The sequence below is a fragment of the Bradyrhizobium sp. CCBAU 53340 genome, assembly GCF_015291645.1.
Taxonomy (GTDB): Bacteria; Pseudomonadota; Alphaproteobacteria; order Rhizobiales; family Xanthobacteraceae; genus Bradyrhizobium.
Window position 1 is genome coordinate 904,714 of the sequence record NZ_CP030055.1, and the last position, 114,569, is coordinate 1,019,282.

101 protein-coding genes, 2 tRNA genes and 1 pseudogene (2 of these 104 only partly in view) are annotated in these 114,569 nt (G+C 64.7%); 58 read left to right on the forward strand and 46 right to left on the reverse strand.

The genetic code is table 11. From position 1 onward, the window contains the following. Positions 1-1,043, reverse strand: the 5' portion of a protein-coding gene (locus tag XH89_RS04240; RefSeq protein ID WP_194465872.1) for a YgiQ family radical SAM protein. 979 nt of this gene lie to the left of the window's left edge; 1,043 of the gene's 2,022 nt are visible here — the first part of the coding sequence; its start codon is at positions 1,041-1,043; its stop codon lies beyond the left edge, outside the window. Positions 1,044-1,261: 218 nt separating this feature from the next. Between XH89_RS04240 and XH89_RS04245 the strand changes: the two genes are divergently transcribed. After that, positions 1,262-1,450, forward strand: coding sequence for a hypothetical protein (locus tag XH89_RS04245; protein WP_194465873.1), 189 nt, complete (start codon positions 1,262-1,264; stop codon positions 1,448-1,450). Positions 1,451-1,609: 159 nt separating this feature from the next. After that, entirely contained in the window at positions 1,610-1,753 is a 144-nt protein-coding gene (locus XH89_RS04250; protein ID WP_194468748.1) for a hypothetical protein, read from the forward strand. A gap of 6 nt (positions 1,754-1,759) precedes the next feature. Here the strand turns inward: XH89_RS04250 and XH89_RS04255 are convergent, their stop codons facing one another. Together XH89_RS04255 and XH89_RS04260 are read right to left on the reverse strand one after the other, a co-directional pair. Further along, positions 1,760-2,440 carry a GntR family transcriptional regulator gene (locus tag XH89_RS04255; RefSeq protein ID WP_194465874.1) on the reverse strand — a complete coding sequence of 227 codons (681 nt, stop codon included), beginning with the start codon at positions 2,438-2,440 and terminating at the stop codon, positions 1,760-1,762. Between the two features lie 9 nt (positions 2,441-2,449). Next, positions 2,450-3,862 carry an FAD-binding oxidoreductase gene (locus XH89_RS04260; protein ID WP_194465875.1) on the reverse strand — a complete coding sequence of 471 codons (1,413 nt, stop codon included), beginning with the start codon at positions 3,860-3,862 and terminating at the stop codon, positions 2,450-2,452. A 181-nt stretch (positions 3,863-4,043) separates the two neighbouring features. On the opposite strand from XH89_RS04260, the gene XH89_RS04265 reads away from it, so the two are divergent. The 3 genes from XH89_RS04265 to XH89_RS04275 all read left to right on the forward strand — a co-directional run bounded on the left by XH89_RS04265 (position 4,044) and on the right by XH89_RS04275 (position 8,744). Continuing rightward, a complete protein-coding gene (locus XH89_RS04265) occupies positions 4,044-4,928 on the forward strand; it encodes a dihydrodipicolinate synthase family protein (protein WP_194465876.1) in 885 nt (294 codons plus the stop codon). Positions 4,929-5,115: 187 nt separating this feature from the next. Beyond that, positions 5,116-7,449, forward strand: coding sequence for a TonB-dependent siderophore receptor (locus tag XH89_RS04270; RefSeq protein WP_194465877.1), 2,334 nt, complete (start codon positions 5,116-5,118; stop codon positions 7,447-7,449). 38 nt (positions 7,450-7,487) lie between these two features. After that, positions 7,488-8,744, forward strand: a complete 1,257-nt coding sequence (locus XH89_RS04275; RefSeq protein WP_194468368.1) for a PepSY domain-containing protein — start codon at positions 7,488-7,490, stop codon at positions 8,742-8,744. Here XH89_RS04275 and XH89_RS04280 read toward each other — a convergent pair. Further along, positions 8,625-8,936, reverse strand: a complete 312-nt coding sequence (locus XH89_RS04280; protein ID WP_194465878.1) for a hypothetical protein — start codon at positions 8,934-8,936, stop codon at positions 8,625-8,627. The two genes, XH89_RS04275 and XH89_RS04280, sit on opposite strands and share 120 nt — an antisense overlap. Positions 8,937-9,001: 65 nt before the next feature. Here XH89_RS04280 and XH89_RS04285 point away from each other — a divergent pair, with 65 nt between their 5' ends. The 4 genes from XH89_RS04285 to XH89_RS04300 all read left to right on the forward strand — a co-directional run bounded on the left by XH89_RS04285 (position 9,002) and on the right by XH89_RS04300 (position 13,946). After that, positions 9,002-9,529 carry a hypothetical protein gene (locus XH89_RS04285; protein ID WP_246767739.1) on the forward strand — a complete coding sequence of 176 codons (528 nt, stop codon included), beginning with the start codon at positions 9,002-9,004 and terminating at the stop codon, positions 9,527-9,529. Between the two features lie 95 nt (positions 9,530-9,624). Further along, positions 9,625-10,857, forward strand: a complete 1,233-nt coding sequence (locus XH89_RS04290; RefSeq protein ID WP_194465879.1) for a rhodanese-like domain-containing protein — start codon at positions 9,625-9,627, stop codon at positions 10,855-10,857. 99 nt (positions 10,858-10,956) lie between these two features. Then, a complete protein-coding gene (serA, locus tag XH89_RS04295; RefSeq protein WP_194465880.1) occupies positions 10,957-12,201 on the forward strand; it encodes a phosphoglycerate dehydrogenase in 1,245 nt (414 codons plus the stop codon). An 86-nt stretch (positions 12,202-12,287) separates the two neighbouring features. Further along, on the forward strand, positions 12,288-13,946 hold the full coding sequence (locus XH89_RS04300; protein WP_194465881.1) for a tannase/feruloyl esterase family alpha/beta hydrolase: 1,659 nt from the start codon (positions 12,288-12,290) through the stop codon (positions 13,944-13,946). A gap of 42 nt (positions 13,947-13,988) precedes the next feature. On the opposite strand, the gene XH89_RS04305 is transcribed toward XH89_RS04300, so the two are convergent. Beyond that, entirely contained in the window at positions 13,989-15,587 is a 1,599-nt protein-coding gene (locus XH89_RS04305) for a DHA2 family efflux MFS transporter permease subunit (RefSeq protein ID WP_194468370.1), read from the reverse strand. After that, positions 15,553-16,800 (reverse strand): HlyD family secretion protein, encoded by a 1,248-nt coding sequence (locus tag XH89_RS04310; RefSeq protein ID WP_194465882.1) that lies wholly within the window; start codon positions 16,798-16,800, stop codon positions 15,553-15,555. Before XH89_RS04310 ends, XH89_RS04305 begins: the two co-directional genes overlap by 35 nt. Positions 16,801-16,891: 91 nt before the next feature. On the opposite strand from XH89_RS04310, the gene XH89_RS04315 reads away from it, so the two are divergent. The 5 genes from XH89_RS04315 (at position 16,892) to XH89_RS04335 (ending at position 22,115) form a co-directional block, all read left to right on the forward strand. Next, positions 16,892-17,551 carry a TetR/AcrR family transcriptional regulator gene (locus XH89_RS04315; RefSeq protein WP_194465883.1) on the forward strand — a complete coding sequence of 220 codons (660 nt, stop codon included), beginning with the start codon at positions 16,892-16,894 and terminating at the stop codon, positions 17,549-17,551. Positions 17,552-17,597: 46 nt separating this feature from the next. After that, a complete protein-coding gene (locus XH89_RS04320) occupies positions 17,598-18,059 on the forward strand; it encodes a MarR family winged helix-turn-helix transcriptional regulator (protein ID WP_194465884.1) in 462 nt (153 codons plus the stop codon). A gap of 12 nt (positions 18,060-18,071) precedes the next feature. Then, positions 18,072-18,842 (forward strand): enoyl-CoA hydratase, encoded by a 771-nt coding sequence (locus XH89_RS04325; RefSeq protein ID WP_194465885.1) that lies wholly within the window; start codon positions 18,072-18,074, stop codon positions 18,840-18,842. A gap of 125 nt (positions 18,843-18,967) precedes the next feature. Continuing rightward, the gene (locus XH89_RS04330; RefSeq protein WP_194465886.1) at positions 18,968-21,049 is read left to right on the forward strand and encodes a methyl-accepting chemotaxis protein; all 2,082 of its coding nucleotides are present in this window, start codon (positions 18,968-18,970) and stop codon (positions 21,047-21,049) included. Between the two features lie 127 nt (positions 21,050-21,176). Beyond that, positions 21,177-22,115 carry a dihydrodipicolinate synthase family protein gene (locus XH89_RS04335; RefSeq protein ID WP_194465887.1) on the forward strand — a complete coding sequence of 313 codons (939 nt, stop codon included), beginning with the start codon at positions 21,177-21,179 and terminating at the stop codon, positions 22,113-22,115. A 24-nt stretch (positions 22,116-22,139) separates the two neighbouring features. Here the strand turns inward: XH89_RS04335 and XH89_RS04340 are convergent, their stop codons facing one another. Genes XH89_RS04340 through phnG form a run of 9 tightly spaced genes read right to left on the reverse strand, consistent with a single transcriptional unit; the run spans position 22,140 to position 29,118 of the window. Beyond that, positions 22,140-22,751 (reverse strand): pyridoxamine 5'-phosphate oxidase family protein, encoded by a 612-nt coding sequence (locus XH89_RS04340; RefSeq protein ID WP_194465888.1) that lies wholly within the window; start codon positions 22,749-22,751, stop codon positions 22,140-22,142. Between the two features lie 22 nt (positions 22,752-22,773). Beyond that, positions 22,774-23,370, reverse strand: coding sequence for a phosphonate metabolism protein/1,5-bisphosphokinase (PRPP-forming) PhnN (gene phnN / locus XH89_RS04345; protein ID WP_194465889.1), 597 nt, complete (start codon positions 23,368-23,370; stop codon positions 22,774-22,776). Next, positions 23,367-24,518, reverse strand: coding sequence for an alpha-D-ribose 1-methylphosphonate 5-triphosphate diphosphatase (locus XH89_RS04350; protein ID WP_194465890.1), 1,152 nt, complete (start codon positions 24,516-24,518; stop codon positions 23,367-23,369). The genes phnN and XH89_RS04350 overlap by 4 nt, the downstream gene beginning before the upstream one ends. 12 nt (positions 24,519-24,530) lie before the next feature. Continuing rightward, complete coding sequence (gene phnL, locus XH89_RS04355; RefSeq protein WP_194465891.1) at positions 24,531-25,229, reverse strand: phosphonate C-P lyase system protein PhnL; 699 nt, start codon at positions 25,227-25,229, stop codon at positions 24,531-24,533. An 8-nt stretch (positions 25,230-25,237) separates the two neighbouring features. After that, positions 25,238-26,035: a phosphonate C-P lyase system protein PhnK gene (gene phnK, locus XH89_RS04360; RefSeq protein WP_194465892.1), complete on the reverse strand. Its 798-nt coding sequence runs from the start codon at positions 26,033-26,035 to the stop codon at positions 25,238-25,240. Then, positions 26,028-26,924, reverse strand: a complete 897-nt coding sequence (locus XH89_RS04365; protein ID WP_194465893.1) for an alpha-D-ribose 1-methylphosphonate 5-phosphate C-P-lyase PhnJ — start codon at positions 26,922-26,924, stop codon at positions 26,028-26,030. The genes phnK and XH89_RS04365 overlap by 8 nt, the downstream gene beginning before the upstream one ends. Next, positions 26,921-28,036 carry a carbon-phosphorus lyase complex subunit PhnI gene (locus XH89_RS04370; protein ID WP_194465894.1) on the reverse strand — a complete coding sequence of 372 codons (1,116 nt, stop codon included), beginning with the start codon at positions 28,034-28,036 and terminating at the stop codon, positions 26,921-26,923. The genes XH89_RS04365 and XH89_RS04370 overlap by 4 nt, the downstream gene beginning before the upstream one ends. 4 nt (positions 28,037-28,040) lie before the next feature. Further along, the gene (gene phnH, locus XH89_RS04375) at positions 28,041-28,649 is read right to left on the reverse strand and encodes a phosphonate C-P lyase system protein PhnH (protein WP_194465895.1); all 609 of its coding nucleotides are present in this window, start codon (positions 28,647-28,649) and stop codon (positions 28,041-28,043) included. Positions 28,650-28,653: 4 nt separating this feature from the next. After that, a complete protein-coding gene (phnG, locus tag XH89_RS04380; protein WP_194465896.1) occupies positions 28,654-29,118 on the reverse strand; it encodes a phosphonate C-P lyase system protein PhnG in 465 nt (154 codons plus the stop codon). 120 nt (positions 29,119-29,238) lie between these two features. Between phnG and phnF the strand changes: the two genes are divergently transcribed. Beyond that, positions 29,239-29,967 (forward strand): phosphonate metabolism transcriptional regulator PhnF, encoded by a 729-nt coding sequence (gene phnF / locus XH89_RS04385; protein WP_194465897.1) that lies wholly within the window; start codon positions 29,239-29,241, stop codon positions 29,965-29,967. Between the two features lie 125 nt (positions 29,968-30,092). Here phnF and phnE (XH89_RS04390) read toward each other — a convergent pair whose 3' ends face one another. The 4 genes from phnE (XH89_RS04390) to phnC all read right to left on the reverse strand — a co-directional run bounded on the left by phnE (XH89_RS04390) (position 30,093) and on the right by phnC (position 33,692). Then, on the reverse strand, positions 30,093-30,977 hold the full coding sequence (gene phnE / locus XH89_RS04390) for a phosphonate ABC transporter, permease protein PhnE (protein ID WP_371825219.1): 885 nt from the start codon (positions 30,975-30,977) through the stop codon (positions 30,093-30,095). Next, complete coding sequence (phnE, locus tag XH89_RS04395) at positions 30,935-31,819, reverse strand: phosphonate ABC transporter, permease protein PhnE (RefSeq protein WP_194465899.1); 885 nt, start codon at positions 31,817-31,819, stop codon at positions 30,935-30,937. The genes phnE (XH89_RS04390) and phnE (XH89_RS04395) overlap by 43 nt, the downstream gene beginning before the upstream one ends. A gap of 76 nt (positions 31,820-31,895) precedes the next feature. After that, positions 31,896-32,825 carry a phosphonate ABC transporter substrate-binding protein gene (gene phnD, locus XH89_RS04400; RefSeq protein WP_194465900.1) on the reverse strand — a complete coding sequence of 310 codons (930 nt, stop codon included), beginning with the start codon at positions 32,823-32,825 and terminating at the stop codon, positions 31,896-31,898. 57 nt (positions 32,826-32,882) lie between these two features. After that, positions 32,883-33,692 (reverse strand): phosphonate ABC transporter ATP-binding protein, encoded by an 810-nt coding sequence (phnC, locus tag XH89_RS04405; RefSeq protein WP_194465901.1) that lies wholly within the window; start codon positions 33,690-33,692, stop codon positions 32,883-32,885. A 174-nt stretch (positions 33,693-33,866) separates the two neighbouring features. On the opposite strand from phnC, the gene XH89_RS04410 reads away from it, so the two are divergent. From XH89_RS04410 to XH89_RS04420, 3 genes are read left to right on the forward strand one after another with little or no spacing between them, the layout of a single operon-like run. Further along, complete coding sequence (locus XH89_RS04410) at positions 33,867-34,523, forward strand: chloramphenicol acetyltransferase (protein ID WP_194465902.1); 657 nt, start codon at positions 33,867-33,869, stop codon at positions 34,521-34,523. Continuing rightward, positions 34,520-35,713 carry an alpha-D-ribose 1-methylphosphonate 5-triphosphate diphosphatase gene (locus tag XH89_RS04415; RefSeq protein WP_194465903.1) on the forward strand — a complete coding sequence of 398 codons (1,194 nt, stop codon included), beginning with the start codon at positions 34,520-34,522 and terminating at the stop codon, positions 35,711-35,713. Before XH89_RS04410 ends, XH89_RS04415 begins: the two co-directional genes overlap by 4 nt. Before the next feature lie 18 nt (positions 35,714-35,731). Next, the gene (locus XH89_RS04420) at positions 35,732-36,436 is read left to right on the forward strand and encodes a DUF1045 domain-containing protein (RefSeq protein ID WP_194465904.1); all 705 of its coding nucleotides are present in this window, start codon (positions 35,732-35,734) and stop codon (positions 36,434-36,436) included. Positions 36,437-36,486: 50 nt separating this feature from the next. Here the strand turns inward: XH89_RS04420 and XH89_RS04425 are convergent, their stop codons facing one another. The 5 genes from XH89_RS04425 to XH89_RS04445 form a co-directional block, all read right to left on the reverse strand. Then, positions 36,487-37,218: an SDR family NAD(P)-dependent oxidoreductase gene (locus XH89_RS04425; RefSeq protein WP_194465905.1), complete on the reverse strand. Its 732-nt coding sequence runs from the start codon at positions 37,216-37,218 to the stop codon at positions 36,487-36,489. 192 nt (positions 37,219-37,410) lie between these two features. Further along, complete coding sequence (locus tag XH89_RS04430) at positions 37,411-37,914, reverse strand: DUF6496 domain-containing protein (protein ID WP_194465906.1); 504 nt, start codon at positions 37,912-37,914, stop codon at positions 37,411-37,413. Between the two features lie 66 nt (positions 37,915-37,980). Beyond that, complete coding sequence (locus XH89_RS04435; RefSeq protein ID WP_194465907.1) at positions 37,981-38,763, reverse strand: alpha/beta fold hydrolase; 783 nt, start codon at positions 38,761-38,763, stop codon at positions 37,981-37,983. 4 nt (positions 38,764-38,767) lie between these two features. Further along, positions 38,768-40,063 (reverse strand): O-acetylhomoserine aminocarboxypropyltransferase, encoded by a 1,296-nt coding sequence (locus XH89_RS04440; protein WP_194465908.1) that lies wholly within the window; start codon positions 40,061-40,063, stop codon positions 38,768-38,770. A gap of 235 nt (positions 40,064-40,298) precedes the next feature. Continuing rightward, the gene (locus XH89_RS04445) at positions 40,299-41,099 is read right to left on the reverse strand and encodes an IclR family transcriptional regulator (RefSeq protein ID WP_194465909.1); all 801 of its coding nucleotides are present in this window, start codon (positions 41,097-41,099) and stop codon (positions 40,299-40,301) included. 141 nt (positions 41,100-41,240) lie between these two features. Here XH89_RS04445 and XH89_RS04450 point away from each other — a divergent pair, with 141 nt between their 5' ends. From XH89_RS04450 to XH89_RS04475, 6 genes are read left to right on the forward strand one after another with little or no spacing between them, the layout of a single operon-like run. Then, complete coding sequence (locus tag XH89_RS04450; protein ID WP_194465910.1) at positions 41,241-42,206, forward strand: tripartite tricarboxylate transporter substrate binding protein; 966 nt, start codon at positions 41,241-41,243, stop codon at positions 42,204-42,206. Positions 42,207-42,209: 3 nt separating this feature from the next. Next, positions 42,210-42,827, forward strand: coding sequence for a flavin reductase family protein (locus XH89_RS04455; RefSeq protein ID WP_194465911.1), 618 nt, complete (start codon positions 42,210-42,212; stop codon positions 42,825-42,827). Between the two features lie 42 nt (positions 42,828-42,869). Next, on the forward strand, positions 42,870-43,730 hold the full coding sequence (locus XH89_RS04460) for a fumarylacetoacetate hydrolase family protein (protein ID WP_194465912.1): 861 nt from the start codon (positions 42,870-42,872) through the stop codon (positions 43,728-43,730). Positions 43,731-43,733: 3 nt separating this feature from the next. After that, complete coding sequence (gene hpaH / locus XH89_RS04465; protein WP_194465913.1) at positions 43,734-44,537, forward strand: 2-oxo-hept-4-ene-1,7-dioate hydratase; 804 nt, start codon at positions 43,734-43,736, stop codon at positions 44,535-44,537. Positions 44,538-44,563: 26 nt separating this feature from the next. After that, positions 44,564-44,947, forward strand: a complete 384-nt coding sequence (locus XH89_RS04470; protein WP_194465914.1) for a RidA family protein — start codon at positions 44,564-44,566, stop codon at positions 44,945-44,947. Between the two features lie 13 nt (positions 44,948-44,960). After that, the gene (locus XH89_RS04475) at positions 44,961-45,836 is read left to right on the forward strand and encodes an amidohydrolase (protein ID WP_194465915.1); all 876 of its coding nucleotides are present in this window, start codon (positions 44,961-44,963) and stop codon (positions 45,834-45,836) included. Positions 45,837-45,985: 149 nt separating this feature from the next. On the opposite strand, the gene XH89_RS04480 is transcribed toward XH89_RS04475, so the two are convergent. Continuing rightward, on the reverse strand, positions 45,986-46,981 hold the full coding sequence (locus XH89_RS04480) for an LLM class flavin-dependent oxidoreductase (protein WP_194465916.1): 996 nt from the start codon (positions 46,979-46,981) through the stop codon (positions 45,986-45,988). A 159-nt stretch (positions 46,982-47,140) separates the two neighbouring features. Here XH89_RS04480 and XH89_RS04485 point away from each other — a divergent pair, with 159 nt between their 5' ends. The 6 genes from XH89_RS04485 (at position 47,141) to XH89_RS04510 (ending at position 51,498) form a co-directional block, all read left to right on the forward strand. Then, positions 47,141-48,121, forward strand: coding sequence for an ABC transporter substrate-binding protein (locus XH89_RS04485; protein ID WP_194465917.1), 981 nt, complete (start codon positions 47,141-47,143; stop codon positions 48,119-48,121). Positions 48,122-48,397: 276 nt separating this feature from the next. After that, the gene (locus tag XH89_RS04490) at positions 48,398-48,901 is read left to right on the forward strand and encodes a Twin-arginine translocation pathway signal (RefSeq protein WP_194465918.1); all 504 of its coding nucleotides are present in this window, start codon (positions 48,398-48,400) and stop codon (positions 48,899-48,901) included. 74 nt (positions 48,902-48,975) lie between these two features. Continuing rightward, positions 48,976-49,533 (forward strand): ferric reductase-like transmembrane domain-containing protein, encoded by a 558-nt coding sequence (locus XH89_RS04495; protein ID WP_371825197.1) that lies wholly within the window; start codon positions 48,976-48,978, stop codon positions 49,531-49,533. A gap of 63 nt (positions 49,534-49,596) precedes the next feature. Next, a complete protein-coding gene (locus XH89_RS04500) occupies positions 49,597-50,085 on the forward strand; it encodes a Crp/Fnr family transcriptional regulator (RefSeq protein ID WP_194465919.1) in 489 nt (162 codons plus the stop codon). Next, the gene (locus tag XH89_RS04505; RefSeq protein WP_194465920.1) at positions 50,082-50,753 is read left to right on the forward strand and encodes an HAD-IA family hydrolase; all 672 of its coding nucleotides are present in this window, start codon (positions 50,082-50,084) and stop codon (positions 50,751-50,753) included. Before XH89_RS04500 ends, XH89_RS04505 begins: the two co-directional genes overlap by 4 nt. 340 nt (positions 50,754-51,093) lie before the next feature. Continuing rightward, a complete protein-coding gene (locus XH89_RS04510; protein ID WP_194465921.1) occupies positions 51,094-51,498 on the forward strand; it encodes a hypothetical protein in 405 nt (134 codons plus the stop codon). 765 nt (positions 51,499-52,263) lie between these two features. Here the strand turns inward: XH89_RS04510 and XH89_RS04515 are convergent. Then, positions 52,264-52,338 (reverse strand) — tRNA-Thr (locus tag XH89_RS04515). Positions 52,339-52,650: 312 nt separating this feature from the next. On the opposite strand from XH89_RS04515, the pseudogene XH89_RS04520 reads away from it, so the two are divergent. From XH89_RS04520 to XH89_RS04585, 14 genes and pseudogenes are all read left to right on the forward strand, one after another. After that, positions 52,651-52,831: pseudogene (locus tag XH89_RS04520) on the forward strand (hypothetical protein). An 88-nt stretch (positions 52,832-52,919) separates the two neighbouring features. Further along, positions 52,920-54,584: an FAD-dependent oxidoreductase gene (locus XH89_RS04525; RefSeq protein WP_194465923.1), complete on the forward strand. Its 1,665-nt coding sequence runs from the start codon at positions 52,920-52,922 to the stop codon at positions 54,582-54,584. Positions 54,585-54,811: 227 nt separating this feature from the next. Next, positions 54,812-55,120: an EthD family reductase gene (locus XH89_RS04530; protein WP_100175035.1), complete on the forward strand. Its 309-nt coding sequence runs from the start codon at positions 54,812-54,814 to the stop codon at positions 55,118-55,120. Positions 55,121-55,390: 270 nt separating this feature from the next. Further along, positions 55,391-55,900, forward strand: a complete 510-nt coding sequence (locus tag XH89_RS04535; RefSeq protein WP_194465924.1) for a hypothetical protein — start codon at positions 55,391-55,393, stop codon at positions 55,898-55,900. Between the two features lie 25 nt (positions 55,901-55,925). Further along, positions 55,926-56,750 carry an alpha/beta fold hydrolase gene (locus tag XH89_RS04540; RefSeq protein WP_194465925.1) on the forward strand — a complete coding sequence of 275 codons (825 nt, stop codon included), beginning with the start codon at positions 55,926-55,928 and terminating at the stop codon, positions 56,748-56,750. 159 nt (positions 56,751-56,909) lie between these two features. Continuing rightward, positions 56,910-57,359, forward strand: coding sequence for a DUF2948 family protein (locus tag XH89_RS04545; protein ID WP_194468372.1), 450 nt, complete (start codon positions 56,910-56,912; stop codon positions 57,357-57,359). A 161-nt stretch (positions 57,360-57,520) separates the two neighbouring features. Next, positions 57,521-58,816 carry a histidinol dehydrogenase gene (gene hisD, locus XH89_RS04550; protein ID WP_194465926.1) on the forward strand — a complete coding sequence of 432 codons (1,296 nt, stop codon included), beginning with the start codon at positions 57,521-57,523 and terminating at the stop codon, positions 58,814-58,816. Continuing rightward, positions 58,813-59,310 (forward strand): UPF0262 family protein, encoded by a 498-nt coding sequence (locus tag XH89_RS04555; protein ID WP_188098817.1) that lies wholly within the window; start codon positions 58,813-58,815, stop codon positions 59,308-59,310. The genes hisD and XH89_RS04555 overlap by 4 nt, the downstream gene beginning before the upstream one ends. A gap of 6 nt (positions 59,311-59,316) precedes the next feature. After that, positions 59,317-59,784, forward strand: a complete 468-nt coding sequence (locus tag XH89_RS04560) for a low molecular weight phosphatase family protein (RefSeq protein WP_194465927.1) — start codon at positions 59,317-59,319, stop codon at positions 59,782-59,784. Between the two features lie 160 nt (positions 59,785-59,944). Further along, positions 59,945-60,574, forward strand: coding sequence for a Maf-like protein (locus XH89_RS04565; protein WP_188098821.1), 630 nt, complete (start codon positions 59,945-59,947; stop codon positions 60,572-60,574). A gap of 125 nt (positions 60,575-60,699) precedes the next feature. Further along, a complete protein-coding gene (gene yacG / locus XH89_RS04570; RefSeq protein WP_194468373.1) occupies positions 60,700-60,882 on the forward strand; it encodes a DNA gyrase inhibitor YacG in 183 nt (60 codons plus the stop codon). Between the two features lie 186 nt (positions 60,883-61,068). Next, positions 61,069-61,144: transfer RNA gene (locus tag XH89_RS04575), tRNA-Phe, on the forward strand. Between the two features lie 173 nt (positions 61,145-61,317). Then, entirely contained in the window at positions 61,318-62,073 is a 756-nt protein-coding gene (locus tag XH89_RS04580; protein ID WP_194465928.1) for an outer membrane protein, read from the forward strand. 64 nt (positions 62,074-62,137) lie between these two features. Beyond that, on the forward strand, positions 62,138-62,440 hold the full coding sequence (locus tag XH89_RS04585; protein ID WP_194465929.1) for a hypothetical protein: 303 nt from the start codon (positions 62,138-62,140) through the stop codon (positions 62,438-62,440). Here XH89_RS04585 and XH89_RS04590 read toward each other — a convergent pair. The 6 genes from XH89_RS04590 to XH89_RS04615 all read right to left on the reverse strand — a co-directional run bounded on the left by XH89_RS04590 (position 62,422) and on the right by XH89_RS04615 (position 74,558). Continuing rightward, positions 62,422-62,952, reverse strand: a complete 531-nt coding sequence (locus tag XH89_RS04590; RefSeq protein WP_194465930.1) for a GNAT family N-acetyltransferase — start codon at positions 62,950-62,952, stop codon at positions 62,422-62,424. The two genes, XH89_RS04585 and XH89_RS04590, sit on opposite strands and share 19 nt — an antisense overlap. Before the next feature lie 9 nt (positions 62,953-62,961). Next, positions 62,962-63,489 carry a phage tail protein gene (locus XH89_RS04595; protein ID WP_194465931.1) on the reverse strand — a complete coding sequence of 176 codons (528 nt, stop codon included), beginning with the start codon at positions 63,487-63,489 and terminating at the stop codon, positions 62,962-62,964. A 10-nt stretch (positions 63,490-63,499) separates the two neighbouring features. Further along, positions 63,500-64,021 (reverse strand): phage tail protein, encoded by a 522-nt coding sequence (locus XH89_RS04600; protein ID WP_194465932.1) that lies wholly within the window; start codon positions 64,019-64,021, stop codon positions 63,500-63,502. 9 nt (positions 64,022-64,030) lie between these two features. Continuing rightward, positions 64,031-64,531: a phage tail protein gene (locus XH89_RS04605; protein WP_194465933.1), complete on the reverse strand. Its 501-nt coding sequence runs from the start codon at positions 64,529-64,531 to the stop codon at positions 64,031-64,033. Between the two features lie 158 nt (positions 64,532-64,689). Next, positions 64,690-71,691: a cadherin domain-containing protein gene (locus XH89_RS04610; protein WP_194465934.1), complete on the reverse strand. Its 7,002-nt coding sequence runs from the start codon at positions 71,689-71,691 to the stop codon at positions 64,690-64,692. 641 nt (positions 71,692-72,332) lie between these two features. Further along, positions 72,333-74,558: an AraC family transcriptional regulator gene (locus XH89_RS04615; protein WP_194465935.1), complete on the reverse strand. Its 2,226-nt coding sequence runs from the start codon at positions 74,556-74,558 to the stop codon at positions 72,333-72,335. Between the two features lie 787 nt (positions 74,559-75,345). On the opposite strand from XH89_RS04615, the gene XH89_RS04620 reads away from it, so the two are divergent. The 3 genes from XH89_RS04620 (at position 75,346) to XH89_RS04625 (ending at position 87,646) form a co-directional block, all read left to right on the forward strand. Next, positions 75,346-75,981 (forward strand): hypothetical protein, encoded by a 636-nt coding sequence (locus XH89_RS04620; protein ID WP_194465936.1) that lies wholly within the window; start codon positions 75,346-75,348, stop codon positions 75,979-75,981. A 44-nt stretch (positions 75,982-76,025) separates the two neighbouring features. Then, complete coding sequence (locus XH89_RS41815) at positions 76,026-76,148, forward strand: hypothetical protein (protein ID WP_256440052.1); 123 nt, start codon at positions 76,026-76,028, stop codon at positions 76,146-76,148. A 428-nt stretch (positions 76,149-76,576) separates the two neighbouring features. After that, positions 76,577-87,646 carry a Calx-beta domain-containing protein gene (locus tag XH89_RS04625; protein ID WP_194465937.1) on the forward strand — a complete coding sequence of 3,690 codons (11,070 nt, stop codon included), beginning with the start codon at positions 76,577-76,579 and terminating at the stop codon, positions 87,644-87,646. A gap of 48 nt (positions 87,647-87,694) precedes the next feature. Here the strand turns inward: XH89_RS04625 and XH89_RS04630 are convergent, their stop codons facing one another. Next, positions 87,695-88,591, reverse strand: a complete 897-nt coding sequence (locus XH89_RS04630; RefSeq protein WP_194465938.1) for a LysR substrate-binding domain-containing protein — start codon at positions 88,589-88,591, stop codon at positions 87,695-87,697. A 209-nt stretch (positions 88,592-88,800) separates the two neighbouring features. On the opposite strand from XH89_RS04630, the gene dctA reads away from it, so the two are divergent. Genes dctA through XH89_RS04645 form a run of 3 tightly spaced genes read left to right on the forward strand, consistent with a single transcriptional unit; the run spans position 88,801 to position 91,509 of the window. After that, positions 88,801-90,135 (forward strand): C4-dicarboxylate transporter DctA, encoded by a 1,335-nt coding sequence (gene dctA / locus XH89_RS04635; protein ID WP_194465939.1) that lies wholly within the window; start codon positions 88,801-88,803, stop codon positions 90,133-90,135. A 25-nt stretch (positions 90,136-90,160) separates the two neighbouring features. Next, the gene (locus tag XH89_RS04640) at positions 90,161-90,667 is read left to right on the forward strand and encodes an ureidoglycolate lyase (RefSeq protein WP_194465940.1); all 507 of its coding nucleotides are present in this window, start codon (positions 90,161-90,163) and stop codon (positions 90,665-90,667) included. A gap of 2 nt (positions 90,668-90,669) precedes the next feature. Further along, positions 90,670-91,509 (forward strand): bifunctional allantoicase/(S)-ureidoglycine aminohydrolase, encoded by an 840-nt coding sequence (locus tag XH89_RS04645; protein WP_194465941.1) that lies wholly within the window; start codon positions 90,670-90,672, stop codon positions 91,507-91,509. On the opposite strand, the gene XH89_RS04650 is transcribed toward XH89_RS04645, so the two are convergent. From XH89_RS04650 to mdcA, 7 genes are read right to left on the reverse strand one after another with little or no spacing between them, the layout of a single operon-like run. After that, entirely contained in the window at positions 91,506-92,429 is a 924-nt protein-coding gene (locus XH89_RS04650) for an acyltransferase domain-containing protein (RefSeq protein WP_194465942.1), read from the reverse strand. The genes XH89_RS04645 and XH89_RS04650 overlap by 4 nt on opposite strands. Further along, positions 92,429-93,277 (reverse strand): triphosphoribosyl-dephospho-CoA synthase MdcB, encoded by an 849-nt coding sequence (gene mdcB / locus XH89_RS04655; RefSeq protein ID WP_194465943.1) that lies wholly within the window; start codon positions 93,275-93,277, stop codon positions 92,429-92,431. Before mdcB ends, XH89_RS04650 begins: the two co-directional genes overlap by 1 nt. Beyond that, positions 93,274-93,921 carry a malonate decarboxylase holo-[acyl-carrier-protein] synthase gene (mdcG, locus tag XH89_RS04660; protein ID WP_194465944.1) on the reverse strand — a complete coding sequence of 216 codons (648 nt, stop codon included), beginning with the start codon at positions 93,919-93,921 and terminating at the stop codon, positions 93,274-93,276. Before mdcG ends, mdcB begins: the two co-directional genes overlap by 4 nt. Continuing rightward, positions 93,914-94,648, reverse strand: coding sequence for a biotin-independent malonate decarboxylase subunit gamma (mdcE, locus tag XH89_RS04665; protein ID WP_194465945.1), 735 nt, complete (start codon positions 94,646-94,648; stop codon positions 93,914-93,916). Before mdcE ends, mdcG begins: the two co-directional genes overlap by 8 nt. Further along, the gene (locus XH89_RS04670) at positions 94,635-95,549 is read right to left on the reverse strand and encodes a biotin-independent malonate decarboxylase subunit beta (RefSeq protein ID WP_194465946.1); all 915 of its coding nucleotides are present in this window, start codon (positions 95,547-95,549) and stop codon (positions 94,635-94,637) included. The genes mdcE and XH89_RS04670 overlap by 14 nt, the downstream gene beginning before the upstream one ends. Further along, positions 95,546-95,863, reverse strand: coding sequence for a malonate decarboxylase acyl carrier protein (gene mdcC / locus XH89_RS04675; RefSeq protein WP_194465947.1), 318 nt, complete (start codon positions 95,861-95,863; stop codon positions 95,546-95,548). The genes XH89_RS04670 and mdcC overlap by 4 nt, the downstream gene beginning before the upstream one ends. 10 nt (positions 95,864-95,873) lie before the next feature. After that, entirely contained in the window at positions 95,874-97,520 is a 1,647-nt protein-coding gene (gene mdcA / locus XH89_RS04680; RefSeq protein ID WP_194465948.1) for a malonate decarboxylase subunit alpha, read from the reverse strand. Between the two features lie 194 nt (positions 97,521-97,714). On the opposite strand from mdcA, the gene madL reads away from it, so the two are divergent. The 3 genes from madL to XH89_RS04695 are packed head-to-tail and all read left to right on the forward strand — an operon-like array spanning position 97,715 to position 99,618. Continuing rightward, the gene (madL, locus tag XH89_RS04685; protein WP_194465949.1) at positions 97,715-98,149 is read left to right on the forward strand and encodes a malonate transporter subunit MadL; all 435 of its coding nucleotides are present in this window, start codon (positions 97,715-97,717) and stop codon (positions 98,147-98,149) included. Continuing rightward, positions 98,146-98,910, forward strand: a complete 765-nt coding sequence (madM, locus tag XH89_RS04690; protein WP_194465950.1) for a malonate transporter subunit MadM — start codon at positions 98,146-98,148, stop codon at positions 98,908-98,910. The genes madL and madM overlap by 4 nt, the downstream gene beginning before the upstream one ends. Next, positions 98,911-99,618 (forward strand): GntR family transcriptional regulator, encoded by a 708-nt coding sequence (locus XH89_RS04695; protein WP_194465951.1) that lies wholly within the window; start codon positions 98,911-98,913, stop codon positions 99,616-99,618. It begins immediately after the preceding gene. A gap of 23 nt (positions 99,619-99,641) precedes the next feature. Here the strand turns inward: XH89_RS04695 and XH89_RS04700 are convergent, their stop codons facing one another. The 3 genes from XH89_RS04700 to XH89_RS04710 all read right to left on the reverse strand — a co-directional run bounded on the left by XH89_RS04700 (position 99,642) and on the right by XH89_RS04710 (position 104,606). Then, on the reverse strand, positions 99,642-100,784 hold the full coding sequence (locus XH89_RS04700) for a LuxR family transcriptional regulator (protein WP_194465952.1): 1,143 nt from the start codon (positions 100,782-100,784) through the stop codon (positions 99,642-99,644). 290 nt (positions 100,785-101,074) lie between these two features. Continuing rightward, positions 101,075-102,310: a pepsin-like aspartic protease gene (locus tag XH89_RS04705; RefSeq protein WP_194465953.1), complete on the reverse strand. Its 1,236-nt coding sequence runs from the start codon at positions 102,308-102,310 to the stop codon at positions 101,075-101,077. Positions 102,311-102,584: 274 nt separating this feature from the next. After that, positions 102,585-104,606 (reverse strand): ATP-binding protein, encoded by a 2,022-nt coding sequence (locus tag XH89_RS04710; protein WP_194465954.1) that lies wholly within the window; start codon positions 104,604-104,606, stop codon positions 102,585-102,587. Between the two features lie 305 nt (positions 104,607-104,911). Between XH89_RS04710 and XH89_RS04715 the strand changes: the two genes are divergently transcribed. Beyond that, entirely contained in the window at positions 104,912-105,616 is a 705-nt protein-coding gene (locus XH89_RS04715; protein WP_194465955.1) for a dihydrofolate reductase family protein, read from the forward strand. A gap of 8 nt (positions 105,617-105,624) precedes the next feature. After that, positions 105,625-106,896: an NAD(P)/FAD-dependent oxidoreductase gene (locus XH89_RS04720; protein ID WP_194465956.1), complete on the forward strand. Its 1,272-nt coding sequence runs from the start codon at positions 105,625-105,627 to the stop codon at positions 106,894-106,896. Positions 106,897-106,930: 34 nt separating this feature from the next. On the opposite strand, the gene XH89_RS04725 is transcribed toward XH89_RS04720, so the two are convergent. The 3 genes from XH89_RS04725 to XH89_RS04735 all read right to left on the reverse strand — a co-directional run bounded on the left by XH89_RS04725 (position 106,931) and on the right by XH89_RS04735 (position 108,360). Beyond that, positions 106,931-107,245: a hypothetical protein gene (locus XH89_RS04725; protein ID WP_194465957.1), complete on the reverse strand. Its 315-nt coding sequence runs from the start codon at positions 107,243-107,245 to the stop codon at positions 106,931-106,933. 109 nt (positions 107,246-107,354) lie between these two features. Then, positions 107,355-107,930: a cysteine hydrolase family protein gene (locus XH89_RS04730; RefSeq protein ID WP_194465958.1), complete on the reverse strand. Its 576-nt coding sequence runs from the start codon at positions 107,928-107,930 to the stop codon at positions 107,355-107,357. A gap of 82 nt (positions 107,931-108,012) precedes the next feature. Beyond that, positions 108,013-108,360, reverse strand: coding sequence for a DUF3088 domain-containing protein (locus XH89_RS04735; protein WP_194465959.1), 348 nt, complete (start codon positions 108,358-108,360; stop codon positions 108,013-108,015). Positions 108,361-108,932: 572 nt separating this feature from the next. Here XH89_RS04735 and XH89_RS04740 point away from each other — a divergent pair. The 3 genes from XH89_RS04740 to XH89_RS04750 all read left to right on the forward strand — a co-directional run. Next, a complete protein-coding gene (locus XH89_RS04740) occupies positions 108,933-111,335 on the forward strand; it encodes an EAL domain-containing protein (RefSeq protein WP_371825220.1) in 2,403 nt (800 codons plus the stop codon). Between the two features lie 107 nt (positions 111,336-111,442). Then, positions 111,443-113,290 carry a long-chain fatty acid--CoA ligase gene (locus XH89_RS04745; protein WP_194465961.1) on the forward strand — a complete coding sequence of 616 codons (1,848 nt, stop codon included), beginning with the start codon at positions 111,443-111,445 and terminating at the stop codon, positions 113,288-113,290. 131 nt (positions 113,291-113,421) lie between these two features. After that, on the forward strand, positions 113,422-114,569 hold the 5' portion of the coding sequence (locus XH89_RS04750; RefSeq protein ID WP_194465962.1) for an oleate hydratase. Its footprint extends 412 nt past the window's final position; only the first 1,148 of its 1,560 coding nucleotides appear in the window; the start codon lies at positions 113,422-113,424; its stop codon lies beyond the right edge, outside the window.

The window sequence follows — 114,569 nt, forward strand, 5'->3', positions numbered from 1 at the left end:
CCGAAGCAGCCGCGCATGATCGTCACCGAGAACTTGATCATGTCCCAGGCGGGAATCTTGGCATCGCCATAGGACGGATGCGGCGCGCGGGCGTAGGGCAGGTCGTAGACCGCGTCCATCTCCTCTGATGTCAGCGGGATCGGCGGCGGGTTGAGCCAGAGATCGCGGTCGCCGTGGCGCTGCACCAGCGGCCGCGCATTGCCGGGATTGCTCTCCCGGTGCAGCACGCGCGAGGCGCGGGCATAGGCTTCCTTGTCCTGCTCGACCTGCTCCAGCGCCGGCAGGCGGATCACGGTCGCACCCTTCTGGCGCGTTGCGCCCTCGTCGGCGGAATCGAGATCGTCGGCGTGCAGCTCGGCATAGTCTTCAGGCACGCGGCGGAACAGTGCGACGCCCCTGATGTCATCGAGCTCGCGCGGTGCTTCGCCGGCGGCGAGCCGCTGCGCCACTTCGACGACGGCGCGCTCGGCATTGCCGTAGAGCAGCAGGTCGGCCTTGGCGTCGGCCAGCACCGAGCGGCGCACCTTGTCGGACCAGTAATCGTAATGCGCGATCCGGCGCAGCGAGGCCTCGATGCCTCCGAGCACGATCGGCACGTCCTTGAACGCCTCGCGGCAGCGCTGGGCGTAGACGATGGTGCAGCGGTCCGGCCGCTTGCCGCCTTCGCCGCCGGCCGTGTAAGCGTCGTCGCTGCGGATGCGGCGGTCCGCGGTGTAGCGGTTCACCATGGAATCCATGTTGCCGCCGGTGACGCCGAAGAACACCCTTGGCTTGCCTAACGCCCTAAACGGCTCGGCCGAATGCCAGTCCGGCTGCGCGATGATGCCGACCCGGAAACCCTGCGCCTCGAGCAGCCGGCCGATGATGGCCATGCCGAAGCTCGGATGGTCGACATAGGCGTCCCCGGTCACCAGCACGATGTCGCATTCGTCCCAGCCGAGCGCGTCCATCTCGGCGCGGCTCATGGGAAGGAAGGGCGCGGGCTGGCGCGGGCGCGCGCTCGCCATCAGGGGCTTTGCGGCGGTGATGATCTGGGTGTCCATGGGGGCAAGGGATAAGACTCTGGCCCCCCGAATTCAACCGGCGGGAGCGTGAAAGATGCCGGTTCCGTGGCCGTTTGGGCGCATTAACCCTTCGCCAGCGCCCGCCGGAGCTCGCCGCCGTGGCCGGCTCGCCGCAGTGCCCTCAGTTATGTGATGCCATCCACAGACCGGCCGGCCGCGCTTTGCCCATCCTCCCGTCAGTTTCAAGGGAGAGACCCATGTTCTTTCTGATCGACGCATTGCTGGCTCTGACGATCCTGTTTTTCCTCTTTCTGCCGATCTGCGATCGCAGGACGGTGCGGATGCGGCTCCGCATGCTCTGCGCATTGCTGGCGCTGTTCTCGGTCTCCGCCACGCATACGCATGTTGCCCCGGTGCAGCTCGCGGGTCTTGTCGCCACGCATTGAGTGGTCCCGCCAGCGGTTCATTCATAGGAACCATCTGCCTTCCCTCACATTCTGACCTAAGGGATCGTGGCGGGCCCGGCGTGCGCGCGCCCGTGCCCAGGATCTGCCTCGATATTCGCCTCGGGCGATGGGGGAACTGTGAGTACAGTCATAGAGAACTTGCTGTCGCGTAAGCAGAAGCTTGTCGAACAGCTCGACAAGGCGCAGTCGGTCGAGGACCGCGACAAAATTGAGCACCAGCTCGAACAGATCAACACCGCGCTGGATTTTCTGGACAGGCCGGGATCGAAGGGCGGGGAATAGAACCGCTCAATTCGCCGCCGGCGTCTCGACCTTCAAGGCCTTGGCGTAGACCACGCCCGAATTGGTGATGTGCGTCGTCATCGCCGCTTCAAACGCCGCGAAATCCCCGCGTGCGAACAGATCGCGCAGCTTGCGGTGCTCGTCGAATGACGAGCGGGTGCGCACGTCGATCGGCGAGGTGAGGTTGGTGCGCAGCGCGGCGACGCGCCCCGAGACGAGCTGATAGGATTCGACGAGATAGCGATTGCCGCAATGCGCGAACAGGCCCTCGTGAAAGGCGGCGTCGGCGCGGCCATAGGCGATGTTGTCCTTGGCCTCGACCGCCGGCTCCATCGCCGCGATCGCCTCGTTCAGCGTCGCGACGGCACCCATGCGGTCGTGGCGAAAGGCGAGCTCCGCGGCCTTTGGTTCGAGCGCGATGCGGAAGGTGCAGAGCGCCTCGATGTCCTCGGCGCTCGGCGTGAATACAAAACTGCCGACTTGTGGCCGGATCACCACCAGCCCCTGTGCCTGCAGCTGGCCCATCGCCTCGCGTACCGGCGTGCGGCTGACGCCGAAGGAATTGGCCACCATCTCCTCCGCGATGGCGGCGCCGAGCGCGAACTCGCCGTCGATGATCGCCTGCCGCAACCGCAGCATCACCCGCTGTGACAGCGATTTCGGCGCATCGAGCTTGAGCGATCGCATTGGGCGCTCTCAGATGACCTTGCCGGGGTTGAGCAGATGATCAGGATCGAGCGCGGCCTTCAGCGTCCGCATCAAGGCGATCTCCGCCTCGCTGCGGGCGTGTCCAAGCCATCTCTTCTTCAACGTGCCGATGCCGTGCTCGGCGGAGACGCTGCCGCCCATGTCGCGCACGAGGCCGTAGATGATCTCGTCCATCTCTTCCTTCGGCTGTTGCTCGACCGGAAGCCCTGTGACCCAGGACACGAGATGCAGATTGCCATCGCCGATATGGCCGTAATAGACGCTCTCGCAGCCCTTGATGCCGTCAGCGAGCGCCGCCTTGCAGCGCGTGGCGAACTCGTCCATCCGCGCCACCGCTAATCCAATGTCGTAGGAGATGTGCGGTCCCAGCACCTGGCCGAACTCCGCGCAGATGTCGCGCACGCGCCAGAACGCTTGCGTCTGCGCCAGCGATTGTGCCACCGCGGCGTCGACCAGCAGCCCGCGCTCCATCAGTTCTTCGAGCCAGGCCTGGAAGCGCGGCGCATCGACGCTCTCGTCGGTGCCCTGCGCTTCGACCAGCACGTAGAGGCCCCGGCCGGCGGCGACCGGCGGCTTGACGCCGGCGCGATTCGTGATCACGTCCCAATAGTCCGGCCACATCACCTCGAACGCCGACAGCAGAGGGCCGAGCCCGCTGCGCGCGGCGCCGAGCAATTCGATCACCGCGGCATAGTTCTTCAGCGCGCAGAGCGCGGCCATGGTCGAACGCGGCTTCGGGAATAGTTTCAGCGCCACGCGGGTGATGATGCCGAGCGTGCCTTCCGAGCCGATGAAGAGGTGCTTGAGATCATAGCCGGCATTGTTCTTCATCAGCTTGTTGAGGCTCGTGATGATGGTGCCGTCGGGCAGCACCACTTCGAGACCGAGCACCAGCTCGCGGGTCATGCCGTAGCGGATCACGCGATTGCCGCCGGCATTGGTCGAGAGATTGCCGCCGATGGCGCAGGACCCGCGCGAGCCGAGGTCGAGCGGAAAGAAGAAGCCGGCCTCATCGGCTGCTTTCTGAATCGTCTCCAGCGGCGTGCCTGCTTTCACCGTCATCGTCATCGAGGCGGGATCGATCTCTTCGATGCCGCTCATGCGCTCCAGCGAGATCGCGACCCAGCCGGCTTCGGGCGCGGCGCCGCGACACAGTCCGGTCAATCCGCCCTGCGGCACGAAGGGCAGGCGTGCCTGGCGGCAGGTCGCAATCGCATCGGCGACGCCCTGCGCGTTCCGCGGGCGGATCACTGCCAGTGGCGTCTGCGGAAGGCTCGCGCTCCAGTCGTTGCAATTGCGTGCGGGCACGTCGCCGTCGGTCAGAACGGCCGCGTCACCGAGCTTGTCGCGCAGCGCTGCGAGCAATGCGTCGGGCGGTGCGACGGGCGTCACCATGTCCATGAGAGACCTCTTGCAGATCTGGCCGGGGCGGGCGCCCGAGGCGGGCCCCTTCCGGTGGGGAATTGCATCCTTCTTGTATGTAAGGTACAAGATAAAAAGTAAAGCAAAAACAAGGCTCCGATCGCCCTCGAAGATCGTTATGGATCAGGGACTTATTCGGGCCGCAACAATGGATAGTGCTATGACGGAGGCAATTCGCGGGTTCTGGGTGGCGTCGGCGACGCCGTTGGCGATGGATGGCAGCGTGGACGCCGCCAAGCTTGCCGCTCATGCCAAGAGTCTCTTCGGCAAGGGCGTGGACGGCGTCGTGCTGTTCGGCACCACCGGCGAGGGCACCTCCTTCAACGTCACCGAACGCATCGCCACCATCGAAGCCGTGCTCAAGGCCGGCGTACCGGCGGAGCGCATCGGCATCGGCGGCGGCTTTCCCGCCATCAGCGACAGCATCGCGCTGACGCGCGCCGTGCTCGGCCTCGGTCTGCGGCACGTGCTGGTTCTGCCGCCCTATTTCGATCGCAGCGTCACGCCCGCCGGTATCGAAGACGCGTTCGCCGCGATTATCGACGCTGTCGCCGACGATCGTCTACGTGCCTATCTCTATCACATCCCGCAGATCTCGGGCGTCGCGATCCCGACAAGCGTTGCCGCGAACCTGCGCAAGCTTTACGGCAAGGTGGTTGCGGGTCTCAAGGACTCCAGCGGCGACTTCAAGCAGTTCCAGGCATTCCGTGCCGCCGCGCCCGAGCTCGCCATTACCGTCGGCAACGAAACCGACATCGCGCGCGCGATCGCTGGCGGCGGCGCCGGCACCATTTGCGGCATGGCCAACATCGCGCCGGAGCTGGTCAAGGCGATGATCGACGGCAAGGATGTCGAAGCGCGCATGCAGGCTGCGGTCGACATCGTGGTGAAATCGCCATCCTTTCTCCCGACGCTGAAGGCCATTCTCGCCGCGCAGACCGGCGATGCCGGCTGGCTGCGCGTGCGGCCGCCACTGCGTGCATTGTCAGACGGTGCTGCCCTCAAGGCAAAGCTCGACGAGCTGACCAGCCCCGCGATCGCCTGAGATCCCAGCAATGCTGCGACACGTCGCCGCGAATTCGCGCGCGGCGTGTCGCGATGGCCATTCGACGCTGGTCTCAGTCTAGAACGATTCAACACTAGAGCTATTCAAGTCCACCCACGGTTCTCTTCATTCGCAGCCGCTGCTAGATGCGCTCGCGTCAATGCTGTGATTTGGAAGTGAATCGAAAGTGCGTGCCTCTGTGGATGGCCTTCGCGTCAGCGGTCATCGAATTCGCGCCGGCAAGTGCCGCGCAAGCCTTCTCATCGGAGCGGCCGTGCTGCTCGCCGAATACCCGTCCAGCACGACCGTCGCGGAAGCGCAAACGGCGCTGCCGCCGGTGAACGTAGATGCCCCGACGCAGCGGCCGAAGCCGTCGCGCGCGTCGCTGCCGTCGCAGCGACGGACACAGGCGGTTGTACGCCGTAGCCCAACGGCTGCTCCACCTGCGTCCCCGACATTGTCCGAACGTGCTGCGGCAGACGCTGCCGCACAACAGGCCGCCAAGCTCGGCTATCGCGCGATGCCAAGCGCGAGCACGCTGCGTTCGGGCGCATCGCCGCTCGATACGTCGCAATCCGTCAACGTCGTGCCAGCACAAGTCCTGAAGGATCAGTTGCCGCGCAACATCGACGATGCGCTGGTCAACATCAGCGGCGTCACCCAGACCAACACGCTCGCCGGCACCCAGGACGCGGTGATCCGCCGTGGCTTCGGTGACAATCGCGACGGCTCGATCATGCGCAACGGCATGCCGTTGGTGCAGGGGCGCAGCCTCAACGCGGCCGTCGACAGTGTCGAGGTGCTGAAGGGGCCGGCCTCGCTGCTCTACGGCATCATGGATCCCGGCGGAATCGTCAACACGATCAGCAAGCGTCCGGAGCTCTACCGGCACGGCTCGGTCACGCTGCTTGGATCGACCTACGCCAACAACCGCAACGGTGCCGACGGCACGCTCGACGTCACCGGTCCGATCGGCAACAGTGGTCTTGCCTATCGCTTCATCGGTTACGGCGTCAGCGAGGATTACTGGCGCAATTTCGGCCGCCATCGTGAAATGCTGATGAACCCATCGCTCGCCTGGTATGGCGAGACCACGACGGTCCAGCTCACCTATGAGCATCGCGAGTTCATCACTCCGTTCGATCGCGGCACCGCTTTCGTCAAAGGCGCGCCGCTGGCGATCCCTGCGACGCGCCGGCTCGACGAGCCCTTCAACAACATGTGGGGCACGTCCGACCTGGTGCAGGGCTCGATCGAGCAGAAGCTCGACGACACCTGGAAGGTCACGGCGGCCTACAGCTACAACACCGAAACCTACAGCGCCAACCAGCTCCGCATCACCGGCGTCAATGCCGCGACCGGCGTCGAGACCCGCAGCAATGACGGCACCCAGAACTCGCTGAGCAACGCCAGCTACGGCACCTCCTATGTGCAGGGCGACGTGTGGGCTGGCGGCTTCCGCAACGAGATCCTGTTCGGCGGCGAGGCGCTGTATCGCACCATCGATCGCCGCGATCTGATCCGCCAAGCGACGCCGAGCTTCAATTTCTACAATCCCGTCTACGGGCTGGTCACACCGGGTACGACCGTTTCGGCTGTCGATAGCGAGCAGACCGACAAGCTCGGCACGCGTGGCTTCTTCGCCCAGGACACGTTGCATCTGACCAACTGGCTATCCGTGGTGGCCGGCCTGCGCTGGATGCAATACGAGCAACTCGCCGGAAAGGGCCGGCCTGTCTTCATCACCAACACCAACCTGGCCGGTGACAAGGTGCTGCCGCTTGGTGGCGTCATCATCAAGTTGAACGAAGAGCTCTCCTATTACGTGAGTTATACGCAATCGCTGAAGCCGACTTCGACCATTGCGGCGTTCACCGGTGCTCCGGCCGGCTTCGTCGTCGACTCCACCATCGCGCCCGAAGAGGGAACGCAGTGGGAGACCGGCCTGAAATTCGACGTCAACAAGCGTCTGTCGGGCACTGTGGCGGTCTACGACATCCAGAAGAAAAACGTGCTGGTGGTCGATGACCTCGGCGGCGGCAACAAGGCAGCGCGTACCTCGGGCGCTGCGCGGTCGCGCGGTGTCGAGCTGGACGTCACCGGCAGGCTGACGGATGAATGGAGCATGATCGTCAGCTACGGCTATACCGACGCGCGCCTGATCAACGATCCCCTCGTCGGCGACGCAAAACTGCTGAACGTCGCAATGAATACGGCATCGCTCTATCTCGTCTACGATTTCGGCGACCGGCTGCCAGGGCGCCTGCGGCTTGGCGGCGGCGCGCATTATGTCGGTGATCGGCCGGGCGACTCCGCCAACACCTTCTTCCTGCCGGCCTACACCGTTGCCGACATCTTCGCGACCTACGACACCAGGATCGACAAGGTGCCTGTCACCTATCAGTTCAACGTCAAGAATCTGTTCGACAAGGTCTACTACACCTCCACCACGGGGAGCGCGCTGAACGTCGCGATGGGCGATGGCCGTCGCATCTCGCTGTCGGCGACGGTGAAGTTCTAGCCATGGCGATACGACGACAGGGCGAGAAGGGCGCGCCGATGCACAGGCTCGGGCCCGTAATCAAGGCTGCACTGCTCCAGCTCCATTCCATCGCTGGCCTCGCGCTGGTCCTGCCGCTCTGCCTGATCGCACTGACTGGCTCGATCATGAGCTTTGAGGACGAGATCGTCGACCATCTGAATGCCGGCATCATGCAGATCGCGCCACGAGCGATGCCGGCGCTGCTGCCTGACGAACTGATCTCGCGCCTGAAGACCGTGCCGGATGCCGGCAAGGTCGCGGCCATCACGCTGTCGAGTGACCCGTCCGCCGCCGTGCACATCCGCTTTGCGCGTGACGATCAGGGTGTGCGGCCGTCATCGTTCTATGTCGATCCCTATGACGGCAGCGTTCTGGGCGTTCCGCGCGGCGAGGACTTCTTTGCGACGGTACGCCGGCTGCATCGCTGGCTATTGATCCCGGGCGATGCCAAGGGTTGGGGACGCCAGATTACCGGCGGTGTCGCGCTGGGCCTGATCGTGATGGTAGTCTCGGGCCTCGTGCTGCGCTGGCCGCGTCGGGCAAGCAGCGTGAAGATGTGGCTGAAACCAAATTTGGGCCTCCGTGGCCGTGGCTTGCACCGTTCGCTGCACGCCGTCATCGGCACTTGGGTGCTGCCGATCTATCTGGTGATGACACTGACCGGGCTCTGGTATTCGTTCGAATGGTACAAGGACGGCGTCGTTTGGCTGCTGCCGCGCCCGCATGTGGCGGCCGCGAGGATGCAGTCCAGGCAGCGTCCAGCCGAGCGTCCCGAATTTGCGCAGAAAGTCGGCTTCGACCGCGCCTGGTCGACCCTCCAGCGTGAGGAGAGCGACGGATTCGCCAAGGTTCAGCTGACGCTACCGGTGGGCGCCGGCACGGTGATGCGGATCCGGTCGTGGCCGAAGGACTCCACGCTCGAAAGCATGCGCGACGAATTCCGCATCGATGCCGCTACCGGCCAGCTGATCTCCGCGGAACGCTATGCCGACAAGACCTTGGGCGAGAAAGCCATCGTAGGCGTGCTCGACATCCATCGCGGCGCGATCCTGGGCTGGCCCGGCAAGCTTGCATTCATGATCGCCGCGGCGCTGATGCCGCTGTTTGCGATCACCGGCGTGCTCCTGTACCTGTCGCGCCGCAGGCTGCGGCCATCACACCAGCGCGCAGCGCTCGGCGATGATGCCGCCGATCGCGCGGGCGAACGGCAACTCGCAGCCTTGGGCGATGCCGAGGGTGAGCTCGACGGCGTTGAGCTGCGGCAGGTCCACTAGATCGCTCGCGTGCTGCAGCGATTTGCGCATCCCGAGCTTGACCGGCAGTGCCGCATAACCGAGCCCGGCTTTGACGGCGCCGACCAACGCAGAGAGGCTGCGCGCCTCGCAGGCGATGCTCCATTCGCGCCCCATCAAGCGCAGGCTGCGCAGCGCTTCGACGCGATAGGCGCAGCCTTCCGCAAAGGCCACTAACGGAAGCCGTGGTCGGCCATACCCTGCTGGAGCGCGCCCGTGGCCGCGTGCTTGGACCGACCGTGAAGGACGCCGAGCTGGTCGCCCATGCGCGGGACATGATCGTCCTGAACGAGCGCGCGGTTGCGGCGATGCGGCAGTGCTGGCGGTCGGACCGCTTCGAACCTCGTCCCGGCGATCTGGTACAAACTCCTGGATGGTTCCGGGAGATGATGATGTCGCTAAACCGACGCCCGCTGAAAGGCACGATCTGCGTTGCCGTGCTTCTCGGCCTGTTCGAGACGCCGATCCGTGCAGAGCCTGTCTGCAAGGAGCCGGACATGGGGTCGAAGGAGGCCCCGATGCTCTCGCCGCCCACGTTGAATGTGGTGACGGGAGCAGGGCGGCTGCAATTCTACTCGGCGCCGAACGCCGACTGCTCGATGAAGGGAATCTTCGTCATCCCCAAAGATGAGCTGATCGCCTACGCCCGAACCGACGATGGCTGGTCATCGGTGATGTATATGAATCCGAGAACGACAGACAGCGTATCCGGCTGGGTGAGGTCGGAACGATTGAAGCAAACCGGAACCGTTGGGCCGAAGCAATGACGGTCTGAGCGCAGAGTGGCTAGCCAACGCCGCCGCAATGGTCCAAAAGCGTCCGGATCCATCGGCGCAACAGGGCCTTCAAGGCACGCTTTCCTATGACCATTCCCGGCGTAACTCCGGCCGACATTCGCCGCGCGCTGCTCTTGCGCGACGAGATCGCGCTGCTCGATCTCAGGTTTGAGGCGGCCTTCGCCACCGGCCATCCATTGTTCGCGGCCAATATGGCCGTGGACCGGGTCGCGATCGAGGCTGCGGTGCGGCTGCCGCGCAAGGACGTGCCAATCGTGCTCTATGACGATGGCGAGGGACTGGTCGCTGATGGTGCCGAGCGCCTTGCCTCGCTCGGCTACACCAACGTCTGCGCGCTCGACGGTGGACTGAAGGCCTGGCGCGCGGCGGGCTATGAGGTGTTCGAGGACGTCAACTCGTATTCCAAGGCCTTCGGTGAGCTGGTCGAGGCGCGCCGTCACACGCCGTCGTTCAGCGCCGACGAAGTGGCAAAGCTGATCGCGGACAGGGCCAATATCGCTATCCTCGACGTTCGCCGTTTCGACGAATATGCGACCATGAACATTCCGGGCTCGGTCAGCGTGCCCGGTGCCGAACTGGTGCTGCGGGCCGGGCAGGCGGCGCCCGATCCTGAAACCACCATCATCGTCAATTGTGCCGGCCGCACCCGTTCGATCATCGGCACTCAGTCGCTGATCAATGCCGGCGTGCCCAACAAGGTGCGAGCGCTGCGCAACGGCACGATCGGCTGGACGCTGGCGCGCCACACGCTCGATCACGGCGCCGACAGGCGTGGCGCGATCGGGTCGTTCGAGGCCGGCCCGGCCAATGCCCGCGATGTCGCCTATCGCGCCGGCGTTCGCCACATCGGCGCGAGCGAGATGTCGGCCCTGGTCGCGGAGACCGGTCGTACGCTCTATCGCTTCGACGTGCGCGATGCCGAGGAATATGCCGCCGGTCATCTCCCCGGCTTCCGCCACTATCCCGGCGGCCAGCTCGTGCAGGAGACCGACATGGCAGCTCCAGTGCGCGGCGCGCGCATTCTCTTGACCGACGACAGGGGCGTGCGCGCCGATATGACGGCGTCCTGGCTCGCGCAAATGGGCTGGGAGGTCTATGTGCTCGAAGGCGGCTATGGCGGCACACTCGAGGTCGGCCCGCCGCTGGTGCTGCCGAAGCCCGACCCGGCGCATCGCTACCGCCGGCCCTATGAGGGCACTGATGTTGCGGAGAAGGCGATGCAGGCCTATCTCGACTGGGAATACGGCCTGGTCGAGCAGCTCCGCCGCGACGGCACGCACGGGTTCTACGTGATCTGACTACCGTCAAGTCAGGATATCCCCGTATCCAAACCCTATTGTGCTGCACGGCGTCCGCGGTCTAAGAGCTGCGACAAAGCCGCCATTCATGGAGATTGTATGCCAGCCCCAGGCCAAAGCCCTGAGCGGAGCGCGAAGGCGCTGCTGCTTGAAGGTGTCAACGACAGCGCCGTGGATCTGTTCAGGAGCGCGGGCTTCACCAATGTCGAGCGCCTGACCAAGGCGCTGGACGGCGAGGCGCTGCGTCAGGCGCTCAAGGGCGTCTCGCTGCTCGGCATCCGCTCCCGCACCCAGATCACCGACGAAGTGCTGCAAGCTGCCGACGGGCTGCTCGCGATCGGCTGCTTCAGCGTCGGCACCAACCAGGTCGACCTCCTGGCAGCGCGCAAGCGCGGCATTCCGGTGTTCAACGCGCCGTTCTCCAACACGCGTAGCGTCGCCGAGCTCGTGATCGGCGAGATCGTGATGCTGCTGCGGCAGATCTTTCCGCGCTCGGTCTCGGCCCATGAGGGCGGCTGGGACAAATCCGCAGCCGGCAGCCGCGAGGTACGCGGCCGCACTCTCGGCATCGTCGGTTACGGCAATATCGGCTCGCAGCTCTCGACCCTTGCAGAGGCCATGGGCATGCGGGTGATCTATTACGATCGCACCGACAAGCTCCGCCACGGCAACACCGAGCCGGTCGAGAAGCTGGAAGAGCTGCTGGCGCAGAGCGACGTCGTCAGCCTGCATGTGCCGGAGACGCCGGAGACCGCGGGCATGATCGGCGAGAAGGAGCTGCGCACGATGAAGCCGGGCTCGTTCTTCATCAACAACAGCCGCGGCACCGTTGTCGATCTCGGCGCGCTCGCGGGCGCGTTGCGCGACGGTCACATCGCGGGTGCGGCGATCGACGTGTTCCCGGTCGAGCCGTCGTCGAATTCGGAACGCTTCAAGAGCCCGGTGCAGGGCCTCGCCAATGTCATCCTCACCCCGCATATCGGTGGCTCCACGGAAGAGGCGCAGGAGCGCATCGGCGGCGAGGTGGCGCGCAAGCTCGTCGACTATTTCATTACGGGATCGACGATGGGCGCGGTGAATTTCCCGGAGGTGCAGCTGCACTTGCGTCCCTCCGGCGCGCGCTTCAGCCATGTTCATCGCAATGTGCCGGGCATGCTGCGCCGGCTCAACGAGGTCTTCCTCGAGCGCGACATCAACATCGCCGCGCAATATCTGGAGACGTCAGGCGACCTCGGCTACGTCGTGCTTGATGCCGATCTCGGCGGCCAGGATTCCGGCGCGCTGCTGGCGCAGATCCGCGGCCTCGAAGGCACCGTCGGCGCGCGGCTGGTGTTCGAGCACTAGCGCTTTGTTGACGGCAGGCGGAAGGTCGCATTGAATACGGCCTCCTGTCGGATTGAACCAGAACAGAAAATCTCGGGGTGGAAACGATGGCGCGATCGAATGCGATGTTGTGCGCGTGGCTCGTGGTGACGGCGGCGCTGGGAGGGACCGGCGCGTCCGCGGCGACATTGGCGGAGGATGCGGACACTGCCTGCAAGGGTCTCGTCGGCGGCGCCGATGCCGTCAAGATCGATTCCGCTGTGTTGCAATCGCCGTCGCAACTGGTCGTCGCCGAACGCGGCCCGACGCCGTCGGGGCGCATCACGCCGGCCAATCCCGCCTTCTGCAAGGTGCTCGGTCACATCGATCCCGTCGATCCCAAGGCGCCGCCGGTCAAATTTGAAGTCAATCTGCCCGTCGAGTGGAACGGGCGCTCGGTGCAATATGGCGGCGGCGGTTTCAACGGCGTGCTGATCACTGGCCTCGGCCTGCCGCCGGCCTATCCCTTCGGCAAGCCGTCGCCGCTTGCGCGCGGCTTCGTCACTTACGGCACCGATTCCGGCCACGAGTCCAAACCGGGCGAGCCGCCGCAGCTGTTCGCCTTGAATGACGAAGCGTTCGAGAATTTCGCCCACCGTGCCTATAAGAAGGTGCGCGACGCCGCGGTCGTGCTGATGCAGCGCGCCTACGGCAAGCAGCCCGAGAAGATGTACTTCATGGGTTCGTCCGAAGGCGGCCGCGAAGCCCTGACCATGGCACAGCGCTATCCCGACGATTTCGACGGGATCTTTGCGCGCGTGCCCGTTATCAACTGGGTCGGCCTGCAGCATGCAGGGACCCGCTCCGGTCTTGTCACCATGGGCGAAGGCTGGATCAATCCGGCGCAGGTCAAGCTGGTCGGCGATGCGGTGCGGGCGGCCTGCGACAAGGCCGACGGGGCCGACGATGCGCTGGTGCAGGATCCCGTCGGCTGCAAGGCGTCGTTCAAGGTCGAGACGTTGCGCTGCGCCGACGGCAAGAGCGGCGACCAATGCCTCACCGACGCGCAGATCAAGGCCGTGAACACGCTGCACGCAACCTATAAGTTCCCGTTCACGCTCGCCAACGGTCTCGACGACTATCCGGGCTGGGGCGTGTCGGGCGAGGACACGCCGGCGGCCGGCCCGACCGGCGGCTGGATGGCGTGGTGGCTCGGCACCGCGCCACCGGCGCAGCCGCCTGCCCGCAACAATGGCATTGCCTGGATCTATGGCGCCGGCGGCATTCAATACGTGTTCGCGCGCGATCCCAAGCTCGACGTCACCACCTACAAGGTGGAGGACCACAAGGCGCGGCTGCTCGAGGTCTCGGCGCTCATGGATTCGACCGATCCCGATCTCAGCCGTTTCCGCGCCCGTGGTGGCCGGCTGATCATGCTCGAGCACATGGCCGACTACGCGCAGAGTCCGTATGCCGGTATCCGCTATTTCGAGAGCGTGGAGCGCAAGCTCGGCAAGGCCGAGACCGCCGAGTTCGCGCGGCTCTACACCGCACCCGGCGCCGACCATACCGGCTCCGGCGCACCCGGCAATGTCGACATGCTGAGCGTGCTGGTCGACTGGGTCGAGAAGGGCAAGGCGCCCGGAGATCTCGAAGTCGCCGAACAAAAGGTCGAGGCGCCGTCATTCGCGGTGACGCGCGCGATGCCGCTGTGCCGCTGGCCGGCTTGGCCGCACTACAAGAGCGGCCCGGTGACGGAGGCGGCGAGTTTTAGCTGCGCGCCGTAAGCTTTTGGCTTTCGCCTCTCCCCGCGCGGGGACAGGAAGAGTCTAATGCGCGCCACCGCCACCCGCCGCCTTCACCCGCCGCGTCAGCAGCACCGCGATCGCGGCGAGCACCAGCACGGCGCCGATCACGGCAAAGGTGTCGGAATAGCCCATAACCAGCGCCTGGCGCTTGACGGCCTTGCCGAGCGCGATGATCGCCTGTTCGCGGGCGGCGTTGGGGTCGGGCACGCCGTGGGCCATGAAGTAGTCCGTCATCTGCGCGATACGGGCGCGCACCTCCTCACGGCCGAGCGTGACCGACTGGCCGATGATGTTGGAATGGAACTGCTCGCGCTTGGTGATGATGGTCGCGAGCGTCGCCGTGCCGATCGCGCCGCCGAGATTGCGGAACATGTTGCTGATGCCGGAGGCCGCGGCCGCATCCTGTGGCGCGATGCCGCCTGTCAGCACGGAGGTCAGCGGCGTCAGCACCATGGCCTGTCCCACAGCGCGCACGATGTTCGGGATCCAGAGCTGGTCGCCGGCATAGTCCGGTGACATCGCTGTGTTCATGAAGCAGCTATAGGCGAAGATCAGGAGGCCGGTGATGGCGATGTAGCGCGTGTCGAAGCGCTGCATCAGTTTCGGGATCAGCGGGATCAGCACCAGCTGCGGCAGGCCGGTCCAGGCCAGCACATTGCCGATCTGCTCGGCGTTGTAGCCCTGGGCCTGGCCGAGATAGGCCGGCAGGATATAGACCGAGCCGAACAGGGCGAAGCCGACCATGGTCATCGCGATCGTGCCGAAGCCGAAATTGCGCTGGGTCAAGAGGCGGAGCCGGATCAGCGGCTTCTCGATCGTGAGCTCGATTGCGACGAACAGCGTGAGGCTGACGGCCGCGATGACCGCGAGCTTGACGATGAGGGGCGAGGAGAACCAGTCGTCCTTGTTGCCTTCCTCGAGCACGGCCTGCAGGGCCGACAGCCCGATCGCCATGGTGATGATGCCGGCCCAGTCGCCTTCCCTCAGAAGGCCAAGCTGCATCTTCTGCCGCTCCAGCGTCAGATACAGCGCGGCCACCATCACCGCGGTCGGGAGCACGTTGACGAAGAAGATCGTGCGCCAGCCATAGGTCTCGGTGAGATAGCCGCCGATGGTCGGGCCGATCGCGGGGGCGAAGGTGACGGACAGCGCGAAGATCGCAAGACCGACCGGTTGTTGCGGCTTCGGCAGCTTGGTCAGCACCAGCGTGAATGCCATCGGGATGAGGACCCCGCCGGCAAAGCCCTGCAGGCCGCGCATCGCGATCATCGACGGCAGGTCGTGGGTGAAGGCGCAGGCGACGGAGAAGGCGGCGAACAGCGTCGCGCTCGCGAGCATGTAACGGCGGAACGTGAACACGCGGCTCAAATAGTCGGTCAGCGGAATCACGATGATCTCGCCGATCAGATAAGACGTCGAGATCCAGGAGCCGTTGTCGACGCCGGTGCCGATGCCGCCCTCGACGTTGAGCAGCGATGCGTTGGTGATCTGGATGTTCAGGATCGCCATGAACGAGCCGATCATGGCGGCGAGCACGGCGATCCAGGTCGCGAGGTTGGCGCGATTGGGGTCGCTGATCGGTCGATCAGACGTCGCGGCCGATATGGCTTGCGTCGACAATGAGAGGCTGTTTGACATGGCACGACCCTCCGGAAACGAGCTTGGCCTTGGGCGTGTCGGCCGCGTTCGCGGTCGGCGCGGTCGAACGTGTTGCGATCGTCGGGATCACGGACATGCCGGGCCGCAGCGCGATCGCGGGTCCACGCTCGGCATCGAGCGCGATCTTGACGGGGATGCGCTGCACCACCTTGGTGAAATTGCCGGTGGCGTTGTCGGGCGGCAGCAGTGCGAATTCCTGGCCGCTGGCGGGCGCGATGGAATCGACGTGGCCGTGCACGATTTTGCCCGGAAACATGTCGACCTCGATATCGACGGCCTGGCCGGACCTGACGTGAGTGAGCTGCGTTTCCTTGAAATTGGCGACGACATAGGCACCCTCGGCCGGCACGATCGACATCAGCTGCGTGCCCGCTTGCACGAACTGGCCGACCCGCAAGGAGCGATTTCCGACCACGCCGTCGATCGGAGAGACGACGGTGGTGTAGCCGAGGTTCAGCTCGGCCTGGTGTTGCACGGCTTCCGCGCGGGCAGCAGTGGCCCTGGCTTGCACGATCTCCGCCTTGAGAAGGTCGATTTGCTTGAGAGCCGATGCGAGATTGGCGGTATCGCGTTCGAGCGTCGCCTGTGCAGTGGCAATGCGTGATTGCGCCTGTTGCGCGTTCTGCACGCTGCCGGAGCCAGTCGCGGCGAGATCGGTGTAACGCTTGTTGTCCTGTGCGGCGAAGGTGAGGTTGGCCTGATCGACGTCGAGCGTGGCATGCGCCGCCTTGATCACCGCCTGCTGCACCTCGATCTGCGCTTCCTTGCTGGCGATGGTGGCGTTCGCCGCCAGCACATCGGCCTTGGCCTGGTCGAGTGCGACCTTGAAGTCGCGATCGTCGATCCGGGCCAGCACCTGGCCGGCCTTCACATGCTCGTTATCGGCGACCAGAACGCCGTTGAGATAGCCGCTGACCTTCGGCGCGATGGTGGTGTTGTCCGCCTTCACATAGGCGTCGTCGGTCGAGACGAGATACTGGCCGACGGTCCAGTAATCGTAGCCGTACCAGCTCGCGCCGGCCAGCGCGACGGCCGCTGCGCCCATCAGCAACAGCTTGCGAAGATTGAGCTTTTTACGGACGGCGACGGCTGATGGGCCGGGCAGGACACCCTCCAGGGCGGTCGCGGGAAGGGCGGTCTGGGCGGCGGAAGATGGGGTGGTGTGAACGGTCATGGCCGGCTCCCCTGAATTAGGAAACTTGACGATTTCCAAAATGAGATTAGCTTTGGAATTGTCAATGGAATGACAGGCATCATTTAAAGACATGGCTCAGGCAAGACCGTCAGAAGAGAGGCGCCCGCGCGGCCGGCCGCCGGTGCGCAGCGACGAGGAGACGACGCGAATTGTCCTCGACGCTGCGCGCCATGCGTTTGCCGTCGAAGGCTACGCTGCGACCAGCACCGAAGAGCTGGCGCGCTGCGCCGGCATTTCGACGAAGACGCTCTATCGCCTGTTCCCGGGCAAGGCGGCGCTGTTCGAGGCCATGTGCGCCGACAGGCTCGAGCGGCTGCTCTCTGCCGTCGATCTTCAGGCCAGCGATGACGTCGACATCGAAACGGGCCTGCGCGCCGCGCTGATGGCCTGCGCCGATCTCGCGCTCGATCCCGAGGTCGTGGCGTTGCAACGCATGGTGCTGCAGCAGTCCACCACGTTTCCCGAGCTCGCGGCAAACTTCTATCACAACGGCATTGCCCGTACGGCCAAGGCGCTTGCCGGCTGGCTGCGCCTTCAGGTCAAGCGCAAGCGCATCGTCCTCGGCGACGCGGAAGAAGTCGCCGGCATGCTGATCGGCATGGTCGCATCGGCGCCGCAGCGCGCGGCGATCTATGGCGGCGCACCTCTGCCGTCACGCAAGCAGATCGAGCGTCGCGTGGAGACCTGCGCGGTCTTGTTCCTCGACGGTTGTCGCGTCAAATCGCCCTAGCAGGCCGGCCTTTGACAAGCCGGTCCATCTCGGATAGATATTTCGCATGCGAAATAAAGAGTCCGCAGCGCGGCACCATCGCCTGATCTATCTGCTGAACGTCGCGCAACGCCGCCTGCAGCGCTGGATGGCGGCGCAGCCCCAGAATGAGGTGACGCCGGCGCAGGCGGGGCTGCTGTTCATCCTCGGGAAGCAGGACGGCGTTCTCATGGGCGAGGCCGGGGCGGCGCTCGATATGGGTCCGGCCGGGATATCCGGCTTGGTCGATCGCAGCGCCGCGGCGAAACTGGTCGAGCGGCGTGCCGACCGCGAGGACGGCCGCGCCTGGCGCGTGTGGCTGACGCCGAAGGGCCGCAACGTGCTGGCGCAGGCGAAGAGCGACGCGGCTGCGGTCAATGCCGCGCTGACGGAAGGATTTACCAGCGCCGAGATCGACATCGTCGCGCGCTGGCTGACGAGCATTCAAGACAAGTTTCCAAGAGACATCACAAGAGATCCAGAGGAATAAGAGGAGACACTCATGACCGAGCATGTGCGGCTTGAAAGCAATGGCGGAATTCTCACGATCACGCTGGCGCGTCCCGACAAGAAGAACGCGCTGACGGATGCGATGTATGGCAAGCTCGCCGACACCATCGAATCCGCCGAGTTCGATCCGTCCGCGCGCGTATTGCTGATCCGCGGCGAGGGCGACATGTTCACCGCCGGCAACGACGTCGGCGAGTTCGCGGCCGTGGCGAGCGGCAAGTCCGAAGGCAGCCGCAACGTCGGCCGCTTCATCCAGTCGCTGGCGCGCTGTACCCAACCGCTGGTTGCGGCCGTGCAGGGCCGTGCCGTCGGCGTCGGCACCACGATGCTGCTGCATTGCGATCTCGTCGTGCTCGCCGAGAATACTCAGTTGTCGACGCCCTTTGTCAGCCTCGCGCTGGTGCCGGAGGCCGCCTCGAGCCTGCTGATGCCCGCACGTATCGGCTATGCCCGCGCCTATGAGATGTTTGCGCTGGGCGAGACCGTGCCGGCCAAGGCTGCGCTGGAATGGGGGCTTGCCAACCGCGTGGTGCCGCTCGACCGGCTCGATGCCGAGGCCCTCACACTTGCCCAGCGCCTGGCCCGACAGCCGGCCGGCGCGCTGACCGCGACCAAGAAGCTGATGCGCAATGGCGAGGCGCTGGTCGCCCAGATGTTGGAGGAAGGTGAGCAATTCGCGCAGCGCTTGCGCACGGCCGAGGCGCGCGAGGCATTCACGGCATTTGCCGAGCGGCGCCCGCCCGACTTCACGAAGGTTTCGTGACGCTTGGAAGGCAGCTTAAGGTTTTCGCAGATCGGGAATTCCCTGCATTTGACCAAAACCTTAACGGAACTTTGGCATGTAGCGGTGCAGGGTTGCCTCTCTTGGAAGAGTAGGCCCTTGTCCCCATGGCAATGTTTAAGAAATCGGTAAGTTCGCTTCTCCTGGTGTTGATGGCCCTGCTGGCGGCCGGTGCGCTCGCCAGCACGGCGATCCAGATGATCGGGGCCTTCGGCCGGTACAGCGACAGTCTCGAGACCGCGCGGCTTGCTGCCGCCGACAAGGCAATCTTCCATGGCGTCCTGTCCCTGCGTAACAATCGCGGCGACGCTCAGAGTGCGCTGCTCGGCGACGACGATGCCCGTCCAAAGCTTGCCGAGGCCGAGAAGGCGGAGCAGGGTGGCTATGATCGCGTCACCGCCGCGATGGCCAGCGTCAACTTCGCCCGCCGCGATGAGCTTGCGAGCACGCTGAAGCAGCGCTGGGGCGAGGCGGCGCCGCAATTCCAGTTGTTCTACGACGAAGCCAAGCGTCCGCGTGCCGAACGCAAGATCGAGCGGACCAATTCCTGGTACGATGCCGTCACCAAGGTCATCGATGCGGCGAACCTCGCCTCCACCGCTGTGTCGAACCGCGCCTGGATGGACGATCCCTTCATTGCCCGCATGATCCAGGTCCGCCGTCTCGCCTGGCAGGTGCGCGACCGCTACGGAATCCATTGTTCGGCCTTGCGCTCGAACGTCAACAGCAGCAAGCCGCTGGACGACAATCAGAAGCGCACGCTGGCGCAATGGGACGGCACCATCAATTCCGGCTGGTCCGGCATGGACGAACTGTTGGCCTCGCCCGACGTGGCCGCAGAGCTGATCACCGCCGCCAAGGAGGCGCGCACCAAAACGACCGGTGTTCTCAAGCAGATCGGGGATATCACCAAGAATTTTGACGGCAGCGGCAAGCCGGCGATGGCCGCCTCGGATTGGAACGCGCTGTGCCAGTCGCCGTTCGCGCCTATCGTCGCCGTCGCGAACAAGGCCCTGGACCAGTCGATCGCGCGGGCGGAAACGGTGCAGGCGAAGGCGCTGACCAATCTCATGCTGCAATCGCTGGCCTTCCTAGCGGCGCTCGCGGTGACGCTCGCTGGCGTCTACGTCGTGCGCAATCGCCTCATGCGTCCGGTGCGCGCCATCCTGGACGCGATCGCCCGTATGAGCGCCCGCGACTATGTGACGCCGGTCCCGCAATCCCGATATCCCGACGAGTTCGGCACCATGGCGGCCGCGCTCGAAAGCCTGCGTGAGAGCGCGGCCACCGCGGAACGCCTTGGTCAGGAACGCGAATCGCAGCAGGCGCTGCAACTCGCCCGCTCCGGCAGCGTGGATGCCGCCTGCCGCAGCTTTGACGATACGGTGCAGGCCGTGATCCAGAGCGTCGCCGCGTCGGCGAAGGAGCTCGATGCCACCGCGACCGACGTGCGCTCGCTGGTGTCGGAATCGAGCAGCCAGACCGCAGCGGTCTCGTCCGCTGCCGAGCAGGCCACCAACAATCTCGAGACCATCGCGGCCGCGACCGAAGAACTCTCGGCCTCCGTCGGCGAGATTTCCGCGCAGGTGCAGGCCAGCGCCCGCGAGGCGCGCGAGGCCGTGACGCAGGCCGAGCAGACCAATGCCACGGTCGAGATCCTCGACCAGACTGCAAGCCGCATCAGCGAAGTCGTGAAGATGATCCATGCCATCGCCGGTCAAACCAATCTGCTCGCGCTGAACGCCACCATCGAAGCAGCCCGCGCGGGAGAGGCCGGCCGCGGCTTTGCCGTGGTCGCGGGAGAGGTCAAGAGCCTCGCCTCGCAGACCGCAACCGCGACCGAAGAAATCTCGCGCCAGGTCGAGGAGATCCAGGGGGCGACCGGCCAGGCGGTTGCCGCCATCCGTTCGATCGGCGGTGCCATCGGCGGCATCGACGAGAAGATGACCGCGATCGCGGCTGCCGTCGAACAGCAGCGTGCCGCCACCACCGAGATCTCCCGTAATTTCCAGCAGGCCGCCCAGGGCACCCGCGAGGTCACCGACACGATCGGCAGCGTCGCCAAGCTCAACCAGGAGACCGGCAATGCCGGCACGGTGCTGTTCCAGTCCGTGACCAAGATGTCTGCCGACGCCGATCGCCTCCGCGTCGCGGTCGAGGGCTTCCTCGGTGCGGTGAAGTCCGCCTAAACCCTCAGTCCCTGTTCCACGCACGCGCATTGGCATTGCGGCGCGTGCGTGCGCCCTGTAAATGGTAGCGGTACCATGGCCCGCAGGTGCAGCAAAACCAGCGGCAGGACGACAGGGAGATAATTCGATGCCGGTCACCCCCAACAAGGCCCAGCGCCCCTATCGCGGCGTGTTCCCGGTCGCGCCCACCATCTTCGACGAACGCGGAGAGCTCGATCTCGAGGGCCAGCGCCGTTGCATCGATTTCATGATCGATGCCGGCTCCAACGGCATCTGCATCCTCGCCAACTTTTCCGAGCAGTTCGTGCTGACCGATGCCGAGCGCGAAACGGTGATGCATGCGGTGCTGGAGCACGTCGCCGGCCGCGTGCCCGTCATCGTCACCACCACCCATTTCAGTTCGGCCGTCTGCGCGGCGCGCAGCCAGCAGGCCGAGGCCGCCGGCGCCGCCATGGTCATGGTGATGCCGCCCTATCACGGCGCGACCTTCCGCGTGCCTGAAAAGGGCATCGTCGAGTTCTTCAAGGTGCTCTCGGGCGCGATCAACATTCCGGTCATGATCCAGGACGCGCCTGTCGCGGGCACACCGCTCTCGGTTGAGCTGCTGGCGCGCCTGGCGCGCGACTTCGCCAACATCCGCTATTTCAAGATCGAGGTTGCAGGGGCGGCGTCAAAACTCCGCAGCCTGATCGAGGCTGGCGGCAAGGATATCGAGGGTCCCTGGGACGGCGAGGAGGCGATCACGCTGCTCGCCGATCTCGATGCCGGTGCGACCGGCGCCATGACCGGCGGCGGCTATCCCGACGGCATCCGTCAGATCATCGATCCCTATTTCGCCGGCGATCGCGAGAAGGCGAAGGCCGCCTATGAACGCTGGCTGCCGCTGATCAACTACGAGAACCGCCAATGCGGTCTGATCGCCTGCAAGGCGATGATGCAGGCTGGCGGTATCATCAAGTCGGATGCGGTCCGTCATCCGTTGCAGCCGCTGCATCCGGCGACGCGGGCGGGGCTGTTGGAACTCGCCAAGGAGCGCGACGCGTTGGCGCTGCGGTGGGGGAAGTAGAGTTACGCACGCAGCAGAGAGAGCTCACCACATCGTTGCCGCCGCCCGCTCCGGCCAGAGGCGGTCATACTCCGCGCCGCCGACCTTGTTCTGGCTCATCTCGGCGAGGATCTGGCCGGGCGTCGGCAGCGTTTTCGGATCGATGCGCTTGTCGGGATTCCAGAGGTCGGCGCGAACGATGGCGCGGGCGCACTGGAAGTAGATCTCGTCCACGTTCATCACCATGACGCTGCGCGGCGCCTTGCCTTCGACCTTGAACGAAGCGAGCAGGTCCGGGGCGACCGACAGATGCGCGCGGCCGTTGGCGCGGACCGCATTGCCGGAGCCGGGGATCAGGAACATCAGCGACACGCGCGGGTCGCGCACGATGTTGCGCAAGGAATCGATCCGGTTGTTGCCGCGCCGATCCGGCAGCATCAATGTCTTGGGATCGTGGATGCGGACGAAGCCCGGGAGATCGCCGCGCGGCGAGCAATCGATGCCTTCAGGACCGATCGTGGCCAGCGCCGCGAACGGCGCTTTCTCGATGAAGGCGCGGTAGAGCGGCGTGACGTGGTCGGCGACCTTCACGGTCGAGGCGTCGTTGGTGGCGCCGTAGATGGCTTCCAGCTGTTCGACCGTCTCAATCACCGACATTCCAATCTCCTTATTGTGCCGGTTACTCGCGCCAGCATTCGTTCCTGATCACGCGCACGAGCTGGCGACTGTGATAGTCCGCGCTTCCGGCATTGAGGATGGTGACATCGGCACTGCCCGAGGCGTCATCGACGCTACGCGCGAGCCGCTCGGCGATATTGCCGTCGCTGTGACGGGCGCGGGCGGCGAGCCGTTGTGCCAACACGTCCGGCGGCGCCGTGATCGCGACCACGACGACGTTGGCATAGGCTTGGCGCAGCGCGGCAACCACCGTGCGTGAGACATTGGCGACGACGGCCCGCCCGGCACGGATGTCATCGTTGATCTGCCGCGGCAGGGCATAGAAATGCCCATGTGCGTCCCAATGCACGGCAAAATCGCCCTGGTCGCGCGCGCGGGCGAATTCGTCGGCGCTCACCGCGATGTTGTCCTCGTCAGCAGACGAGGCCCGCGTCACGATGCGGCGCGGAAACACGACATCCGGGTCGCCGGCGCACGTCGCCTGCGCGAGTCGCAGCAGCGTATCCTTGCCCGCGCCGCTCGGGCCGACCACGAGCACGAGCCGGCCGGGACCGATCGCACCCGCCTTGTGCTGTGCTATGGTCCTAGCCTCGCTCATGCGACGCGGTGCCCTTCGCGCCAGACGCTGCGCACCACCGGAACGCTGCCCGCGACATGCACGCGGATCAGATCAGCTCGCTTGCCGATTGCAATCTCGCCGCGGTCGGTGAGGCCGACCGCATCGGCCGGCGCCTTGGTGACGGTGCGAACGGCCGCCGGCAGGCTGATCGACGGCGCATGCTCGGGCAATTGCAGCGCGCCCATCAAGAGGCTCGACGGGATGTAGTCCGACGACAGGATGTCGAGCAGACCTTCGCGGGCGAGATCGATCGCGGCAATGTTGCCGGAATGCGAGCCGCCGCGCACGACGTTGGGCGCACCCATCAAAATGTCGATGCCGGCCTGATGCAGGCCGCGCGCGGCCTCGATCGTGGTCGGGAATTCCGCCACTGCGACGCCGTCACGCACGGCGTCCGCAACGTTCTCCTCCGTGGTGTCGTCATGGCTCGCCAGCGGAATCTTGTAATCATGCGCCAGCGCCACGATCTCGCGCATGTTCGCCGCAGCGTATCTCTTCTGATAGTCGAAGCGCCTTGCGAACAGCTCGTCGAGCTCGGCATCGGTCATGCCGCCGCCCTTGCCGCGATAATAGTCGCGCAGCTTCACTTCGTCGCGAAACTGGCGCTGGCCGGGCGTGTGGTCCATCAGCGACATCAGCTTGACATCGGGGCGGTCGATCAGCTCCCTGGCTTCCTCGACCACGCTCGGCATCGGGATCTCGCAGCGCAGATGCAGGAAGTGATCGGCGCGCAGCAGGTTCGCCTCGCGCGCGGTGGTGATCGCGGCGGCGAGCACGCCGGCACGGCCGTCAACCTCCTCGGCACCGTCCTCGCGCCAGACCCGGAGCGAGTCGAACACGGTGGTGATGCCTGAGGTCGCGAGCTGGCCGTCATAGGAGATGACGGCCGCGACCGGATTCCAGAACACCTTTGGGCGCGGCACATAATGCGCTTCGAGATGGTCGGTGTGGAGCTCGATCAGGCCGGGCATGATGAGGTCGCCGCCGGCATCCTCGGCGCCCGCCGGCGCAGTCCCATCGCCGATCTCGGCAATCCGTCCATCGGCAAGAGCGAGCCAGCCTTGCTCGATCACCCGGTCAGCCAGCACGATCCTGGCGTTGGCGATGACGGTATCCTTCGGCTTCATATCCCTCTTCCTTCAGGCCGCGGCGGCAAAGCTGGTGACGTCGACGATACGGTCGGCAATCAAATGGCGTATTTCGTCGTCATGGACAATGGCGACCATGGCGACGCCCTGGCGCTTCTTCTCGGCCACCAGCTCGACCACCACAGCGCGGTTGGCGGCATCGAGCGAGGCGGTCGGCTCGTCCAGCAGCAGGATCGGCAGGTCCGAGATGAAGCCGCGCGCGATGTTGACGCGCTGCTGCTCGCCGCCGGAGAAGGTCGCAGGCGGCAGCTGCCAGAGCCTCTGGGGGATGTTGAGACGATGCAGGAGCGCGCCAGCGCGGGCCTGCGCGTCGGCCCGGCTCATGCCGTTCACGATCAAGGGTTCGGCGACGACGTCGATGGTCGCAACCCGCGGCACCGCCCGCAGGAACTGGCTGACATAGCCGATGGTGGCGCGGCGGATGTTGAGGACCTGCCGCGGTTCGGCGGTGGCGAGATCGATCGTCTCGCCGCGATGGCTGATTCCGATGCGGCCGGAGTCGCAGCGGTAGTTGCCGAAGATCATCTTCAGGATCGACGATTTGCCGGCGCCTGATGGCCCCGACAGCACGACGCACTCGCCGGGCTGCACCTGAAAGGTCACGCCGCGCACGACAGGCAGTTCGATGCCGCCTTGCAGATGCATCGTAAATGTCTTGGAGGCGTCGGCGATGTCGATCATGGCGGTCATAGCAGAACTCATGGCGGCAGAATCGAGGAGACGAGGAGCTGGGTATAGGGCTCGCGCGGATCGTCCAGCACCTGGTCGGTGAGACCTGTTTCGATGACGCGGCCGCCCTTCATCACCATCACGCGATGCGACAAGAGGCGCGCCACCGCGAGATCGTGGGTGACGATGACGACGGCGAGATGTAATTCGGCGACGAGATTGCGCAGGAGATCGAGCAGGCGGGCCTGGACTGAAACATCGAGCCCGCCGGTCGGCTCGTCCATGAACACCAGGCGGGGCCCGGTGACGAGGTTGCGCGCGATCTGGAGGCGCTGACGCATGCCGCCCGAATAGGTGCGCGGTGCATCGTCGATGCGTGCGACGTCGATCTCGACGCGTGCGAGCCAGTCGGAGGCAGACTCGCGAATGCGGCCGTAATGATTCCAGCCGACCGCCATCAGCCGCTCGCCGACATTGGCGCCGGCCGAAACCGCCATGCGCAGGCCCTGTGCGGGATCCTGGTGCACAAAGCCCCAATCGGTGCGGAACAAGAGGCGCCGCTCGGCCTTGCCGAGCGCGGCGAGATCGCGGGTGACGCCATCGCGCATCCGGTAGGACACGTGCCCGCCGCTCGCGGCGAGCTGGCCCGAGAGCATTTGCAGCAATGTCGACTTGCCGGAGCCGGATTCGCCGACGATCGCCAGCACTTCGCCCGGATAGAGCGCAAACGACACATCACGGCACGCCGCAATGCGGCCGAACGACTTGCTGAGTGACGTTGCGACCAGCAGCGGCTCATCGTTCTCGACCAGAGTCTGATCAGCCATTCGAGGCCTCCTGCACCTTGTCCTTGTAGGGCGCAGCGCTCAGGGCACCGTGATGGCCAGCGGCCCGACGTCCCTCGCAATAATCGGTATCCGAGCAGACGAACATGCGGCTGCCCTTGTCGTCGGTGACGATCTCGTCGAGGTAGGAATTTTCGGCGCCGCACAGGGCGCAGGGCGCGTTGAAACGGTAGGGCTCGAACGGGTGATCCTCGAAATCGAGCGACACCACGTGCGTATACGGCGGGATCGCATAGATGCGCTTCTCGCGGCCGGCGCCGAACAATTGCAATGCCGGGCAATTGTCCATCTTGGGATTGTCGAATTTCGGCGTCGGCGACGGGTCCATCACATAGCGCGCGTTGACCTTCACCGGATAGGCGTAGGCGGTCGCGATATGGCCGAAGCGGGCGATGTCTTCATAGAGCTTCACATGCATCAGACCGTATTCGGCGAGCGCGTGCATGCGCCGCGTCTCGGTCTCGCGCGGTTCGAGGAAGCGTAAAGGTTCCGGAATCGGCACCTGATAGACCAACACCTGATTTGCGTGCAGCGAGGTCTCGGGGATGCGGTGGCGCGTCTGGATCACGGTCGCCTCGTCGGTCGACGTCGTCGTCGCGACGCCGGCGGTCTTGGCGAAGAATTTGCGGATCGAGATCGCGTTGGTGGTGTCGTCCGAGCCCTGATCGATCACCTTCAGCACGTCCCTAGGGCCAAGGATCGCGGCGGTCACTTGCACGCCGCCGGTGCCCCAGCCATAGGGCATCGGCATTTCGCGGCTGGCGAACGGGACCTGATAGCCGGGGATCGCGATCGCCTTCAGGATCGCGCGGCGGATCATTCGCTTGGTCTGTTCGTCCAAATAGGCGAAGTTGTAGGCGGGCGCGTTCATTCCGCGGCCTCCTTCATGGCATCGGGCGCGTTGGCATCAGGAGAGCCCTCGGCAAATTCCTTGCGCAGCTTGCGCAAGAGGCCGAGCTCGGACTGGAAGTCGACATAATGCGGCAGCTTCAGATGCTCGACAAAGCCGGTCGCCTGGACGTTGTCCGAATGCGACAACACGAATTCTTCATCTTGCGCCGGGGCGAGGACCTCTTCGCCGAGCTCGCGGGCACGCAGCGCGCGATCCACCAGCGCCATCGACATGGTCTTGCGTTCGCTCTGGCCGAAAGCGAGGCCATAGCCACGCGTGAAGCACGGCGCTTCCGTCGCCGATCCCTTGAACTGGTTGACCATCTGGCACTCGGTCAGCTCGATCGACCCGAGCGGCACGGCGAAGCCGACGTCTTCGGCTGTGAATTCCACCTCGACCTCGCCGAAGCGGATCTCGCCGGCGAAGGGATGGTTGCGGCCATAGCCGCGCTGGATGGAGTAGCCCATCGCGAGCAGGAAACCCTCGTCGCCACGCGCGAGGTTTTGCAGGCGCAGGTCGCGGTCCGCTGGAAAGTTCAGCGGCTCGCGGGTGAGATCGCCGACGCTGCTGCCGTCTTCGGCCTGCGGCGATGATTCGATCAGCCCGTCGCGGCCGAGAATGTCGGTCACACGCGGCGTCGGCGCGGTGGAAGCTTCGGCCACGGCCGGCGCTTCCGGCACAAAGCCCTGGGCGAGCGAGGGATCGAGCAGGCGATGGGTATAGTCGAAGGTGGGCCCGAGGATCTGGCCACCGGGAATGTCCTTGAAGGTCGACGACACCCGCCGCTGCACCCGCATCGCGCCGGTGTCGACCGGCTCGCTGGCGCCGAAGCGCGGCAGGGTGGCGCGGAAGGCGCGAACCAGGAAAATCGCCTCGATCAGGTCGCCGCGCGCCTGCTTGATCGCGAGCGCCGCAAGCTCGCGGTCATAAAGCGAACCTTCGCTCATGACGCGGTCGACGGCGAGCCCAAGCTGCTCCGAGATCTGGTCGAGCGAGACTTCCGCAACGCCTTGATCGCCGCGGCGGGCATTGGCGAGCAGGCGATGCGCGTTCTCGATGGCGCGTTCGCCGCCTTTGACTGCGACATACATGCCTCTAGCCTCCCTTGCTCATGACGCGCGTGGTGCGCGGGATCGCCACGACGGCATCATCGGCGACCAGAACCACGTCGATGCCACGCGGGAACAGCGTCTCGTTGAAACGCAGCTGTTCGAACAGGTCGAAGGGCTTGAATGAAGCCTGCAGCGTCGCGACCCCGTCGATGCCGGGGCCGCGGAGCTCGAAGTTCTTCCCGAACTCCAGGCTCTCGACCTGAATGATGACGGTGGTCGAACGGTCAGGATATTCGTTGGTGCCGAGCGCGAAACGCTCGAGATTGGGCAGCAGCACGCCGTCGCTGATCAGCGCGAAGGCCGCGATCGAGGAATCTTGCACCACCGGCGCGCCGGTGTGGAATTTGAGCCACTTCAGGACGTCAGTGCTCTCAGCCATGCGCGCATCGAGCCAGAGCGGCGTGTCGTGATCGAACAGCGTCAACGCGATTGCAGCGGTGCCGCGCATCATTGGGCCCGCGGTTCCCGCCATCGGCACGATGCGCTGGACCGCGCCGGGTCGCGCCATCGCGTCCATCACCGAGCGAAAGGTCGATTGCGCCGACAACACCTTGTCGGCGAATCCCGGCGGCAGTTCCGCAATCGTTGTCATGGCCTCACCCTTCACCGCGCACCATGGTGTAGAAATCAACCTTCGTCGCAGCCGTTTCTTCGGCCTGTTGCTTGCGCCTGACCATAAGCTGCTCGCGCAACGGTGCGATTACGTCGCGCTCGACGGCAGCACTAAATTCACGTGACTGCACCAGCGCGTCGCACAGCGCGATCAGCCGCGCCTTCTCGCCATCACGCCCGAGCGTGTAGCCGAAGCCGACCTCGCCGCTCGCAAGCCGCACCGCTGCGCGCGACACCGTGGCTTCGCCGAGATTGAAAGGCGCGCCGTCGCCGCCGATCCGCCCGCGCAGCATCACCAGGCCATTTTCCGGTTCGCGCAGATCCTGATGGCCGGGCAAGGGAACGTTGCGGAGACGGGCGGCGATCTCGCCCGCCTCCGCGTGCGCCAGCACGGCCATGGCGGCCTGACGCTGGGCTTGCTGGGTGTTGTGCTGGGTCACCGAATCCACCGAATTTTTCTGCCGAACTTGTCGAATCCAAGTTGTCTATGATACTAGACAACTTGATACGGGAGCGCCATGACTGTTTCGTGACAAAGATGTGATTTCCGGGCTAGGCTGGCCGCCGACATGAGCATGCAGGACACCGCCTCTTCAGGCGTCGCGCTGTGGCGCCTCGTTGCCGACGGCATCGAGCGCGGCATCGCCGATGGCCGTTTTGCCGCTGGCGACAAATTGCCGGGCGAGATGGAGATCGCCGAAACCTATCGCGTCAACAGGCATACCGTGCGCCGCGCGCTGGCAGCCCTTGCCGAGCGCGGCATCGTGCGCGCCGAGCGCGGCAGCGGAACCTATGTCGAGGCCCAGAAGCTCGCCTATCCCTTGCGTTCGCGCACGCGCTTCTCGGAGATCGTCGGCGCCGAAGGCCGCGAGCCGCATGGCCGGCTGATCGAGGCGTCAGACGATGTCGCAACCCGCGAGCTTGCACGCGAACTGGGACTGAAGACCGGTGCGCCGCTGGTGCGCATCGAGGCGATCCGCCTCGCCGACCGCACGCCGATCTGCGTCTCCACCACCTGGCTATCGGCGGAGCGGTTTCCGGGCGCCGGCACGGTGTTTTCAGCCACGCGCTCGATGACGAAGATGCTCGAGCATTACGAGATCCGGGACTACCGCCGCGGTGCGACCAGGATCACCGCCGGCATCGTCGATGCGACCGATGCCGCGCGGCTCGACCTGCCGCTCGGGCGGCCGATCCTGGTGGTCGATGCGACGGATCTCGATCTCGAAGGCAAGCCGCTGGTGACCAAGCATTCGCGCTTTGCGGCGGAGCGGGTGGAGTTCTTGGTGGAGCCGTAGACCGCTCTACGAATCCGGTCTCGTAGGGTGGGCAAAGGCGCACTTGCGCCGTGCCCACCACCTGTCCATGAGTCGCAAGAAGTGGTGGGCACGCTTTCGCTTTGCCCACCCTACGGCACCTGTGATCAGGCCACCGCCCGCCTTCCAATGATCGCAAACCGCAGTTTGCCCGAGATGAAATCGATCGCGGCGACGGCGACCAGGATCATCAGGATCAGGAACGAGACCCTCTGCCATTCCAGCACGCGGATCTGCTCGGCGAGCTGGAGGCCGATGCCGCCGGCGCCGACGATGCCGATGATCGTGGCTGACCGCGTATTGGATTCGATGAAATACAGCACCTGGCCTGCGATGACGGGGAGCACCTGCGGCATCAGGCCGAAGCGGATCTCGTGCAGCGCGCTGCCGCCGGAGGCCCGGATGCCCTCGACCTGCTTCTGGTCGGCGCCCTCGATCGCCTCCGAGAACAGTTTTCCGAAGGCGCCGAAATCCGACACCGCGATCGCGAGCACGCCGGCGAAGGGGCCGAGCCCGACGACGTTGATCCAGACCAGCGCCCAGATCAGCGTGTCGACGCCGCGGATCGAATCCAGGAATCGCCGCACCGGGAAGCGGACGATGCCCGGCACAATATTGCGGGCCGCCAGCAGGCTGACCGGCAGCGCGAGCAGAGCGGCCAGCGTGGTGCCGAGCAGCGCGATCGACAGCGTCTCGCCCAGCGCCTGCAGATAGAGCGGCAGCGACGAGCCGGGATCGGGCGGCATCATCATCATGCTGATCCAGCCGAGCTGGCTCAGCCCCGAGATGAAACGCGACGGCGAGAAGTCGAGATCGACCAGGCCGAACACGAAGATCGCAAAAGCGGCGACGAGCATCGCCGGCGTCGCCAGGCGTGCCGAAGCCGGGCGGCTGAAGACATCGGGGTAGCGGGCGCGGAGCGCCGCGGTGTCGACGTCCTGCGGCTTGCTCAATTCCGCGCCTCCTTGCCGAACAGGCGGGCGCGCACCCAGCCGGTCGTGATGTCGATCAGGAAGACCGTGATGATGATGGTCACGAGGATGGCGCTGACGTCGGAGTAGTAGAACTTGCGGATCGCGACGATCAGCTCCTGTCCGATGCCGCCGGCACCGACAAAGCCCATCACCGAGGCCTCGCGCACGTTGATCTCGAAGCGCAGAAGGGCGTAGCTGGCATAGCCTGCCGAGACCTGCGGCAGGATCGCAAAGCGCATGCAGGAGATCCAGCTCGCGCCTGTCGAGCGGATGCCGTCGACCGGTTTCATGTCCGCGTTCTCGACGAACTCGGAAAACAGCTTGCCGAGGGCGCCGGTGGAGTGGATCGCGATCGCGAGCACGCCCGCCACCGGACCGAGGCCGAAGGCCATGACGAAGATCAGCGCGAACACGATGCCGGGCACCGTGCGGGCGAATTCAAGCAGCCGGCGTACCGCAAACCGCAGCCAGGGCGCCGGCGAGGTATTCTCCGCGGCGAAGAAATTGAGCGCAAAAGCGAGCACCGCGCCGATCAGCGTGCCGACATAGGAGATCAGCAGCGTCTCACCGAGCAGCTTCAGCCATTTGCGCAAGCCCCAGAACCATTCGCCGAAATCGGTCCAGACCCGCAGGCCGCTGTCGAGCGTGAGGATGCGGTCGAAATAGCTGATGAAATTGCCGAAATAGGTGAAGAAGGTGCGCAGATTCACTTCGGCGCCGATCGAGGCCACGATCAGTGCGGCGACGAAGACGGCGAAGCCCGCCAAGAGGCGCAAGCGCTTGCGCGCGACCACCTTGCGATAGGCGGCGTTGAGGGCAGCAAGTTGCTGCTCTGGGAGAATCGAAACCGCAAGCGTCATGAGTTCAGCGGGAAGGATCCATCAAGAAAAGGAGCCGGGTCCGTCGACCCGGCTCCAGTACGTCGTCCCAGCGAAATCAGGACGCCTTCTTACGCAGATTGTCGACGAATTTGATCAGCTCGATGGTCTTGTTGTAATCGTCGTTGGCGATCGGCTCCCACGGCTTGTTCTTGCCGTCGGAGAGCTTGTTGTAGGCATCGGGATCCTTCTTTGCCGCGTCCAGGAACGCCTGCTTGATCGCAGCCTTCATGTCGTCAGGCAGATTGCTGAGATAAGCATAGGGCGAGTTGATGATGAGGTCGGACTTCACGATGATGCGGAAGTCTTCCTTCTTCATCGGCGTACCGTCGGCCGACTTCACCATGCCCTTGTTGAGCATGCGGGTGAGGTTGGAATCGTCGTCCGCGTTCCACCAGTTGGCGGCGACGTCGACGGTGCCCTGGGCCAGCGCCAGCACGGCATTCTCGTGGCTGCCGGTGAACACGACCTTGGAGAAGAAGGAATCGGGATCGATGGCGAGCTGGTTCAGCTTGTAGCGTGGCATGTTGTTGCCGGACGTCGAATTCGGATCAACAAGCCCGAGATTCTTGCCCTTGAGGTCCTCGATCTTCTGGTAGGGCGACTTCGCCAGCACGTAGAACACCGAATAGTATCCCTTCGAGCCGTCGGAATTGACGTCGATCGCAAACGCATCGGTCTTCACACCGGTGAGCCGGGCGCGCGAGAACGACGCCGGACCATAATAGGCGACCTGGATGTTGCCGGCACGCTGGCCCTCGATGACGGCGGCGTAGTCATTGGCCACACGCAGCGTCACCTTCACCCCGAGCTCCTTCGAGAGATAGTTGACGAACGGCGTCCAGCGCTCGGTCACGCCCGAGCCGTTCTCAGCCGGGACCACGGCGAAGGTGATCTCCGGATATTTCGTCTTCCAGTCTTCGGCGGAAGCGGATCCGGCAAAGGTCAGCGCGGCGGCGCCGGCGAGAATGAGTCTGCGAGTGATCATATTAGCCCTCTTCCCAGGTTGAGATCGGTTGAAGCGAAAGTAACGATGCGCAGCGGCTCAGGCCGCGGCGGCCGTTCCGAGTGCCGGGACGCCCTCGGGCGCCGGAGCAGGCGTGCCGCCCATGACGTCGGCGGCTTCAAGATCGTAGAGCTCGCGCGCGACGAGGTCGGTCAGCGCCGACGGCGCGCCGTCGAACACCACGCGGCCCGCCGCCATGCCGATCAGGCGGTCGCAATAGCTGCGCGCCAGGTCGAGCGAATGCAGATTGCAGAGCACGGTGATGCCGAAATGCTTGTTGATGCGCAGCAGCGCATCCATCACGATCTTGGTGTTGCGCGGATCGAGCGAGGCGATCGGCTCGTCGGCGAGGATGATGTCGGGCTGCTGCACCAGCGCCCGCGCGATTGCGACGCGTTGCTGCTGGCCGCCGGAGAGCTGGTCGGCGCGCTGCGCAGCAAGTGCGGCGATGTCGAACTGTTCGAGCGCCGACATCGCCAGCGCCTTGTCCTGCTCGGGCCACACTTGCGACAGCGAGCGCCAGGCCGGCATGGTGGCAAGACGGCCCATCAGCACGTTGGTCAACACGTCGAGCCGGCCGACCAAATTGAACTGCTGGAAGATCATCGCCGAGCGCGCCCGCCACTGCCGCAGCTCCTTGCCGCGTAGTGCGGTGACGTCGAGGCCGTCGAACAGGATGCGGCCCTGCGTCGGCGCCACCAGTCGATTGATGGTTCGCAGCAAAGTCGACTTGCCGGCGCCGGAGCGCCCGATCACGCCGACGAAGCTGCCGGGGGAGATTTGAAACGAAGCGTCGTCCACCGCAGCTTTTGCGCCGAAGCGGCACGTCAGACCTTCAACCACCAGCATGCAGGGCTCCAGAGTAGCTGGAGCCCACCGCTATCCCCGGCCCTTAACACTTGTGTGACATGCGCAATGCGGTGCGGCGATCCTACACACCTCATCCCCTGTCATCGCATCGTCATGACGATGTCATCGAGCCGCTCGAAGAGATGCGTCCGCCCTCGAATTCCCGGATGCAACATGGCCAAGGTGCTATCGGTCGAGCCGACCATCGATCCTTCGGCGAAGCTGCGCGAGACCAGGCTCGGCGCCTACACCGAGGTCGGCGCCCGCACGATCTTGCACGAAGTCGCGATGGGCGACTATTCCTATGTCGTCAACGACGCGCAGATCACCTACGCCACCATCGGGAAGTTCTGCTCGATCGCGGCGATGACGCGGATCAATCCCGGCAATCATCCGATGCATCGTGCCACGCAGGCGCATTTCACTTACCGTTCAAGTGCCTACTTTCCGGGCGAAAGCGATGACACCGATTTCTTCGACTGGCGGCGCCGGCATCACGTCCATATCGGCCATGACGTCTGGATCGGCCACGGCGCGATCGTGCTGCCGGGACGCAACATCGGCACCGGCGCGGTCATTGCGGCGGGCGCCATCGTCACCAAGGACGTGCCGGCCTATACCATCGTCGCCGGCAATCCCGCGCGGATCGTGCGGCGGCGGTTCTCGGAAGAGATTGCCGGACGGCTGGCCAAGCTGGCATGGTGGGACTGGGATCACGACAAATTGCGCGACGCGCTGCCCAATTTCCGCACGCTCGCAATTGAAGATTTCCTGTCGGCATACGAAGCAGGGAATCCTTCCTGTGCGAGCAAACAAAGCGCGGTCGCGTGACAGACATTTTCATCGAGGGTGGCCGGACCCTGGTCGGCTCCGAGTTCACTGAGACTTCAGTCGCGGTTTCCGGAACCGACATTGTGCAGATCGACGCGCCTCGCGGCCGCGCGCGGCTGGCGATCGATGCTCGCAATTTGCTGGTGCTGCCCGGCATCGTCGACCTGCACGGCGACGCCTTCGAGCGGCAGATGATGCCGCGCGCCAGCGTCGATTTCCCGATCGACGTCGCGCTCGCCGACACCGACCGCCAGGTCATCAGCAACGGCATCACCACGGTGTTCCACGCCACGACCTGGTCGTGGGAGCCGGGCTTGCGCAGCGGCGACAATGCAAGGCGCCTGCTCGAGGCGATCGAGCGCCAGCGTCCGCACTTCGCCGCCGATACGCGCTTTCACCTGCGGCACGAGACCTACAATCTCGATGCCGAGGCCGAGATCGGACAGTGGCTCGCCGAGGGGCGCGTCGATCTGTTCGCGTTCAACGACCACATGGACGGGGTCGTCGCCGACATCTCCAATCCCCGCAAGCGCAACCGCATGGTGGAGCGCACGGGGTTGTCGAGCGAAGCGTTCGACAGGCTCGTCGCGAATATCGTCGCGCGCGCGGCCGACGTTCCGGCCTCGATCAGTCGGCTCGCGGCGGCAGCCCGCGCGGCCGGAGTGCGGATGCTCTCGCATGACGACGCGACGCCGGCGATGCGAAAGTCGTTTCGTGCCATGGGCGTGCGGCTTGCCGAGTTTCCGGTCAACGAGGAAACGGCGCGCGAGGCCGCGGCTGCTGGCGATGCCATCGTCTACGGCGCACCCAACGTCGTGCGCGGAGGCAGCCATACCGGCTGGACCAAGGCCTCGGACATGATCGCCAAGGGGCTCTGCTCGGTGCTGGCCTCGGACTATTATTATCCGGCACCGCTGCTCGCTGCCTTTCGCCTTGCCGCCGACGGCGTACTGCCGCTGACAGCAGCCTGGACATTGATCTCGGCGGGCCCTGCGCAAGCGACCGGCCTGACCGATCGCGGCACGCTCGCAGCAGGTCATCGCGCCGACATCCTGCTCGTCGACGTCAGCATCCCGCTGCGGCCGCGGCTGGTCGCGGTGATCGCGGCCGGCAAGCTCGTGCATCTGACCGATGCAACGCGGCTGCTCGGCACGGCGGCGGCGCCGCGCGAGACTGTCGTTGCGGCATAAATTGGTTATGCTCGCGTCATGACAGGTTTTCCCCGCTACGCGATCTATTTCGCCGCCGGCGCCGACAATGCGCTCTCCCGCTTCGGCGCTGAGTTGCTTGGCTACGATTCCTATACCGGCGCCGAGGTTTCGTTTCCGCAGGATGCGCTGAATGTCGCGCCTGATTGGCCCGACGTCGCCGCCGATCCCCGCAAATACGGCTTTCACGGCACGCTGAAGGCGCCGATGGCGCTGGCATCAGGCAGGACGGAAGCCGAACTCATGGCGGCTTGTGCAGCATTCGCCGGCAAGGAGCGGCCGATCCCGGTGATCCGGCCGGTCGTCGATGCCATTAGCGGCTTCATCGCCGTTATTCCAGCTGAGCCGGTGTCCGAACTCCAGCAACTGGCTGCCGATTCCGTTCGCGATTTCGACGCCTTCCGTCCGCCGCTGACGGTGGAAGACCGCGCGCGCCGCAAGCCCGAAAAGCTCACCGAGCGGCAGCGCGACTATCTCGATCGCTGGGGCTATCCTTATGTGATGGAAGAGTTTCGCTTCCACATGACCCTGACGGGCCGGCTCGATGCGGACCGGCGCGGGCCGATCCTGGAGATGTTGCGGGACAGGTTTGCGGGGCTGAAGCTCGAGAGGCTGGCGATCGATCGCATCGCGCTGTTCAAGCAGGATGATGCGAAGACACATTTCCGCATCATCGGCGAGTGGACGCTGGCGCAATCTTCGTAGGGCTGGCAAAGGCGCGCTTGCGCCGTGAGGGGGGCCGCAGGCGCCAAGCTCTAATTGAACGCCATCCCGCCACTCAGCGCGATCGTCTGCCCGGTCATGTAGGCGTTGTCGACCAGCAGCATAACAGCCTTTGCCACCTCGTCCGCCGTGCCGAAGCGGCCGAGCGGGATGCGACTGACGAGTTGCGGCTGGCTGCCCATCATGTCGGTCGCGATCAGCGACGGTGCCACGGCATTGACGGTGATGCCTTCCTTCACCAGCCGCGCCGCATAGCCGCGCGTGAGGCCCTCCATGCCGGCCTTGGAGGCATTGTAGTGCGGGCCGATCGAGCCGGCGCCGCGTGCGGCGCCTGAGGAGATGTTGACGATGCGGCCCCACTTGCGCGCGCGCATCGACGGCAGCACCGCCTGCGTGCACAGGAACGCGGATTTCAGGTTGACCAGGATGGTGCGGTCGAAATCGTCCTCGGTGAGATTGTCGACGCCGCGCGTGATGGCGATGCCGGCATTGTTGACGAGGATGTCGATCGGCCCGAGCCCGGCCGTGACGCGTTCGACCATGCCGGCCACGGCGTCCCGCCGAGATACGTCGGCGGGGGCGACAATGGCGCGTCCGCCCTGCTGTGCGATCTCGCCCGCCAGCTTCTCGGCCTGCCCGACCTGCTCGCGGCAGTTGATTGCCACCGCTGCGCCCGACGCGGCGAGGGCGCGACAGACCGCGGCGCCAATTCCGCGCGAGCCACCGGTAACGAGCGCCACGCGCCCCTTCAGATCGTCGGCCATATTCGCCCTCCTCCTTCTGCTCTGCCGGGGCGGGAGTTTACCATGCCGGCTGCGCAGAGCTGTTGAACTCATCGCGAGATGAAACGAGCTTGATGCCGCGACATGAGAGCCGATCACCAGCGCAACCGCGGCGGCATGCGCGTTTGCCCGCCGCGGCGCTGTTTCTCGGCGGGCACCGGCGCCCGCCCCCTATCAACTTCGGCGGCGCGCTCTGGTGCGGGCCGCCTTCTTGGCGGCGGCCGAGCGGACCTTGGCGCCTTTGGTCTGGCTCGCCTTCCGTGCGGCGGCCGAGCGCGAGGCTGCGCTTCGGCGGCTCGCGGCACCCTTGGCCTGCTTCGACAGCGCGCTTCGCGACGCGGTCGAACGCGGCTCCTTCTTCAGGACGCCTTCCACGGCCCGCGATACGCGCGGCCGGCGCTTCGGGGTGCGTTTGCCCTGGCCGACCTCATAGGCATATTTGGCGCTGCGCCGCGTCGCTTTCTTGGTGCGCCCCTTGCGCGGCGGCGGAAGGTCGACGCCGGCGCGCCGCGCCTCGGACAAGCCGATGGCGATGGCCTGCTTCGTCGAGCGCGCGCCGTGCTTGCCTTTCCTGATCTTGTCGATCTCGTCCTTGACGAATTCGCCGGCCTGGGTGCTGGCCGATTTGCCCGCGCGTCTGTCCTGCTTGGCTTTGCGAATGATGTTCTGTCTTGGCATGGGTCGAGTTCCCTCTTAGTCGCAGGGATGTCCGACCGCAACGCGCGGGTGCGAAGATTGATCCTATCAGCCCTTCAACGCCGCGAGCAGTTCGTCGGGCCGCTCGGCCATGATCATGTGGCCAGCGCCCGGTACGACAACGGTCTTCGCATGTGGAATCGCGCTCGCAAGCGTCTTGCCGGCCTTCGCCGGCGTCATCATGTCCCGTTCGCCGAGGATCAGTGTCGTTGGCACCTTCACGCTCGCAGCCGCAGTCAGCGCATTCGCGTAGGCATTACAGGCCGACAAATCCCGGAACAGCACGCCCGGCTCGCAAGCCTTCAGCACGGCCTGCGCGCCGCCATGCATCCACAGACCCGGTGCGAGGCTGCCGCCGAGCTCGGCGTTGAAGCCGAGACCCCAGATCGAGACCATGTCGAGCGCGTCCTGCGAGTTGGCTTCGGCGGCCTTCAACAGATCCGGGCCGACCGTCATGGTTGCAGCGGTGCCGATCAGGCTCAGCGCCGAGACCTTGTTGGGGTGACGCGCGGCAGTCTCCAGCGAGATCAGCGATCCCATGGAATGGCCGATCAGATGCGCCTTGGCAGCTCCGGCTGCACCGAGCAGCGCCGCAGTCCAGTCAGCCATCTCGGCGATGCTCGCGAGCGACGGCCCGGACGAGCGGCCGTGACCGGGCAGGTCAGGAGCCAGCACGCCAAAACCGTGATGCGCGAACCAGCGCGTGTGCAGTGCCCAGGTCGAATGATCGAAGCCGGCGCCGTGGAGGAAGACGACTGTGGGCAGCGACTTGTCGAACTCGCGGCCGCCGGTTGCGGCAAAGATCTCGGCGCCGTTGACGGAAAGCTTCATCGTGTCAAACCTTCTGCGAGATGCGCAGCGCCTGCGCGAGATCGTCGATGATGTCGGAGGCGGTCTCGATGCCGACCGACAGCCGCACCAGCTCCTCGCCGATGCCGGCGGCCTTCAGTTGCTCGGCGTCCATCTGCTGATGCGTGGTCGAGGCGGGGTGGATCACCAGCGTCTTGGCATCGCCGACATTGGCGAGATGGCTGATCATGCGCAGGGACTCGATGAACTTGCGCCCCGCGGGCCGGCCGCCCTTGATGCCGAAGGAGATGATCGAGCCGGCGCCACGCGGCAGCAGTGTCTTGGCGAGCTGATAGTCCGTGTGGTCCTCGAGCGAGGGATGCAGCACCCAGTCGACGGCCTTGTTGGACTTGAGCGCCTCCAGCACGAGATGCGTGTTCTGCATGTGCCGATCCATACGCACACCGAGCGTCTCCACCCCCTGTAGCAGCTGGAACGCGTTGGTCGGCGATAGACACGCGCCGAAATCCCGCAGGCCCTCGGTCCGCGCGCGCATGATGAAGGCCGCGGTGCCGAACTGCTCGTCGAAGACGATGCCGTGATAGCCGCCATAGGGTTCGGTCAGCACGCCAAATTTGCCGGACGCCCGCCAGTCGAAGCGGCCGCCATCGATGATGGCGCCGCCGATCGCGATGCCGTGGCCGCCGATCCATTTGGTCGCCGAATGCATCACGATGTCGGCGCCGAGCTCGATCGGCCGGCTGAGATAGGGCGTAGCAAAAGTGTTGTCGATCAAGAGCGGGATCTTCGCCTCATGCGCGATTCCCGCGACCTTGGGGATATCGAGCACCTCGAGCCCGGGGTTGCCGATGGTCTCGCCGATCACCAGCTTCGTGTTCGGCCCGATCGCCTTCCGGAATGCGTCGTGATCGCGCGGCTTCACGAAGGTCGTGGTGATGCCGAAGCGTGGCAGCGTATGGGCCAAGAGATTGATGGTGCCGCCGTAGAGCGAGCTCGACGCCACGATGTGGTCGCCGGCATTGAGCAGCGTCGCGATGGCCAGATGCAGCGCGGCCATGCCGCTCGCAGTGCAGATCGCGCCAATGCCGCCTTCCAGCGCCGCGAGCCGCTCTTCCAGCACGCCGGTGGTCGGATTGGAGATGCGCGTATAGATGTGGCCGGCGCGCTCGAGGTTGAACAGCGCCGCCGCATGGTCGGAATCCTGGAATACGTAGGACGTGGTCTGGTAGATCGGCACCGCACGGGCGCCGGTCACGGGATCCGGATGCTGGCCCGCATGCAGGCTCAGGGTCTCGAAGGCGGGTGGTTTGGGCGCGGGCATGCGTGGCCTCAAAGGTCGGTCGGCGATGGCGGCCCTTGTGCCATAAAAACGAGGGGCACGTCAGCCCATTGACAGTTCACAAGAGGTCGTCATGCCCGGGCTTGTCCCGGGCATCCACGTTCTTCGTGCGGTTGGGATAGGCGTGGATGGCCGGGACAAGCCCGGCCATGACGCTGTGGCGACTTCAGCACGCCCAACGCTGAGCTCGAGCGTTTGGTTCTGCCGAAAAGCGATACTAACCTCGAATAGCCTGTTCAATGATCCGCGTCTCCCGCAGCAAGATCTCCGCAACCTCCTGCTCGCGGCGCGGGCCGAGCCTCGTTCGAACGGCGGAGACGGTCATCGCCGCCGCCGGCCGCCCGTCCGGCGTCTTGATCCAGGTCGAGATCGATTTGGTGCCATGGACGAGGCCGATCTCCCGCATGCCGTATCCACGCCGCCGTGCCGCGGTCACCTGTCCGAGCACGGTCGCGGCATCGGTACGATAGGTCTCGAACCTTTTCTCATTCGCCGCGACGAGCTTTCGTGCATCCAGCGCCGGCAGCGCAGCGAGGATGGCAACGCCTGCGCTGGAGACACCGAGCGGGCGGCGCGCGCCGACCTCGATCGACAGCACCTGGATCGGATAGGCGCCGATCCTGCGGTCGACGCACAGCGTGTCGTTGCCGGTTCGCACCGTCAAAAACAGCGTATCGCCGATCTCGGCGGAGGCGCGCCGCAGCGAAGGGTCCGCGGCGACTAGCAGCGGCGAGGGCCGGGGACGCGCAAGCGCCAACTCCGGCACCTGGTTGCCGATCGCGTAGCGGCCGGTCCGATCGTGCCGCTCGACGATGCCTTCCTCGATCAGCACGTGAACGATGCGGTGCACGGTCGGGCGCGTGAGACCGGTCGCCTGCACGACCTCGGCCAATGGCACACCGTCCTCGCGGCCGGCGGCAAGAATACGCAGCACCGACAGTGCGCGGCGGATCGCCTGGGCGCCTTGCCGCGGTTCCGCTGCACCGCGCACGGGTCTTGGGGAATTGACCTTGTCCATATTGTGGACAAGAACCGCACAATTCGGTCGACAGGTAAAGCCCGGAAGCGACAGATAGCGTCCCATCTGGAGGCGCTGCCGGTGGCGCCGGAGAGCAACAAGAATAAGGGGGCGGCCGGATCTGCCTTTCGGGAGGTTGGGATGAGATCGCTCTGGATAGCAGTGGTCGCGCTGGCCGCGACGCTGGCAGGGCCAGCATCTGGCCAGCAATGGCCGGCGCGCAGCGTCAAGCTGATCGTGCCTTATCCCGCCGGCGGCAATGTCGACAGTGCCGCGCGCATCGTCGCCGACAAGCTCCAGGAAAAGCTCGGCCAGCCCTTCATCATCGAGAACAAGGCCGGCGCCGGTGGCATGATCGCGGGCGAGGCCTTCGCGAAATCGGCGCAGGACGGTTACACGCTGTTCGTCGGCGCCAACGGACCGGTGCTGTTCGCGCCCGAGATCAACAAGCGCGACGCCTACAACTGGAAAAAAGACTTCCTGCCGATCTCGACCATCTCAATGACGCCGCTGGTGCTCGAGGTGCATCCGTCTGTGCCGGCCAACACCTTCAAGGAGTTCATCGACCTCGCCAAGCGCGAGCCCGGCAAGCTGACCATGGCCTCGCCCGGTCCCGGCACCACCAATCATCTGCTCAGCGAGCTGATGCAGTCGAGCCTCGATCTGCAATGGGTCACGGTGCACTACCGCGGCAATGCGCCTGCCATCAACGATCTGCTCGGCGGCCAGGTGCAGTTCGCCTTCGACCAACTCACGGTCAGCCTTCAGCACATCAAGGCCGGCCTGTTCCGCGCGCTCGCCGTCACCAGCCCGCACCGGCTGAAATCGCTGCCCGACGTGCCGACCTTCGCCGAGCTCGGCTACAAGGACTTCGACGGCCAGACCTTCACCGGCCTGTTCGCGCCCGCAGGCACGCCGGCAGCCATCGTGGACAAGTTGCACGAGACGCTGACAGCGATTCTCAAAGACCCCGGTGTGATCGACAAATTCGAAAAACTCGGCGGCGAAGCCGTCGCGATGACGCCGGACGAGTTCAAGGCCTATCTCGAGCGCGAGGACGCCAAGTGGATTCCGATCGTGCGCAAAGCCAACATCAGGGCTGACTGAGCGATGCGGATCGACCCCACCGAGCTGGGCGCAGAACGCATCTACCGGCTGATGACCGGCATCGTGGTGCCGCGGCCGATCGCCTGGGTGACGAGCCAGTCGCGCTCGGGCGTGCTCAATCTCGCGCCGTTCAGCGCCTTCACCTTTGTCTCGCAGAAGCCGCCGATGCTCGCCATCAGCGTCGGCCGCAAGGGCGCCGACTACAAGGATACCGCGCACAACATCCTCGACATCGAGGAATATGTCATCCACATCGCCGATACGCCGCTGATGTCGGCGGTGCATGACAGCTCGGTCGAGCATCCGCCCGAAATCAGCGAGGTCGAGCATCTCGGGCTGGAAACGCTGCCCTGTGAGCGAATCATGGTGCCGCGCCTGGCGGCAGCGCCCGTCGCGATGGAGTGCCGCTTTCGTCAGTGCCTCGAATTCGGCGACGCCAGGAGCCGGCTGATCGTCGGCGAGGTCGTGATGTTCCACATCCGCGACGGCCTCGTGAATGACGGCAAGGTCGAGACCAAAGCACTCGACCCGATCGCCCGCATCGGCGGTCCGCGTTACGCCCGCCTCGGCGAGATCGTGACGCTGAATACCGTGTTCCAGACTCCCAAGTCGACCGATTGAACGCGCGGATCGCGCGGAGCTGAATTCCCATTGGAGAGAGCGATGCGATTGTTGAGCTATCTGATCGACGGAGAGCCACACTACGGCGCGGCCGTCGCAGGCGGCGTGATCGATCTGACCAGACGGATCGGTCGCAACTATTCCGACGTCAAGGCGCTGATTGCGGCCAACGCACTCGCCGATGCGCAGAAGGCAGTCACCGGGCAGAAGCCGGACTACCCGCTGGAAAACCTCGTCCTGTTGCCGCCGGTGCTGGCGCCGGAAAAGCTGTGGTGCATCGGCGTCAATTACGCCGAGCGCAACGCCGAATATAAGGACAATTCGGACCTGCCCAAATATCCGAGCCTGTTCGTGCGCAGCATGTCGTCGATGACGGGCTCGGGTCAACCGCTGGAGAAACCCAAAGTCTCTGACCAACTCGACTATGAGGGCGAGCTCGTCATCGTGATCGGCCAGGGTGGCCGTCACATCAAGCGCGAAGAAGCCTTCGCGCACATCTTCGGCATGACGCTGTGCAACGAAGGCACGATCCGCGACTGGCTGCGCCACGGCAAGTTCAACGTCACGCAAGGCAAGAATTTCGATCGCTCCGGCAGCATCGGCCCGTGGATCGTCACCGCGGACGAGCTCGATCCGCGCGGGCCCCATGACATCGTCACGCGCGTCAATGGCGAGGTGCGACAGCAGGACACGACCGAGCGGTTGATGTTCCCGTTCGATTTCCTGATCTCCTACCTCTCGACCTTCGCGACCCTGAAGCCCGGCGACATGATCGTGACGGGCACGCCGACCGGGGCGGGGGCGCGCTTCGATCCGCCGCGCTGGCTGAAGGTCGGCGACGTCGTCGAGGTCGAGTCGAGCCGTATCGGCGTGTTGCGCAATACCGTCGCCGCGGAGCAGTAGATCATGCTCGACGCCGCCACGATCGAACGCCTCGCCGCGCGCCTCGATGAAGCCGAGCGCATCAAGGCGCTGATCCCGATGTTCTCGAAGGATTATCCAGGCTTCACGATCGAGGACGCCTACGCGGTCCAGCGCGCCTGGACAAAACTCCAGCTCGGCCGCGGCCGTGTCATCAAGGGCCACAAGATCGGCCTCACGTCGAAAGCAATGCAGAATGCCGTCGGCATCTCCGAGCCCGATTATGGCGTATTGTTCGCCGACATGTTCTACGCGGACGCAACGCCGATCCCGTACGACCGCTTCCATGCCCCGCGGATCGAGGTCGAGCTCGCCTTCGTGCTGAAGGCGCCGCTGCGCGGACCCGATTGCACCATCTTCGACGTGCTCAACGCCACCGACTACGTCACGCCCGCGCTGGAGATCCTGGAGACGCGGATGCACCGCGTCGATCCCGAGACGGGCAAGACCCGCAAGGTGATGGACACGATCTCGGACAACGCGGCCAATGCCGCGCTGGTGCTCGGCGGCCGGCCGTTCCGGCCCATGGACGCCGATCTGCGCTGGATCGGCGCGCTGCTGTTCCGCAACGGCGAGGTCGAGGAGACCGGGCTTGCGGCCGGCGTGCTTAACCATCCCGCCAACGGCATCGCCTGGCTCGCCAATCGCCTCGCGCCGCATGACGAGCACCTCAAAGCCGGCGAGGTGGTGCTGGCGGGCTCGTTCACCCGTCCGGTCGACATCAGGCGCGGGGATACCTTTCATGCCGACTACGACGCGTTCGGTTCGGTGTCGTGCCAGTTCGTCTGAACCAATAAAGAGAAAGGGAGCGCATCATGTCACGCCGCAAGAGCATCCATATCGGCGGCTTCAAGCATGCCAATCCGATCCCGAACGCCTGCCGCATCGGCAATCTCGTGATGTCAGGCGTCATCCTCGGCCGCGACGCGGCCGGCGCGATGCCGGAGAGCCTGGATGCGCAATGCGCCAACATGTTCGCCCATATGAAGGCGACGGTGGAGGCCGCCGGCGGCACCACAGATGACGTCATCAAGATGACGGTCTGGCTAAAGGACCGCAGCAATCGCGGCCCCGTCAACGTCGAATGGCTGAAGATGTTTCCGGACGAGCATTCGCGCCCGGCGCGGCACGCGCTGCCGATGGACGCCATGGACGGCGGCGCGCTGGTGCAGTGCGATTTCACCGCCGTGATCGACTGAGGGAGTTTTGCGCATGCCGACCTATCTGCCGTTCGATCCGAATCCGCGCCGTCCGATCAAGCCGCCGCCGCCGAAGACGATCGACAGCCAGTTTCACGTGCTCGGGCCGATCGACAAATATCCGGAGCGCCCGGGAGCTGCCTATCGAATGCCATCAGCGACCTGGGAAGCGGCGCTGCGCATGCACAAGGCGCTCGGCATCGAGCGTGGCATCATCGTGCAGACCACGACGTATGGCGCGGACCATTCCGTCGTGCTCGACGGGCTCAAAGCGATGGGGCCGAACTATCGCGGCTGCGCCAACGCGCTGGTGTTCGCGGAGGCAAGCGATTCCTATCTCGCCACGCTGCACGACGCCGGCGTGCGCGGTGCGCGCTTCAGCTTCCGCCAGGAGCTCGGCGCGGTGCTGTCGGATACCGATTTCGCCCGCGCCATCGCGCGCATCCGCGAGCTCGGCTGGTACGTCAAGATCCAGCCGGAGAAGGACGGCATCATGTCGAGCGTCGCCAAGTACGAGAACCTCGACGTGCCCGTGCTGATCGACCACATGGCGCGTCCGGTGCCTTCGAACGGCAAGGACGATCCCAACCTGCGCAAGATGGTGGAGCTGCTCAAGAAGGGCAATTTCTGGGTCATGCTCTCGCTCGGCGAGAAGACCTCGCAGGCCGGCCCGCCCTATGACGACGTCATTCCGATCGCGCGCACCTATATCGAGTCCGCCATCGACCGCTGCGTCTGGGCCTCTGACTGGCCGCATCCGGTTTCCGTCAAGCAGCCGCCGAACGACGCCGATTTGCTTGAATTGATGTACCGCTACGCCCCTGACCAGGCCGAGCTGGAGAAGATCCTGGTGCACAATCCGGCGAAGCTGTTCGGGTTTCCGGACTGAACGGAGAACCTAGGGCACCGAAGCTTCCACAGCGTCATGGCCGGGCTTGTCCCGGCCATCCACGTACGTGTCACCCAGCGGCACAAAGAACGTGGATGCCCGGGCCAAGCCCGGGCATGACGACACCTCGTGAATAGGGCCACCGGTGCTCACGCCGCCAGCCGATCCCGCACCTCGGCTGCGATCTCGAACGAGCGCAGCCGCGCGGCGTGATCGTAGATCAGGGCCGTGGTCATCAGTTCGTCCACCGCGGTGTCGGCGATCAGCGCTTTCAACTTCTCTTCGATCACCGCGGGCGAGCCGACGGCGGAGCAGGCCAGCGACTGCGCCACGCCGGCTTTCTCGGCCGGCGACCACAGCGCGTCCATGTCGTCGACCGGCGGCGGCAGCTGGCCGGGCGTGCCGCGGCGCAAATTGATGAACTGCTGCTGCAGCGAGGTGAACAGGCGCTGCGCCTCGACATCGCTGTCGGCGGCGAACAAATTGACGCCGATCATCGCATAGGGCTTGTCCAGCTGCACCGATGGCTCGAACCGCGCGCGATATTCGCGCAGCGCCGGCATCATCATCTGCGGCGCGAAATGCGAGGCGAACGCGAAGGGCAGCCCCAGCATGGCGGCGAGCTGCGCGCCGAACATGCTGGAGCCGAGGATCCACAGCGGCACGTTCGTCCCCATGCCCGGCACGGCGCGGATGGCCTGGTTCGGCTTGATGTCGCCGAGCAGCGCCTGCAATTCCAGCACGTCATGCGGGAAGTTTTCGGCGGCCGTCGCAAGGTCGCGCCGCATCGCCCGCGCGGTGAGCTGGTCGGTGCCCGGCGCGCGTCCGAGCCCGAGATCGATCCGTCCGGGATAGAGCGCCTCCAGCGTGCCGAACTGCTCGGCGATCACCAGCGGCGAATGGTTCGGCAGCATCACCCCGCCGGAGCCGACGCGGATCGTCCTTGTCCCGCCGGCGACATGTCCGATCACCACCGACGTTGCTGCGCTCGCAATGCCCGTCATGTTATGATGCTCGGCCAGCCAGAACCGCTTGAAGCCCCAGGCCTCCGCATGCTGGGCGAGATCGAGAGAGTTGCGGAAGGCTTGCGCGGCGTCGGAGCCTTGACGAATGGGTGCGAGGTCGAGGATCGAGAAGGGGATCACGGGCGAGTACCGATGGGGAGCATGAGATGAGCGCTGGGACAGCACATGTAGTATTCGTCCAATGGAATGTTAGTGGGCTGCATGCAAATCGCGCCGTTCATGCTGGTGTACCGCCGATTGCTATGATCAAATCGCTCCGGGCTACCGCGAGACGGTCAAATGAGGCGGCGGGATTTTCTGGGCTCATTGGGAATTGCGGCCATATCGCCACGGATGGCGTTTGCCCAACGGCGCGTTCCCGTCGTGGGCTTTGTTGGATTTGCCACTCCAGAGATCGACAACGCCACGCTCATTCCCTTTCGCAAGGCGATGGCCGGGCTCGGTTATGTCGAGGGCCGCGACGTTGTCATCGATGCACGCTCGACCGGAGGGGATGTTTCGCGCGGCCTGATGCTGATTGATGAGCTCGTGGCAAAACGCGTGGATGTGCTGCTCTCGCCAGGGCCCGCCGCGGCGCGCGCCATCGTGAAGAAGACCGATATTCCCGTTGTTGCCGTGGCGCTACCTGCTGTGCAAAGCGACCCGGAATTGTTTCAGAGCCTCGCTCGGCCCGGCGGTAGTCTCACCGGCTTCGCTGCGTTCGGCGAAGAGATGTCAGCCAAGCGCATCGAGATGATCCGGGAGATCGTCCCCACGCTCAAGACAATTGGCGTATTGAACAACGCCACGGATCCGACTTTCAACGCCTGGGGTGCGCAAACCATGCTGGAAGCACGGCGCGCCGGCGTTGAGCCGGTGCAACTTGGCCTCACGAATGCTTCGCCGGCTGCGGTCGCCGAGCAATTCAATTTGCTTTCGGGCGCTGGTGGCAGTGCCGTGATCGTCATTCGCGATTACATGACCGCCGCAATGCAGAATGAGATCTGTCGCATTGGCATCGAAACGAAGATCGCCGTCATCGGTCAGCAGAGCGAATTTGCCCGCGCTGGCGCACTGTTCAGCTATGGCGCCGACATAGGCGACCTGTTTCGTCGCGCTGCGGCGTATGTCGATTTGATTCTCAAAGGGCAAAAACCGGCAGATATGCCGATTCAACTCCCAACGAAATTCGAGCTGGCCGTAAATCTCAAAACCGCGCGTGTGCTCGGGCTGACGATTCCGCCCACCATACTCGTGCTGGCGGATGAGGTGATCGAGTGAGCGCTGGCGGGTGGAGCGCGTTCGAGGGGATGAGGTCCAATGTCACCACGTAGGAGGGGCCGAGCGCAGCAAAACCCATCATGCATGGTCATCGAACGACGCTTCGATGGGGGCCGCCTTCGCCCTTCGAGCAGCAGCAGACAAGCCAGCGAGGCTGGCCTGCATTCGCGTTCACAACCCTGTTATTGCGACCCGTTCCGCCCTTTGCCTCAACTGGGCGTCTGACGCGCGTTGTTGTATCCTCCATGTAAGCCACCGTCGCCAGGAGGACCTGACATGACCTCTGTCGTACTCAGCCGCCGCAACCTCCTCATTGCCGGTGGTTCCGTCCTTGCATTCGGGGTTTCGGCCGCCGGCACCTCAGGTCTCTTGCTGCCGGCGCGCGCGGAAGGTCTTGCGCCAACCGAGTCGATGACGGGCGGCGCGAACAATTATCGCAAGGGGGCGCCGATCGTGGAGCGGATCGGCAAGGGCGGCTTCTGGATGAGCGGCACCGTGCGCCGCGCCGGCGACGGCGCGCCGCTCGCCGGGCAGCGCATCCAGATCTGGGCGCACACGGTCGAAGGTCAGGAGCACGAGCCGCAGAGTCACGGCGCCACGCTGACCGACAAGGATGGCACGTTCCGGCTCGAGATGCCGCAGATCATTCCGATCTTCGGCCAGCCGCATGGCCACCTCGCTTATGACAGCGGTGAGTTCAAGACCGTGTTCCTGCGGCCGATCATGCGCAGCGCAAAGGACACCAGCCTCGAGGCGCATTTCGTGCTTCAGCCGGCCTGACCGCGTTGCAGGGGCAAGGGCAGCTGAGAGGGTGGAGATCCCTGGTCTGGACCGCCCTTGCTCTGGCCATCGGCGTGCCGATCGCGCTCGCAGCAGGGAGCGAGCAGCTGGCATGGCGCGGTCCGGTCTACATCCTCGCCGGCTTTGCCGGCATCGTCGCCCTCGCTCTCGTGCTGGTCCAGCCGCTGCTGATTGGTGGCGTTTTGCCTGGACTATCGGCCTATCGCAGCAGGCGCGTCCATCACTGGATCGGCGGCGCGTTGGCCTTCTCGGTGGTGATCCACGTCGCCGGTCTCTGGTTCACCAGCCCGCCCGATATGATCGACGCGCTCACCTTCTCCTCGCCGACGCCGTTCTCTCCCTTTGGCGTGATCGCCATGTGGGCGATCTTCGCCGTTGCGATTCTGGCGAGCTTGCGCCGCCGGCTGGGCCTGCGGCTGCGAACCTGGCGCATGGTCCATATCCCGCTCGCGATCGTCATCGTTGTCGGAGGCGTGGTGCATTGCCTGCTGATCGAGGGCACGATGGAGACCATCTCGAAGGCGGTGCTGTGCGCGGCTGTGCTTGCAGCAACCGTGAAGGTCATGGCCGATCTCTGGCGAAAGCGGATGGTGCAGGCCGAGAGGGCGTAGGATGGCTCGGACTCATCCTGCGGGCCGATTGCCGCTGATGGCGACGCCAGATATGCTTGCGCCATGACCGCCAGCGCCCCCGACCTGAAAGCGTTCCTGCTCGCGACGCCGTTCTTCGGCGGCCTGTCGGATGCCAGCCTCGAGCTCCTGATCTCGATGCTGGTCGAGTGCCGCTTCGACGCCGGGACGACCGTCGTCGCCGAAGGCGAACCGGGCCGCTCGATGTTCATCGTCAAGTCGGGCCGGCTAGCAGTGAGCAAACGGACCCATGAGGGGAACGCCATCCCGCTTTCCGCTCTGGAGCCCGGCGATTTTTTTGGCGAGATGACGCTGATCGAAATGCAGAACCGGTCGGCCACCGTGGTCGCGGAGAACCCGACGGTGCTCTACGAGCTGACGGCGCAAAAGCTCTACGCCTGCTACAAGGCCGATATCCGCGCCTATGTGATCGTCCTGCAGAACATCAATCGCGAGCTGTGCCGGCGGCTGCGCCGGGCGGACGAGCGCGTCGCGGGGCATCAGGCGCGCGATGAAGACACCGCTGCGAAATGAATGCGCGTGCAATTCCCGAGCTCGTGATCTTCGATTCTGACGGCGTCTTGGTCGACAGCGAGGTCATCGCACTGACTGCCTTCGCCCGGATCGCAGCCGAGGAAGGCGTGACGATCGGCGTTGAGGACGCCGTACGGTCCTTCCGAGGGGTCAAGATGACGGATTGCGTGCGCGAGGTCGAGCGCCGGCTCGGCCGCGGCGTCCGGGATTCCTTCGTCGCCGACGTGCGACAGGCCACCGCGCTGGCCTTTGAGGCCGAGCTGAGGCCTGTCGACGGCATTCATGCCGCGCTGGCTGAAATCACCATTCCCGTTTGCGTGGCGTCGAACGGGCCGATGTCGAAACTGACGCATGCGCTCGGATTGACTGAGCTTCTCGGTCACTTCGAGGGCCGCATCTTCAGCGCCTACGAGGTCGGTTCGTGGAAGCCGGATCCCGGCCTGTTCCTGCATGCGGCGCAAACGATGGGCGCGCAGCCCTCGGCCTGCGTCGTCATCGAGGACTCGCTGTCTGGAGCCCGCGCAGCCAGGGCCGCAGGAATGAAGGTCCTGGGTTTTGCCGGAGGTCATCCTGATAGCGCGCAGGAGCTGGCGGCGATCTGCGACGGGGTCTTTCACCGGATGGGCGACCTGCCGGCGTTGCTGGCTGGTCCCTTGGAGAGAGCGTAGCCGCGCAGGGTGGGTCTTGCCACCTTGCGCGCCGGCTCGACACCGCTACAGCAGCGCCAACGAGTGCAGCGAATTTCGATGAAGGCCGAAGGCAACGAGGCCAGACAGAAGCAACGCAGTCCCAGTCACGATCAGGCAAAACGCAAACACTATCGAAGCCCCGAGTTCGTCTTGAATGCCCAGGACGATAATAGATAAAATTTTACCGACAATCGAAAGGAAGAATTAACCTTACCCGGCCGCGCTCGACAGTGGCGTTCCCGCGTCAGCTGAATTCCAGAACGTTGCGGACATATGCGACTACGCTGGTCGTGGGTTAGATCGCCGCTACAGACGGCGCGTGAAAGAGGTCGTGTCGATGAGGTTCGCTTGCGCCGTTCTGTTTCTGGTGCTGACGCAGTCCGCAAATGCGCAGCAGGATGCCCCGAAGATCACGCTGGCCTGCAATGGGACGAGTAGGTCTACGGCTACAACAGAGCTGAAACTCGACCCAGTCACCAATATCTACATCGACGTGAACGTAGCTGATCAAACGGTCTCGTTCCTTGATAACCAAATACCGATCACGACTACTACGCTTCTGTTCGTCGGGTTCAGTAGCCCGCATGCGGGGGGAAATCCGATCATCTCTGGCCGGATTGACCGGATCACCAGGAGTGTCGAGATCGACTGGAAGTACGACGATGTCAGCAACGATACACACTGGGAGCTTGCGTGTCGTCCCTATCCCATTCGGCTTAACTGAGGCGCTGCCGGGGACAGGCGGACCTCAAGATCAGCGAGCTAGCAGAAACACGGTTCGACTGTCGTCGACCTTGCTTCGCTTTAGCAAGCAAAGCAGCGCCTGGGTTCATAGGTGTGGCTGATGATTTGGCCTGTCGGGCAAAACACCCGCCCTTCCGCCAAACCCCGTCAACCCCTCTCCGCAAAAAGATTCTACTTTACCGAAATTCGGTTTTGCGGCATTCTCTCGCCATCCCGGCCCGAAGGAGAGGGGCGATCGTACGTCGTCACGAACGTGGGCCCGGGGAAGCGGTGGACGCGGCAGCGCCGGCGCGGATGTGAGGGCAGGGCGGGCAGAGGATTGAGCCGAACCCCGTGAGCCCGGCACAAGCCGTGTCGTACGAACGGCGCCTACGCGTACGGCAAAATCGTGTGGTCCTGGCCGTCGTCGCTACGGTCAAGCACTTGCGGAGGCGGCACTGGCGTCAACCGGCGCGGTGTCGGTGAATTCCGCAGGAGTGACGGAGGCAAATGGAATTCGTCTCCGGGGAGAGCACGGCATAAGCCGTCCGACCACCGCGCAGGGAAGGCCGAGTGTTCGGCGTCAACTGTATGCTGCTGTGCGGTTTCCTTGCGCTACACATTCGCGCAGCGGACCGCGGGTGCACGTCGGCACCCGGTCTTCCCTGCGCCCTCTCCCAAGGAGGCGGGCAACGAAAGACGAGCAAAACTCGGGCGTTTCGTGCCGCGAGAATGCCTGCTCATGCTTACTTTCGAAGATGAGAAATGGTGCTGCCAGACAGGATTGAACTGTCGACCTCTCCATTACCAATGGAGTGCTCTACCACTGAGCTACGGCAGCATGTGCTGGGATCAGAATCGGCCGCCCGAGGGGCCTACCAAGCGGGCCGATATCTGCCACAGGCCTCCCCGCTGTGCAAGCTTGCAAGACCTGCCGAAACGAGAAAATCGGGGCGATATCGGGGTTATTACGGTTGTTTTGGCCGGAAACGATCGACTTTCGGCCGATTTCGGTTCCGATCCCCGCCAACTGGCCAGTTGGCCGGTGCGGCGGATTCGACCCATTTTGAGTTTTGCACGATCGGGACCATTAGGGGCCTCTTGAGCTGCCGCATTGTCTGGGCATGTTATCGCCGAACTGGATGGACTCGTGATGGCTGACGAGAGCGACAAGACCACTGGACAAGCGAGGCCCTCGCGTGACGACCGGCTGAAATCGGCGCTGCGCGAGAATCTGAAGCGGCGCAAGGCGCAGGCGCGCGAACGCGCCGCAAGCGGCGACCCCTCGCAAGTTGACGATGGGCCTAGATGAGGGGGCCGCCGGCAAGACCTGAGCCTGAAATCGAGCGGCTGGACATTTTTGGAGTGCATGCAGTGACCACGGGGCAAGACGAATCATACCGAACCGATCGCGACGTGCAGATGGCGCGATTCACCCGCCCCGAGCAGACGTTTCCGGCGCTGACGTCAGCCGAGATCGAGCGCATCAGGAATTTCGGCGAGCTCCGCACTTATAAAGACGGCGAGCTGCTGTTCGAGACCGGCAAGCCGGGGCCGGGCATGTTCGTCGTGCTCAAGGGCCATGTCGCCATCACCCAGCGCGATGGCCTCGGCAATGTCACCCCCTTGATCGACCAGGGGCCGGGGCAATTCCTGGCCGAGCTCGGCCAGCTGTCCGGCCGCCCGGCGCTGGTCGATGGCCGCGCCGAAGGCGATGTCGAAACGCTGCTGTTGCCGCCCGAGCGGCTGCGCGCGCTGCTGGTCGCCGAGGCCGAGCTCGGCGAGCGCATCATGCGCGCGCTGATCCTGCGCCGGGTCAATCTGCTCCAGGCCGGCGTCGGCGGTATCGTGCTGATCGGTCCCTCGCATTCGGCCGGCGTGGTGCGCTTGCAGGGCTTTCTCACCCGCAATGGCCAGCCGCATCATCTGCTCGATCCCGACAAGGATCGCGACGCCGCCGAATTGATCGCGCGCTATTCGCCGAAGCCTGAGGATTGGCCGCTGGTGGTTGCCGCCAGCGGCGAGGTGCTGCGCAACCCCGGCGAGACCGAGCTTGCGCGCGCGATCGGCATGATCGGCGGCCCGCGCAACGATCGTATCTACGACGTCGCAATCGTCGGCTGCGGCCCGGCAGGGCTCGCGACCGCCGTGTACGCGGCCTCCGAAGGGCTATCGGTCGCTGTGCTCGATACCAGAGCCTTTGGCGGCCAGGCCGGCGCCAGCGCGCGCATCGAAAACTATCTGGGCTTTCCGACCGGCATTTCCGGCCTGGCGCTTACGGCGCGCGCGTTCAACCAGGCGCAGAAGTTCGGCGCCGACATCATGATCCCCGTCACGGTGAAGTCGCTCGATTGCGCGCGCAAGGACGGCGCGTTCGCAGTGACGCTCGAGGGCAGCGATCCCTTGCGCTCGCGTTCGGTGGTGGTGGCAAGCGGCGCGCGCTATCGCCGTCCTGATATCGCCAACCTCGACAAGTTCGAGGGCCGCGGCGTCTGGTACTGGGCGTCTCCGGTCGAGGCGAAGCTGTGTGCCGGCGAGGAGGTGGCGCTGGTCGGCGCCGGCAATTCGGCGGGGCAGGCGGCGGTGTTCCTGTCGGGGCATGCGAAGAAAGTCTTGATGATCATCCGCGGCGGCGGCCTCGGCGCCAGCATGTCGCGCTATCTCATCGAGCGCATCGAAGCGACGCCGAACATCGAGCTCCTGTTCAACACCGAGATCACGGCGCTCGAAGGCGACGAGGCCGCGCTGCTGCGGCGGATCCGCTGGAAGAGCCGGCTGTCGGATGACGAGGATTCCGCCGACGTCAAGAACCTGTTCTTGTTCGTCGGCGCCGATCCCGCCACCGGCTGGCTCGATGGCTGCGGCGTGACGCTCGATCGCGGCGGCTTCGTCGTGACAGGCGCGCAGTCCGAGCTGAACCAGGGCAGGCCGGTGGCGCCGCTCGAGACCTCCGTGCCCGGCGTCTACGCCGTCGGCGACGTCCGCTCCGGCTCGGTCAAGCGCGTCGGCGGCGCCATCGGCGAAGGCGCCCAAGTCGTCGCCTCCCTGCACGGCTATCTCGGCGACGCCGCAAAACCGACGCTTTAGAGCTCAAGAAGATTAGTCAAGCAGAAGACAAGCAGACGGCAAGCCGATTATGGCTTGCCATCGCACGTCCGGATGCAGACTATCTCCTCATCCTGAGGAGCCGCGATAGCGGCGTCTCGAAGGATCGAGGCCCGACTGCCAAAGCCGGGCCTGCATGGTTCGAGACGGCGCTTGCGCGCCTCCTCACCATGAGGAGCTACAAACAAAACGCCTAACGGGAGGACTCAATGGCCGAACTCGTCGTGCTCTACAAGACGCCCAAGGATGCTGCCGCCTTCGACAAGCACTATGCCGAGACCCACATTCCGCTCGCCAAGAAACTCCCCGGCCTGAAGAAATATGCCGTCAGCACCGGCGCCGTCGGCTCGCCCGCAGGTCCCTCGGGCATTCACCTCGTCGCCATTCTCACCTTCGACAGCGTGGGCGACATCCAGAAGGCCTTCGGCAGCGAAGCCGGCAAGGCGGCCGCCGGTGACGTGCCGAAATTCGCCAGCGGCGGCGCCGACCTTTTGATCTTCGACACCAAGGAAGTGTGAGGCCTTGATCTCGTAGCCCGGATGGAGCGCAGCGTAATCCGGGACAGTATCCCTAGGGGGCAAGAGCCCCGGATTGCGCTACGCTCCATCCGGGCTACACCACAAACTGCCGCTGTCTGTGACAGCGCTGCAAAAAATTCAGTCATGCGCTTTCGACTCGCGCGAATAGGCATGGCTGCACGCGCATGTGTGATGCGAGTGCAGGTGGTAATCCGGTGAGGGGCGTATTATCAATCTCCCGATCTCAACACAGAGAGTAGGAGAGATGCCATGGTTCTCGGGATGAGCCTGCAAGCCTTCACACTGGTCCATGTCGTCATCAGCCTGATTGGCATCGCCACCGGCCTCATCGTGATGTTCGGCCTGCTCGGCTCGAAGCCGATGCCGGGTCTCACCGCGATCTTCCTGCTGTTCACGATTCTGACCAACGCGACGGGCTTCCTGTTCCCGTTCAAGGAGCTGCTGCCCTCCTACATCATCGCCGCCATCTCGCTGGTGCTGCTCGCGATCGCCTGCGTCGCGCTGTACGGCATGAAGCTGAGGGGCGCCTGGCGCTCGATCTATGTCGTGACCGCGATGATCTCTCTCTACTTCAACGTCTTCGTGCTGATCATCCAGTCGTTCCTGAAGATCCCGGCGCTGGCCGCGCTCGCGCCCGCCGTGCCGCCGGCGCCGCCGTCCGGGCCGGTGTTCGCCGTGGTGCAGGGCATCGTTCTGGTGTTCTTCGTGCTGGTGACCATCGGTGCCTGGCGCCGCTACAAGCCGATGGCGTTTGCCTGATCGTTTCCGACTAAAGGAGTCCCCCATGCCTACCATCACTACCAAAGACGGCGTCGAGATCTTCTACAAGGATTGGGGCTCGGGCCAGCCGATCGTGTTCAGCCATGGCTGGCCGCTGTCATCGGACGATTGGGACGCGCAGATGATGTTCTTCGTCACCCGCGGCTATCGCGTCATCGCCCATGACCGCCGCGGTCATGGCCGCTCGGCGCAGGTCGCCGATGGCCACGACATGGATCACTATGCCGACGATCTCGCCGCGCTGACCGCGCATCTCGATCTCAAAAGCGCCCTCCATGTCGGTCATTCCACCGGCGGCGGCGAGGTCGTGCACTACATTGCGCGCCACGGCGAGTCGCGCGTGGCGAAGGCGGCGATCATCGCAGCGGTGCCGCCGCTGATGGTGAAGACGGAGGCCAATCCCGGCGGTCTGCCGAAGAGCGTGTTCGACGGCTTCCAGGCCGCGCTCGCCGCCGGCCGCTCGGCCTTCTACCGCGACATCGCCGCCGGCCCGTTCTACGGCTACAACCGTCCCGGCGCCAAACCGTCGGAAGCGGTGATCCAGAACTGGTGGCGCCAGGGCATGATGGGTGGCGCGAAGGCGCATTACGACGGCATCGTCGCGTTCTCGCAGACCGACTTCACCGAGGATCTGAAGAAGATCAACGTGCCCGTGCTGGTGATGCATGGCGACGACGACCAGGTCGTGCCTTACGCGGATTCCGCGCCATTGTCGGCCAAGCTGCTCAAGAACGGCACGCTGAAAACCTACAAGGGCTTTCCGCATGGCATGCCGACCACGGAAGCCGAGACCATCAACGCGGACCTGCTGGCGTTCTTCAAGGCATGAGGCGCGACCTCACTGCTTGTGAGTGAGGATGGGATGTCTCAGCGACGCTGACCGGTGTATCCTTCGAGCTCGCGGCCTGTATCGGCCGCGAGCTTTTGGATACTTCAGCGCCAGCGTGCGTTGAGTCCCGTCCGGGTCCCACGAGGAGAAGTGTCGGTGATGTCTCCCCAGCTCAAACTGATCGCCCTCGATTCTGACGATCTCGCCGTGATCTCGACCCATGTGCAGGATGCCCGCGTCCAGCCCTCCGACATCATCTGGCGGCAGGGCGAGAAGCGCCTCGTGGTCGGCATGAGCCGGCTGGATTGGGAGCAGACGCTGGACGGTGAGACCGAACCGCGCCGGCTGGTCGCAGCGCTCCGCTTCGACCGCGTGCTTGCCTGCAAATCACGCAACATCGACTTGGAAGCGCCGGACAAGGTTCTGGACCTCGTCGGCATCGAGTTTCATCCCCAGGGCGGCCGCGACGAGGAGCCCGGCGGCAGCGCGTTGTTGCTGTTTGCCCATGGCGGCGCGATCCGCCTCGACGTCGAATGCCTGGAATGCCAGCTGACCGACCTGGGGACGGACGAGCTCGGGACGGGCGTTGGGACGGAGGGGGAGGGATGAGGCGGCCTGTATACCGGCGTCCCCGGCTCAGACCCCCGGGCCGGGACGGTCGTTTCCAAGGTTGGCGGCCGAGGGTTGACGCAGCTTCCCCGCCGCGCCATTGAGCAGGGGGGCCGGTAAGCCAGACTGCGCCCCCTAAAACCAGCAGAAGCCAAGCCCAAATGCCCGTTCGTCTCGACCGCAGCAGCGCCGATTTTGACCAGCAATTCGCGGCCTTCCTCGCCGCCAAGCGCGAGGTCTCGGCCGACGTCGAAGCCGCCGCGCGCGCCATCGTCGACGACGTGGCCAAGCGTGGCGATGCTGCCCTGCTCGAGGCGACGGCAAAGTTCGACCGCTTGAGGCTGGATGCATCCCGCCTGCGCGTCACGGCCGCCGAGATCGATACTGCGGTCAAGGCCTGCGATGCCGTGACGCTGGATGCACTCAAGCTCGCGCGCGACCGCATCGAGACATACCATCGCCGCCAGTTGCCGACGGACGAGCGCTTCACCGATCCGCTCGGCGTCGAGCTCGGCTGGCGTTACAGCGCAATCGAATCGGCCGGCCTCTACGTGCCCGGCGGCACCGCAGCCTATCCGTCCTCGGTGCTGATGAACGCGGTGCCGGCGAAGGTCGCGGGCGTCTCGCGCCTCGTGATGGTGGTGCCGTCGCCCGACGGCAAGCTCAATCCGCTGGTGCTGACCGCCGCCTCGCTCGGCGGCGTCACCGAGATCTACCGCGTCGGCGGTGCGCAGGCCGTTGCCGCACTCGCCTATGGCACCGCGACGATCGCGCCGGTCGCCAAGATCGTCGGACCCGGCAATGCCTTTGTCGCCGCCGCCAAGCGGCTGGTGTTCGGCAAGGTCGGCATCGACATGATCGCTGGGCCCTCCGAGGTGCTGGTGATTGCCGACGACACCGGCAATGCCGACTGGATCGCGGCCGACCTGCTGGCGCAGGCCGAGCACGACGCCAGCGCGCAGTCGATCCTGATCACCGATTCCGCGCGGCTCGCCGCCGACGTCGAGAAGGCCGTCGAAGTGCAGCTGAGGACTCTGCCGCGTGCTGCGATTGCCGGCAAGTCGTGGGCCGATTTCGGCGCCATCATCATGGTGAAGTCTCTCACTGAGGCCATTCCGCTTGCGGACGCGATCGCCGCCGAGCATCTCGAGATCATGACCAGTGATCCCGACGCGCTCGCTGCAAAGATCCGCAACGCCGGTGCCGTGTTTCTCGGCGCGCATACGCCGGAGGCGATCGGCGACTATGTCGGCGGCTCCAATCACGTGCTGCCGACGGCGCGCTCGGCGCGCTTCTCCTCAGGGCTCGGCGTCGCCGATTTCATGAAGCGGACCTCGATCCTGAAATGCGGCCCGGATCAGCTGCGCGCGCTGGGCCCGGCCGCGATGACGCTTGGACAGGCGGAAGGGCTGGACGCTCATTCGCGCTCGATTGGATTGCGCCTCAATCTGTCATGACAAAGCCGCCCGAACAGGACGACTCGCAGAATCGCATCGTCGCGGTCACCCTCGACGAAGACTCGATCGGCCGTTCCGGGCCCGACATCGAGCATGAGCGCGCGATCGCGATCTACGACCTGATCGAGCAGAATCTGTTCGCGCCGGAAGGGGCGGAGGGGAAGGGCCCGTTCACGCTGCATATCGGCATCAGTGGCAACCGCCTGATGTTCGACATCCGCCAAGAGGACGGCACGCCCGTGGTCGCGCATCTCTTGTCGCTGACGCCGTTCCGACGGATCGTGAAGGACTATTTCATGATCTGCGACAGCTACTACCAGGCGATCCGCACCGCGACCCCGGACAAGATCGAGGCCATCGACATGGGCCGCCGCGGCATCCATGACGAGGGATCGCGCACGCTGCAGGAGCGGCTGAAGGGCAAGGTGCGGGTCGATTTCGAGACGTCGCGCCGGCTGTTCACGCTCATTACCGTTCTTCATTGGAAGGGTTAAACGCGGATGGCTGCGCCCCCACGCGCACGCGATCCGCAATCGGTGCTGTTCGCCTGCGCGATGAACAGCGTGCGCTCGCCGATGGCCGAGAGCCTCTTGCAGCACATGTTTCCGCAAGGCCTCTATGTGAAGTCGGCCGGCGCCAGGAAGGGCGAGCTCGATCCCTTCGCCGTCGCCGTGATGGCCGAGCTCGGCCAGGACATCTCCGCCCACAAGCCGCAGACCTTCGAGGAGCTGGAGGACTGGGAGGGGTTGAATTTCGACCTCATCATCACGCTCTCGCCCGAGGCGCACCACAAGGCGCTGGAGCTGACCCGCACGCTCGCAGCCGATGTCGAATACTGGCCGACGCAGGATCCCACCACCATCGAAGGCAGCCGCGACCAGAAGCTCGCCGCCTATCGCGAGGTCTGCGACCAGCTCTTGATGCGCATCCGCCGGCGGTTCGCCAAGGTGGGCGCGGCGAGCGGGTAGGCATGGGGCTCCCGTAACACCCGCGTCACAGACCAAGGGCACACGCATGTGGACACCCTCGAATCAGCAAAGTCCGGGTTCCCGGGTTGTGAAATCAGGCCCCGTCCGATAGGTTCCGCGCGCAATTCACCCCCTGCCTCATCTTCCCAAAAATCACCTGATGCTCGGCCGCCCCAAATTCGTTCTTGCCTCCGGTTCGCCGCGGCGCCTGTCGCTGCTCAACCAGGCCGGCATCGACCCCGATGCGCTCCGGCCGGCCGACGTCGACGAGACGCCGCGGCGGGGTGAGCTGCCGCGCGCTTGCGCCAACAGGCTCGCGCGCGCCAAGGCCGATGCGGCGCTCAAATCGGTGCAGCTGGATGACGAGCTGCGCGGCGCCTTCATCCTGTCCGCCGACACCGTGGTGGCAGTCGGCCGCCGCATCCTGCCCAAGGCGAACCTGGTGGACGAGGCCGCGCAGTGCCTGCGGCTGCTGTCGGGGCGCAACCACCGCGTCTACACCGCGATCTGCCTGGTGACGCCGCGCGAGGCCTTCCGCCAGCGCCTGGTCGAGACGCGCGTCCGCTTCAAGCGCCTCTCGGAGGACGACATCCAGGCCTATATCGGCTCCGGCGAATGGCGCGGCAAAGCCGGCGGCTACGCGGTGCAGGGCATTGCCGGCTCGTTCGTGGTGAAGATGGTCGGGTCCTACACCAACGTGGTCGGGCTGCCGCTGTACGAGACCACGACGCTGCTGGGCGGCGAAGGCTTTCCGATTCGCTTCGGCTGGCTCAACGCCACCGCGGTCTGACAAAATCCCGAAAACAACCCCATGCACAGTAGAAGCGGCCGGCGGGGTGCATGCCCTTCTTCAGGAGGAACCCGTTTGCCGAGAGGCTCTTGACCCTCGTCAGCTCGTGTAGACTGCATGCCACCATGGACGACCAAGTCAAAAAAACCACCGGGCCCCTCAAAACCTGCCCGATCTGCGGCAAGCCGCAGGCGCAGGCGACCCGCCCGTTCTGCTCCTCGCGCTGCCGCGACGTCGATCTGAACCGCTGGCTGAAGGGCTCCTACGTCATCCCCGGCCGCGACGATGAGGTGGATGATGTCGAATAATCAAGCAATATCAGTCGCTTGAAGTGATGGCCGGGATGCCGCGCGCGAGCCGCAGCAAACCTGCCTCACCTTTTACACAGCCGGGCCGGGCCCCGCGCAGCCGAAGGCGAAGCGTGGGTAGACAGGCCGCTGCGAGCCCACTATAAACCGCCCGCTCGATGGGCTTTGGCCCCTCTCTTGGAGCACGCCCAGGTAGCTCAGTTGGTAGAGCATGCGACTGAAAATCGCAGTGTCGGTGGTTCGATTCCGCCCCTGGGCACCATCCAGCTCAGTGTTGCCGTAACAGGGATCGCACGATCGATCCTTCCACGATGCCGATCGCTCGACCTCGATGTGGTCCGCCACGGGGCGACTTTAAGTTGCGCCTTGTTGTCTCCCGGCAACAGCCAGCGCCGCCGAATCCGGCTATTTTCTCTGGTCTGAGAGGGAGCCGAGATGAAGAAGCTGCTGCTGGGTGCCGTTGTTGTTGCTGCCTTGAATTTTGCCGGTCCGGCCTCCGCCGCCGACCTGGCGGCGCGCCCCTACACCAAGGCGCTGCCGATGCCGGTGGCCGCCGTGTATGACTGGACCGGATTCTACATCGGCGCCAACGGCGGCTGGGGATCGAGCCGCAAGTGCTGGGACTTCACCACCCCGGCCGGCGTCTTCGTCGCCGCCGAGGGCTGCCATGATGCAACCGGCGCCGTTGCCGGCGGCCAGATTGGCTATCGCTGGCAGGCCAGCAACTGGGTGTTCGGCGTGGAAGCCCAGGGCGACTGGGCGGATCTCAAGGGCTCCAACACCAGCTTGGCGTTTCCTCCCTTCGTCAACGCTTCGCGCATCGACGCCTTTGGCCTCTTCACCGGACAACTCGGCTACGCCTGGAACAATGTGCTGGTCTACGTGAAGGGCGGCGCCGCCGTGACGGCCGACCGGTTTCATGTCGACAGCTCGGTTGGCGGCGTGCTGGCGGCCACTGCCAGCAACGATACCCGCTGGGGAGGCACTGTTGGCGCCGGCTTCGAATTCGGCTTCGCGCCGGGGTGGTCGGCCGCAATCGAATATGATCGCCTCTTCATGCAGGATCGCCTGGTCACGTTCACGGACACGACCGGGGCTTTCTTTGCCACAGACCGGATTCACCAGGACGTCGATCTCGTGACGGCACGAATCAACTATCGCTTCGGCGGCCCGGTCGTCGCCAGATATTGAGCGATCGCGAAGCTGGGAAAGAAGGGGCCGGCTCGTCGCCGGCCTTTTTTGTGGGAGAGCGAAGATGGCGCCATCGGTGGATCTTGCGGCCCTGGCGATTGACGATTTCACACCGCATCTTGGCGCGACCTTCGACCTGCACACCGCGGACGGTCGCATTGCACTGCGGCTTGTCCGCGCCGATCGGGCTGGCGTGAGCGGACGCCGCGGCGGCGCTTTCTCGCTGTTGTTCGCGAGTTCGCAGGGACCCTGGCTGCCGCAGGCGATCTACCTCGTCGAACACGAGGCGGTCGGCACCATGGAGCTCTTCCTGGTCCCTATCGGGCCGATCAAGGAAGGCAACGGCTATCAGGCGGTGTTCGCGTAGTCGAGGGACGGCGGCGCAGTCCAGCGCATCAGGTCGTAGACGCCCTTGTCTTGCTGGGTGCTGAAGCCCAGCCGGCGATAGAGCGCCATCGCCGGATTTTGCTTCTCGACGTGGATTTCGACGTCACGTCCGGCACTGGCGGCCTCATCGAGGAGGTCGCGCAGCAGCGCTTCGCCGAGGCCGCGGCCGCGATGGTCCGGCAACAGCGCGATGTCGATGATGCAATGCCGGTCCGGCAGCCGCTCAAGATACAGCCGGCCGATATCCGCGGCGCTGCGCATGATGATTAGCCAGTCCGCATCAGGATGATTTTGCTGATAATGCACATGTTGGGCCCGGAACTGCATGTCCAGGAACGCAGCCTTCTCGGCATCGCTCCAGGGGACCGGCGCCAGCTCGTCGATGCGGGTTGACGCATAGATGCGTGCCAGCAGAGGCAGATCGGCGTCGGTGACCCGCCGGAACGTCAGGCCGGCTTCGGCCGCACGTCTCCAATCCGGCAACTCTGCCACCTCCGACGCTCAGCCGCGCGGTGGGAAGATGCCCTGGAGGGCGATGATGTAGGTGAGCGCCAGGAACGGCTGCAGGTTGTTGTGCGGCAGCGAACCGCCGGTCAGCGATAGCGTCTGCGGATGCATCGTGACGAGATTGGTCGACACGTTCGATTGATAGTTGGTGCCCGCCTTGGATTTCGCGAGAAACTCCGTTGGAGCCGGCTGCTTGAGTTCGCCCACCTCGGTAGAGCCCTGGATCAAGTGGTTGTGGATCGGCATTTCCGACGTGAGCAGGGTGACGTTGGGGGCGCCGGCGCTCTCGCCGATAAACCGATCGGTCAGGCCCGGGCCCTGCCCCTGGCCGATCGGCACGGAGGCCTGCAGATTGGGCAGAGCGAAGGTCGATTTGCCGTCGCCGCCATACATCGTGCCGAGCAGTGAGAACAGCGCCGTGTTCTGCGAGATCGGCATCAGCTGACCGTTGCACTGCGCCCAACCGGTGGGCGCGAAGCTACCGGCGAAAATCCTGATCTCGGCGAGGAACGGATCCGACATGGATGAACTCTCAGGTTTGCGAGGGGAAGATGCCGTTCAGCGAAATGATGAAGTTGATGCACAGGAAAGGCATCATGTTCTCGTGCGGCTGGTTGCCGCCGGCAACCTGGATAGCGCCTGCCGTCAGCGAAGGACCGGCGACGTCGATGACATAGGATTCAATCGTCGGCGAGGTCGCCATGATGTTGCCGTTCGGGCTCGGATTGGTCGCGGCGGCGGTGGAGGCCGCGAAGTTGTGATTGTGGATTGGTATCGTCTGCGTCGTCAGCGTGACGCTCTCGACGCCGCTCTGTTCGCCGATGACGTAGTTCTGGGTGATCAGGGGCCCCTGGCCCTGATGAATCGGAACGCGCCCACGCAGGTCGGGCAGCGCGAACGTGTTCTGCCCATCGCCCCCATAGGTGGTGCCGATCAGATTGAACAGCGCTTCATTGTCCGAAATCGGCAGTAGCGAGCCATCGCAGAGGTTCCAGCCGAGCGGGGCAAAATTGCCGCCGAACATCCTGATCTCGCCGATGAAGGGATTGCTCATGGCAGGTCTCTAATTCTGGGACGGGAAAATGCCCTGCAGGGCGATGATGAAATTGACGACAAGGAACGGCTGCCGGTTCTCGTGCGGCTGGCCGCCTCCGTTATTGGAGATCGTGCTGGGGGCGAGCGTTGTGGTGCTGGCAAAGGCTCCGTAGGGCTTGCCGACCTCCTGCGCGAGGATGTTGTTCTGCACGGTATTCTTGTCGCCCTGCGTGTCGGACGCGTTGACGATGTGGTTGTGCGTCGGCATTTCGTTCAGGACCAGCGTATGAAATTCCTCGCCGCCGATCTGGCCAGGAATGAATCCCGAGCCCTGATGCATCGCCGCGCGTCCCCGCAGATCCGGCAGAGCAAAGTTGGTCTGGCCATTGCCGCCATACGTCGTGCCGAGCACCGAGAACAGCGCCTGGTTCTGATTGATCGGCAGCAGCTGCCCGTTGCAGAACGCCCAGCCCTTTGGCGGGAAATTCCAGGAAATGAGTTTGACTTCACCGAGGAAAGGCTCACCCACGCTCACCTCCTGATATTCGCGTGTACTATTTTAAGTTTATAAAATTAGATTGTGCTCGTCGACCATATTCTGCAGCTCAGATGGAAACTTCTTCATTGGACAATCGCGCGATCGGGCGAATTGATGGACCGCGCGGTTGTACAAATAAAAACTACACGTCAGGTCAGCAGACCGAAATGGAATGGCGCGAGATGGAAGAAGTCCGGAAGGTTGAGCGCGCTGACGGGATGCGTCTCGGGACTAACGATGACATCGGCGTGTTGCAGCGCAGGTGATCCGCTTGCCGGGTTGGAGAAGACAAACAGGTCGCCACCCTGATGGGTATCGCCGATGGGCGTTCCTCCCGGGCCGGGCAGCGTCGGTGCGACGCTGGGCTGGAAATGGTTGGCCGCGAACCATGCGAAGGAGAACGAATCGGCGTTGTGCAGCGCTGCTTGCAGGGCGGCGAGCCCGGCGCTCCACGCTGGCGCGCTCGACACCGGCGTCGACGTTGTCGGTGCAGGAATGTGAGGCTCCGAGAATACGAAGTTATGGCCACCATTGTCGCTGACGAAACTGTTGCTGTTTTGCGAGGTCGTCGGCTGTAGGGGCGTCGCTTGCGCCACGTCGGCCGGGGTGACCAGCCGGCGCTCACCAGTGTCAAGGTTGAGGTTCATCACCCCGTCCAGGCTGGTGTCGGGCAGGCCGAGCACGTGGCCGAGCTCGTGCTCGAGCACGGTGAGCAGATCGATATGGCTCGCCGCGTCGCCGCTGGTCGCGACCAGGTCGTTCGGCGCGGCGGTCGAGTGGTACTCGCTGTTGTCTGATGGCGTGGGATCGACGTACCAGCCCCAGCCCGCCGCATTGACATCGATCGTGATGCCCTTGGCGCCGGTGTTGGCGAGATAGCCGGAGTCCGGCAGGTCGGCGATCGACAGCTTGGTGTTCTCGAGCTGGGCGATCTGCGCCGCTGATGCACCGGCATCGGCCCAATGCTGGATCGCCGCCACCAGGACCGGGGCCAGCGCATTCATGGTGAGGTCCGTACCGCCGTCATGGCCCTGGCCGTGCAGCGCCATCTGCGGCGTTGCCGGTGGCGTCGGTGGCGCCGCATGGTTGAAGGATACGTTGGTATCGACCCGCATTGTGCTGCCGATCGAGTTGCTGGCGGTCAGGCCGTTGTCGGACGCGAGCGTCGCGGCGTTGGCCTGCGTCACATTGACCGGATCGGTGCCGGCGGGTGCTCCGCCGACGCGCGCGGTCGTAATCGTGCCGGTGCCATCGGCATTCGTGAAGGAGTTGCCGGACAGCAGCAGGTTGATGGCGCTGTTGCCGGCCGTGTTGGAATCGAGCACGGTCAAGCCACGGTAATCGAGAATGTCGCGGATCGTGTTGCCCGTCACGGTGGCATTGAGGATGCTCGCCGAGTCCTGCGTGCCGACCGCGTTGGTGATCGCAATGCCGTCGGCGCCGTTGCCGTCGCCGCCAAGGCTCTGGATGATGTTGTTGGTGATGCTCACCGTCATCGTGCCGCTGGCAGCCTCGTCATGGATGTCGAAGCCGCTGCCGATCTGGACGCCGGAATCCTGCACGCCCTGGATGCCGACGGTATTGTTGTTGAGGAATCCGGTCACGGTGCCGGTGCCGAAGTGATTGGCCGCGATGCCGACCGCGCGGCTGTTGGTCAGCGTATTGTCGTTGACGTCGAAATTCAGCGACGCCGAGCCGGTCTGGGTCAGCGTGATGCCGGAATCGTTGCTGTCGAACGTGTTCTTGCCGCCGGCGGTGCCGTCGCCGAGATGGACGTTCAGCGTGCCGTCGTCGACCGAGCCGGCAAAGCCGGTCGCGGTGAAGTTGGCCGGGGTCAAGATATTGCCGCTGAAGGTGTTGTTCGTCGCATGCACGGTTGCGGTCGGTGATCCTGCGATGCCGCCGGTGGCCAGGTCGATCTGGAATTGGTCGCCGGCATGGGTCGAGCCACCGTTGTTGGAGAAGGTGCTGTTGGTCACCACCAGGTCGGTCAGCGTGCCGCCGGTGTTCTTGATGAACACGTTGTGGACGTAGGAATTGCTGACCGTGAGGTTGTTGAAAGTGGTGGCGTGGCTGGCGTTGCCGGTCAGCTCGTAGAGATAGATGTTGCCTTCGCCGTCGTTGGCGGTCGAGTTGCCGTTGCCCGAGACGGTGTCGCCGTTCAGCGCGAGGCCGTTGATCGTGTTGCCGAGGATACCATCGCCCTGACCATTCTTGATGTTCATGTTGCTGAGGCTGACATCCTGGGTGGAGGTCAGGCTCACGCCATCGCCGGTCGAGTTCTGGATCGTGCCGCCCGAGCCGGCAGTGGTGCCGACGCCGGTCACCGCGAGGTGGCCGCTGGTGCCGGTGTTGTTGAGCACGATGCCGTTCACGGCGCCGTCGGACGAGATGTCATGGAAGGTGACGTTGCTCGAACCGATCGTGGTGTTGGTAATGTTGAGCGCGGTACCGGTCGTGGTCGTCAGGTGGTTGGTGCCGGTGACATTAAGCGTGCCGCCGCCGGTCGCGGTGAAGGCGTTCGACGTGCCGGTCGACAGGCCGATGCCGCCACTGAAGCTCATCGTGGCGCCGGTGTTGTTCGTCAGCGAGATGCCGGTGCCGCTGCTGCTGATCGTGCCGGTGAAGCTCTGCGTGCCACCGGTCATACTGGAGATCGAGAGGGTCGAGCCGGTATTGTCTGAAATCGTGCCGTCGTCGGTGAAGTTCAACGTGCCGGATGACAGCGACACGTCGGAGCCGGAGGCGCCTGAGATCGCGCCGCCATGGGCGTGGAAGGTGCCGCTGGCGCCGTTGATGACGATGCCGTTGGAGCCGCCGCTCGAGGTGAGGGAGCTGAAGTCGTAAGTCAGCGCGTTGCCGGAGCCGGTGATGCTGATCGCGCCGCCGCTGCCGGTGTTGTTGATGACACCCGATTTGACGTTATCGATCGTCGAGGTGCCGACATTGGTGCCCGACAGCGAGAAGGTCGAGCTTGAGCCGAAATCCACGCCCTGGATGTTGTTGCCGCTGGCAAGGATGACGCCGCCGTCGATCACGGCATTGGCGCCGCTGGCCGACACCAGCGTGACCGTGCCGGCGCCGCCGCCGCCGTCGGGCACGACGAGGCCGGCGCTCTGGCTGATCAGCTGCTCGTTGTTCTCGAGCTGTAGGCCGCCGGCCGGTGCGGTGTAGTGGCTGGACGAGGTCTCCAGGAAGATGGTGTCGCCAGTGCCATCGACGCCGCCGGCGCCGTTGAAGTGCGAGAGGTTGTTGAACGGATTTTCCGACGAGCCGTCACCATCGGTCGCCGCATCGGCGTTGACGTACCAGACCTTCGGCGTGGTGACGTTGATGGTGATCGTGCCGGTTCCGAGGCCGACGCCCGAAGCGCCGGCGTTCTGGTCCGAGACCTGGTAGGTGAAGGAATCCGAGCCGGTGTAGCCGACCGGCGGCTTGTAGATGAAGTCGCCGTCCGACTGCATGGTGACGGAGCCGCCATGCGCGGTCGCGATGTTGCCGGCGACCACGATCAGCGGTCCGGGACCGTCGACGTCGCTGGCGCCGCTGAGCAGGCTGGCGGTGATGGTCTTGTTCGGACCGGTGGTGCTCGGCGCGCCGTCGGTCGGGTCGTTGACCACGAGGTCGGTATTGCCGGTCGCGCTGTTGACGCCGTTGAACGTGAAATTGCTTGCGACCGGCGCATCGTTGACGCCGTTGACGGTGACGTGAAGCGTCGCCGTCGAGGTGTCGCCGGCCTGATCGCCGTGCAGCGTATAGGGAACGTCGAACGTCGCGGCCTCGCCGTCCTTCAGATGCTGGAAGTCGGAGCCGAGATTGACCACGATCTGGTTTGAGCCGTTGACACTGACCGCGATATCGGTGACGTCGATGTTCTCGCCCGCGGGCCCAACCACGTTCGTGACGGTGCCGGTCGTGATGTTGTTCGGCGCGCCATGGTCGGGATCGAGCGTGTCGTTGGTGAGCACGGTGAAGGCATGACCGGACTGGTCTTCGGTCATGGTTCCGGAATCATCGACCGCGACCGGCACGTCGTTGACGCCGTCCACGGTGACGACCAGATTGGCAGACGAGGTTTCGCCGGTATCGCCGGTCAGCGTGTAGGGTACCGTGATGGTGGCGTGCTCGCCGACCGCCAGCTGCTGGAAGTGCGCGTTGTTCAGCGTCACCTGCACCTGGTTCGCAACGATCGAGGCGGTCGCGTCTGTGTTGGCGAAGGTCTCGCCGGCCGGACCGGTGACGGTGATGCCCGCCGGCCCAAGCGTGATGACGTTCGAGGCGGTGGAATCCGGATCCTGGCTATCGTTGGCGATGACGTTGAAGGAGGTCGGCGCATCGTCCTCGGTCATCGTACCGGTGTCTGCGACGGCCACCGGCAGATCGTCCGCACCATGGATGGTGAAGGTGATCGTTGCGTTGTCCTGCAGGCCGCCGGTGTCCTGGATCGTGTAATTGAACTTGTCCTGGATCGTATTGGCCGACGTATGCAGCGCCTGCACCTGCGCGTCGTTCTGATTGACGGTGTAGGTGTAGGAGCCGTCGCCGTTGAGATGCAGGGTGCCGTGACTTCCGATCAAATCCTGGCCGACCGTACCGGTACCGGTGGATGCACCTTCGGAGCCGGTATGGACCGCGACGACGGTCAGTGCGGTGCTCGGATCCTCCGCGTCTGTGTCCTGGAGGGCGCCGGCCGAGCCGGTGCCGAGGATGACGTTGCCCGACGGATTGAAGCCGGCAACCGAATTGTTGGCGCCGCCCGCTTCCGTGGCCGAGAGCGAATCGTCATTGGCGACGGGCGGCGTATTCTGAAGGACGTTGATGGTGAAGGTCTGCTGGCTGGTCAGCGTGCCGTCGCTGGCCTGAACCGTGACGTCGAAGGTCGGGCTGCCGGCGTTGTAGGGAATCTTGGTGGAATCGGCGACCTTCACCTGGCCGGTCGACGCATCGACAGTGAAGCCGCCGCCGGAGGTGTCGCCGACCAGCGAATAGGTCACCGCCGGTCCGTTGACGTCGATCGAGGATGCGGTCACGCCGGTATAGGTGCCGACCGGGGCATTCATCGAGACCTGATTGACGGCGCCGTCGCTGTCGACCGGGGTCGTTGGCGCGACGTCGGTGACGGCGATCGTGAAGCTCTGCGAACTGATATCCGTGCCGTCGCTGGCGGTCGCGGTCACGGTGTAGCTGTGGCCTGCGCCCGAGGTCTCGAAATCGATCTTGGTGGAATCGGCAACGGTGACGACGCCGGTGGTCGCGTTGATGGTGAAGCCGCCGCCGGAGGTGTCGCCGGTCAGGCTGTAGGTCACGGCCGGGCCGTTGACGTCGGTTGCGGACGCGGTGACGCCGACGGTCGAGCCGTTGGCCGCACCTTCCGCGATCGTGTTGGTCGCCGCATCGGCGTCGACCGGGGTCGTCGGCGGGACGTCGCTGACATTGATGGTGAAGGTCTGCGAGCTCGTCAGCGTGCCGTCGCTGGCCTGCGCAGTGACGGTGTAGCTGTGGCCTGCGCCCGAGGATTCGAAATCGATCTTGGTGGGATCAGCGACGGTGATGACGCCGGTGACGCCATTGATGGTGAAGCCGCCGCCCGAGGTGTCGCTGGTCAGCGAGTAGGCCAGGCCGGTGACGCCCGAGCCGTTGACGTCGCTTGAGGCGACGGTGATGCCAACGGTCGAGCCGGCGGCAGCGCCTTCCGCGACCGAGTTGGCGGTGGCGTCGTTGTCGATCGGAACCGACGGGGCGACGTCCGTCACCGCGATGCTGATGGTTTCCGAATTGGTCAACGTGCCATCGGAAGACTGCACGGTGATGGAATAGGCGTGACTCGGCGCGCTCTCGAAATCGATCTTGGTCGAGTCGGCGACGGTGACGACGCCGGTGGCGGCATTGATGGTGAAGCCGCCGCCCGAGGTATCGCCCGTCAGCGAGTAGGTCACGGCCGGGCCGTTGACGTCGGTGGAGATGGCGGTGACGCCGACGGTCGAGCCGTTGGCTGCACCTTCCGTGACCGTGTTGGCCGCGGGATCGTTGTCGCTCGGCGGCGTGGGCGCGACGTCATCGACGGCGATCGTGAAGCTGCTCGAGGTGGTCGTGGCGCCGTTCACCGCCTGCACGGTGACGCCATAGCTGTGGCCTGCGCCGCTGGTCTCGAAGTCGATCTTGGTCGGATCGGCGACCGTGACGACGCCGGTCGCGGAATTGATCGTGAAACCGCCGCCCGAAGTATCGCCGATCAGCGAATAGGTCGTGGCCGGGCCGTTCGGATCGATCGCGGACGCGGTGATGCCGACGGCGGTGCCTGCCGCGGCGCCTTCCGAAACGTGATTGGCCGCGGCATTGGTGTCGGTCGGCGCGCCGATCGTGACGTCGTCGACCCCGATGGTGAAGGTCTGCGAGCTCGTCAGCGTGCCGTCGCTGGCCTGGATCGTGACCGAATAGGCGTGGCCTGGCGCGCTCTCATAGTCGATCTTGGTTCCGTCAGCGACGCTGACCACGCCGGTGTGAGGGTCGACCTTGAAACCGCCGCCGGAGGTATCGCCGGTGATTGCAAACGTGACGGCTCCGCCGTTGATGTCGGTGGAAGAAGCCGTGATGCCGACGAGGGTGTTGATCGCAGCGCCTTCCGCAACGTGGTTGGCGGCGGCATTGCTGTCGACCGGCGTCGACGGCGCGACGTCCGTCACGTGAATGGTGAACGACTGGGTCGAGGTGAGGAATCCGTCGGAGGCCTTCACGCTGATGGTATAGGCATGACCGGGCGCGCTCTCGAAGTCGATCTTGGTTGGATCGTTGACCGTGACCACGCCGGTCGCGGCGTTAATCTTGAATCCGCCCCCTGAATTGTCGCCGACCAACGAATAGGTGACGGGACCGATCGCGCTCGTCGCCGATGCAGTGATGCCGACGGGGGTGTTCGCGACCGCGCCTTCGGCAACGCTGTTCGCTCCGGCGTTGGCGTCGATTGGCGTTGATATTGAATCGTGCACCGGCGGCCAGGGCGTGCCGGGCGGGCAGCCGAGATACAGCGCCTTCAGGCCGTAGGTCGCCGCGAACGTCGATGCCGCATCGTCGAGAACGATGTTGCCGTACGAATCCAGGATGAGGGGCGGTCGGGTGAGGCCACCGGAGGTGTAGGCCGGAATGGTCGTCATGAAAAACTCCTGCAACCGGCGTTGCGCCGATTACTCGCTACGCTGGTCTGACGAGGATGTTTATGAGCTGGATTACACGCTGAAATTGATCGTCACTCGAAGCTACGTCGGTCGAGCGGGACCGGCGTCGATCGGGCCGACGCGCGTGGTGCGATGAAAGTGCTGGATCAGAAAGCGGATGGTCGGCGGAATCGAGATCGGCCGTCATTGCGCGAACGCCTCACACACAGAGAATCGACGCCGCGGCCGGGAGCAAAAACAAGGTTCAATAATAAAGCGGCGACCAAGAAAATTAACGCTTTGGCAACCAAGACGTTTAGTGAGGCTGCAACCAGGAGTCAATGTGGCGAAAATGTTCTCTCGCTACGCTTGGTAGCAGCCTTAACGTGGCTGCTGTCTTCGCGGTCTGAAGCTAGCCGCAGCTGGTCCAGAGTAATATGTCATTGAGATATCGCTATAATTTCTGAAGCGATCGGCTCGGGCCGTCACCGCTGATACTTCGCCATGTCCTCGTCGGCGTAGCTGCGGATTGCGCCTGAAAATTCGCCTTCGAACGTTCCAGCCGAGGACCTGCTGTTCAGCCATCACTTTCTCTACCGACGCCGTGACGAGCGCCGCGTCAGTGGCTTGGTTGCGCCATTCTAGACGTCCGCATTTTTGACCGAAATGCGTTGGCCGTTCCGGCGTTGCTCTTTGTCGTCCGCACCCCATCGGCTTCCTGGCGATGCTTTTGACAAAAATAACCGTGCACCCTGTTTGCGCGCCAGCATGCGGGAATTCTGCCGTGCGCGGCGAGCGTCATCGGCGCGCCCGATTGCCGCAAGAATGTCGCCCTCGAGGCTGAGCAGCGCGGCGTCGTACCAGTGCTCGCCCAGTTCGTCGGCAAGGGCGCGGGCCTCCGCGACATGCTGCATGGCCCGGTCGTGCCGCGCGGCCATGTGGTCGATCTCGGCCTGGAGCGCGATCAGATAGGGTAACAGCCAGCGCGCGCCGGTTCGGCGGTAACGCTCGATGCCGTTGCTGATCATCGCTGCCGCATCGGATTGGTCGGCACGCGCGGCATGCCATGCGAGATGGCAATCGGCGACCGCGCCCCAATAGGCAAACGAATTGCCGCGACAAAGATCCGCCAACTCCTGCGCAATCACGAGATTGTCCCGGTCGTTGCCATCGAGCCAGGAGGTGCGGGTGCACGAGCTGAGCGCGAAGCCCATCGCGGCGGTATTTCCCGAGTTGCGGGCCATGTCGATGGCCTTGCGCATCAGGGCGCGGGAGGCCTCGCGCTCGCCCCTGAGCACTTCGAACAGGGCTTCGTAGACGAGCTTGCCGAGGATGACGAAGAAGTTCACGGGGGTCACCGCCTCCTCGCCATCGGCGCGGCCGACGCGGCGGGGGATCGCCCGGTCGAACAATTCGCCCGCGACGGCGAGCTTGCCCTGGTGCATCCGGACGATCGCGGCCCCGATCAGCCAGGAGTCGCGGCCGCCTCGCTGCGACCGTTCGCAGACCCGCAACGCCTCGTCATAGTCGGCCCGCACCAGATGCTCGCGATAGAGCGCGTCTTCCACATTGGCCAGACGCTGCTCGAGGTTGAGCACACGGCAAAGCGTCTCGGCGCGACGATAGGCCCCTGAGGTCTGCGGATCGGTATAGCCGCGCTGTGCCACCAGCGCGCTGACGATCCCGAGCTGACAGTCGAGCTCGAGCTCGTCGCGCTCGGTCAGCGGCGGCAGGCGCCGCAAGGTGCTGAGCGCCACGCGAAACTGCGACACCGCCTCCTTCAAGGCCGAGGCGGCGAGCGCACGCTCGCCCGCGACGGCGGCCTTTCGCACCTCGTCGGCCAGCTCCTCGTCCAGACGCACACCCCAGCCGGCGACGGCGGGCTTGTCCGGCTTGCGGCGCGGAGCCGGGACGACCGGCTTCGTCGCGGCCTCGCCGTCGGTGCCTGCGGCCAGCTCGCGTAGCTCGCTCGGCGGATATCCAAAGCGGGCGCGGAAGCGTCGGCTGAAATGGGCTGCATTGGTGAACCCCGACGACAATGCGACCGTCTCGACGCTGCGGTCTGCGAGCTCTGCATCGCGCAACTGACGATAGGCTTCGTCGAGCCGCAGCTCGATCAGCCGCTTGGAGAAGGTGGTGCCGACGCCTTGCAGCAGGCGTTCGACGTAGCGGGGCGAGATGCCCAGCGCCGCGGCGGCCTCGGACACCGACATCGATGGGTCGCGAAAATTGGATTCGAGGTAGGCCTCCACGGCGTCGAGCCGCATCTCCAGCAAGGTGAGGTTGACGTTCTTGTCGAGATCGCCGGGCCAGCGTGTCAGCGCCAGCAGCAGCAGGTCCTGGATATGGCGCGCTATCAGCGCAGCGGCTTCCGGCGAGCGCTTGGTGCCGGCCTCCTTCTCGATGGCGACGAGATAGCGGCGCAACAGCACCAGTCCCTCGGCGTCGCGCGCGATCCCTCGCGCGACGGCGCGTTCGGCATTCATCTCGGAGATGTCGAGGCCATCGCAGGACAGCGACAGGAGCGAGACGCGAAATGCCGAGCTGCAATCGATCCGGCTCGGCTCCCAGCTGCGCAGCAAGACGGCCTCGCCGGATTTGAGCTGCTGGGTCACGCCGCCCCGCGAGACCGACACGCCACCGCCATGCGAGATGACGACCGCGTAGCGCTTGCCCGCCGGCGCATTCGGCTGACACAGGATGGCGCCGGCCCCGAGGTCGCAGCGAACGACGCTCAGGTCGCCATGAACGAGGACAGGCTTGACCGAGGTTCGCGATTTCGAGGGGGTCGACGCTTCAAACTGAAGGTCAATGGCAACCGCGCCGCCCAGATCACCCTTCCAGGCCTGCGGCGCCTGCAGCGTCATGCGTGCCGATCTCGATCGAAAATGATGTCTTCGTGCTGAAAACGCACCCGGAAAAATATTTCGTTGTGCGCTTACAGTCAAGGACAACTGCGGCGTGTGCCGCTCTCATGAGGTGCGGACCGATGCCTGCTCGCCGAAACCCGGCCATGGCCGGCCGAGGGCCGGGCGATTTTGAAATGCGGAACCCGTCAGAGGATTATGTGACATGGCGAACACGGCGCGCATCCCGGTCCTCGGCGAACAGGTGAAGAGCCAGCGCCGAAAACCCGCCCAGCGTCGCGCCTGTGCCCGTGCCCCGGATTCCGGGAATGAACCCGCCCGAATTATCTCTCGGCTGGGACAGTGGCCCCGTGACGGGAGCGGCGCTTATCAGCCAGCTTGTTCGGAATTGTTTCGCAAGATTTTCGGAGGGGTTGCGAAGTCTTGTTTCCCACGCAGACAGGGTGAACGCGGATGCCATCTCCGAACTGCAAGAGGGAGGCACTTTAGTCCAAGCCGCCATTCCCTCTAGTCCAAGACCAATGCGACGCGAGAGATTACCAGTCCGACGCGCCGACATTGAAACGGGGGTCGATGCATTTTGCGCCAGCATCGACCCGAACTTGTGACGGCGCTGTAACAAGCCGGACGAAGCGAGCCGAGCGGCCTTGCGCGCGTTGCTGCGCGCGAACGCACGACTGTGTTCGTCTTCATGTTGGAAAGCCGGGTCGCAAATGACTGCTGACGACATCGACCTGAAGCCCACGCGGTTTACGACAGACGCGCTGCCGGATGGCAGGAGGAATGCATGAAGACGATCACTCTGCTCACGCCGGGCACCGCGGCAGATAACGCCTACAACGTTCAACTCGATGATATCTCGGTCGACGGTCGGGATATGGCTTACGAGATAATTAATGCGGAGACCGTGGGGGGACTCAGCGTTCAAGCCCCCACATCTTACGCGGAGGACTTGCAGACCGGCTCGACGCAAGCGGTGGCAAGCTCGACTTTCGGCTCTACCACCAGCGATACGATCTGGCTGAACAACCTGTCGCAAGACGGCCGATTCGACCTCTACGAAGATATTCTCGGTCCCAACCCGGATGGAACAAGTACCACCAGTCTCAATCTTTTCGATCGGACGACCGGGACCACACGCGTCGTGTTTTCCGGAAAGTCCGAACCGTTCTCCGTAAATTTCGGCCGCGAAGGTTTGATCGTGTCCGACGCCAAGCTTGCGGCTGACGACCAATCCGTATTCTTCACCAGTTCGATGCCGGAACTCGTAGCCACGGCGGCGATAAGAAAAAAACATCGGCATCCCGGTCAGGATGTGAAGCGCGCCGTTGACAACGCGCCGCGATTGTCCGTCGATGGTCGACGCAGAAACGTCCATCACGATCGCCAGTTAATTTCATTGGCGATCGCATGCGCAGTTTGACATCAATTGACTCACGATTTTTGAGATCACCAATGGCTATTGGCTTGAGAGTTCTATCCGCGCGATCGGAAGAGACGAGCGGCACCGCAACGCTTCAGGTCCTGGTCATCTTTTGCGGTGCCGGCTTGTTGATCTCGCTGCTGCTCGCCATGGCGGGCTGGATCTGAACTCGGGCGCGGACCGGCGCGGCAATTTCGCTGCGTCGGAGATGAGTGGCAATTTCAGAAGAGTGTTTGCACATGATCGATACAAGCCAGATCGAGATCCAATTTCCTCCCCATGACGGTGTCTTCTCGGCATCGAGGGACGGCCGCTACGTATCGAATCATGTGCTCACGGCGCCGGATGACACGCACGTCGGCACGCTCTCCGTACTTAATAGGTAGACGGGGACGACGATGGTCGCCTCAGCGCCTGAAAAGGCTTCCATGGCATTGTCGCGGACGCGACGCATCCGACGGTGCGAGTGCCACAGCGAACTTCAGGGGAATTGCATGAAGACGATCGCTGGCGTCGCCGCGGATTCCAGCGCGGCCGCCTCGGCTCAAGCCGTCACAGCTGAAGGCTTTGCCACTCCGGATGGCAGGAGGAATGCATGAGGAACTTCGTTCTCGAGCCTAACACCGGCAATTTCGCACTCTATGATCTCTCGGACGACGGGCGTTATTTGCTCCTTGCCTCAGGTACGAACCTCTACGTTATCGATTCACAGACGGGCGCAACACAAACTGTCGCGAGCGTTCCGAGCGGCACCAGCGCTCAATTCGGGCAAGCTGACCTCTCACAAGATGAGCGATATGTCGTCTACCGCACCGAGGTGACTACTCAAACGGACATCTTCACGGCTCCGGTCAGCACATGGTCCATCAACGTCACCGATCGGACGACGGGGCTCAGCCGCGTGGTGTATTCCGACACGGACAACGGCAAATTGCCAATAGGCGGCTTCGAGATCGACCAGGCGGTGATGTCGCCTGACGATCAGTCGGTGTATTTCGTAAGCAATTTTCCGGATGTCACCGGCGCTCACATTGTGGATCAGCTCTCCGATGTTCCGCTTAACGTGTTCAAACTGGATCTCCAGACAAATGCGATCCAGGCGGTCCTCCCGCAGAACCTCGAAGAGATCCCCAATCTTACCGTGTCGCCCGGAGGGAAGTATCTCGTTGTTGCAGCGAGCGGCAGCACCCAGCTCGTCAATATTGCCACCGGCAACGTCGACCTCGTGCTGCCGGGCCAGTTTGCACCATCCGTGTCGGCCGACGGTCGCTTCGCTGTCTTTGATACCGACCAGTCGCTCGTGCCCCAGGATACCAACGGCGTCCACGACGTCTATCTGACGGACCTCACCACCGGCGCAATAACGCTAGTTTCCCAAACGGCTGCAGGGGTGGTCGGCAATGGCGTTAGTGATGCCTACGAGAACACGCCGCAGATCTCTGCCGATGGCAGCGAGGTCCTGTTCGAGACCACGGCGTCGAATATCAGTCCGGGAGCGACGGCTGGGGCTCCGCACCTCATGCTGTGGGAACGCGGGACCGGCTATCTGAATGACATCACGACCATCATTGACAATGGGACTCTAGTCGATAGCTACCGCCTCTCAGCCGACGGCCACACGATTGCGCTCGAGACCTCGAAGAGTCTCGTCTCCGCTGACACCAACACCGATCCCGATACCTACCTGATCCACATCACGCGTCCCGTTCTGACCATCGATGCGGTCAACGGTGACGGCTTCGTCAACGGCGCGAACGGCGACTTCGTCACGATCTCCGGCACGTCCGATGCCTACGGCCAGACCGTCGACATCACCGCGGCGGGCAAGCACGTTTCGGCGGTGGTGCAAGCCGACGGCACCTGGAGCACCAGCATCTTCGCCCAAGGCCTTGGTGACGGGGGCTACGACATTCACACGCTCGTCAGCGATGGTTTGACCGCAACCGCGGACGGCGGCTTTACCATCGACCGCACGCCGCCCCAGCTCACGCTCACGTCGGTGTCCGGCGATAACTACATCAATGCGGCCGAACTTACGCATGCGGCGATCAACGGCACGGTTCTGATCGCCGACCCCGCGGGCCCGGGCTCGGTCGCAGGCCAGCTTCAGATCAAGATCGACAACGGTCCAAGCTTTGACTTTGCCACGCAGGCGAGCGCTACGGCCGATCCGCAGACCTACTCTCACGACATCAGCGCGTTGGGGCTCTCCGACGGCGCCCATACCGTCACGGTGACGGCGATCGACGAGGCCGGCAACAAGACGGTGGTGACCCAGCCGGTCATCATCGACACCACGCCGCCGCAGATCGCCATCACGTCGGTCTCGGGCGACGACGTCGTCAACAGCAGCGAGATCAAGACCGAGCAGGGCGTGCATGGCACGTGCGATGAAATCGGCGCGACCGTCGATGTGCTGATCGATGGCGTCGAGGCGGGGCAGGCCGTGGTGCAGGCGGATGGGTCGTGGCTGACGACCGTCAGCTTCGCCGGCACGGCCACGGGCACACACGACGTCACCGCGAAGGTCTTGGACGAGGCCGGCAATCCGGGCCGGGCCGACGCCAGCGTGTACGTCGACACGGGGGTTGCCGTGACGCAATTGTCGGCCGGGCCGACCGGAGCACAGGGCGGCGGGCAGGGCGTGCTGTTTCCGGAGCTGTCGGCGGACGGCACCAAGCTGGTCTTCACCGGGCTCAATTTCAACCTGATGTCGATCGCGACCGGCTCCGACGGCGCGCAGGTCTACATCAAGGATCTCACGACCGGCGCGATCTCGTTCGCGACGCCCGATCCCGGCCAGAATGCCGAATTCGGCGCGATCTCGCCGGACGGACGCTACGTCGAATTCGTCACCAATGCCGGTCTCGATCCGGTCCATCAGTCGTTCGGCGACCCCGCGCCGGGGCTGTATTTCACCTACACCAAAGATCTGACCACCGGCACCGTCTATACGCATATTCAGGTCGACGACGGGGCCGACGGCACTGACCCCGATACGCTCCATCCGGGGATCACCGGCGGCTACCTTGGTCTAGGGAACTACCCGGACGACACGCCCATCGCCAAGCTGCCGGTTTTTCCGCTCGCGATCACGAACGGCGGCTATGCCCTCGAGCTCGTGTCCCAGCTCACCGGGGACCAAGTCGCACAGCCGGTCGACTTGACCACGGAGATCAGGGAGAGCTTCAACCAATCCAATCTCAGTGCCGATGGCACGCCATTCTTTGCTTCGGGCAATTATCTGGGTCCGGACGCATCACCTCCCGCTCCCTACTACTTTCAACAGGAATATGCCCCGCAGATATCCGCGGACCACTCGGTCGGGGCGTTCGAAGCGCTCTTCTATCCCGAGCAGGTGGACAACTCGACCTATCCACCCCCGGTAACGGTAGGCCCCCCCACGATCCCGGAGATCTACGCGGGTCCGCTGTTGTTCGACGGCTTTGATAATCCCATTTCGTATCCTCTTGCCTCGTCGTACGCCGACGGCACGCCGATGCCGTTCGGTGCGATCGATCCGGCACTGTCGGCGGACGGCAAGTTCGTCGCGTTCTGGTCCTGGGACAACAACGACAAGCCCGAAGTTTACGTCAAGAACCTGACGACGGGCGCACTCAACATCGCCTCCTCGGATGCGCACGGCACTGCCGGCGTCGACAATGCGTCGGGCACCTTCAACGCCGGCTTCAATTCCATCGCAATCTCCGCCGACGGCCGCTACGTCGCCTTCACCAGCGACGCGATTCTGACGGCGGACGATTCCGGCACCGGCGCCGACCTGTTCGTGAAGGACATGCAGACCGGCGCGATCCAGCGCGTCCCGCTTCCTGCCGGCACGTTCGCGAACGATCTTTCGGCGCAGCTCACGATGACCGCGGACGGACAGTATATCGCGTTCACCACCACCGCCGGCCTTGCAGCGATGGACAGCAACCATGTGGCCGACGTGTACGGCGTATCGCTGGCCTCGCTCGGCGCGACGCCGCCGCAGATCGCGATCGATACGGTGGCGGGCGACAACCGCATCAACGCTTCGGAGTTGTCGAACCACCTTCTCGTCTCCGGCACATCAGATGCGATCGGACAGACCGTGACGCTGTACGTCGATGGCGGCTTCCTGCCCGGCGTCGTGGTCGGCGCCGGCGGCACCTGGTCCACCACGATCGACACCAACGGCCTGGTCGACGGCGTGCATCAGTTGCGCGCGACGGTGACTGCCACCAATGGCGCGACCAACACCGCCGGCGATCTCGTCACGGTCGACACGGTTGCGCCCACCGTCACGCTCTCCGCGGACAAGACGCAGCTCGCCCCCGGCGAGACCGCGACCATCACGGCAAGCTTCAGCGAAGGCATCGGCAATCTCGCGAGCGACAATTTCTTTGCCGCCACCGGCGGCACCGTGAGCCAGGTCCAGTTCGCGAACGATCACACTGTGACTGCCCTGTTCACGCCGAACGCCGGCGCCACGACATTCAGCGTTTCGGCAAACGCCGGCACTGCGTTTGACTTCGCCGGCAACGCCAACCTCGCCGGCAACGCGATCGTGCTCGACATTGCGTCGCCCAATAACGCCGCGCCGGTCTTGTCGGCCGTTTCGACGCCAAGCCCTGTGGCCGAATCGGCGAATGCGAGCGCGCAAGCCGTGACCGTCAACGGCACGCTGACCGTACTGGACGCCGACGCCGGCGACACGCTGACCGCTGGTGTGGCCGGCCCCGCGACGATCACGTTCAATGGCCTCGCGTTGCCCGCGCAGTTCGCGGAGCAGGTCGCGGCCCTGACGGCGAGCGGCGCCTTGATTTTCGGTGGGCCGATCACTGCCACGGGCGCGGCCCAGACCATCACCTGGAGCTACGCGCCTGCCGCGACGAATCTCGAATTCCTGTCGGACACCGACACGCTCACCATCACGACACCGGTCAAGATCGACGACGGAACGGCCGACAGCGTGACTGAGAACGTCGTGGTCACCATCACCGGGGTGAACGATGCACCGACGGTGACGGGACCTGATACGGCCAGCGGGACGACCGGAAGCGCGATCGCGCTCGCCGGGCTCTCGGTGTTCGACCCGGAGGTGGCGGCCGGCAGCCAAACCCTGAGGGTGGACGTGCATAGCGCTACCGGCGCGCTTGCGGTGGATCCGGCCAGCGGCGCGACGGTGACGCCGGACCCACGCGATAGCAGCATCACCATCGACGGCACGCTGGCCCAGATCAACGCGGCGCTGGCGAGTCTCACGTTCACGAACCCGTCGATCGGGACGTTCGACGTTGTCGTGCAGGCCCGCGACAGCGTCGGCGCGTTGTCGACGGCGCAGCACATCACGGTGACGACGACGGATACCCCGCCGACGGTGACCGCACCGGCTGAAGCCAGCGGTGTCGTTGGAACGAAGATCGCGTTTTCCGGGCTGTCGGTGTTCGACCCGGAGGCGGCGGTGGGCCAGTCCGTGACCGTGGACGTGCAGAGCAATACCGGCACGTTTGCGGTGGATCCGGCCAGCGGCGCGACGGTGACGCCCGATGTACGTGATAACGGCATCACCATCGGCGGCACGCTGGACCAGATCAACGCGGCGCTGGCGAGCCTCACGGTGACGAGCCCGACGACCGGTACGTTCGATGTTGCAGTGGTGGCCCGAGACAGTTTGAACGTGTCGTCGGCGCCGCAGCATATCGCAGTGACGACGACGGCGGATACCGCGCCGACGGTGACCGCACCGACTGAGGCCAGCGGTGTGGTTGGAACTAGGATCGCGCTTGCCGGGCTGTCGGTGTTCGACCCGGAGGCGGCGGTGGGCCAGGCCGTGACCGTCGACGTGCAAAGCGCCGGGGCGCTTGCGGTGGATCCGGCCAGCGGCGCGACGGTGACGCCGGACCTGCGTGGTAGCGGGATCACCATCGGCGGCACGCTGGACCAGATCAACGCGGCGCTAGCGAGCCTCACCGTCACGAACCCGACGATCGGTACGTTCGATGTCGCCGTGGTAGCCCAGGACAGTGTGAATGTGTCGTCGGTGGTGCAGCATATCGCGGTGACGACGACGGCGGATACCGCGCCGACGGTGACGGCACCGACTTCGGCCAGCGGAATGGCCGGGGTACCGATCGGGTTTACCGGACTGTCGGTGTTTGATCCGGAGGCGGCGGTGGGCCAAGCCGTGACCGTGGACGTGCGGAGCAATACCGGCACCTTTGCGGTGGCCGAGCTCAGCGGCGCGACGGTGACGCCGGACCTACGTGGTGACGGGATCACCATCGGCGGCACGCTGGACCAGATCAACGCGGCGCTGGCAAGCCTTACCGTCACGAATCCGACGGTCGGCACGTTCGATGTCAGCGTGGTGGCCCGGGACAGTGTGAACGTGTCGTCGGCGGTGCAGCATATCGCGGTGACGACGACGCCCGCCCCTCTGGTGATACCCGCGGGCTCGACGTTCACGGTCGCGGTCGGAGAGACGCTTCAGGCGCTTTCGCTCACTGTCGGCGTCGGTGCCACCCTCGACGTCTCTGGCGCGCTCTCGATCCAGAACGGTAGCCTCAGCGGCGCCGTCTTGAACAGCGACACGATCAAGGTGGCGCTGGGTGCCACGTTCTCCGACGACCTGCAGAACCTCGCCGGAGCGTCCTTCACCAATGACGGCACGACGGCCGACACGGTCGCGCTCAATGCCGGCACCATCACCAACACGGCAACAGGTGTCTGGACCGGTGACGTCGTCGCCGGCGCCAACGGCACGGGCGGCGACATCATCAACCAGGGCGCTTGGAACGGCGCCGCCAACAACGATGGCGGCACGATCGAGAACGCCGGCACGTGGACCGGCGCCATCATCGACACGGCTGGCACGTTCACGAACACCGGCAGAGTCGATGGATCGATCACAATTGGCGTCGGGGCTACCCTCCAGAACGGCGTTGGCGGCACGAACGGCTCGCTCGGCACGGCCACGATCACGGACAACGGCACGCTGGTCGTCGACCGCTCCGACGCCTTCACGCTCGCCGAACCGATCTCCGGAAGCGGCGCCCTGACAGTTGCGGGTACGGGCATCCTCGCGTTGTCGGCCATCGACACCTACACCGGCGCCACGAAGATAATGACGGGCAGCACGTTGGAACTCGCCGCCGGAGCCTCGATCTCGGCGTCCGCGGTCGTTGCCGACCAGGGAACGCTCGTCATCGACGCGCTGGCCGGCCCGACGGCACTCACGGACCTGACCGGAGCAGGCACCGTCACACTCGGCCCGACCAGCCTGCAAATCACCAACTACTCGAGCGTCTTCACAGGCACCATCTTGGCCAACGGAGGACAGAGCCTCGCCTTATCCGGCTCCAACATCGACCTGTCGGGCGCCTCCGTGGCGGGGGACGGATGGTCAACCGCACAGGTCGCGATCTCGAGCCTCGCTGGCAATATCACCGGCTCCAATGTGAACGATTACATCAGCTACAAGGCCGATGGTCTCACGCATGCGATCAACGGCGGCGGCGGCACCAATACGCTCGTGTTGAGCGGGAAGCTAGCCGATTACGCCGTCAGCGATGTCGTCGATGCCACGCACTTCACGCTCACGGACGGCGTCGCTGGACGCGACGGCACGGACCAGCTGAGCAACATCGGATTTCTCGTGTTCAACGGCGACGGCGGACGGGTCGTCGCCGCGGCTGACCTCATTCCTACGGTCTCGATCACCGGAGGGACGGTCGAAGAAGGCGATGCCGGCACGACGATCCTGAGCTTCACAGTCACCCGTACCGGCGGGACGGGCGCGTTCGACGTATCGTATGCGACCTCCGATGGTAACTTCGTCGCCGACTTCGTCGGTCCCGTCCCAGCGTTCGATGCGACCGTCGCCGACAACGACTACATCGCAAAATCGGGAACACTGCATTTCGCCGATGGTGTGAACACGCAAACGATCGATATCGCGGTCGTCGGCGATACCAAAGTCGAGAAGGACGAGATCTTTTACGTTACCTTGTCCAATCCTACCAATGGCGCAGCGCTCGCTCCCACCACCTTCGATAGCGCATTTAATCCGCTCGATGGTGGCGCGATCGGCACCGGTGTCATCGCCAACGACGACGTGCCACTGCAGCCAGCGGGCACGATCAGCATCACCGGCGGGACGGTGACGGAAGGAGACCTGGGCACGACGAAGGTGGTCACCTTCACGGTGACCCGTACCGGCGGCACCGGTGCTGCATTCGACGTTTCATACGCGACGTTCGACGGGGGAAGCAGCAAGATCATCGCCGATGCGATTGGCGGGAACCCCGGCAATTTCGCCACTGTAGCCAACAACGACTACATAGCGAAATCAGGCACACTGCATTTTGACGCGGGCGTGAACACCCAGACCATCGATGTCACCGTCGTCGGCGACGACACTTTCGAGAAGGACGAGGTGTTCGGCGTCAGCCTATCCAATCCGACCAGCGCCGCCGTTCTCGCCGATTCCGGCAATCCCCTCCTGCCTGCCGGCACTGCGGACGGGGTCATCCTTAACGATGACCAAGCCGCCGGCACAATCTCGATTTCGGGCGGCTCGGTCGTCGAGGGTGGTGATGGCTCGACCAAGACCTTGACCTTCACGGTCACCCGCGCCGGAGGCACCGGCGCGTTCGACCTATCCTATGGGACCGTCGACGGCGGCCTCCCGTATCTCGCCGCTCAGGAGATATTCAACGATGAGGAGGCAATCGCCGGCATCCAACTTCCTGGCGAACCCACGCCTTCCTCCATCGCCGGCAAAGACTACGTCGCGACGTCCGGAACGCTGCATTTCGCGAAAGGGGTCAACACGCAAACTATCGAGGTGACCGTCATCGGCAATGGCATCGTTGAGCCTGACAAGATCGTCGGCATTGCGTTGTCCAATCCAACGGGCGGCGCCGTGCTGGCTGACACAGTCATCCCCAGCAACCTCGTCACGACCACCTCGGCAGATCCAACTTTCACAGCCACCTTCGCGCCCGGGATCGCCGACGGCACAATCGTCAATGACGATGGGCCGATCGTGATCCCCAGCGGCACAACCCTCTCCATCGGGGCCGGAGACACGCTTCAAGTGCAATCGCTCACCGTCGCCCCCGGCGCGCAATTGCAGATCGCCGGCACAGTTTCGGTACAGGACGGCGGCGTCAGCGGCACGGTCGTCAACGATGGCATCGTCAATGTGCTGCCTGGTGCCAGCTTCTCCGACGATCTGCAGAACCTCGCCGGGTCTTCCTTCACCAACGACGGCGCGACCGCCGACACGGTCGCGCTCAATGCCGGCACCATCACCAACGCGGCAACAGGCGTCTGGACCGGCGACGTCGCCGCCGGCGCCAACGGCGTGGGCGGTGACATCATCAACCAGGGCGTCTGGACCGGCACCGCCCACAATGATGGCGGCACGATCGAGAACGCCGGCACCTGGAAAGGGACCATTATCGATACGGCGGGAACGTTCACGAATACCGGCAGTATCGACGGATCGATCACCATTGGCGCCGCCGCCACCCTTGCGCTGAAGGGGACCGGCTCACTCACGAACGCCTCTCCGGTCACGGACGGCGGCACGCTCGACATTTCCGGACTCACGGCAACGAGCACAGATATTATCGACCTCGCCGGGTCCGGCGGCGTGACCCTCGGTGCGAAGGTCCTGTCGCTCGACGACGAGGTGAGCCATTTCACCGGAACCTTCACGGGTGGTGCCGGATCCGGTCTCCAAGTCTCGGGAGCTAATATCGACCTCTCGGCTGCGCATTTCACCGGCTGGAACGCGGGCCAGACCGTCTCGCTGACCGGCACCGGCAACGCAGCCACGCTGATCGGCTCCGTCGTCGACGACCAAATCGCCATTCAGACCGGCGATGGCATTCATGATCTTACGCACACGATCGATGGCGGCGGCGGCACGAACACGCTTGAGCTCAGTGGCAAGATTTCCGATTACGCGCTGAGCAACATCATCGATGCCGGGCATTTCACCATCACCGATCACGTCGCCGGGCGCGATGGCGTCGACGTGCTCAGCAACATCCAGTTCTTTCGATTTGACGGCGATGGTGGCGGGCTTGTCGTCGCGGCGGACTTGCTTGCGGCACCTGCCGTGACCGCCGCACTGACACATGACACCGGCACGCCGGGCGATGGCACGACCAGCGATCCGACCGTGCATGGTGGCGGCGCCGCGAATGCCACCGTCACCTTTACCATCGACGGGATTCCAGTCGTCGCGACCGCGACGGCCGGCGCTGATGGAAGTTGGAGTTTCAAGCCGACCGGCCTCGCCGATGGTCTTCATACCCTCGTCGCGCAAGAGATCAATAGCGCCGGCAAGGTCGGGAACGCGACTGTCACATTCACGCTCGACTCTTACGCATCCGTGCCGGGACTGGCCTTGGCAGTCGACAGCGGCGTCGCCGGCGACAAGGTGACGAACGTCGGCATCGTCGATGTCACCGGCCTCGAGCCCGGCGCCAGCTGGCGTTATTCGACCGATGGTGGCGCGACGTACCACGTTGGCACGGGCACGAGCGTCTCGCTCACCGGAGATGGTCTCAAGACATTGCTCGTCGACCAGACCGACGCGGCAGGTAACACTTCGGCCGATGCGAGCTTCAGCTTCACCCTCGACACCACGACGTCGGATTCCATCACGACCGCAAGTGCGACCGTCACGAATCCGATGGAGACCATTCAAGGCACCGGCGAGGTTGGCGCCAGCATCCAGCTTCATGACGGCAGCAACGACCTCGGCGGGCCCGTCACGGTCGATGCGAGCGGTCACTGGGCCGACACGGTCACCTTGATTGGCTCCGGTAATCACGTCGTCACGGCGCTGGCGACTGATCTTGCAGGCAACAGCGCGCAGAGCAACGCCATCACGCTCTCGCTCGGCAGCACCAATGTGATCGACCAGCCGGGCGAATGGGTCGTCTTTGGCACACCGAATTCCGACCAGATCATCGTCCATGCCGACAATGTCTTCGTGAACGCCGAGGGCGGTGACGATATTATCACGATTGCACCGGATGCCGGGCAGGGCTTCTTCCATATGATCGAGGGAGGCAGCGGCAACGATACGCTTGATCTGTCACGCATCACGGACGATGTTTCAATCGATCTCGGTCTCGGATGGGGTGGCGACACATTCACGCCTGGCCTCGGGTTGACCAGCGACGCATTCGCGTTCCGGCACACGCCCCAGACCGGCCAGCTCCTGCTCAGCGGTATCGAGAACGTGACGGGAGGTTCCGGCAACGACACGCTCATCGGCAGCAATGCGTCGAACGTCCTCAACGGCGGTGCCGGCGCCGACACGATACGAGGTGGCAATGGCAATGACACCCTGATCGGCGGCAGCGGGAACGACATTCTGAGCGGGAGCGGAGGCGATGACGTCTTCGTTTTCCGGCCCGGCTTCGGTCACGACCGGATCGTCTCACCTGCGGGCGGGGTCGACTTCCAGGTCGGCACGGCAGCGCACCACGATACTCTCGATCTGCGCGGCCTTGGATTTGCCAACGTGCAGGATGTGCTCAATCACACCGATCCAGGTGCCAATGCCGTCATCCATGTTGGCACCGACGACATCACGCTGGTCGGCGTCACCAAGGTTCAGCTTCAGATGCACAGCTTCGACTTCATGATCTCATGAACCGCGGTTTGAGATGCGGGAGCGCTTTTATGCCGCCAGGTCCAGGATCTATCCCAGCCTCTTCCGCTGGCTCAGATATCGCAGCGCGAGCTTGATGAAATTGTGCACCACCATCGATGTCTCGTCCTGTCTGAACACCAGGAACACGTCTGCGGCGGGCGGTGAGGGGCGGATTGGACGAAACGCGATGTCGGCTGTCGTGAAACGCGCGATCGATTGCGGCACGAGCGCGACGCCGAAGCCGGCCGCGATCAGGCTCGGGATCGACTGCGCATCGACGACCTGCTGGGATACCTTTGGCAGGAAGCCGGCATCGACGCAGCAGGTCTGTACATAGCGCGCGAAATCAGAGCTGTCGGGATCGAGCACGACGTGGTCTTCCGACGCCAGTTCGGAAAGCGCAACGCGCTTGCGTTTCGCCAAAGGGTGGTTGCGGGCCACGGCGAGGACGACCTCTTCCCGCCATGCCAGTCTGCTGACGAGGTCGCGTTCGGTGGGGACGCCACGAATGAGCGAGATATTGGTGGTACGGTTGAGCAGGGCCGCGATCTGCAGCGCCGGCGCCTGCTCGTGCACCGTCATCCTGACCAATGGCGCCACCTCCCGGTAGGCCGCAAGCAGCTCCGCAAGCCGGCCGCGCAGGATGGAGCCGGTCGCACCGAGATCCAGTGTTCCGATCAGGCCGGCGCCGATCGAGCGCACCTCGTCTTCCGCTGACTTGACCTGTTGCAGGATGGCGCGGCCGCGCAGCAGCATCGCTTCACCGGCCTGGGTCAGCTCGACCTTGCGGCTGGTCCTGTAGAGCAGCTGGGTGCCGAGCTCTGCCTCGAGGGCCTGGATATGCTGGCTGAGCGGCGGCTGCGAGATGTTCAGCCGCCGGGCGGCGAGGGTGAAGCTGCGCTCCTCGGCCACGGCAATGAAATACCTGAGCTGGCGAAGGTCCATAGCGAAAACCTATCAATCGTGTCGTTCTATATATTGGACTTGATGTCGCGCCTGGTCAACGAATGACCGATCGAGCCTCCGTCCGCCCTGCAAAGCGTCGGCCAGCTCTGCACGCAGCGGCCTCATGCCGCTGCCAACGACAACAACGGCGAAAGGCTCAAGCCGCCGATCAAGCTAGACAGATACAAGCCCAGCGAGCGAGGAAAGCCATGCCCAGGATCTTCAAGTCACTCTTCTTCCAGGTCGTCGTCGCGCTCGCGCTCGGCATTGCGCTCGGCATGGCCTATCCCGATACGGCCTTGCAGATGAAGCCGCTCGGCGACGGCTTCATCAAGCTGATCAAGATGCTGGTACCCGTCATCGTGTTCTGCGTCGTGGTGCAGGGAATTTCGGCGGCCGGAGACCTTTCGAAGGTCGGAAGGGTCGGCATCCGCGCGCTGCTCTATTTCGAGATCGTCACGTCAGTCGCCCTGGTGTTCGGCATCGCGCTGGCCTACTATTTCCAGCCCGGTGCCGGAATGAACATCAACCCGGCGACGCTCGACGCCAAGGCGCTGAGCGGATTCAGCCAGACCGCAGCTCAGGTCGCCGGCGGCGGCGTTTCCGAGTTCCTGATGAAGCTCATCCCCGGAACGATCGTCGGCGCGTTCAGCTCCGGCGATGTCCTGCAGGTCTTGATCGTCTCGATCATGTTCGGCTGTGCGGTGTCACTGTGCGGCGAGCGCGCAAGGCCGGTCGTCGATTTCGTCGAGCGGGTCAACGAGATCATCTTCAAGATGATGAACTTCGTCGTCCGGCTCGCCCCGATCGGCGTCTTCGGCGCGATCGCGTTCACCGTCGGCAAGTACGGCATCGGTTCGCTCAAGCAGCTCGGCGGCCTGGTTGGCCTGTTCTATCTGGCTGTGGTCCTGTTCGTGGTGGTCGTCCTCGGAGCGATCATGCGGCTGTCCGGCTTCAGCCTGTTCAAGCTGCTCGCGTACTTGCGCGAAGAGCTGATGATCGTGCTCGGCACCGCCGCGGGCGACAGCGTGCTGCCGCAGACCATGCGCAAGCTCGAATTGCTTGGAATCAAGCGGTCGACTGTCGGACTCGTCATCCCGACCGGTTATTCGTTCAACCTGGATGCGTTCTCAATCTACCTGACCCTGGCAGCCGTCTTCATTGCGCAGGCGACCAACACGCCGCTGGCCATGGGGGACCTGCTGGCGATCCTCGGCGTCGCGTTGCTCACCTCCAAGGGCGCCCATGGCGTCCCGGGCTCGGCCATCGTCGTCCTCGCCGCCACGCTGTCGGCAATCCCGGCCATCCCGGCGATCGGCCTCGTTCTGATCTTGTCGGTGGACTGGTTCATCGGTATTGCTCGTGCGCTCGGCAATTACGTCGGAAACTGCGTTGCGACGGTGGTCGTCGCCTCATGGGAAGGCGACCTTGATCGCGCCAAGGCGCATCGTATCCTGAACGGCGAGATGGTTCCGTCGGGCGAGACCCTGCAGGCCGAACCTGATGGCGCGGCTGCTCCCGTCGCGGGTTTGCAGACGCTGTAAGCGCGGACGCCTTTGAGGTTGGTGAATGGCGACACTTTCGATCGAGCCCCTGACGAAGCAGGCGTTCGCTCCGTTCGGCGAAGTCATCGAAACGGAGGGGGTGGCCCCCCTGTCGATCAACCAGGGCTATGCGAGGCGCTTCAACGACCTCGCCAATATCGACGTCGCCGCGGAGGGCGGACAGACCAACATCAGCTGGTTTGTCGCCTCCTTGCGTCCTGTGCCCATCGCCATTCGCCTGATGGAGCGCCATCCGCTCGGCAGCCAGTTGTTCATGCCGCTCGACGGGGCCGACTGGCTGGTCGTCGTTTGCGCAGATCCGCGCAAACCAGAGAGCTATCGGGCGTTCGCGGCGACGGGGCATCAGGGCGTGAACTACGCGCGAAATTGCTGGCACCATCCGCTCTTGGTGCTCAAGGACGCAAGCCCGTTCCTGGTCGTCGACCGCAAGGGGAACGGGAACAATCTCGAAGAATACTGGCTTGACGAGACCGTGCAGCTCGATCTCATGCCGGAAAGCCACGAGGTCTGACGATGTCATCGCGCACCTATCACGTCCCGCAGGGCGGCCTGCCGCCGCAGACGGATCTCCTTAGCGGCCGCGCGGTCTTTACGACCGCGTACGCCGTTATTCCGAGCAGCGTGCAACGCGATATCGTCGTCAGTTATTTGCCGCACTGGGACAATACGCGCGTCTGGGTGCTGGCGCGGCCGCTCTCCGGCTTCGCCGAGACGTTCTCCCACTATCTGATGGAGATCGCGCCGGCAGGAGGAAGCGACATCCCCGAGCCCGAAAAGGACGCGGAGGGAGCGCTGTTCGTCGTGGGCGGGCATGTCACTCTCAAGCTGGCGGGCAAGGAAGCCGAGCTGAGGAGCGGCGGCTTTGCCTATGTGCCGCCGGGTTGCGCGTGGAGCCTTCGCAATCGCGGCCCGGGCCCGGCCCAGCTTCACTGGATCCGCAAGCTGTACCAGCGCGTGCCGGGTTTGGCCGACCCCGAACCGATCGTGGCCAACGAAGACTCGATTGCGCCGGTGCCGATGCCTGATACGGACGGGCGGTGGGCCACCACGCGCTTCGTCGATCCCGCCGACCTCAGGCACGACATGCACGTTACCATCGTGACGTTCGAGCCGGGGGGAACGATCCCCTTCATGGAGACGCACGTCATGGAGCACGGGCTGTACGTGCTCGAAGGCAAGGCGGTCTACCGCCTCAATCGCGATTGGGTGGAGGTCGAGGCCGGCGACTATATGTGGCTGCGCGCGTTCTGCCCGCAGGCCTGCTACGCGGGAGGTCCCGGCCGATTTCGCTATCTGCTCTACAAGGACGTCAACAGGCACATGAATCTGCGGCAAGGGGCGCCGCTGATCTAGTCTTGCCGCGCGATCCAACTGCGCAGGCCGCCGATGGTGCGGAATCCGTCGGCGGCATAGCAGCGGATCGACGGAAAGGCGCCTTGCATCATCTCGGCCAGCGCATGTCCCGGGCCGAGGTCCAGCACGCGATCGACGCCTTGCTCTGCAAGAGCCTCCAGCGTCGCAGCCCAGTCGATCGGGCGTGCGACCTGGCCGGCGAGCGTCGCCGTCGCATCGGATGCACAGAAGATGCGCTCGCCGCCATCTCCGGCGAGGAGGATCCGCTGAGCTGCAATGGGCGCGTGCGTGCTCGCCGCGAACGCCTGTTGCAGGGGCTTGCAGGCCGCTTCGAGCCGTGACGTGTGCGAGGCGATCCTGACGGCGAGAAGTCCGGCCCGCGCGGCGCCCTGCGTTGTCGCCTCATGGCAGAGACCGATGACATCCCGTTCCGTGCCGCCGACCACATAGAGAAGATCGGGATTCCTGATCGCGATCTCGCAGCGATGCTTCGCAAGCAGCTGGCCGAGCGTGGTCCGATCGAGCCCGCGGACATAGCCGAGCCGGCTGTCCGGACCGGCCGCGCGGTCCATCAACCGGGCGCGGACATCGGTCAGTCGCAGGGCTTCGTCGGCGGTCCATAGTCCCGCGATGCTCCAGGCCGCCATCTCGCCAACGCTATAACCCGTGACCACGGTCTCCTTAGTCAGCAGATCGGCAATGCAGGCGTGGATCGCGAGGGCCGATGTGACGGTCAAGATCTGGCTGACGCGGTTGGCGGACAGCACGTCCGCGTTCCGCGTCCTCACGAACTCTCGCGGGTCTTCCCCGAGACGGGCCGTTGTGGCAGCGAAAACCGGCTCGGCAGCCGGCTGGCCGGCGACAAGATCAAAAATCTGGTCCGAGAGCGTGCCTTGTCCGCCGCAGAGCAGTGCCAGCATCAGGGCCCCATCCGATCGACGAACAGGGTCATGGCGAGCAGATCTGCCGAGCCGCCCGGGCTGAGGTTGCGGGCGACGAATGCCTGGTGAATATCGGCGGCGCGCTTGCGCCATCCCGAAGAGCCGACGCCTCCGGCGGCAAGGAATGCAGACGCGCTATCTTGCGCGAACCGCAATCCCTCGGCTCCGCCCCGGTGCAGCAGATTGGTGTCGGCGACTTCGGCCATCAACGCCATGCAGGTTTGAACGCGGACCGCTTCGTCATCGTCGGGCACGAGCGTCCGTGCCGCATGCAGCGCGGGAAGGGCGATGTCATAGACGGAGGGGAAACCGCAAGCGGCTTCCGCCCTGGCGCCGCCGGCGCCATAGCGGCGCGCAGCCACCGCGCCATGGCTGCGCAGCGAGATCGGGCCGTCGAGGATGGCCTCGCCCCATCGTTGCGACACCAATTCGCCGAGCGGCTTGCGGATGCCGAGCGCGCTGCGATAGCCGGCCGCGGCGCAGAGCAGGCCCAGCCCGAAGATCGCGCCGCGATGCGTGTTTACGCCCGAGGTCGCCGCCAGCATCGCGCGCTCGGCCGAAACCCCGATCGCGCGTAACCGGTCCATGCCGGCGCCCACGGCGCCTGCGGCGGCGAGCTCGTGGAAGAACGGTGCCAGCGTGTCGGCGCTTCGGCACAGCAGTTTGGCATCCATATCGCGATGTGCGCCGTTGTCGACATGGCTCACGAGCCCGGGCTTCGGATAGGTCTCGACTTCGCGCTTCAGGCAGAGCGAAGCGAGATGACCGAGCTGCTCCGCACGCAGCGCTCGTTGCGGCAGCGCTTGCCATCTCAGCGCAAGGTTCATGACACCGCACCCGACAGAAAAGCGGCGCGCGTCGTGCTCGCGACACCGGCCGGACCTTTCACAAGCACTTCGTCCTCGTCATGGCCGGTCAGCTCGCGCCATTGCACGCCCCCGGCGGGACCCATGATCTCGCCGTCCAGCCGCATCGGTGCCTGCTTGGCAATCGCGGCAATGTCGGACGGCAGGCTCTTTGCTTGCGTCACTGATGACAGCGGCCAGAGCAGATCGAGATCCGAGCTCTCGGAAAGATAGGGAAGGCCGGTGAGATGCTGCCAGGCCAGACTGCCGAAGGTGCGCGTCTCCGGCAGAAGCGCAAGCAAGAGGTCGATGGTCGCGCGCCAGTGCGCAGGCGCCGCGGCGGCGGCATCGGCCAGCAGGGGCGGCGGAGCGGATGCGACGATATCAGCGGCGGCGAGCGAGATGGCGATGCGCCGTTTGCCATGGCTTGGAGGAAGCGGCAGACCGAGCGGAACGCGGCCGGCGGTATCGCTGCAGGCCGGCCGGCGGACGATGAGGGGACGTCCCGCATGTACCCAGCCCGCGACGATCGGCTCGCTGGCAAGCTCGGGATAGCGATCCATCACCGCGGCCCATCCGGCCGTCGAGGCCTTTACCATGCTGTGGCGTGCGAGAGCTTCAGCCATGTTGCGATCCCCGATGCGCCGCGAGCGCAGCAACGCGATCGGCGATCTCGGCAGCTTTGCGCCTGCCGCCGCGTTCGGCGCCGAGCCGGCTGCGATCATCCCGTCCGTGCGACCGTTGCAGGACGGCCGCAAGCTGCGGCGCCAGCGGTGCGCTGTCGTCCCAGACGGCATGAACGCCGCCCGTCAGCACCATGTTGTCGAGCCCGGGCGCGAACACGGGCGTCGCTTCGGCCTTGGCCTCCAGCACATCGATCGGCAGCTTGGTGACCCGTGCCATCGACGGCAGGTCCATCACCGCGGGATGGGCGCCGGGCAGCGCCACCAGCGTGCCGGTGGCGAGCGCGGTGGCGATGAACGCGCCGGCGGCGCTACCGCCATAGAGCAGGCCGACGGTGCGATGGCCCTCGGCCTCCGCCAGCAGCAGCGCCTTGGCGAGATGCGACAGATATTCGCTGAGGCCGAGCAGCTCGTCGCGCTTGCTCATGCGCTGGCTGGCGGAATCCACCAGGAACAGAATCGGCGCCCGATCCTCGGACTTGACGATGTTGATCACGCGTCTCGCGAGCACGATCGCCTCGTCGGCGCCAAGCGGCTGTCCCCCGATGATGCCGAGCACGTGGATAGGTCCGCCGTCGGGCAGCATCGCCCGTCCCGCGATCATCGCGCCTGATGTGTCGATCTTGCGCCCGTTCGGAAACAGGCTGGCCAGGATGTCATCGCGCGTCATCGGCGTTCTCCCTGTCGTTGGCGGCGCGGAGGAACGCGGCGGTCGGAAGTGCGGGAATCTCGGTCGGATCGCCGATGCCGAGCGCCTGCCAGATCTCGACCGCATCTTCGGCCTCGCCAAAGCGCTGCAATCGCCGCTCCAGCCGCGCCTGCTCGGCTTCGAGCACCGCCACATCAAATCGCCTGGTGGTCCCAAGTGCCTCGATCGCAGCTTGCCGAAACGCCAGCGCCTCGTCGTCGACGAACATGTCGGCGCCGCCGATCAAATAGCGGTGCTTGCCGCCCATGGTGCGCCAGACCAGGGCGCGATCGCGCGAGTCGAATTCCTCGATGCCCTTGTTGGTCTCGATCACTTCGGGGCCGCTGACGCTGAGCCGGCCCTGTTCGGAGACAACAAGGCGCGAGCAGGTGCCAGCGATCAGGCTGCCCCCGCCATAGCAGCCGGCACGCCCGCCGATCAGGCCGACGACGTTGACGCCGGCGCAGCGCGCCTCGATCACGGCGCGCATGATTTCCGCGATCGCGAGCTCGCCGGCATTGGCTTCCTGCAGCCGCACGCCGCCGGTATCGAACAGGATCACCACGTCTTGCTTGAGCGCGCGGGCGGCGCGCAACAGGCCGGTGAGCTTGGCGCCGTGGACTTCGCCGAAAGCGCCGCCCATGAAGCGTCCTTCCTGCGCAGCGACGAGCAGCGGCGCGCCGTCCAGGCGGCCACGTCCGACCACGATGCCGTCGTCGAACTGCTCGGGCAGATCGAAGATCGACAGATGCGGGCTGATCTCGCGCAGCTCGGGGCCGATGAATTCAGAGAAGCTGCCGGCATCGAGCAGCGCGTCGATGCGCTGCCGGGCGCTCGCCTCGTACCAGCTCAGCGAGACGGCATTGGCTGTGACGGCTGTCATTGCTCCGGCTCCTCGATCTTGCGGACGCCCTGGGCAAGCCGCAGCGCCACCGTGTCGGGCCGGGCGCCACCGTCATTGACGGAGATGCGCAAGCCCCCGGCAGAGCGGCGGGCGACGAAGTCGCGGACCACGGCGTCCCACACCGTACCGAAGCCATGGGCCGCCGTTGCGATGTCGATGGTGCAGATGTCAGGCGGAAGGCCGCGTTCCAGCAGCACTTCGAGATTGCCGGAGGCGACCACGCCGACGATGGCCTGCGCGCGGGTGCCGCCGGCGGATCTGGTTGCAGTCAGTCTGAAGCTGAGCTTTTCCATGCAAAACGCCTCACCAGTTGCGGAAACGGCTCGGCGGGCGGTAGAGGCCGCCGGAGGCCAGCATGAGGTCCTTGATCGAGCGGGCCGCCAGCAGATTGCGGTCGGCGTCGAGCGGATCGATGCCGAGATCCTCGGGGCGCTGGATCACGCCGCGTTGCCGGAGCTGCTCGACCAGTTTCGTATCGCGGGCACGACCGATGTCGGTGTAGCCGGCCACGCCGCGGATGGCCTGCTCGCGCTCGTCCTTGCTGCGGCACATCAGGAGGTTGGCGATGCCTTCCTCGGTGACGATGTGGGTGACGTCGTCGGAGTAGACCATCACCGGCGCCAGATCGAGGTCGAGCTTGTGCGCCAGATCGAGCGCATCGAGCCGCTCGACGAACAAAGGCGTGTTGCGCTCGCCGAAGGTCTCGCCGATCTGCACCACCAGCTTGCGGCCGCGGCGCAGTGCCGCCTTGGAGTCGGGATCGGCTTCGGCGCCGGCCTTGAGCCAGGGTTCGCTCGGGTGACGGCGGCCGCGCGGATCGGAGCCCATGTTGGGCGCGCCGCCGAATCCGGCGATCCTGCTGGTCGTCACCGTCGAGCTGTGGCCTTCGAGATCGATCTGCAGCGTCGATCCGATGAACATGTCGCAGGCATAGAGCCCCGCGGTCTGGCAGAAGGCGCGGTTGGAGCGCAGCGAGCCGTCGGGCCCGGTGAAGAAGATGTCGGAGCGCGCCGCGACGTAATCCTCCATGCCGACTTCTGAGCCGAAGCAATGGATCTGCTCGACCCAGCCGGATTCGATTGCCGGAATCATCGTCGGATGCGGGTTGAGCGCAAAGTGCGTGCAGACCTTGCCCTTGAGCCCGAGCTTCTCGCCATAGGTCGGCAACAACAGCTCGATCGCGGCGGTGTTGAAGCCGATGCCGTGGTTGAGCCGGCGCACGCCATAGGGCGCGTAGATGCCCTTGATGGCCAGCATCGCCGTCAGGATCTGGGTCTCGGTGATGGCGGCGGGATCGCGGGTGAAGAGCGGCTCGACATAAAAGGGCCGGCCGGCCTCGACCACGAAATGCACGAGGTCGCCGGGAATGTCGACGCGCGGCACCCTGTCGACGATCTCGGTGACCTGCGCCACGACGAGACCGTTCTTGTAGCTGGTCGCCTCGACGACGGTCGGCGTGTCCTCGGTGTTCGGTCCCGTATAGAGATTGCCGTCCCTGTCGGCGCTGACCGCCGCGATCAGCGCGACGTTCGGCGTGAGATCGATGAAGTAGCGCGCGAACAGCTCGAGATAGGTATGGACGGCCCCGAGCTCGATCTTGCCGCCGAACAGCATGCGCGCGATGCGCGCCGATTGCGGGCCCGAATAGGAGAAGTCGAGCCGCCGCGCGATGCCCTTCTCGAAGATGTCGAGATGCGCGGGCAGCACCACGCCTGATTGCACCATGTGCAGGTCATGGGCATCCCGGGGGTCGAGGCTGGCGAGCGCCGAGGCGAGGATATCGGCCTGCTTCTGATTGTCGCCTTCGAGGCACACCCGCTCGCCTGACCGGATCACCGCCTTCAGAAACGGGCCGAGGTTCGGGATCGGGACGACCTTTCCCTTGGCGTGCTGTCGGCCGGCCGCCAGGCGCTCACCGAGGGCGGCCTTTTGCATACCCCAACCGCTCATTTTGGCTCCTTGGCATGCGGGAACTGGCTTTGATGGCGTTTAATGTATGCGTATTGCCTCGTTATGTCAATTAGTGTATACGTAACGCCATAAGCGATGGATATTCGCATACACAGGAGGGAATTTATGATGCGAATGCATACAGAGCGCCCACATCCGGGGGATCGCGCCCCGCTCGCGCAGGGGAGGCGCCTGTGACCATTTCCGGCGTCGCGCTGCTTGCGATCTGCACGCTGCTTGGAGGTCTGCTTGGAGACCTGCTCGGCGTCATCCTCGGTGTGAAGGCCAATGTCGGCGGGGTCGGCATTGCCATGATTTTTCTGATCGCGGCCCGGCTGTGGCTGGTGCGGCACGGCCTGCTCAGCCACGGGCTCAAGACCGGCGTCGAGTTCTGGGGCAGCTTCTACATTCCCATCGTGGTCGCGATGGCCGCGCAGCAGAACGTCGTCGCCGCGGCAAAGGGCGGCCCGATCGTCGTCATTGCCGGTGCTGGTGCGGTCGCGGTGTGTTTCGCGATGGTGGCCCTGATCGGCCGGCTCAGTGGCCGCGTCGAGACGATGGACGAGATCGAGGCCCGAGAGGCGATCGAGGCGAGCGTGCCGCACTTCAAGTCCGGGAGGATCGGATGACCATGATATCCCACGTTCTCGCAGCAAATGCGCTGATCACCGCGTTCGCCGCCGTCGGCATCCTGATGTGGATCTCCGGCGCGATCTCGAAATATCTCACCTTTGGACGCATCCACGGCTCGGCGATCGCGATCATGCTGGGTCTCGTGCTGGCCTTTTTCGGCGGCATCGCCACCGGTGGCGAGAAGGGCGTGGCCGACCTTCCGGCGCTGACCGGGATCGCCCTGATGGGCGGCGCGATGCTGCGGGACTTCGCCATCGTCGCCACCGCCTTCGAGGTCGATGTCGTCCATGCGCGCAAAGCCGGATTGATCGGTGCGGTCGCGCTCGGACTGGGAACGGTCGTCCCGTTCATCCTCGGCGTGTTTGTCGCCGCGGCGTTTGGCTACACCGATGCGATCTCGCTGACCACGATCGGTGCCGGCGCGGTCACCTATATCGTCGGACCGGTGACGGGGGCTGCGATCGGGGCATCCTCACCGGTTATTGCGCTCTCGATCGCGACCGGTGTATTCAAGGCGGTGATCGTGATGATCGGCACGCCTTTTGTGGCCAACATGATCGGCCTCAACAATCCGCGCAGCGCGATGGTGTTTGGCGGCTTGATGGGAACGGTCAGCGGCGTGTCCGGAGGGCTGGCGGCGACCGATCGGCGCCTGGTGCCTTACGGCGCATTGACCGCGACGTTTCACACGGGCCTCGGATGCCTGGTCGCACCGTCCATCCTCTACTTCACGGTGCGCGCAATCATAGGAAGCTGAATGGCGGGTCTGTTCAAAGTCGCAACCGAAGCCGAAGAAGATGGCGGGCTTCTCTCCGATCGCATCCGCAATGCGCTCACGGACGAGATTGCCTCCGGCGCGCTCGTCGCCGGTTCGGCTCTGGAAGAGCAGCAGCTTGCCGATCGCTTCGGCGCGTCCCGCACGCCGGTGCGGGAGGCGCTGCGGCAGCTCGTGGTCAGCGGGCTGGTCGAGGTCCGGGGCCGTCGTGGGGTCGTGGTGGCGCGGATGACGCCCGAGCGCATCATGGACATGTTCGAGACCAGCGCAGAGGTGGAGGCCATGTGCGTCCGCCTCGCGACCTTTCGCATGACGCCGCTTGAGCGCAGCCATCTGATCGAGCTTCACGAGAGCTCGCTGGCGATGGTCGAGGCCAACGACGTCGACGCCTATGATGCGTTCAACCGGACCTTCCACGAATGCATCTACAGCGCCACGCACAACTCGTTCATGGCCGAGCAGGCCCAGGACGTCCGTGCGCGGCTCAGCGCCTTTCGCCGCACCCAGTTGCGGCAGGGTGATCGTATCCGCAAGTCCCGCGACGAGCACGATGCCATCATGCAGGCGATCGCCGAAGGCGACGGCGATACGGCCTCGCGCCGGATGCGCGCCCATATGCTGAACGCCGCCGCGGCGCTGCGGCGCTATATCGACGATCGCGTGCGCCCCGTCGAGCCCGACGACGTCTAGCGCCGGGCGACGACGGATGCGCGTCACACCGGGAACGTCAGTGACTTCGCGAGCCTGACCAGATCGACCTGACGGCGGCTCCCTGTCTTCTCGAACACATGAAGCAGATGGGTCTTCACTGTGGCGACGGACACGCCGAGCAGATCTGAGATGGCGTCGCGCGTGTGTCCCTCGCAGATGAGCTCGAAGATGCGGATCTCGGCCGGCGTCAAATCGTAGAGCTGGTTCAGGGCAATGTGGGACATCTGCGGCGGCCCGGACGCCGACGTTACGAACAGAGCCGCGGCGGCGCGCTGGATGAGGCCAGCGCGCATCCGGCCGCGCTGCAGCGGCAGGACGTGGATGACGAGCGGATCGCCGCTGGCGCGAAGGATCGGGATGCCGATGCCCTTCTGGCCCAGTGCGGCCTCGTCCTTTGCCGCCTGTGCGATCGCCGATTGCAACGAGTTGGTCGTCTTTACGGATTGGACCGCAATTCGGCCCTGTCGGACCACGATCGGATCTTCGGCCGCAAGCATTGCCGTCGCAGCGGCGTTGCTATGGACAATCTTTGCATCCTCGTCAGCGAGCACGACGCCGACGGTCAGAGCCTCCACCGTCGCGGAGAATGTCGCGGCTTCCACCGCCTTCAAGTCGAACAGATTGCTGATGGTCACGGCGCGGCGGATGTGGGGCGTCAGCAGCCGTAATCCGCCGAGCTGAGCATCGTCGATGGGGCCGGCCGATTCATGCTGGCTGAAGATCGCGTTGCCGACCATCGCCCGGTCGCGAACGAGGCCGACGGCCACGGCGTCGAACAGGCCTTTGGGCAGAGCCCATTCGCGGTAATAGCGATTACCGGCGATGATGTCCTTCCGCACGGCCTGGGATTGAACGATCGGCTCTCCGAGCGGGTATTGCTGGATGCGCGCGGCGCCGCCCCAGAGTTCGATGATATCAGGCCCATAGCCGATGGCGTTTTGGGCCATCTCGGCCAGGTTGGATCCGGAGACCGCATTGACGAGGGCCTTCCGATTCGTGAGGCTGGCGGCCGAGAGCGCGCCGGTGGCAAAGCCGAGCCGAGCGCAAATTCCCTCCAGGACGTCGGTCCAGCGTTCGGGGGCGATGACACAATCGTAGATATCACCAATGAGATCAGAGAATTCTTCGATCGAAACCTGCTGCATTCCAACCGCTCATTTGGACGCAATTCCGAACGAACTGCGTCACTTCAAAGTCATTCCGGGCCGACGATCATCCGTCCGATCGCGGATGTGACTGCCCGACAAACAGGGCCTTAATGAGCCAAAGTCTTATCATCGTGACCCCGTGACACAATGAGCCACCGAGCGCAGGCGGTGGTCTGTGCCTGAGTAAAATGGTGGCAGATGCAAAGCTGCGTATACAGATCGATTCGTATTGCAGGCTTTCGCGATACCCCTCGCACTCCTGTGCCGCCCAAGCGGCCGGCATCAGCTCATGGCTTGATCCTGGCAAAGCTGACGACGCCGAGCCCTTTGTCGACCGAGCGGTCGAATACGGTGAAGTAGTTGTTCATCAGCGGCAGCCCGAGAATCGACGGGCCCTTTTCGGGGCCGAGGGCCAGCGAGGCGTGGCCGGCTTTCGGCGCGTTGGTCTGCCAATAGGTTTGCGGCGTGACCTCCAGGATGACGTCGCTGCCGAGCGCGCCTTCCAGCACGAAGGTCAACACCGGCCAGTCTTTCAGCTTGAGCTTGCTCATCGGCAGGTAGCCTGCGTGAATCTCATCCTCGAAGCCGAGGGATTTGAACCGGGCGAGGACCTCCTTGAACACCGGCCTGTCGAGATAGATTGCCGTGGTGCCGCTGTCGACGATGGCATTGGACGGATCGTGGCTGGCCTTGGTCGGCGGGAAGGCTTGGACAGGCGCGGTCTTTCCGACCCTGACCGACTTCAGATTGACATTGTAGTAGGTGTCGTGAACCACGCGCGCGACCTGGAAGGCGCCGTCGTAGAGATCCGTTTGCTCCTCGCCGCCGCCGAAGATGAGAAATCCATTGTTCAGCGAATCCGTCGCGGGCTTCACCGTCGCCTTGTTGACCGCGGATCGCAATGTGTAGAACGCGAACTTGTTGGCGACCAGGCCCGCGGCCTCCAGTTGCGAGAAATACGGCTCGATATAGGCGCGGTGGCCTTTCTGAATCTGGTTGTAGGTGTAGCGGGGTGGAATGGTCCGCCCCGGCATCGTGTAGGCGTCGTTGAGCCTGCTGTAGGCAAGACCGAGGATGCCGCCATGCGACTTCCCGAACATCTCCTCGGTCGCGTGATACGCGACGGCCGTATGGACCTTGGACAGGACGAGGGGATGAGCGGAGTTGACGGTGATATCGGTCAGCACGATGCCGCCGACCCAGCGGCTGCGATCTTCGTAGGAAACCTCCTGGCCGATGTTGGTGAGCTTGGCTGCGCTGTCCTTGGTCGGGTCGTAGAAATGGCCATCCACCGCCAACGTGCTGCTGCCGGTATCGAGAAGCACGTCGATCTCGATCTTCTTGCTGCCGACATAGATCTTGCCGCTGTAGTCGCCGTCGTTGAGGACGTTGGTGATGGGCATCCGCACGGTGGTTGGAGAGATTCTTCCGCCGAGCGCAGCTGCAGCGCTGTGGATCGGGTGCGTCAATTGCGGAGCGATCAGCGCCTTTGGCAGGTTGGCTTTCCTCGTGGCTTTGGCCATCACGCACCTCTCTGATCAAATATTGCGGCGTTGCCGCGCGCTGTCGGGTTGAGGCGGAATTCTCAGGGGTTGCTGGCGGTCGCTCCACAGTCGGGCAGGAAGCTGCCGAGCGTCAGATGGTTCGTATGAATTGCGAGATCAAAATCGATAGTCCAAATGCCGTCGAGACAGGGATTGCGACCCGCCGGAAAGCGGGCTGCAACGTATGACCGGTCCCAAGGCAGGGTTCAGCATAAGGCGAGAATCTGCGCGACGCAACGTCAGCGCGATTACTCTAGCGCCCGGCCTTCGCGAGATTCGCCAGGCTCGCCGCCAGCTCGTCACTTCGGAACGGCTTTGTCAGCCGCGACAGCTCCGGCGAGATGCCTTCGTTGTTGGCGTAGCCTGATACGACGAGGATCTGGAGCTCGGGAATCTGGTCGCGCAGCGTCAGCCCAAGGTCCGTGCCGCTCATGCCGGGCATCAGATGGTCCGTGACCAGCAGGTTCGGCCGCAGGCCATCCTTGACGCGCTGAAGCGCATCCTCCGCCGAACCTGTTTCGACGACCCTGTAGCCGAGCTCGCTCAGCATCTCGGCGGTGCTCATGCGCGCCAGCGGTTCGTCGTCCACCAGCAGTGCGGTGCCGGCGGGCAGCGGTCGCGGTTTTGCCTGCGAGGCGGTATCGATCGTGCCCGCGGCCGTGTGGCTGACCGGCAGCCACAATTCGACTGTGGTGCCTGCTCCCACCGTGCTCTTGATCGTCAGCGCCCCGCCGAGCTGTGACGCCAGGCCGTGGACCATCGAAAGACCAAGTCCGGTGCCTTGTCCGATCCCCTTGGTCGAGAAGAATGGCTCGACGGCGTGAGCCAGCGTCTCTTCGTTCATGCCGATGCCGGTATCCGCAACCGAGATACAGACATAGGTGCCCGGCGCCAAATCTGAGCCGTGGGCGTGCTCGATTGTCCTCGTCTTGGCCGAGATACGCAACTTGCCGCCGTCGGGCATCGCATCACGCGCGTTCACGCTGAGGTTCAGGATTGCCATCTCGATCTGGTTGGGATCGGCCATGGCCTCTGGCAGCCCTTCCGGTGTGTCCACCGTCACCTGGATCTGCGGGCCGGTCGTGCTGGAGATCAGCTCGCCCATGTCGGTGACGAGCCGGCCGATATTGACGGGAACAGCCTGAAGCGGCTGCCTGCGCGCGAAAGCAAGCAGGCGCTGCACCAGCGTCTTGGCGCGTTCGGCCGCCTGCGCGGCGCCCGCGATCAGGCGGCGTTCGCGCTCGCCGCCGATGCCCCTGCGCTGGAACAGGTCGAGCAGGCCGACGATCGGCGTCAGCAGATTGTTGAAATCATGCGCGACGCCGCCGGTGAGCTGGCCCATTGCCTCCATCTTCTGTGCATGACGCAGCGCTTCCTCGGCCTGCGCCAATCGCGCCTGCTCCTCGAGGCGATCCGTCACGTCCGTCCCGGTCACGAATGCGCCGATCCTCGCACCGTCGGGAGTACGCAGCGCCTCGAACTTCATCTCGTGGACGCGGCGGTCGAACCTGATATCGCCGAATTGATCGATGCTGGTGAAAGCTTCGCCCGCAAGTGCGCGCCCCCAGATCGCCGTTGTAGCGAGATGCTCGGGCCGGTCTGCCAGGAATTCGTGCAGGGAATCGCCGACCTTCGGCCGCTTGCCGTAGATGCGCTGGTAGGCGTCGGCGCAGGAGGCGTTGATGGCAAGCCAGCGATAGTCGAGATCGAGCGCCTGGATCTGGCCGTCGGTGGTTTCCACGATGGTGGCGAGCAAATGCCGCTCGGCGGTGCGTTCGGCGACACGCTGCTCGAGCGTGGCATTGAGCTCCCTGTAGCGCGCCTCGCTCGCCCGCAGCTGGGCCTCACCCAGCACGCGTTCACTGGTCTCGGAGACAATGCAGAGCACGCCACCGACAGAGCCGTCATCGTCAGCGATCGCCGAATAGGAGACGTCCCAGTAGCTCGTCTCGCCATAGCCATGGCGCTCGACATAGAAGGGACGATCCTTTGCCGCGAAGGTCTTTCTCGTTTGGCGCACGCCCGACAGGAGCGGCTCGAGATCATCCCACAGCTCGCCCCAGTTCTCGATCGCGGGCCGGCCGAGGGCGCGGGGGTGATTGGCGCCGATACCGGGAGCGTAGGCATCGTTGTAGAGTGCGACGTATTCAGGGCCCCAGAACAGCACGATCTGGGCCTGTGCGGCCAGCAGCATGCTGACCGTCGTCTTGAGGGCCTGGGACCATTGGCGGGGAGGGCCGAGCGGCGAGGCTGACCAGTCGAGGGCACGCATCATCGTACCCAGCTCACCTCCCTCGGAGAGGAAGCCGACATCAGTTGACTGCCGAGCAGCTTTCTCCGACAGCACCGGACCCCCTCGCGACGCGTGACCTGGGCGTCCTTGCCCATTCGAGCCCGGATTTCAGGGACTCGTACAAGCTCTCGTAACGCGCGGGCAGCCTTGCGGTTCCATCGGTGGGGTTTGGCGTTACCCTCGTGCTATTGCTGCCGCGCGACGGGCCGCAACTGTTCTATGGCTTGCGCCATCACATCGCACGCTGGAAGAAGATATCATTTGAGGCGCGGTTACGGAGAATTTGCATGAAGCCCTATGTCATCTGCCTGATGCATTCGAGCCTCGACGGCCGCACCCATCCGAGCCGCTGGCGCCCGAAGGGCGCCGGCACCGACTGGTTCGAGAAGATCCATGACGAGCTCGGCGGCGATGCCTGGGTGATCGGCCGCGTCACCGGCTCGGAGTTCGCCAAGGGCAAGCCCTATCCTGAGACGGCGAACGAGAAGTTACCGCGCGAAAACTGGTTTGTGCGGCGCGATGCCAAAAGCTACGGCGTCGTGCTCGACGCGCACGGCAAGATCGGTTGGGGCCGCTCCGACATCGGCGGCGATCCCATCGTCGTGGTGCTGACTGAGAGCGTGCCGGATTCGCATCTCGCCGGCCTGCGCGGCGAAGGCGTATCCTACGTCTTTGCCGGCAAGACCGAGATCGACCTTGCACTGACGGTCGAGATCCTCAACCGCGAGCTTGGCGTGAAGCGCCTGCTGGTGGAGGGCGGCGGGGTCGCGAACGGCGCGTTCCTGCGCGCCGGCCTGATCGACGAATTCAACCTGATCCTCAGCCCCGCCATCGACGGCGCCAAGGGGGCGCCCTTCGTGTTCGATTCGACCGAGGCCGATAGCGACAAGCGCGCGCCGCTCGCGACGATGACGCTGGAGAGCACGCGCGACCTCGGCGGCGGCGTCCTGCTGCTGCGCTATCTGATCCGGAACGATGTGGCGCCGCAGTAGCGACCTGCATGTCCGATCAGCCAGAACATATCGTCATCGTCGGCGCAGGAGCGGCCGGCCTGATGGCGGCCCGCGAGCTTGCGCGCGCCGGCAAACGCGTGACGATCCTGGAGGCGCGCGACCGCTGCGGCGGGCGCATCCATCCGCTGCCGGCGTCGGAGTTCGGCTACCCCGCCGATGGCGGCGCCGAGTTCGTTCACGGCGAGGCGCCAATCACGCGCAGCCTCGCGCGCGAGGCCGGACTGTCCGTGCCGGCGATCGGCGGCACGCTATGGAGTTTTGACGGCACGGAGTTTTCGCGGGAGAGCCCGCGCGATCCTTATGACGAGAGGCTTCATGCAGCACTGAGGGATCTGACTGAAGACCTCACGGTCGCCGACTTCTTGCGCCGTCATTTCGGCGGGCCGGAATTCGCCGGCCTGCGCCACGCCGTCGAGCGCATGGTCGAGGGCTATGATGCGGCCGATCCCGAGCGCGCCTCGACGCTGGCACTGCGCGACGAATGGATGAATGACGGACATGCGATACAGGTGCGCATCGACGGCGGTTATGGCGGCCTAATCGAATATCTCGCGGTCGCGTGCCGCAAGTCCGGCGCTGCGCTTCACCTCGGTGCCGTGGTCACGGCGATCGAGGAGAGTGGGGGCAAGGTTGTTGTGCGCTGCGCCGGCGGCGAGTTGCAGATTTGCGATCGCGTGATCCTCACTGTGCCGCTGCCGTTGCTGCGCGAGATCGCGCTGCCAACAGCCACGCGCGCGAAGGCCGCGGCCGCCGACGACATCGGCTTCGGCAGCGTCATCAAGATCCTGCTGCGGTTCACGCGGCCATGGTGGCGCGAGCGGCGCGAAGAGCTTGCCGACATGATCTTTCTGCTGTCGGACGAGACGATTCCGGTGTGGTGGACGCGATATCCGGACCAGCATCCCGTGCTCACCGGATGGTTCGGCGGGCCGCGAACGGCAGAGCTGTCGCATCTTGATTCACAAGGGCTGATTGACGCCGGGCTCGATTCGCTCGCCGCAATCTTCAGCATTGCGCGCGAGGAGATTGCGCGGGACGTCGTGGCGGCGGCAGCCGCCAATTGGGCGCATGATCGCTTCGCGCGCGGCGCCTATTCCTGGGCGACGCCGCGGACGCGCGCGGCGCAGGAGAGGCTTGCGCGCGCCGACGGACCGGTGCTGTTCTCCGGCGAAGCGCTCTATCGCGGCCGCGACATGGGAACGGTCGAGGCCGCGCTCGCCAGCGGGCTGGAGACGGCAGGCTTGATCTTGCGGGGATAGGGAAGAAGGCCCGCTTCTTCGCGGGCCCCTCGTCTCACCAGCGGTTGCCGCCGAAGCTGAAGGTCACGCCGGGACCGCCGCCGCCGTAATAGCCGTAGGGTCCGCCGCCATAGTAGCCATGATGCCGCGGATAATAGCCATGACTGCGATAGTGCGGCCGAAGGTAGCCATGATGGTGCGGGCGCCAGTGGTGATGGCGGTGGCCGTGATAGCCATGCCTGTGCTGCGCGCTGATGTCGGTCGATTGGCTGATTTGCACGTTCGGCTTGGCCTTTCCGCCGGCCGCGTTGGCTGCCGACGCGCTGAGCGCAGCGGCACCGATAGCCATCGCGACAAAGAGATACTTCATGTCATCACTCCAGTTGAGATGTCGAGTGACAACAGATGGGCATCTGTCGCGTTCCGGCGAGAGCGGGCGTCGAAACGACGCAGACGATCAAGCGCAATCGTGCTGAGGTCTATTGTCGCATCGCTGCAAGCGATGTGATCACTTCGTTCGCCGTCACGATGCGGGCGAATTCGCCGTTCAGATTCGACAGCGTCATCGCGTGAATGTCCTCGGCCGAATGCGTATCGCCGTCGGGGCCTGTGCGGTCGAATGTCCAGGTCGCGTCGCGCACGAGGTGAGCATCGAAGCCGAGATTGCCGGCCATCCGCGTCGTCGTCTCCACGCAATGATTGGTGGTCGCGCCGCAGATCACGAGCGTGGCGATGTTACCTGCCCGCAATCGCGCCTCGAGGTCGGTGCCGATGAAGGCGCTGTTGACGCGTTTCACGATCACGGGCTCGCCGGCCTCTTCGCGCGCTTCGTCTTTGACGGCATAACCGGGACGCCCGGGCTGGAACGTCGAGTTCGGCTTGGTGCCTTCGTGGCGGATGTGAAAGATCGGCGCGCCGCTCGCCCTGAACGCTGCGAGCAGATCGACGATGCGCGCCACCGCATCCGGATTGTTGCGCCGCTTGCCCGCCGCTTCCCATTCGTCGAATGCGCGCTGGACGTCGACGACGACGAGGGCGGGGAGGGGATGGGGCATGACGAGGGATTCCAATTTGGTCGGATATGAGCGGCGACTGCGGAGCCGGGCAAGGCCGATTTTCCCTCGTTTCGGGACGGCCTTATGGATGCGGAGCGGGAAAGCCGTGGCGCTCGGACAGCGCAGTGAGGATGGCATCCTTGTCGGCGATGAAGGCGCGGCCGTGATGGCTGCCGGTCTGGTGCGGCGACGTTGCCCCGTCCGCCAGGACCAGCAGCGGCAGCCACTGGTTCTCCGCGCCGACGAGTTCGATCACGGCCTGTCGCGGCTTCAGCCAGGCGATGCGTTCGACGTCGAGCTTCTCGGCCAGCGCCGGAAACGAGGCGAGCACGCCCTCGATCAGCGCGCAATGCCAGCAATAGAAGCGTTGGCCCGGATAGGCCGGGTCCTCGAACCCGGGGCGCAGCAGAAAAAGGCGGTCGCGCGTCATGGATTGCTCCGAAGCAAACGGTCGCCTGCGGAATTATAATGCAGCGATGGTCGGATGCTACCCCTTTGCTCGCAGGCCGAGGCGTGTCTGCGTCGCAACATGCGATGATTTCCGTAATTCTACGGTTGCCTTGATGCAAATTCCCGCGAGACGTTGGAACCAAAGCTTAAGGCGAGGCAGCCTAGGCTTCCGACGAGACGCTGGGAGCTTCCCAAGCTGTTCGTCACTGAAAGGACTGTCCGGAGGCACCGGGCAGTGAGTTCATGCCGGGTTTCGAGCCGCTGCCAAAAGACGGCGATGTAGCGTCGTCCGCTCACGTTTCAGATCGCGGGCATCCCCTGATGCGGGCGGTAGATGCCGCGCGCCGCGTTGGAGCGAGCGTGTGGCGCAGTGTGCCGTTGCAACTTGCAGTGTTTTTTCTGCCGTTGGTGTGGATCAGTTATTTCGCGATCACTGCCTCGGAAAAAACGGAGGCGTTGCAACAGGCGCGGTCGCACGGCGACAGCGTTGCAAAATTATTCCAGGAGAATACCGAACGGATCTTCGAGCGGGTCGATCAATCGTTGTCGATCGTGCGAACGCTTTATGCGCAGGATCCCGCCGGCTTCAACCTGAGGTCTTGGGGCGACAGGGCGCATCTTGCGAGCGGCGATGTCGTCCAGTTCTCGCTGATTGGTCTCGACGGTTACATGCTCGCCACCACCTCGGGCTATTCCGGTCCGCCGCTCTATCTTGGCGATCGCGAGCACTTCATCGAAACGCTCCGACAAGCCCACGATAGGCTCTATGTCGCCAAGCCGGTCTTCGGCCGGGCCTCCAACAAGTGGACGATCCAGCTCGCTCGCAAGCTGCTGGACAAGAGCCAAGCCCCCATGGGCGTCATCGTCGGCTCGATCAGCGTCGACATGGTCGGCAATTTCTACGAGACCGCCAAGCTCGGCGCCGGAGGCACGCTCATTCTCCGTAATACGAATTACGTCGTGCTTGCCGCACGCGGCGTGGACCAGAACGGATTCGTCGGGCAAGTCGCTGACGAACGCTCCCAAAGCCGGCTCTCGAACCCCGCTGGTCAGTACTGGAGCGAGGGCCGCACGGACCGTAGCAACAGGTTGATCACCGTGCGGAGATCCTCGCTCTTCCCGCTGATCTTCACCGTCGGTATCGCCGAGCAGGAAATCTATGCACATTATGAGTCCAGAAGGGATATCTATCTGGGCGGCGCGCTCATCCTGACCCTGGTGATCGTGGTCGCGACGACGCTGCACTGGCGAAGGCAGCTGGCTCTCGACCGGGCCCAGTTCGAATTGCGCGATTCGCTGGGCAAGTTCGAGGATGCGTTGCGCAACCTGCCGCAGGGGTTGAGCATGTTCGATGGCCATGATCGGCTGATCGCGTTCAATCGTCAGTGGCTCGATATGTACGGCATTTCACCCGACGATATCCGGCTCGGGATGACTTTCCACGAGGTGTTCGCCCATCAGAGGGCCGTGTCGGATCTCGACGGATATCTGAGCGATCTGAAGCGCCGGCTTATCGCGTCGGAACAGACGTCGAATACGCTGACCTTCCCCAACGGCCGGATCGTCCAAATTTCCTACGGTCGGCGCCAGGACGGCGGCTGGGTCGCGACGCATCAGGACATCACGGAGCGCAAAGCGTCCGAGGACCGGATCGAGAAGCTCGCCCACTATGACAGCCTGACAGGACTCGCAAACCGCAACCTGTTCAAGGAACGAATCGACGAGGCGCTGGCGAGGCACCGGCGGATGAAAACGCCTTTCGCCGTGCTTCTGTGCGACCTGGACAAGTTCAAGTCGGTCAACGATGCTCTCGGTCATCAGTGCGGCGATGCGCTGCTCAGACAGGTTGCCGGCCGGATCAAGGCCGAAATACGCGAAGTCGATACCGCTGCGCGAATGGGAGGCGACGAATTCGCGCTGATCGTGATGCCAGGCCGGGGCTCGCTCCGGGACGGCACGTCCATCCTCGCGGACCGGCTCGTCAAGGCGCTTGCCGCCCCTTACGACATCGATGGCCATCCGATCGTGATCGGATGCAGCATCGGGGTCGCATTGGTGCCCGAGCATGGGGCGCGAATCGACGAAATTCTCCGCAACGCCGACCTTGCCCTGTACAAGTCGAAGAATGCGGGCCGCAATTGCTTCAACGTCTATTCGCCGCACCTGACGGTGGAGGCCGACCAGCGCAGTCTCCTCGAAATCGAATTGCGTGAAGCAATCTGGCGAGAAGAGATAGAGGTCTTCTACCAGCCGGTGGTCGAGCTCGCCACGGGCCGAACGGTTTCGGTCGAGGCGCTCGCACGTTGGCGCCACCCGGCCCGAGGGTTCGTCCCGCCGGCAGAATTCATTCCGATCGCCGAAGAGGCCGGGCTGATCGTCGAGCTTGGAAACCTCGTGCTGGCGAAGGCGTGCCGCGATGCCATGAAAATGCCTGACGACGTCAAGATCGCCGTCAATCTGTCGGCGGTCCAGTTCACCAAGAGCAATCTCATCGACGTCGTGAAGTTCGCGCTCGCCGAGAGCGGGCTTCCCGAACGCCGGCTGGAGCTTGAAATCACCGAGAGCGTGTTCCTGGCTGATAGCGCCGAGAATCTGAAGACGCTTCGGAGCCTGAAAGCTCTCGGCGTGTCGATCGCGCTCGACGATTTCGGCGTCGGCTATTCGTCGTTGTCATACTTGACCGACTTTCCGTTCGACAAGGTCAAAGTCGACAAGGCGTTCATGGATCGGATCGATCGGCCGGAGACGCGTGCTGTGCTGGGATCGATCGTTCAGCTCGTGCGGACCCTCAACCTCGCGATAGTCGCCGAAGGAGTCGAAACCCAGCAGCAGGTCGACGAAATAGGGGCGCTCGGCATTCCCCTTGGCCAAGGTTATTTCTTTCGCAAGCCGGTGCCGCTCGCCGATATCGTCTCGCCATCGTCGGCGGCGCCCAAGTGGCAGGCGGTCGCCTAGCGAGCCGGCCGGTTGCGCGGTCACGGCTTGGCGTCTTGCTCAGGATCAATCTCGCCGGAGATCGGTTGGCATAGTTTGCGATCCGGTGGATTCCGGGGAATTCCGTCATGGCAGATCAGATCCCACAGGCGCAAGGCAAGCCCGGCACGCTCGCCGACGTGATGACGCTGCCGGAGCTGCTGCGCTGGCGTGTCGGCGCGACACCGGCAGCGGAAGCCTATCGGCATTTCGACGCGTCGACGGGACGCTGGATCAGCCAGTCCTGGCAGGAGATCAACGCCGAAATCGAGATCTGGCGCCGGGCGCTCGCCGCCGAAGGCCTCGCGCCCGGCGAGCGCGTCGCGATCCTGATGCCGAACGGCACGGCGCATGTCGCGATGGACCAGGCGGCGTTGTCGCGAGGCCTCGTGCCGGTGCCGATGCATGCGATCGACAACCCCGACAGCATCGCCTACATCCTCGCCGATTCCGGCGCCCAATTCCTGTTCGTCGACACACTGGAGCGTTGGCAGGCGATCATTGCGACCGGCGAGCCATTCGACCGTCTCAGGCGCATCATCTGCGCGGATACGAGCGGATCAGCGGCAGCGGATTCGCGTGTCGTGGCGCTCGATCGCTGGCTCGCCGCCGCGCCAGGTGCGACCACGCCGATGGCGGACGTCGCGGTGAAACCGGACGATCTCGCCGCCATCGTCTACACCTCCGGAACGACGGGGCGGCCGAAGGGCGTGATGCTGTCGCATGCCAACGTTGTCGCCAACGTGAAGGCGATCGCGCAGCGCATCGCGGCCGCGCCGGATGACGTCTTTCTGTCCTTTCTGCCGCTCTCGCACACGTTCGAGCGCACCGGCGGCTACTACTATCCGATCGCGGCTGGCGCCTGCGTGGCCTATGCGCGCTCGGTGCCGCTGCTGTCGGAGGATTTGAAGCATATCCGGCCGACGGTGCTCGTTTCGGTGCCGCGGATCTATGAGCGCATCTCGGCGCTGATCGTGCAGCACCGCGCCGCGGCCGGAGGCGTCGAGCGCGCGCTGCTCGACCTCACGCTCGCCGTTGGTAATAGGCGTTTCGATGCGCGGCAGAGGCGCGGTGAGCCGTCGTTGCTCGATCGTCTTGTCTGGCCGCTGCTCAAGCGCCTCGTCGCCGACAAGGTGCTGGCTCAGCTTGGCGGACGCCTGCGGGTCGCCGTCTCCGGCGGCGCCCCGATCGCAGAGCCGGTGATCCGCCTGTTTCTCGCGCTCGGGCTCGACATCCTCCAGGGCTACGGCATGACGGAGACTTCGCCCGTGGTCTCCGTCAACACCATCGAGGACAACGATCCGCGTTCGGTCGGTCATGTCCTTGACGGTGTCGAGGTCAGGCTGGGCGAAAACGATGAGCTACTCGTCCGCGGGCCAAGCGTCATGCTGGGTTACTGGAACAAGCCCGAAGAGACGCGGCGCGTGAAGGAGGCTGACGGCTGGCTGCACACCGGCGATCAGGCGCGCATCGAGAATGGCCGCATCACCATCACCGGACGCCTCAAGGACATCCTGGTCACCTCGACGGGCGAGAAGATCGCGCCGGTGGATCTGGAGACCGCGATCCTGGCCGATCCCCTGTTCGAGCAGGCGCTGGTGGTCGGCGAGCAGCGCCCCTTCCTCGCGGCGCTGGTCGTGCTAGACACCAAAGCCTGGGTCCAGGAGAAGGAGCGGCTCGCGGCCAGCGGCCAGCAAGGCGGTGCGGCCGAGCGCGCCGCCCTGCTCGCAAGAATCGCTGCGGCCGTGAAGGCCTATCCGTCCTACGCGACGCCGCGCGCGGTATGGTGGACGCTGGATCCCTGGACCATTGGCGCGGGGCTGCTGACGCCGACGTTGAAGAACAAGCGTCCGGCGCTCGAACGGCGCTTCGCCGCCGAGATCGAGCAGATCTACGCGAAGAAGCCTCCAGCGACGCACGAGTCGCGTGGCCAATAGCGGAATCTCCCGAAAATTCGGCCTCAAATCAACGTGATGCTGCAGCGGGCCGCGCTTGATCCAGCGCAACTTCGGCCGCCGCCCACCGATGCAATGTCGTGCCGAAAACTGGACTGCAATCGAGGCGAGGCATGAAGGCATATTTCATCGGCGGTGGCATCGGATCGCTCGCGGGCGCGGCGTTTCTCATTCGTGACGCGAAGCTTTCGGGGCGCGACATCATGATCTACGAGGCGCAGCCGCTGCTCGGCGGCAGCCTCGATGGCGCGTTGCTCGCGAATGGCGCCTATTCACTGCGCGGCGGGCGCATGCTCACCACCGACCATTACGAATGCACCTGGGACCTGCTGTCGAGCATCCCCTCGCTCGAGCATCCCGGGCTCAGCGTGCGCGAGGAGACCGTCGCCTTCAATCTGGAGAACCCGGCACATTCGCAGGCGCGCCTGGTCGACCGCAACCGTTTCAAGCTCGACGTCTCGCACATGGGCTTCTCCGCCCGTGACCGGCTCGAGCTGTTGCGGCTCACTGAGGCCTCGGAGGAGACGCTGGGCGCCAGCCGCATCACTGACTGGCTGTCGCCTGGATTCTTCGAGTCCAATTTCTGGTACATGTGGCAGACCACCTTTGCCTTCCAGCCCTGGCACAGCGCGGTCGAGCTGAAGCGCTATCTGCATCGCTTCATGAACGAGTTTCCGCGCATCGAGACGCTCGGCGGTGTCAAGCGCACCGTCTACAATCAGTATGACGCGATCGTGCGGCCGCTCGAGGACTGGCTGAAGCGGCAGGGCGTGCAGTTCGTGCGGGGAACGCGCGTCACCGACATGGCATTCGAGCAAGAGGCCGAGAAGCTGCGGGTGCGCCAGCTCGTGCTCGACCGCGATGGCCGCACCGCCAACGTCCGCCTCGAGGACGGCGACGTCGTGTTCTTCCAGAACGGCTCGATGACGGATGCCTCCAGCCTGGGCACGATGACCGAGCCTGCGCCGCACCTGACCAAGGCGGACAGCCAGGGCTGGGCGCTCTGGGAGACGATCGCCAGGGGACGTCCCGAATTCGGCAATCCGTCGGCGTTCAATAGCTCAATCCCCGAATCCTATTGGCTGTCCTTCACCGTGACCTGCCGCGATCCGCGCTTCTTCAATCAGATGGAGGCGTTCTCCGGCAACAAGGCCGGCACCGGCGGGCTCGTGACGTTCAAGGATTCCAACTGGCTGATGTCGGTCGTGCTCTATCACCAGCCGCATTTCGCCGGCCAGCCGAACAACGTCCAGGTGTTCTG

Excerpts from the sequence above, each read along its gene's own strand:
- XH89_RS04640 (WP_194465940.1), top strand. The coding sequence starts at position 90,161 with ATGGCGACACTTTCGATCGAGCCCCTGACGAAGCAGGCGTTCGCTCCG.
- serA (WP_194465880.1), top strand. The coding sequence starts at position 10,957 with ATGCCAGCCCCAGGCCAAAGCCCTGAGCGGAGCGCGAAGGCGCTGCTG.
- XH89_RS04735 (WP_194465959.1), bottom strand. The coding sequence starts at position 108,360 with ATGACGCGCGACCGCCTTTTTCTGCTGCGCCCCGGGTTCGAGGACCCG.
- XH89_RS04330 (WP_194465886.1), top strand. The coding sequence starts at position 18,968 with ATGGCAATGTTTAAGAAATCGGTAAGTTCGCTTCTCCTGGTGTTGATG.
- XH89_RS04440 (WP_194465908.1), bottom strand. The coding sequence starts at position 40,063 with ATGCCCGCGCCCAAACCACCCGCCTTCGAGACCCTGAGCCTGCATGCG.
- XH89_RS04335 (WP_194465887.1), top strand. The coding sequence starts at position 21,177 with ATGCCGGTCACCCCCAACAAGGCCCAGCGCCCCTATCGCGGCGTGTTC.
- mdcB (WP_194465943.1), bottom strand. The coding sequence starts at position 93,277 with ATGAACCTTGCGCTGAGATGGCAAGCGCTGCCGCAACGAGCGCTGCGT.
- XH89_RS04500 (WP_194465919.1), top strand. The coding sequence starts at position 49,597 with ATGACCGCCAGCGCCCCCGACCTGAAAGCGTTCCTGCTCGCGACGCCG.
- XH89_RS04530 (WP_100175035.1), top strand. The coding sequence starts at position 54,812 with ATGGCCGAACTCGTCGTGCTCTACAAGACGCCCAAGGATGCTGCCGCC.
- XH89_RS04275 (WP_194468368.1), top strand. The coding sequence starts at position 7,488 with ATGCACAGGCTCGGGCCCGTAATCAAGGCTGCACTGCTCCAGCTCCAT.
- XH89_RS04455 (WP_194465911.1), top strand. The coding sequence starts at position 42,210 with ATGCGGATCGACCCCACCGAGCTGGGCGCAGAACGCATCTACCGGCTG.
- dctA (WP_194465939.1), top strand. The coding sequence starts at position 88,801 with ATGCCCAGGATCTTCAAGTCACTCTTCTTCCAGGTCGTCGTCGCGCTC.
- XH89_RS04705 (WP_194465953.1), bottom strand. The coding sequence starts at position 102,310 with ATGGCCAAAGCCACGAGGAAAGCCAACCTGCCAAAGGCGCTGATCGCT.
- XH89_RS04555 (WP_188098817.1), top strand. The coding sequence starts at position 58,813 with ATGACAAAGCCGCCCGAACAGGACGACTCGCAGAATCGCATCGTCGCG.
- XH89_RS04610 (WP_194465934.1), bottom strand. The coding sequence starts at position 71,691 with ATGACGACCATTCCGGCCTACACCTCCGGTGGCCTCACCCGACCGCCC.
- XH89_RS04700 (WP_194465952.1), bottom strand. The coding sequence starts at position 100,784 with ATGCAGCAGGTTTCGATCGAAGAATTCTCTGATCTCATTGGTGATATC.
- XH89_RS04485 (WP_194465917.1), top strand. The coding sequence starts at position 47,141 with ATGAGGCGGCGGGATTTTCTGGGCTCATTGGGAATTGCGGCCATATCG.
- XH89_RS04290 (WP_194465879.1), top strand. The coding sequence starts at position 9,625 with ATGACCATTCCCGGCGTAACTCCGGCCGACATTCGCCGCGCGCTGCTC.
- mdcG (WP_194465944.1), bottom strand. The coding sequence starts at position 93,921 with ATGGCTGAAGCTCTCGCACGCCACAGCATGGTAAAGGCCTCGACGGCC.
- XH89_RS04580 (WP_194465928.1), top strand. The coding sequence starts at position 61,318 with ATGAAGAAGCTGCTGCTGGGTGCCGTTGTTGTTGCTGCCTTGAATTTT.
- XH89_RS04745 (WP_194465961.1), top strand. The coding sequence starts at position 111,443 with ATGGCAGATCAGATCCCACAGGCGCAAGGCAAGCCCGGCACGCTCGCC.
- XH89_RS04365 (WP_194465893.1), bottom strand. The coding sequence starts at position 26,924 with ATGAACGCGCCCGCCTACAACTTCGCCTATTTGGACGAACAGACCAAG.
- XH89_RS04490 (WP_194465918.1), top strand. The coding sequence starts at position 48,398 with ATGACCTCTGTCGTACTCAGCCGCCGCAACCTCCTCATTGCCGGTGGT.
- XH89_RS04615 (WP_194465935.1), bottom strand. The coding sequence starts at position 74,558 with ATGACGCTGCAGGCGCCGCAGGCCTGGAAGGGTGATCTGGGCGGCGCG.
- phnD (WP_194465900.1), bottom strand. The coding sequence starts at position 32,825 with ATGATCACTCGCAGACTCATTCTCGCCGGCGCCGCCGCGCTGACCTTT.
- XH89_RS04450 (WP_194465910.1), top strand. The coding sequence starts at position 41,241 with ATGAGATCGCTCTGGATAGCAGTGGTCGCGCTGGCCGCGACGCTGGCA.
- XH89_RS04315 (WP_194465883.1), top strand. The coding sequence starts at position 16,892 with ATGGCTCAGGCAAGACCGTCAGAAGAGAGGCGCCCGCGCGGCCGGCCG.
- XH89_RS04300 (WP_194465881.1), top strand. The coding sequence starts at position 12,288 with ATGGCGCGATCGAATGCGATGTTGTGCGCGTGGCTCGTGGTGACGGCG.
- XH89_RS04730 (WP_194465958.1), bottom strand. The coding sequence starts at position 107,930 with ATGCCCCATCCCCTCCCCGCCCTCGTCGTCGTCGACGTCCAGCGCGCA.
- XH89_RS04255 (WP_194465874.1), bottom strand. The coding sequence starts at position 2,440 with ATGCGATCGCTCAAGCTCGATGCGCCGAAATCGCTGTCACAGCGGGTG.
- XH89_RS04645 (WP_194465941.1), top strand. The coding sequence starts at position 90,670 with ATGTCATCGCGCACCTATCACGTCCCGCAGGGCGGCCTGCCGCCGCAG.
- XH89_RS04245 (WP_194465873.1), top strand. The coding sequence starts at position 1,262 with ATGTTCTTTCTGATCGACGCATTGCTGGCTCTGACGATCCTGTTTTTC.
- hisD (WP_194465926.1), top strand. The coding sequence starts at position 57,521 with ATGCCCGTTCGTCTCGACCGCAGCAGCGCCGATTTTGACCAGCAATTC.
- XH89_RS04445 (WP_194465909.1), bottom strand. The coding sequence starts at position 41,099 with ATGGACAAGGTCAATTCCCCAAGACCCGTGCGCGGTGCAGCGGAACCG.
- XH89_RS04320 (WP_194465884.1), top strand. The coding sequence starts at position 17,598 with ATGCGAAATAAAGAGTCCGCAGCGCGGCACCATCGCCTGATCTATCTG.
- XH89_RS04625 (WP_194465937.1), top strand. The coding sequence starts at position 76,577 with ATGAGGAACTTCGTTCTCGAGCCTAACACCGGCAATTTCGCACTCTAT.
- XH89_RS04260 (WP_194465875.1), bottom strand. The coding sequence starts at position 3,862 with ATGGACATGGTGACGCCCGTCGCACCGCCCGACGCATTGCTCGCAGCG.
- mdcE (WP_194465945.1), bottom strand. The coding sequence starts at position 94,648 with ATGACGCGCGATGACATCCTGGCCAGCCTGTTTCCGAACGGGCGCAAG.
- XH89_RS04340 (WP_194465888.1), bottom strand. The coding sequence starts at position 22,751 with ATGTCGGTGATTGAGACGGTCGAACAGCTGGAAGCCATCTACGGCGCC.
- XH89_RS04620 (WP_194465936.1), top strand. The coding sequence starts at position 75,346 with ATGAAGACGATCACTCTGCTCACGCCGGGCACCGCGGCAGATAACGCC.
- XH89_RS04695 (WP_194465951.1), top strand. The coding sequence starts at position 98,911 with ATGGCGGGTCTGTTCAAAGTCGCAACCGAAGCCGAAGAAGATGGCGGG.
- yacG (WP_194468373.1), top strand. The coding sequence starts at position 60,700 with ATGGACGACCAAGTCAAAAAAACCACCGGGCCCCTCAAAACCTGCCCG.
- phnC (WP_194465901.1), bottom strand. The coding sequence starts at position 33,692 with ATGCTGGTGGTTGAAGGTCTGACGTGCCGCTTCGGCGCAAAAGCTGCG.
- XH89_RS04630 (WP_194465938.1), bottom strand. The coding sequence starts at position 88,591 with ATGGACCTTCGCCAGCTCAGGTATTTCATTGCCGTGGCCGAGGAGCGC.
- XH89_RS04310 (WP_194465882.1), bottom strand. The coding sequence starts at position 16,800 with ATGACCGTTCACACCACCCCATCTTCCGCCGCCCAGACCGCCCTTCCC.
- XH89_RS04595 (WP_194465931.1), bottom strand. The coding sequence starts at position 63,489 with ATGTCGGATCCGTTCCTCGCCGAGATCAGGATTTTCGCCGGTAGCTTC.
- XH89_RS04715 (WP_194465955.1), top strand. The coding sequence starts at position 104,912 with ATGAAGCCCTATGTCATCTGCCTGATGCATTCGAGCCTCGACGGCCGC.
- XH89_RS04460 (WP_194465912.1), top strand. The coding sequence starts at position 42,870 with ATGCGATTGTTGAGCTATCTGATCGACGGAGAGCCACACTACGGCGCG.
- phnL (WP_194465891.1), bottom strand. The coding sequence starts at position 25,229 with ATGACCGCCATGATCGACATCGCCGACGCCTCCAAGACATTTACGATG.
- XH89_RS04710 (WP_194465954.1), bottom strand. The coding sequence starts at position 104,606 with ATGATGCGTGCCCTCGACTGGTCAGCCTCGCCGCTCGGCCCTCCCCGC.
- XH89_RS04470 (WP_194465914.1), top strand. The coding sequence starts at position 44,564 with ATGTCACGCCGCAAGAGCATCCATATCGGCGGCTTCAAGCATGCCAAT.
- XH89_RS04600 (WP_194465932.1), bottom strand. The coding sequence starts at position 64,021 with ATGAGCAATCCCTTCATCGGCGAGATCAGGATGTTCGGCGGCAATTTT.
- XH89_RS04560 (WP_194465927.1), top strand. The coding sequence starts at position 59,317 with ATGGCTGCGCCCCCACGCGCACGCGATCCGCAATCGGTGCTGTTCGCC.
- XH89_RS04370 (WP_194465894.1), bottom strand. The coding sequence starts at position 28,036 with ATGTATGTCGCAGTCAAAGGCGGCGAACGCGCCATCGAGAACGCGCAT.
- phnH (WP_194465895.1), bottom strand. The coding sequence starts at position 28,649 with ATGACAACGATTGCGGAACTGCCGCCGGGATTCGCCGACAAGGTGTTG.
- XH89_RS04325 (WP_194465885.1), top strand. The coding sequence starts at position 18,072 with ATGACCGAGCATGTGCGGCTTGAAAGCAATGGCGGAATTCTCACGATC.
- XH89_RS04585 (WP_194465929.1), top strand. The coding sequence starts at position 62,138 with ATGGCGCCATCGGTGGATCTTGCGGCCCTGGCGATTGACGATTTCACA.
- XH89_RS04265 (WP_194465876.1), top strand. The coding sequence starts at position 4,044 with ATGACGGAGGCAATTCGCGGGTTCTGGGTGGCGTCGGCGACGCCGTTG.
- hpaH (WP_194465913.1), top strand. The coding sequence starts at position 43,734 with ATGCTCGACGCCGCCACGATCGAACGCCTCGCCGCGCGCCTCGATGAA.
- madM (WP_194465950.1), top strand. The coding sequence starts at position 98,146 with ATGACCATGATATCCCACGTTCTCGCAGCAAATGCGCTGATCACCGCG.
- XH89_RS04720 (WP_194465956.1), top strand. The coding sequence starts at position 105,625 with ATGTCCGATCAGCCAGAACATATCGTCATCGTCGGCGCAGGAGCGGCC.
- XH89_RS04670 (WP_194465946.1), bottom strand. The coding sequence starts at position 95,549 with ATGACAGCCGTCACAGCCAATGCCGTCTCGCTGAGCTGGTACGAGGCG.
- mdcC (WP_194465947.1), bottom strand. The coding sequence starts at position 95,863 with ATGGAAAAGCTCAGCTTCAGACTGACTGCAACCAGATCCGCCGGCGGC.
- XH89_RS04435 (WP_194465907.1), bottom strand. The coding sequence starts at position 38,763 with ATGAAGCTTTCCGTCAACGGCGCCGAGATCTTTGCCGCAACCGGCGGC.
- mdcA (WP_194465948.1), bottom strand. The coding sequence starts at position 97,520 with ATGAGCGGTTGGGGTATGCAAAAGGCCGCCCTCGGTGAGCGCCTGGCG.
- XH89_RS04545 (WP_194468372.1), top strand. The coding sequence starts at position 56,910 with ATGTCTCCCCAGCTCAAACTGATCGCCCTCGATTCTGACGATCTCGCC.
- XH89_RS04540 (WP_194465925.1), top strand. The coding sequence starts at position 55,926 with ATGCCTACCATCACTACCAAAGACGGCGTCGAGATCTTCTACAAGGAT.
- phnK (WP_194465892.1), bottom strand. The coding sequence starts at position 26,035 with ATGGCTGATCAGACTCTGGTCGAGAACGATGAGCCGCTGCTGGTCGCA.
- XH89_RS04525 (WP_194465923.1), top strand. The coding sequence starts at position 52,920 with ATGGCGCGATTCACCCGCCCCGAGCAGACGTTTCCGGCGCTGACGTCA.
- XH89_RS04430 (WP_194465906.1), bottom strand. The coding sequence starts at position 37,914 with ATGCCAAGACAGAACATCATTCGCAAAGCCAAGCAGGACAGACGCGCG.
- XH89_RS04535 (WP_194465924.1), top strand. The coding sequence starts at position 55,391 with ATGGTTCTCGGGATGAGCCTGCAAGCCTTCACACTGGTCCATGTCGTC.
- phnE (WP_194465899.1), bottom strand. The coding sequence starts at position 31,819 with ATGACGCTTGCGGTTTCGATTCTCCCAGAGCAGCAACTTGCTGCCCTC.
- XH89_RS04650 (WP_194465942.1), bottom strand. The coding sequence starts at position 92,429 with ATGCTGGCACTGCTCTGCGGCGGACAAGGCACGCTCTCGGACCAGATT.
- XH89_RS04505 (WP_194465920.1), top strand. The coding sequence starts at position 50,082 with ATGAATGCGCGTGCAATTCCCGAGCTCGTGATCTTCGATTCTGACGGC.
- XH89_RS04475 (WP_194465915.1), top strand. The coding sequence starts at position 44,961 with ATGCCGACCTATCTGCCGTTCGATCCGAATCCGCGCCGTCCGATCAAG.
- XH89_RS04420 (WP_194465904.1), top strand. The coding sequence starts at position 35,732 with ATGACAGGTTTTCCCCGCTACGCGATCTATTTCGCCGCCGGCGCCGAC.
- XH89_RS04565 (WP_188098821.1), top strand. The coding sequence starts at position 59,945 with ATGCTCGGCCGCCCCAAATTCGTTCTTGCCTCCGGTTCGCCGCGGCGC.
- phnN (WP_194465889.1), bottom strand. The coding sequence starts at position 23,370 with ATGAGCGAGGCTAGGACCATAGCACAGCACAAGGCGGGTGCGATCGGT.
- phnF (WP_194465897.1), top strand. The coding sequence starts at position 29,239 with ATGAGCATGCAGGACACCGCCTCTTCAGGCGTCGCGCTGTGGCGCCTC.
- XH89_RS04725 (WP_194465957.1), bottom strand. The coding sequence starts at position 107,245 with ATGAAGTATCTCTTTGTCGCGATGGCTATCGGTGCCGCTGCGCTCAGC.
- XH89_RS04410 (WP_194465902.1), top strand. The coding sequence starts at position 33,867 with ATGGCCAAGGTGCTATCGGTCGAGCCGACCATCGATCCTTCGGCGAAG.
- XH89_RS04350 (WP_194465890.1), bottom strand. The coding sequence starts at position 24,518 with ATGAAGCCGAAGGATACCGTCATCGCCAACGCCAGGATCGTGCTGGCT.
- XH89_RS04425 (WP_194465905.1), bottom strand. The coding sequence starts at position 37,218 with ATGGCCGACGATCTGAAGGGGCGCGTGGCGCTCGTTACCGGTGGCTCG.